Genomic DNA, 114,439 nt, shown 5'->3' on the forward strand with positions numbered 1-114,439 from the left:
TAGGATTGCATACCCTGCCCTACAATAAATGCCACATTCGGATTCGCTTCGAGCCCAACGACTCGACCCGCTTCACCAACTGTATAAGCCGCCAGCATAGCATCTGCAGCAAGTCCCAACGTACAATCAAGCACTGAATCTCCTTTTTCAAGCTGTGCCGCTTCTAAAAACGGCTCCGCTTCCCCACGAGCAACACGCTTTAAGCGAAACGCTGCTGAATTCGGATGGAAGAAAAACGGCTCATTGGCACCAAAAGCATAATACTCAAAACGATTCTTCCCAGCAACGATTACATGTGCATATAATTCCTGTGAAATCTTCCGAACAGAACGCTTTTTTCTTGGTTCAAACGATGCATCTAATTGTTTACACGCAAAAGAAGCGAGCGCCAACGATAAATCGTCTGGTCTGCCCGCTGTCGTAACAATAGTCTTTACTTCTCGCATATTTGCTCTAAAACACCTGTTAAATGTGTAACAATTTGCTCCACAGGGAACCCTTCAATTTGTTCACGTGGAATAAAGTACGCCAATTCTCCATCCTTTAAAATCGCCATCGATGGTGAACTTGGTGGCACATCCTCAAAAAAGCCACGCATTGCAGCAGTCGCTTCAGGATCTTGACCCGCAAAAACAGTCACAAGATTGTCAGGCTTAACTGCCTCCACTGCCTCACGAGCAGCCGGACGCGCCAACCCAGCCGCACAACCACAAACCGAGTTAATCACAACCAAAGAAGTCCCCTTCGCCTCCGCCATAAATTCATTCACCGAATCAGCTGTCGTAAGCTCCGTAAATCCAGCCTCCACTAACTCCTCGCGCATCGGCTTCACTACCTGTTTCATATATTCATCGTAAGCGTTCATGCTTTTACCCTCTTTCATATGTATTCGCAAAGGTTATTATAGCAAGGTTTTATGTCATTGTATAATGATTCGATTTCACCGTTATTCGCTTGCTCTCGGATTTTCGGTTGCTTTTTTGTTGCTTTGGTTGCTTTAGTTGCTTTTTATTTTAGTAAATAACTTTAAAAAATTGACAGTTTCATCAAAGTGTCAGTGCTTGGCCTTAAAATAACACTTTGTTTGGAAGGTTGTGGCTCTTCTAAAAACTAAAATGAAGTGGAACAAAATAAAAAAGATAATACTTCTAATTAAATAGTAGCAAATATAACTTTACTTTCTTCTGTACTTTTTAACACAACTTTAAACAGGTGTTTCCCATTGCAATTGAGTTGGTTACATTCGCAAGAAATAAAGACATTTAATCGCCTGTTATATTTTGTTTAGATTGAAGTTTCCTTTTTGCATCAGCTTTAATTCATCCCGTTTGTTGAAGTTGCATATTTGCATAATAATGTTTATTCGATTTTGGAAGTTTATATCCAACTTTAAATGCAAGTATTTTCACCCCTTGGATAATTGCACTAGCGAACTATCTACTAATTATTATGTAAGGTTTAAATGTCCTATCCCTTTAACCAGTAATAAACCCTTTGTCACTAAATCTAGCAGAGTTTTTTGCACCATTAGACCCCGCATTTATTTCTAACACTATATCCAAAAGCACTTACACTTGTCATATAATTACATATTCTCACAATAGTTTCTATATTCCTATTTCTTAATATTTGTGCTTAATAGAGAATAAATTTGCTTAATATACAAAATTATGCACTCGAAAATAAATTGCTAATCCAACTTTGGTAATATATGCTAAATTTCTGCAAAAAATTAAAAAAAATACATTATAGGTGGTTCTGTATATGGTTCGAAGTATTCCCGGTCCTAGTAAAAATATTAATTTATATCAGATTGACACAAACAAAGTCACAAAAGTTATGAGGGACATTGCCTTAGAAAAAAAATCAAACTCAAACACTAGTGATTCGTCTAAAGGTACTAAACAAATTCCTCAAGAAAATATAACTAAATTAAAATCTAAAGTAGAAAATGATGGAAGATCACAAATTACTAACGGAGAATTTAATTCAAGTTCTAACAATCCAACTAATTTTAGATCAGATACTGGTTATCAAGTTTTTTATGGTGTCGATTCCTCTAGCCTTGGTAGTTCAGTGATTACACTTAACAATCTCAATAGTATGGACGGTGTGAGAATAGCATCGTTAGATTCCGTAGAAATTTCAGGAGAATCAAGAGAATTATTTGCGGCTAAATCTTCAAAAAATAAATATTGGGATATTGCAGAAACTGTTTTTGATATTGTGACTGATTTTATCCCTGGAGTGGGAACTGCAAAGGACATTTATAATCTTTATCAAACAATAGTAGACCCTAAATCAAAGGTTGCAGATATTGCAATAGCTTTAGTTGACTTTGTTCCTGGACCAAGTTTTAAAAAGTTGAGCAAATTTGCTAATGTAATTATAGACAAATTTGGTATAAATGAAAAAACTTCAAAAAAATTAAAAGAAGCTTTAGTGAAAACCTCAGCTGAAAAAATCAAAAAAATGAATGTGGATGATACGAAAAAACTTATTAACGCATCTGAAGGAAAGGATCGTGGTCATACAAAAGAACGTCATCTTAATATGACGGACGAAAAATTACTAGATCGTGCTAAGAACGATACTTTAGAGGGTGCAAGTAGATTTAGAAGTACAAATGTTATGAATGAATTTATTAATTCAGTCTTAGCAAAAGAAGCCGATAATATTGCCATTTGGTTAAAGAACGATAAAAAAACTACCCCTTTTGTATCAGGGAAACACAAGTCTGCTACCACTTTAGGGGATGGATACATATATGATGCAAAAAAGAAAACATATAATCATGTTGATAAGCTTAATACAGGAAAAGTACTGTTAAAAAAAGATCCAAGTAATGACTATGGTTTTTTTGTATTAACCAGTTACCCTATAGTAAAAAAATAATTACAACCGTTGAAGTTTTACGTTTTATTTAATAATATATTCTTTAATCAGTTTTAAAGGGAGAGAAAAAATGATATCAAATAATGAAGTAATGTTTTGTAAATTGACGGATGAAGAAATTGAAAGAAAATTAAGATTTTCATTTACTGATATCACGTGTTTTTATAATCGAGATACAGCAATAAATGCTATAAATGAAACTTTAATGATGCATAGCGAAGAAATCGCAGAATGGATATGGCAAGATTCCAGTGAATCACATAGACGTATGAGATTAGAGACAACTCACCTATCCCCTATAGGCTATGGTATTTCAAAAAAGGGAAAACAAAAATATACTGACTTAACAAAGAGTTATCTTATTTTGGAAAAGTCTGGCTTGCAGGACGAAGGATTTCATATCATTTTTACTGCACCATTAATTGAATACTAGCTAAAAGGAGTCGCTAAATATGATAGTTATAGAAGAAATAAAGTACTTTATAGAAGCATATTTTTACCAGGGTATTGGCTGGGATCTGATAGAAGATGCAGTTATTGATCACCGAAGCATAAGTAAAGAGGAACGAACTAAATTCAAAGAAGAAATTTTATATATAAAAAATTTGTTAGATCAAAATCAATTTGAAATAGTAAATAAAATTATTGTGAGCAATGATTTTGAAGGTACAAAAGTAAGTGCCATCGAGGGTATGCAAAGATTTGTGAATGCAATTTTACCTCTTATCGAAAAATTCGAATTAAAAAAAGAAATTTCTTATATTCCATTAAAAAGTCTAAAATATATGATTGAAACGATAATAATCCCAACAGATACATCATTATCTTATCCATTTTTTTCCTCATATATCCAAAAAGAAGGGGATACATTTATTCAACATTTCAAGCAAGATTTGGAATATGTAGAACAAGCCTTTAAAGAGAATGATAAATCAAAGATTGAAGAGATACTTCAAATTTCTCATGAAAAAGGTGTTTATATTTTTGACTCTGAATATAGAGATTCTTTTATTCAAGAAGTTATGGAGAGTCTGTCATAATTTAATGAGCAGGAGGCACGCCTCCCCCTCTTACTACCATTGAATGTTAACTTCGTTTCTTATGAAGACAAATGCGGAAATGGAACTTATATGATTTGTTACAGAGGATGGAATCTTGATTTTCACTACGATGATAAAGAATTACTATACGCTTCTATACCTGAAGATGGACCCTATTTAATATATTTCAGAAGCTCTCCATTTCCTACTTTCGGTAAAGATATAGAAATAGTAAAAGAATACTTACAGGAAAAACACGGAATAAGAGATTTTCTATATTATGACTCAGACAGTGATGAAGCTAGTTATGTAAATTTTTAATCTTAAATTAGAAAATGACCAAGACGGCATTTAAGCTATCTTGGTCTTTACATTTTAGTTACTTCGTTGTGCAATTATTATTTTCAATCCTTCAAAATCTCCACCAGTCAATGTACCAGCGTCGAATTTATCTAGATGTGACTTATCAATAAGCTTTTTATCTACAGATTGTTTAAGGTAATTGCGAACTGCAGCTTTAGTTGTCTCGTTTGTAAATTTCATTTTATCATCATCCTTTTCAGTTTGTAGTGGTTTATTGTCTTCCACAATTAATTGAACTTTTATTGCGCTACTAGTTGGAACTATTACTTGTCCTTACAGGTGTATACTAAGTTAGAATTATTCAAATATCTTCCACGCTTCAAAAAAGGATATTCTTCCCTATCCCCTTCTACCTATAAGCCTAAACCCATTGGAAAAATAATGTAAATCAACTTTTGTTCCTTTTTGAACATATTTTGATAAAACCTCTTTGGAGAATTAGAGTACTAAGTTGATTTTATTGCGATTAATTTATAAACAGGCAAAAAATAGCGAAAAAAATCAGGTTCAAGTTGAAAATAAAACGTACGGACGCTGTTTTGTCTTAATTTTATCAAGTTTCGTCCAATTAATAACAAAACTTGATTTTTAAACATTTATAGTTAATGGTATGTTATTAATATACTCGGGTATAAGGAGCATGTTATTTAAGTAAAAAAGAAAACCATAAAAAAACATTTAGGTCACTCTGTTACAATGGTGGTGAAATCAAATGACACGATACTACTCCAACAATACTAAAGATGAATTTATTAAGTTAGCACAATCTGAAATATTAACTTCTTCTGAGGTATTGGACGAATTACAAATTTCTCGCCAGGCTTTAAGCTCACTTGTAAAGCGGGAAAAGTTAATTCCAATTAAGGAATTAACTCGGGATCGTTTATTCTTAAAAGAAGATGTTGAAATACGAAAAGAAGCAGCTAAGAAGTTTTATGCAAACTATCAACCCTATGATGAATAATTACAAAAAGCCCAGGCTCAAAATAATTGAGTACCCAGGCTTTGCTTTTAGTTACCAAGTTGTGCAATGATAATTTTTTGTCTCTCGAAATCTCCTTCACATGTTGCCAACAAGACTAAAGGGCTGAAATGTCCCAACAAGCTGCGAACGAATATGCTTTTAAACAACTAGGTTTTTAAAATGTTCGTCTTTGGTTGAATTTGTTTAATCTTACTAAGCGTGACTTCTAACTGCTTCACTTGCTCGTTGGCAAGTTGAAGCAGTTCCTATAATTCATCTGTGTTTTCTAGAGTAATTGTCATCCCTACTTGATATTCAAATTTCTTTCTCAATTCCCTAAATTTTCTATAAAAAAAGCTCTTCTAAAGGAACCCCTAGAATTTCAGCAATTATTTTTGCGTTCTCCAAAGATAATTTAAGTACCGTTGCCCTAGCAGCTAAAGGGGAGGAACTGCTCGATACTCACTTATCAAGGCAAAATAAAAAACACCCCGAAGGATGTTAATTAATTTTATTGCGATTGAGTTGTTTTTCAATACCAGCACGATCAATTTGAATCCAATACTCTACTATTTTTTCTTCTTCAATTCTATATACTGCGCTTGCTATTTCAATAACTGGAAGACTTGTTGGCTGAAATCCATCGACTTCTCCAACATGCGTACCAAGTTGCTTCCAGCGTACATATACCTTATTTACTTGTACCATAAACTCCTGGATTTCTAATGAAAAATCGCCATATGCTTCTACCATTTCTTTTACATGGTCTGCATAATCTGTGGGAGTTCTTAAAACTGTTGATTCCTCTTCAGAAATAACTTGGTGTGCCAATACTCGGTCTGCCATTAGTTCAGTAGCGTAATCTGGATTATTCCCTGAACGTACTTCTTCAAAAAATTTTTTAACAATTTGCTCTGGTGTCATTTGAACCCTCCGCTATATACATTTTGGCAAGGAAAACTATATCTCCTTCGCTTAATAATAATCCTATAGAAAACAAATAGGAACAATTTTCTGCAAATTCCACTTTCAAAACCACACCAAACTCCGCCCTGCTAATAACTAATCCCTTCAAGTTCCATTCAGCATCATGATCTTCCTAACGTTACACCTTAGCCCTTGAACTAGCCTCCAGTTGTTTTATGGCCATTTGATGTAGTTTTCAAAGCAATAGCCTTACCGTGGTAGGGATAAGGCTATTCTACTGCGGAAATATATTTAATTGTAGAGTTAGCTAACTTTTGAAACCATGGTAGAGCTGCACATTACACGTTTTACATCTGTTCCTTTTGTTTCGTTTACAGATTTTAATATTTAATTTATTTTTATAAATTGACTATTAATAAGGTACAGGATAAGTATCTACTAGACAATTTACCTGTGATTTTTCATTTTTGCTTACTATTGTTAACATAACGTTGCAATTAACATTTTTTCTATTCAATGTTCTTTCAAATGATTCATATCCTCCTATTTCTTCTCCATCTATCTCTAGTATAATATCTTCAGGTTTAATTCCAGCAACCTCAGCTACTGAACCTTCATTCACCTGTAAAACTCTTGTTCCGATATCCCCTTCGTTTGTTGTGTGTGCAATACCAATCCATGTTTTCCAAAACGTTGAACGATTATCAGTACCAGTTTCATAAACACTCTTTAGATTTTCTAAGAATTGACTAGTACCAAATAACATATTTTCCTTTGTAGATTGATCCATTTCGCCAATAAAGGAAGCCTGATATTCAATGCTTACTTGAACACCATTTTCAACTTTTTCTAAAGTAGTAATGGTAGTAAAATCCCCGTCAATGCTCTCAAGTACAAAGCGTTTCATTGTATCTATTTCTGTGAAAACACCCTCAGATGTTGCCCCCCATCCATGATTCATATATCCTCTTCCGCCTATACGAAAATCTATCTCAGCATTTTTTGTATACCAAAGGTTTAAATGCTCAGGCTTAGTCAACGCATCCCAAATTTGCTTTAAAGGTGCATTAATAACAATTTCTCTCTTTATAGAATCCTTAATTTTCTTCATCTCGAAACTCTCCTTTTTCCACGTAATTTTTTAGACTTACGAGTTGATCATCAAGTAGTTCTCCGATGTATTGAAGCATTTCATGATAGGCAATTTGGAGTGTGTTGTGATTTATTGAGTAGATACGATATTTCCCATTCAAGTTCTCTGAAATAATTCTTTCCTCCAATAAAATATTCAAATGCTTCTTAATTGCTGGTTGAGAGATATCAAATGCTTCAACAATCTCCTTTTGAGTTTTGCTTCCTTGTTTAAGCATACTTAAAATATGGCGTCTCGTTGAATCACCTAACGCTCGATAAACATTTGGCATTATCATCTCCTCACTTTTCATATAACTGTTCGGTTATATAAAATATAAATATGGGCGAAAACAATGTCAAGATTTTTCAGAAAATAAAAATTATTTTCTTTGTTCAAATAACCTAAACAGTTTGTCGAAGAATCAAATCTCTAGAAACTAAAAAGTAGCCTTTCGATTACTTCATTATCTGATTCAAAACGTAGTTTCTAACTCTGAATATCGTGGTACTGGATAATTTCATGTGATTTCCAATCGCTCGCATATTATTTCCGTAAATCAACCTATGAAGTACCTCAATTTCTCTCTCTCCAAGTACTAATTGGATACGTTTTATGATTTCTCCCTTTGTATTGAACAATTTCTTTCTGACACGATCGTCATTTCCCCTCATTCTTACTCACATCTCATATATGGTATAATCACACAAAAAGGGGTTTTATTAGAATAATGCTTGTAATATTATTTTTTATATTTGTAATTTGGTTTTTGATTAAATTCATTAACTTGCAAGAAGAACAAAACAACTTACGGGAGAAACAAAACAGCTTGCAGGAGGTACAAAACGAAATTCTAAGGAATATATCCAACATGCTAGATAAGTAGTGTACCTAGAAGGGAAATCCCATCTTTTTTTACTGCACATTTTCTTTCAAATCTTCATTTAGCACCTGCTCAAACGACTAATCTGCTATAGCTCTTACCTATGCTCCTTAGTTCCCTGAAACCTTACAATTTGCTTTATTTGCTGCGGCCGATGATTGCATCTTTAACCGGCAATGCTTCAATTAGTTTAATTTTGTCGTTATCGAACATTTCAGTTTTGGGTTTTATCCAAGTTTTTCATCCATTTGCACTCGCCTTACTTAGTGTCGCATCACAGGCTTAATTAAACAAAAACCATATTGTGAAGCATCAAACCTATATTATTTTTTATTAAACTTACCAAAAGCTACTTGGAAAAGTAGTTATTCAGATTAGGAAATAAAAAATAATTTCCCGGGTAAGCGCAAGAAATGACAAGTTTAGTCTTGCATTCTAGCACCAAGCGACTGATTTCATCGTTATTCTTCACTTGCTCAAAAATCCAAGCGGGCAACAAAACTTTAGTAAGTACATCATTCATCCAATCGCATCACCTTATCTAGGAGATACTCAATTTCGAATGTACCTTCTAACTTCTTTGTAGCCCTGCAATATCCGCATTTATCACATATATATGGTTTTTTACGTCCTTATTTCGCTTCTGTGATGCTCAGTAGCATAGTTTGGAAATATTCCTTTTCAAAGCCAAAACGTCCAGAATCGAAGTGTAAAGCTGCTTTATCTGGTGGGATTCTTTTGTAACTGCCACAATGTATGGATCCTAGTAACGCCCTGTATTTTGAAAGATGTTTTCTCTATACACTCACATCTGCAACACATAATCGAAACCTTGTACAAATTTCGATTTCACCAATATTCCCTTACATTTGGAATTTTGTGCCAACCATACTCGCCCCCGCTAATAACTAATCCCTGTAAGTTCTTTGAGTATCGTAATCTTCCTAACTATACATTGTAGCCATTGAACTCCCCCCAATTGTTTAAATAGCTGTTTGATGCAGTTTTCAAAGCAAAAGAAAAAGCCCCCATCCTAAGATGAAAGCTTGGTTAGTAAACAAAATTTGGCATAAATTCATAAAAATCTTCTGTAAGAGAACCCACTACCCATTGATTATTTCTCTTTGTAAGTAAAACATCTTTAAGGGGTACAGGTGGGTCGTCGGTCTGTCTCTCCCTAATAAATAGGTTTGAAATATACCAGAGGGGGAAAACCATACCGCAATGTCTTGCTTCCAAGTTTACATATTTTATTTAATACAAAACAGTTGTCCCGTTGCTAATCAATTAAGAAAACATCATATACGAATTTGGTAAATGGTGTTAAAATATGAATAATAAAACAGCGATGTGGTGTGTTTAATGAAAAAGAAATTATCGAAATTGCTTGTATCATTACTCACTGCTCCTTCATCAGCTAGTAACGTAGTGATAACTCCTATGTGTAGTTTTCTTGGAAACCTTTGTAGTTTAATCAAGTAATTTTCTATCGGGATATGGGTTATACTCCTACCCCTTTTCTTTCCCTTTTTGAATCTTAGTCACTGATAACCATAAAACTAATACTATGCGAATTTAATTAAGGAGGAGACAATTATATGAGGATACCATTTGTACCTAAAAATGTTATGGTTCAAAGAGATAGGTTTGATTTTATACAGCAATATCGTGGTGGTGGGTTTATGCTTATAGCCGGTTCTATATATTGGCTGTTGGCATTTGCATTAACTTATGTTCTTAATGAAACTATATTGATCAAATTTTACATAGGTGGAGGTTTATTAGTTCCCTTTTTAGGAATCCTATTTTATAAATTGATGAAAATGAAAGCAAATCCAAGCCAGTATTCATCATTGGTCGGATTCGCTTCAGCGATAACTGGTTGTTGTTTTCCAGTACTGTTATTAGTTAATGAATTAGATTCGACAAAAATATTGCCAATCATTTGCATTATTAACGCAACACATTTAATAATTCTTTGTTGGATTCATCTAGAGTATCTATATTTCATTATGGTGATGATGGGTGTGTGCCTCGGTATGTCGTTCATTTATTCCATCCCAAGTGAATATGTACACTTTATTTGTTTAATATGGGGTTTGATCTCCCTGATATTTGGAGTAATAATTCATATTAATTCAAAAATACCTCTCAAAGGCTATGATTATCAAATTATAAATGAAAAAGTGAATGGTATATGAAATTATTAGCATTTGATATAACGGGTAGGAAGCAAAGGCTCCCTTATTGCTCGATGATTGCTCAATGTCAAAACCATTAAAAAGTATGATTATTAAATTTAAAAATATTGTGCAAATTATAAAAAGCCCAGGCTCAAAATTAATTGAGTTTCTGGGCTTTCTAGAAGAATATTAATAATTTTTTTTCGTAATTTGATTCTACATAATCGATTCCTTTTCAATATTGGTGAATCCACTTGTAAATGTCAAATTTCAATTACTGATTTTCTATTTGTATGGTTACATACACTCACTGGCTTAGTTGCATGTCCTTGGTCATCTGTACACCAAGACTGCGATTGGAATGCAAGGAATATACCAACCCATCTATTTTCTTTTTCAAAATGAATGAGTACACCACCATCTTGCCATGCCCCGTCGTCTTTCCTAAAATCCCTACTATTTCCTTGATTCATGTGAATATCATGAATACCTCTACCTGGAGAAAAACCGAAATATTTATCAACTTTATCTTCAGTTTTAAATTTTTCTCCGTAAGCATAAACTGTAGCTTTTTTAGCCATAGCCTCTTGCATATATTTATTAACTTTTTCATTTAAGTCGTTGTCTGGTCCATTTTTTGATGCAGGGAGCGGAATCATTTTTTGGGGATCAAATAAGCCACCACGAATATAATCTAGTGCAATTTCACGATTTTCATTAGTAACTTCTGTAAATCCATCCTCGTAATTTGGAATAATTGTTATTTGATTCGAGTTAAAATCCTCACTAACAAAATACAGTACTTCTGAAGGCTTTACCTTTGAGGCAACATTGATTGCAATCCTATAATTCTCCTCACTTTTGTCCTTCTTTGTAGCTCGAATATGCACTTCGTAATGAGGAGTTTTGTCAAATGAATCCACAGGTCTCACGTCAACAACTTTACCTTTTAGCACTCCGTATTTGAATAAGGGCATGTAATTAAAACCTCCAATAAAGTTAATTTTATATACAAAGATTAAATTCATATAGTGGTCTAAATTATCGCTTGAATATTGGAAATATCTTTAGTTAAACACAAGCTCAAACTTTCTATTCGTATAATCAATCACCAAACGCCCATTCTTAGCAATATCACTGCCAAAAACACCATCTAGCTTAAAAAAAGTAGCAAGATCTGTCAACATCTCTCTCACGTTGTGTAAGCTGATCGATTGATTCTCATTTAGATAAACAATTAATCTTTCTATGCTGTCTAATTCTCTTTCTTTTACATCACCGAAGCCTCCAGAAAGTATCATTATTTTCACTATTTTAAGATCATCGATTTTCGAAAGAAGAGGTTGTCCAAAATGGGTCTTATTTGCACCGGTGTCTAAACCGAAATACAAGGGAACTTGATTCTGTCCTTTCACTTTCAAAATAGGATACCCACAGAAGAAAAGGTTGTTTCCCACATTATCTTTTTGTTGCGGTTTCTGAATAATGACCTGTTTTCGTCCATAGTCAATTTCCAAAAAAACATGTTGTATGATGTCCCATCCAATGATACCGTCTACCTTCATTATTTCTTCTGTTTTAGGATTTTGAATCATTAATAAATCATTTGCTAACACTAATGTAGGCTGATTAACAATCGTCAGACCCTGTATGACAATTGAATCGATGATGGCCAAATCGGCACTAAAATTTTGGTTTGTTGAATTTCCAGCCTCAATTTCTTCTTCTTTCGCAATGTTAATATTACAGTCACTTACTAAAGCATTAGAAATGACCGTCATCCCCGCACCAGTATCTAACCAAAAGCTTTTCTTACTACCATTAATCATTACTTCAATCGTTGGAGAGCCAGAGATACTTAGTGTCATTGGAATACATATTTCATCGTTTAAGAAGGAGAATAATGTTTGTTCTGACTTGCTACAAGCTCTCGCAATTAAACGATTGCTTTGATCAATATTTTGATCATCAAGAAGGCCGAGCAACTCTAATTGTTTCCATTCAGATTTAGTAAAAAATAGCTCAAATAAAATCTTGGCACAGCCACTACGTAAAGAATGATCATGAGAGTCACAATACAGATCCTTTAAAATTTCTACAGCCAAACATTCTTCTCCTTCTGTAATTAACTTTAAAGCAGAAACAAAATCTTTTTGTTCATCATTCATTTCTAATGTTGCAAAATCAAACTTCTCCATCTTGTCTACAACATTCAATTTATCCCCTCCAACAAACAATTTACTTTTCTATATTACTTCTTTACACTTCCAACAAATCCCTTCTTATTCAACTAAACTTCATCGTTTGTTAAAGTATCAATTCTTTTGTAAAACAAAAAAGCAGCCTTTCGACTACTTCACCATCTGATCCAAAAAGCTGTTTTTATCCACCTTCGCTACCGGCTTGCCAAACTTCCTCAATAGAATCAGTCATCTAGCTATAATCCTCAAACCATTTAAGTAAACTTTCTTTACCTTCTTTTGTCCTTATTACATAGTTTTACCTCCCTATGTATTATACGAACAAAACTTATAAGAAGGTCTATAACCCATACAGAGCTGGAGCGTGTGACGACGCTACAGCGTTTTAATTTGGTATTTCTTTCTCAGGCAATGAACTATACATACAAAGCTATTACGACATATAAATAGTAGTGTAAAGCTAATTTAGCCTTACACCTCCGAATTTTGTTACAAAGGGTCACCCTATCCCAAGTGACCCTCCCTTCCTCATAATAAATTACTCCCATTACTTACATACAAAAACGTCTAAAAATTTGTTGATTTTTCCCGTTTTTTGTTTTATATTTACAATATCCATGTGCTGTTTAACAGGTAACTGTTAGGCAGCTTTTTAATTACTAGCATACAATAATTACTGATACAACAATGACTATAATGAGTAACTCACATTTTCCACAAAATTCTTTACGGTTTTTACCTCGGCAATCTTCTGGCCTATTAAGAAAATTCACTAACCGTTTTAACATCTGAGCCACCACTTATCCACTAATTCCAAGCGTTCGTGCAACGATAACCTCCAACTGTTGCTGCATTAATGACCTTATCCACTTCCATGTTATCAATTTTCTAACTAACCTGTAGTTCTTCTACACTTCGAATAATGTCGTATGCTCTTTTAATGGCTACAACGTAATTTTCCATAACCACATTAGGTTCCATCGCTCCGATAGCTTCGTAGATTGCCCTATGATGCTTGATTAATCATTAATATACGACCGTTGTCATGGACGAATATTTGTAATTGGTTCATGCTAAAACCTCCTGAATATTAACTAAGGTATTTTATGGAATATCCAGAAATAAAGGAGTTGTTATTAGTGTCTTCAAAAAAAGTATCAATCGGTCTTACACAATTTACAGACTTTACTTTCAAAGGCGTTACTGGGAAAACTTCAATGGTTAGACAAATAAAATATCAAGATGAATACAATCCTGCTTTTGATTACTGGAAACCTTTACGGGATGGTATCCGAAAATTCCATGAGAAAGAATTTAGTAACGATTACCTGCTTTCTCTTGCTAACAAAGCTTCTCAAGCTAAACAAAAGAATTACCTAGAAGCAGTCAAAGCACATTTAAAATTCATTAAAAATAAAGAAATTGAATGGTTTGAACCAGGGAAATCTAATTGGAATAGCGAACATTTAACTGTTCGTTCATCACCAGAACTTGGATTAAAGATTGATGGTGTTCCACACTTAATCAAGTTATATTTCAAAGGCAAGGACGAACGAATTGATAAAAATAAATGCCGCTCATCTTTGACACTTTTAAATCAATCTGACTTCACCATTGAGCATTCTCCTGATATAAAACCGGCAATTTATAACGTCCAAAAAGGCAGATTGATTTCAGATGAACCCTCTACTGAAGATCATCTAATTGCACTTGAATCAGAAGCAGCGCAATTTATGGTCATCTGGAACAAAATTTAATTAGGCTCTGAGTATATCCCGAATTTATAATAAATTATTTAGTAATAATAAAGTTACTAGGGATATCATAAAAGAGGCCACTCTTTAACGAGTGGCCATTTTTTTAATAATATAGAAATAAAAAGCCTCATCCTATTTAATGAAGGCTTTGTTCCCGTACTATATCTATTTTTAGAAAACCTCACTTTTACACACACATTTAGCTAGGCCTGTATAGAAAACCTTGAAATGACACAAATACCGAAAATAAAAATACCCCGATTAGTAGCCAACCATAAAATTTGCTCTCTCTGAAATTCTTTAATTCCTAAAGTTAACATAAATAATCCTAAGAATAATATCGTTAAAAAATTCAACTGGTAATCGCGTGTGATAAGTCCATACGCTGAGAGAGATACTACTATGATTGAAAAAACAATTTGTAAAATTTTCAGCAAAACTTCCACTCCCCTTTTTAATTACAAGCTCTTAGAAAATTTTAAAATATTTTTATTTTTATCATACAATAAAAAAGAGGTTATGGATATCAATGCCAATTCTTAGCCTTTCATGTTATGGATGAAGGTCGGTCGTCTGTCTGTCAGTCCATGGATGAAACTTTACCATACTAAATCCATAAACAAAATTTCGTCAAAGGTGGGATGCAAATGAAAATTCTTGAGGTAATGACCGCCATTATTTTAGGTTTTTTTACGGGGATTTTACTTAGTGATGGTGGAATAAAAATTCATGAAAATGGAATCCATATTTTATTAGGTTGCATTTTTTGGATGTTAACTTTCATTTATTTGCGTATGCCTTCAAAGCTTTCTAGAGAATAAAAAGAAAGATAGTATACTTATTTCATCTTTTTGAAGTAAAAGGCAGAATGATTGAACTAATAATCCATATAGAGTGGTTTGTATTAGGAACTAGTATAAGTAAAGAGTGCATAAAGAAAATCCAAGAGCATCATTCCTAATTACTTTTGTAATAATTTTCTGGTAAAATAAAATTTAATAGAACATTCATATTAGATTTGGTTCTAATCTTCCAATTAGTTGAATATAAATTAATAAGGAGGTGTTTATATTGAAAAAGAAATTAGGAATAATTCTTTTTGCTGTAGCGATTTTTGGCGTAACATCTGTATCAACTGCCTCTACTGCATCTGCTAAATGCGTTCCAGCAGGTACGGCATGGTCATGTGACAAATAAGTTATAAACTGAAATATGTAATATTAAATTGAAATATTTAATTAAAAGCCACTTCATAGTGGTTTTTTATTTGAAATATACTAAATTCCTCGTTTAACTCAACGTTTTAACCTATTTTACCTATAAACTAAAAAGTTTTGACTTCAGATTTTACGCTTCACTGCACCCTACAAGAAACAAAGCAAATCCATAAATATAATCATTTTTTTCACTAAATCCCCCAAATTTGTTTTATAGATTAGACTTGAAATCTAAAGCTTAGTACAAACCGCTGAAATTCGGCTACTTATTATCTTTCTGACACGACCCTCATTTTATCAGTAATTGAATATATACATTAGTTTTAAAATTACCCTAATTATGTTATCTTTTCACTAATCACCAATCCAAATATTAGGAGTTGCGATGCCATGAAAACATATTCTTCAATCGGGAAATTCATTTATTGGATAGGCTTCTTTTTATTTATAAGTGGACTTGCAACATCGCTCGGTCCATTTGATTACAATTCATTAATTCCGAATAAATCTGTTGCATTAATATACATTTCTATAGGAATTGCTTTTATGTTATCTTCAAACTATTTAAAGAACAGAATCGATCAATAAGCAAATAGTTTACCCTTAGTGCACTTAATCTTTCTGACATGATCTATGACAGAAAGAAAAGTAGTAAATTAAAAATGATATATCGGAGGGATTATTGTGTTAATTAGAAGTGCAAAAGCTCAAGATTGTCATTTATTAAGCGATTTAGCCTATAAGTCAAAAGCCTACTGGGGATATACAGAAGATTTTCTGCAACAATGTAAAGAGGATTTAACAGTAACAAAAGGGTACATAGAAGAAAATTCAGTTTTCGTCATGGAGAGTGACAACAAGATCATAGCATTTTATAGCTTCACTATTAATGAACAGAAATTAGATGCCTTATTCATTGACCCTGATTATATCGGTAAAGGATTAGGGAGAATCATATGGGACCATTTATTAAATAAAGCAAAAGAGTTAGGAATAAGCGAGTTTACTCTTGATAGTGAACCTAACGCAGAAGGTTTTTATTTGAAAATGGGAGCGAAGAACATTGGCTCTACACCATCTACTGTGTTTCCTGACCGTCATCTTCCTTTAATGAAAGTTAATGTTTTAAAATTATTAAATGTAAGACAATAATTAAGCTATCTTGATTTTTATGCGTACAATAAAAGAAAGCGTATTCGACCATTCCGAATACGCTTCTCTTTTCTAATAGTGAATAAAAAAAATCGTCTCATTCCTTATTTCACTTTCGCAAAACCTAACTTCCATTTATGTAAATAAGTCGAATAAAATAAAATTATCAATACTAAACCTATGATAAATGAGAAATTTCCTATCTTCAGAAAAACTAACTTTGTATAATTGTCTAGCGGAGTCAATTGGATAATAAAATATAGGGTCAATAGTATTCCGACAAAAGTAACCAATAATATATTTTTATTTTTCCAATAACCAAATAAGGTTTTTATGAAATAAGTGAAAAAAATCCAAAGACTAAAAACTATTAAAGCATGAGATATTCTATCTGCTAATTGTCCTTTCAGTACAGTTAAAAAAAGAATAGAAAACACGACTACTGAAACAAAAGGAGCAAACACAATTAACATTTCCATTCTTTTAATTGGTAATTGTAGCTTTGAATCAGCCACCAATGACAATGATGCTCTTTGTGAATAAAAAAATAAACAAGCAATAATAATCAATCCTAAATATAAAATGATAATACCTTCCTTCATCCCTTTATCCTAATAAAGGAACTTGTTTTTGTTAAAAATATAGAATGTTCTACTATATTTATTGCAACAATATACTATCATTTTTCTTTTTTGATTATTGGGTTTTGTTGCATTTTAAGCAATTTTCCACCAAAATGAGCGAATTCCAATTTCAATAGTATCTAGATCCACGAAATTACCACGCCAATTTTTTAATACACCTGTAACTCTTACTGTTGGCCACTTCGATGCTCGCATGCCGCATATAAAAGCCCCCCGCTAATATGTGAAAGGCTCAATATTTATAGGCCACCCCGCTTCTTCTTAATCAACATAGACTTCTGTGATTATACAAACTTAATAGCGGAAACGAAAATAAAAAGCATGAACACTTACACGCAGTAAGCTTTCATGCTTTTACTCGATTTCATAGGAATACCAAAGCTTATTATTGCAAGGCTTCTTTCGTCTTACATTGTCTAAATCCTGATCTAAAAATGAATATTTGAAAATAAGGATATTCTTTTTCCTTCGTTCACCAACATTCGGTGTTTATTTGTTTTCACTCAATATTTTCTACATTTAAACACTTAGTTTCACAGTAATAGCCTTTGCCGCCAACATAAACTTTTTCTATTTCATTCTTGCTATTGGTTGCTAATTTAACTAATATTTCGGAAGGCGAGTGTAAAGAATAACCTTGTTCAAATACATAGACTTCTTTTTGCAAGTAGTGCTGTTCATAAAGGTAGCAAGCTAATGCACCGTTTGAAGTTCCAGTCGCTGCTTCTTCATTGATGTCGTATAGTGGAGCAAAATTTCTGCATATAATTCGATTGTCATTAAAAGTATATAGATGCATCCCGACAACATTATAATACTTGCTGATTTCTTTAATTTTTTCAAAATTAGGTTGCAGTGCATGTAATCGTGTTTCGTTTTTTATAGGAATTAAAATATCTTTTAAGCCCGTGGAGACAATTTGAATTGGGTATTTATTGTCTATATCTTTAATGTCAAAACAGTCGATGAACTCGTTTGGAGATACAACATCATAGAATATCGGTTTGTTTTGTTCCATGAATATGATGTCATCTTTTAGGGTAATAGTAAGAACACCGCTGTTCGTTTCAATCGTATAGCGATTCCTGAAAAGTTTATTTAAATGCATCAGTATCGCGAAAGAGCCAATTGTGGCATGACCACATAAATCAACTTCTTCTTTTGGTGTAAAATACTCAAATTTATAATCAGCAATTTCAGATTCTGATATAAATGCGGTTTCCGCATAGCCCAGTTGTTTGGCTATTGCCATTTTTTGAGTAGTGGTCAATGTATTCTCAATAAATACCACTCCTGCTTTATTTCCGCCTTTATGATCCTTGCTAAATGCACTTGCAACATAAACGGATATTTTCATAAGACACCTTCCTTCCTCACTAATAGTAAATTCTAGCATAGAAGGCACTACGTATAAATGTTGTTGGATAAATTCGCCATAAAGCAAGAGACAAACTATTTTTTAGCATCTGAACTCTCCAAAAATAGTTTGTCTACAGTCTGAGACCAAGACTGATACCTTTATCTTATTTTACTCTTCTAAATACATTCGGATAGTCTAAAATCAAACCCTGTTCGTCTACACATATAGTTGTTTCATAATCATAACAACGGTATTTATAATATCTCAAATTACCATTGTTATTTATATATTTATAGGATTGGGGAACTTTTTTTACCTCGAGAGATGGAATAGATATGTATACCATTTCGAAATGTTCCTCTTGATTAAGGACCCAATCCATTCTATTGATGGGAAGTGAATTTGAAAATGGTGTTGCAGAGATATCTATATCAATTGCACCTTTTAGCTTATCAATTACCTGTCCATCATTTTCGTACCAGTTACCCTTTCCATCAGACAATAGGTTTAAACTGATGTGTTCATCAACTACTATTGTCAATTTTTTAGTAAACCAATTGGTGTCTAAATCAACTTTGTATTCTACAATATGAGCATTAGATTCATCCCCTTCTACGTATATAATTGTCCCTTTTGCTGAGAAGTTTTTTTCTTCTTTAGTAATGCTGAAATACTCGCAACCAAACTGTTCTTCATTCTTCCATACTACCTTTTGATTCAAAATTTTCTCCCCTTTCTTTAATAAAATATATTTCCTCGTGACCCAAACACCTATTTTTTGTAAATACTATCGTTTAACCTTTAAACCAAGTAATTCAGCAAAACCAATTGCTTGTTCAGTTGAAACCACACAACCACTTAAATTTTTTAAAGTTACATTTAATCGTTCAAAAGTGCATGTACTGATATCCACATTATTTAGAGGCGTTTCGCTAAAATCAACTTCATCAATATTACAGCGTTCAAATTTCACTTTCTTAAATTGGCAGTCATAATAGCTTGTACCACGTAATGAAGACTGATCAAAACAAATTTGTTTTAATCTTGCTACTCCAAAGTTACACAAATTCATCACACAACCTTCAAAAGAAACGTTCCCTAAATGGGCCTCTGAGAAATCAACACCTAACAGCTTACAGTTTCTAAATGTAACCCGATGAATAATTCCTTCGTTAAATTTTGAGTTAGATAAATCGCAGTTTTCAAAGGTAACATCAGTCATATCAATTTTGTTGAAGTTCGAGTTAATCAAAGATACTTTTTGAAACATAACTTTAGAAACAATTAAACGTTCAATACTATCATTCTCTCTACTTATATTCGTAATAAGTTGATTCGATAGATATGGTTCTTCATCGTAAAAAATATCTTCAAAAGTTCCTTGAATTAAATCATTTGGAATAATAGGAAGTTCAATTTTAAATTTTGTAGTCATTCTATTTATCCTTTCTCACTTTAATTTCGCAATTTATTCTACCCATCCTTTTTTATAGTTTTAAATAATAACTACAATTACCTACTCGACGTATCATGTTATGTAGATATCTTCAGCTACTCTCGCTTGAACATACGTTCGTATTATATTATAATAAATTTCATCTTAACTAAAAAGGAGTTTTGCCTTATGAGTCAAAGAGTTGCTTATTACGATGTTGCGCCTGATGGAATGAAAATTATGATGGATATGGAGAAGTATACTAAGACATCGAAAATTCATCGAACGATTAGGGAGCTTATCAAAATTAGAGTTTCTCAAATTAACGGGTGTGCCTTCTGTCTAGATTTGCATACAGCCGATGCTCGAAAGATGGGTGAAACTGAACAACGTATTTATTGTTTAAATGCTTGGAATGAATGCACTTATTATACACCAGAAGAGAGAGCTGCTCTAGAACTATCCGAACATATTACGCTAATTCCTACTAAAAGAGTTCCTGAAAACCTCTATAAAAGAGTACGTGAATACTTTGATGAGAAACAATATGTTGACCTTGTACTAATCATCAATCAAATTAACAGTTGGAATAGGATTTCGATTGCAATGGGAAATACTGCTACTGAAAAGTAATTTTTTATAAACGAACATTTTTGAGTGTTCGTTTTTTCTAATTTATTGCTTTTCCCTCATACAACTGAACAATTAGCTTTTTCAATTCAAATTACCACAACCGAATGATTGTGGTAGGAAATTTTATACGTCTTCTTTTTTATTTATTACGTTTTGAGGAAGTGTTTTCGTTGTATTGTTTTTCATTATTTGCATTGTTCTTTTGCTCTTTAGTTAGATCATTTTCTTCACGCACATCTAAATCGTCAGGGCTCAAATCTGCTCCAAATTCTACTTGTTTTTCTTCACTTTTATTGCGCTTTTCGTTTGTCAAAATTATCACCTCCGATATATAAATTATCCATTTTGGCGTAAATTATACTTATAAATATTACACTATTTCTTCGGTAATAAAGTTTGCTGATATTATCTGCGAATGTACCTTTTCTTATCTTAATCAATTTTGCCTCAGCATAATTGCGTCTGGAATCGGCTTTGTGCTTAGGCCTGCGTGAGAGCCGACACGAAGTCGTTCATTTCGGTAATGCCACAGGACGTGGCGTTTTTACCGATGCAGGTCAGTTGGCCGTTATCGCATGGATGCGATGATTTTAGTCTAACATCTTTTTAGAACTCCTTTCCGATTCCTTACAAAAGTCATTTGCTGAAAGAAGTTAAACCATTTGATAAACATTCAATCATTTTTTTTACAGTCTTCCCGAATGCTTGCTCACCAATTTCTTCTCGATGTAAAGGTAGAAGCATCATTAGTCGAAAAAGGCCGATTAGAACTTCCGGATCCTCTTCAGTAACCCCTTTTACCTGTAAAAATTTCACAAAATCTAACGAACTTTCTAAATCTTCTTTGGCATGGTCATCGATAAGTTTTTTAGGGAGTCTCTTAACTATTTTCTCGTATTCCCCTCTTTGATAAAGATTTTGTAAAAATGCATTTTCTTCTATTGCTTTAAAAGAAATATCAAAAAATCTAATTAAAAGTTCTTTTGGTGGTAAGGATTCACTCATCACCTCAGTAATGATTTTCTTTTTTATTTCTTCTTCTCTTCGCAATACAGCATAAAATAATTCTTCTTTTGAAGGATAGTATGAATAAAAAGAACCCTTTGCAATCCCACATGCATTTACTATGTCATCAATACTTGTTTTAGAAAAACCATACTGAATAAATAACTCTTTACTCTTGTTGAGAAGTGTTTCATGTATTTGTTTCCTCTGTTCAGTTGATATTCTTGCCATCATAATGCCACCTCTTTATTTGACTATTTGTTGATTTTTAGTCATTTATCTGTTAAGTTGATTTTATTAAATTTATTCTTTTTTGTAAAGAGATGGCTTATTCAGAAGGAGAACAGCAATATGAGAATAAAAAATAATATTCCTATCCATGGTTTTGTTGCACCCGGTTTTGAATTAGTGAAGGAAGAATTTATTAAGAATTTTACTAGTAGAGGAGAAGTCGGAGCTGCATTTTCTGTTTATATTAATGACGAACCCGTTGTTGATTTATGGGGCGGATATCGAGATCGAAAAACTCGTGCTGAATGGGAGGAAGACACCTTAGTACAAGTATTTTCTGCTTCAAAAGGGTTTGCTGCATTAGCTTTAAGTCTAGCGCATTCAAGAGGAAATATTGATTATGATGCGACAGTTTGTACATATTGGCCAGAATTCGCTCAAAATGGCAAAGAAAAAATTACAGTTAGACAGCTCCTGGCACATCAAGCTGGTTTGTCTGCTCTCGATAGACTTAATATTGAAAATTTAGAAGACCTAGATACTTCACGCTTATCACAGTCCATTGCTGCAAGTAAACCTGATTGGGAGGTGGGAAAATTTCATGCGTATCATGCATGGACAATTGGGACATTAATTGCAGAGCTCATTAGAAGAACTGATCCGAAACACCGTACCCTAAAAGATTTTTTCAAAGAAGAAATTGCTGAACCGCTAAACGCAGAATTTTATATTGGATTACCTGCAGAAATTTCAGAAGAGAGAATTACAACTATTGAAGGAATAAACCACCCTATCCAGTTACTTAAAGGAATGACTAAATTGCCACCAAAGATGTTACTTAACTTTTTAAATTCTAAGTCACTAGTAGCTCGAAGTTTAGTTGATCCTAAAAAATTTGTGGCAAATAATAATTTTAATCATCGCCCTATTCTATCTATTGAATTTCCATCAGGTAACGGAGTTGGGCAAGTCAGAGGAATGGCAAAAATTTATGGTGCATTTGCAAGCCGTGCAAAAATACTCGGATTAAGCTCTTTAACATTGAATGAATTAAGCATGGGCGCCACACCACCAAAAGAAGGCTTCTACGACCATGTGAATTGTATAGACATAGCATATTCTTTAGGCTTTTGGAAACACTTCTCTAATATGCAATTTGGTCGAAGTGAAAGCTCTTTTGGACATCCTGGAGCTGGAGGTTCGTTCTGCTTTGCTGATCCAGACGAGGGATTAGGATATGCGTACGCTATGAATAAACATGGATTTGGCATGGCTAATGAACCAAGAGAACTTGCCCTACGGCATGCGCTGTATAGTTGTCTTTAAAGATAGTTAGATGTTATATCATATCATTAGTGATGTAATTTACATTAAACTATGAATATAAAGCAAAAGGAGAAATAATTTATGGCTGAAAAATATGTGCATCACATTTGCATACAAACGAATACATATGTTGAATCTTTAAATTTTTACACTGAGGTATTAGGATTTGAACTAGCACAGGAGTCACCAAATTTCCACGATAGACATTTTAATACTTGGTTAAAACTTGGAGCATTTTATATTGAACTCCAAACTGGAAAGTATAATGAAGATCTCGAAACATGCAATTCAAATGCTCAAGGCATTGTACATTTCTGTTTATGGGTTGACAATCTTAGTCAAGAAGTAGAACGATTGAAGGATATGAATGTTCATTTCATTCGTAAAAATGATGAAATTATTTATAAGGTTGAAAATGGCCAGCTTTGTAAGTTAATAGCGCCTGAAGGAACTATTATAGAAATTCGTGATAATAAAGGAATTTAAAATAATCTTCATCCCTTTTCGTTTTATTCAGAAATACAGCCAGGTCTCATTTTATTAAGATGAGTCCTGGTCTTTTGTTTAAATGGCTAAATGTAGCTATCCTAATTTTTTCACTGCTTATAATTCTCTCATTTTTTGTCCAAGCTATATACAAAACCCCTTTAATTACACAGAATTTTTAAAAGTAGGGATCAAAAAAATGAAGAAAACAATTACGTTGATAGTAAGTTTAACAGCTGCACTATTGCTTTCTGGATGTTGGGATGTTACTGAACCACAAAGAATGTACTATATTGACGGAATTGGTGTCGATTATAAAGATGGTCAATATGAAATATATATGCAAATCATTAATTTTGCGAATGTAGCTAAATCTGAAGGGCCTACCCCTCAAGCAGCACCGTCAGAAATTGGATATGCTAAAGGTAAAACGATGGAAGAAGCCTTTTTTAAACTATATCGCTCCATCGACCAAAAAGTATTCTGGGGACATATGACCTTTATTCTTTTCTCTGAGGATGCCTTAAAAAACGGGAATTCCATTCCTGTTGTTGACAGTTTTTTACGTCATCGGGCAACGAGATATCAAATATTGGCTTTTGTAACAAAAGATCCTATTAAAGAGGTTCTTTTAATCACACCGATATTAAATAAATCATTAACAGCTTCAAAGCTAAGCAATCCATTGCATACAAAAGAGCTAAACACATATGTAGAGCCCGTTGATTTAAGAAAACTCATTATCTTTTTAAATGAGCCGAGTCATGAAGTGAATCTTCCGCTTGTAACAATTAACAAAAACTGGGAAACGATGGATAAGCCAACATCAGAAACTGCAATAACAGGTTTCGGGATAGTTTCTAAGAATGGATTTAAAGGCTATTTAAATGATGGGGATGCAAGGGGTATCCAATGGATGTATCATAAAAAAACTCGAGGAGACGTAACCTTTAAATTAGACAATAAAGAAAAAGAATACTTAACAGTTGATTTAGAAAAATTAAGTACAACTATTAAACCAATTATAAAAAACAATGAAGTCACATTTGAAGCGGAAATAAAATTAAATGCCATCATCAATGGTTTCAAAGGAAAAGTAAGCACCGACGAAATAAGAGAAGGTATTATTAAGGAAGTAACAAAAGATATAAAAGCATCCTATGAAGCAGGTATACAATTGGATGTTGATGTTTTCCGCTTATCTGAGCAGCTATATCGAAAAAACATAAAAGTATGGAAAAAAATACAGAAAGATGGCAAAATACCATTGACAGCAGACTCACTTAGTAAAATAAAAGTTACCGTAAATAAAGTTAATCCTGGTCGAAAAACATTTGCTGAAACAATTAAAGAATAGCTATTTTCAACACATTTGTGTCAGCTATCCAACGAATTATTCAATCAAAATCTAATTCGAACTATGATTTTTGGTTCTATGTGTTATAATGCTGTTGATGGCTAAGCCATTATAAGGGCAAGACCAATTCTTAGCTGTAGCGTTGTCACACGCTACAGCATTTTACATTATTTAAAAAATATCTGAGCGCTTATTCAGACGACGAACCACTATCACTACAACTAGATGTATCACTATAACTAGACGCACTGTCCGAACAATTGTGTCTATTTAAATCTTCTACGGATGTATTTGTTGAACTATAATCAATATGAGTATTCGAATGATTGGAATGACTTCTTGTTGAACTATCATAATTATAGAATTCCTTTTTTATTAAGCTAATCATTCCTACTAAAATAATGAATCCCATAATTACAATAAAGAACCCCATTCTTCACTCCCCCTTTCCGATAACAATTCAATTTTATCATCAAAAAACGAGTTGATTAACCATTTTTAACCAATTGCATTAGTGGACGCTACTCGCTTTTCTGATAGCGAACATCCTTAAAATTCGTTCGTTACAACATTGAACCCTAACTTTTCAGCTTCTTGACGGACAAAGTCTTCATCTAAATGCATACACCAAAATTTTGAACGTACATCAGAATTCACTAACTCACTAAGTTTTCGTAATGACAAGTGCACATTGCCCTCATAATCAGCTTTACAAGTATCAACATAAACATAATCGTATGCTATTGGATTTCGTAAAGATTCTTTAAGGTTATTGGTATCTCCTGAATAATAAATAAGTTTGTCATCTATACATAATTCAATTGAATAAGAAGGTATCTCTTTAACATGACTAGATCTTTCGAAAAGTACTTTACTGAAATTAAATGTGTACTGTGTATCCGATTGACATTTTTTTGTTAAGCAATGAACCCCTGGTATAATGCCATTAATTGCCAACAATTCTTCAATTTTCACATCATAAACGGAATAAACAGAAACATTAGGTTTTGCCATTTCGCCATGGCAATAATAGCTATAAAAAATAAAATCAGCAAGGCTTCCTACGTGGTCCGCATGAGTATGAGTTATCAATACATGGATGTGATCGATACCTTCTAGTAAATCATGTTCCTTTATGCGGTGAAAAATGTTGCTACCACAATCAATTAGTAACATCTGATGTCCTACTTTATAATACGCTGAAGTATTACCTAGTTTCGTATTAAACGCACTTCCCGAGCCAATAAATTTCAACATATAGCAGCCTCTCTTCTCCATTTACTTTATTTCATAAACAATATGATTGGTTCTTTAATGCTACCCCCTAATTTCCATCTGTTCAAGAACTATCTATTTAAAGCATTCTGTTTCTATGTTAGTTGAGACCTCTCAACTACAACAGTCATTTTCCACTATTCATTTTCGGCTTCCTCAACACTTCCCTTTCTTTTTCGAATATTTTTGGGAAATTTTATAAATTTAACCCCTTACAAATTCTTTATTTGATAATATTGGAATTAGAATGGAAAAATGAAGGGATGGGTGTTATGAAAGCTATTATTTTTGACTTTGATGGAACTTTAGCAAACACATTACCGATTTGTTATTACGCCTTTCAGAATGTCTTCAAAGAATTTGACAATAAAGACCTTTCTTCAGAAGAAATTAAAGCAATGTTCGGTCCATCAGAAACCGGAATTATTAGAGAAAATCTAATAAATTCAAATACAGAGCAAGCTATTGAAATGTATTATAAAAAGTATTTAGAGAACCATTCAAACTTAGTTAAACATAATGTGGAAATCGATGAAATGATCAAACATTTAAACGACAATGGTATTAAAATAGGAATCGTTACAGGAAAAGCAAGAAGGAGTTTAGATATTTCACTAAAAGCTCTGCAAATGGATCATCTGTTTGATGTCATAATAACAGGCGATGATGTTAGTAACCCAAAACCTCATCCAGAAGGAATAATCAAGGCATTATCATTATTGAGTGTGAGAAATAATGAGGCTATGTATGTTGGAGATAGTGATGCTGATATACAAGCAGGAATTGAAGCAAATATACATACGGTAGGCGTTAGGTGGTTGCAAGATTATCAAGCTTCAGAATTTAATATAAAACCTAATTCTCTCTTTAACAGCGTGAATCATTTTATTAATTTTCTTAATATAGGTAGTCATCATGAGTTATAAATGGTTAGAATGGGCAAAGAAGATCCAATCAATATCCCAGGCAGGATTAACTTTTTCAAAAGACGTTTATGATATTGAACGTTATGAAGAATTAAGAAATTTAAGTGCCCAGATAATGAGAGAATACACTGGATTAGAAATGCAAAAAATCAAGGATTTATTTACGAATGAAACAGGTTATCAAACACCAAAAATAGATGTTCGAGGAGCAGTATTTAATAACAATAAAATCCTATTAGTAAAAGAAAAAATTGATGACAGATGGTCTTTGCCAGGTGGTTTCTGTGAGATAGGTTTGTCGCCAAGTGAAAACATTGTCAAGGAAATTAAAGAAGAAGCAGGATACGATGTAGTCCCTACGAAATTACTTGCTTTATTGGATATGAATAAGCACCCTCATCCACCACAAGCATATCATTATTATAAATTGTTTATTCAATGTGAGATTATTGGTGGGCAAGCAAGAAATGGTTTGGAAACAAAAGGAGTACACTTTTATCATGAAGATAATTTACCAAACCTTTCTTTAGGTAGAAATACAGATACTCAAATAAAATTGCTTTTTGAATTCTTAAGAGATCCTCATAAAGATACGATATTTGATTAAAAGTTTTGAAGTTAATGGAATCATTAGCTAAGAAAGATTGGATTTAACAATCGAGCGCAATTCCTGAGAAAAGTCCAATTTCTTAATTTTAATATTAAGAAATTGGGCTTTATATTTATTTAAAATGACTTCTTGAATCTAGCTTTGAATAAATGTCCCCTTAATATTTTCTGGTAAGTCATCCATATTAATTTCTTTTGGATCACCAGTATATCCTTCTAAGCTTCTAGGGATACAGACGATTGTTCCTTCTTTAAAAGGTTTATCTGCAAAAAAACTTACAACCTTTTCATTTCCATCTTTATCATAGCCTACTTGTGCATATACGTAATGACCATTACTATTCGGAGTTTGTAATTCCTCGTTAATTTGAACATAGTAGTCTTTTTCTATCAAAGCACCCTTGTCACCACAACCAACTAAGAAAGTAGTGAGTAAAAAAGTAATTGCTAAGAATTTCATAATCTTCATTTCTAATGCCTCCTCTTTTATAACGAAATAGTCTCGTTACATAAGAGTATAGATAGACTCTTCACTACTTTAAATTTCGAAACATGACAGTTAGCTGACAAAATTGTCATCTTATTAACATGAACTTGATTATATTATTCACCTTGCACTCTCAGCTACTCCCCTTAATGTTTCCAATATTTTTTGACGTTCAGCTTCAAAGTCAATTGCTTGTTCAACATTTTCATGGCGTTGATGGAACCATTCAGGGACAACCTCTTTACGCACTTGTAAATTGGATCGATGAGTACGATGTTGTCGTTGTTGTTTTTTAGCTTCAAATCGAAGTTTATCCGCTTCTACTTCTTCAATTGTTTTCAACTTCTTATTAGTCCAATCACGAAGAATCTTTTCAACGTAATTCCAACGAAGCACATTGTTTTCTACCGCTCGCTTCATCGCATGGATAACGAGGTCTTCTGACAGATCATCAATCCAATGACCGATTTTGAACGTGACATGAGCAGCTAGAGAACCAAAACCATTATCCTCGTAAAATCGGAATGCAGTTTGTGGTTTTGGAAGGTTCTCTCCTAAGGGATAGCTCCTATAATTATTATTATTATTATTATTATTTAGTGATTTATTATTAATTAGTAGTGACGGTTTTTCCGTTTGCGGGTTTACCGTCAATGGATTTTCCATCAACGGTTTATCCGATATCGGATTATCACTATACGGTTCAGCTTGTGGTGTTTCGAACACAAAAAGCTCCACTTTTCTAAATTTCCCATTGTTTGTTCTTCCCTGCATTTTATGAATATAACCAGCTTTTGTTAGCTCCTTCACGGTGTTAGCAGTAGATTCTCGGCTGCATTTGCTATGAGTGGCTAAATCGGAAATACAAAACGACCAATCATCTGGCAATGACAACATGTAAGCAAGCAAACCTTTTGCTTTCCAACTTAAATGAGTGTCATTTAAAAATCCTTTGTCTAAGACAACATAATTCTCCTTTTTATGAACCCTAAATATTGCCATGATGCCCCTCCTATTGTTTTGTAAGTTTTTTGAGTCATTCCCTTTCATTAACTTATATACAGATTTCGCAAAAGATAAGGGACAATATTTTGAGGAAAATAGGGATTTCCTCGCTTTAGCAGGCAAAAAAATAGGACATGCTACAATTGCATGTCCCGCTTTTTCCTTTTTATGGTCCGTAAACGTTTTATTTATATAACTCTTTATAAACGATTACTTTTAGTGCCGTCATTTCTTCGTCTGTTAATTTACCTTCCATTTCTTGAATGACCTGCTCTTTCGTCATTGAACCATTTTGTACTTTTACTCTTATATTATTAAGCTCCGAGATACCAACTTTTTGAATTAATACTTTTGTAGCCTCTTCTTTTGTTGTAAACGGTAACTTGCTGCTGTCTGCAGTTTTAGCTTCTTCCATAAATGATTTTAATTGAGGGTCACTTTCAATCGTATTTTTAATTTCATCCATTTGACCGCTTTCCTCTAATTCTGTTGAAATATTCTCAACAACTTTATCGGATGCAAATTTAATACCATAATGATAAACCCCATAACCAATAACACCGAGTAAAATGACAATGATCAGAAGAAATTTAATAAATCTCATACTCTCACACTCCTTAATTCTAAACATAATAATACTATATAGTGTAGAAAGATGAGAAATGATAACCTTGCGTACAAGGCTTTTTCAATATCGTTCCTCTTTAGACAAATTCGAGTAACAAATGAAGGGAAAAATAAAAGGATTAAGTTCGGCACGGTATAGAACTCAACCCTTAGAAGTATTTTAACTCTTATTGGCTCATAAGATTTTTCGGTTATAATTTAATCCGCTAATATTTCTTTAAATTCTTTTCCCTTTTGGACGTATGTGTCGATTGATAACTGGATTAACTCGATGTCTTTGTCTTGCAGCTGGCGAACGACTTTCCCAGGTGAGCCAACGACCAATGAACGTGGAGGGATTTTCGAGCCTTGTGTAATAAGTGTGTTTGCACCGATAATGCATTCTTCCCCAATTTCAGCATGATCTAAAATGACAGAACCCATCCCAACAATTGAGCGACAACCTATTTTGCAACCATGTAAGACTACTTGATGACCTACTGTTACTTCATCTTCTACAACAACTGGCGCCCCTTCATATAAATGGATGGTTGTATTATCTTGGATACTACACCGTTTTCCGATAGTAATGCTGTCTTCGTCCCCACGTAATACGGCGTTAAACCAAACAGACGATTGTTCACCAACTGTAACATCTCCAATAATATACGTGCCTGGCGCCTGAAATACTGATTCATGAACATTTGGCTTTTTTAAAGCGTATGTAATCTCCATAAAAATCATCCTTTCATTCATCTGAATATTTTGCTAGAATTTAGTATAACATATTTTAAACGGGGGTGCTATTTTTGAATCAATTATGTTCTGTATTAGCAATAAAATATCCTATTATCCAAGGGGGAATGGGTAATATCAGTAGTCCTAAACTCGTGGCAGCTGTATCGAATGCAGGTGGCTTAGGGACAATCGGCTGTGGGACAATGACACCAGTAGAAGTTGAGAAACGAATTGTAGCTACGAAGCAATTAACGCAAAAACCATTTGCCCTCAATGTGCCAATCAATGTCAGTCCTTACACAAAGGAATTATTGCAATTAGCTATTACACATAAAGTACCGGTCGTTTCATTATCAGCAGGTAATCCAACATTATATATAGAGAAATTGCATGCTCACCATATTCGAGTAATTGCTGTTGTTGCCTCTGTTAAACATGCAATTAAAGCAGAGCAAGGCGGAGCAGATGTGATTGTCGCGGAAGGTTTTGAGGCTGCAGGAATTAACTCAAATTTAGAATTGACAACCTTTACATTAATTCCTCAAGTAGTCGATGCGGTTTCAGTACCTGTTGTAGTAGCAGGTGGTGTTGGTGATGGACGCGGATTAGCAGCTTCGTTCATGCTTGGAGCAGCCGGTGTACAGATGGGAACTCGTTTTATTGCTACACAGGAAATGCCAGTCCATCCGGCCTATAAACAAAGACTACTCGATGCAACCGATGTGGAAACGGTCATTCTAGGACGTTCGATTGGACAGGTTCGCCGTGTGTTATGTTCACCTTACGCCTCTTCCCTTCTTGCAGATGAAGCAAATGGTATTAAACTCGCTGACTACCAAGAACGTACATCCGAAACTTATCATATAAAAGGGGCCATTGAAGGTAATGAACAAGGCGGTTTTATGAATAGCGGCCAAATCGCAGGGATTATTCAAGAATTACCGACTGTTGCGACACTTATCGAGACAATGATGGATGATGCTCAGCAATGTCTAAATCGGACATTATTGAATCATTTCACAGATTCAGTTTGGGGTGTTCAATCATGACGACTATGATCGATTTAAAGCGAGTGATTGATGGAGAAATTGAACCACCAGCATGTGATAAAACATTAGGTATCCAAGTAACATCAGCTGTTGCCGGTAGAGCAGTTTGCTCTTGGAACGTCGATGAACGCTTTTTAAATGGTCATCAAGTCGTCATGGGAGGATTCATCACTTCTGCAGCAGATATTACTATGGCCTATTCGATGGCTACTATATTAGAAAGAAATCGAGGATTCGCGTCAATCAATTTGCAAACAACATTTTTACGACCACTTCTCATCGGAACGGCCATTATTGAATCAATAATTGTCAAACAAGGTAAAAAAACATGCTATGTAGAGGCGTCAGTTTCTCAAAACGGAAAGTATGTCGCCAAAATAACATCTTCTATCATGATTCTATAAACGAAAAAAGCTTATCCATTATAATTATGGACAAGCTCTTTTTTCATTTTTTAATTATCTGCATGGAATATTTCCTCAAAGAAACGGCATGAAGGGCCTTCCAATAAATTATAATATTCTTGGAATAATAGCGCAGCATGATTTCCACTCCACATAGGCGGTAATAATTCTTGTGGCAGTCCTGGATCGATAAATAAAAATTTACGATATTCATGAACAAGATTTGTACGCTCTACAAAACACTCGGCATCCGACATTTCTTTTCTTGAGATTGCACTTTGATGGATAATAAATTGCTTACTATATTGATCCATAAACTTCTCATAACGTGCTTCAATCTCAGCCAACGACCAGCTTTTTTCAATCAGTGCTTCATGATCATGAGGGCCGATATATTCAGCAGTAAAAAAATCTACATGATTAGCAATATCATATTTTTGAATGAGGAGTTTAACCTCTTCTTCTAAATTATTTGGGGATATCCAACAACCATTCGAAAAGGAACCAAATCCACTCCATAAGAGCTCTTTACGTAATTCATCTCGAATTTGACGCTTATCTTCTGGAATTGAGTACATTAAAAGTCTCCATTTTCCATCCCACTGAGTCGGTTTTAATTTAAAAATACGATTTGCCGCTTCTTGCATCCGTATTTCACCGCGTTTTGTTAAAAAATAATAACTACGATTTCCTCGTTTTTCTGATTGCAGCCATCCTTGTTTGACCATTCTAGATACAGAAACACGTACATTTTGTTCTGTGTGACCGAATTCTTTTAATAAACGAATCAAACTACCAATCCAAATTTTTGAACCGTAACGCATAATATAATCGCCATAGAGCGTAAAAATCATAGACTGTGTATTTGTGCCCATTCTCTCCCTCTACTTTCTAACTCATTTTCCCTGAAACGCAGGTTGCCGTCTCTCACTGAATGCCTGTAAAGCTTCAAGACGATCTTCTGTCGGAATGACTAGTTCATATGCCTTCGATTCTATCGCAAGACCTGTTTGTAGATCGGTATTCATTCCTTGTGTAATGGCATATTTTGCTTGACGAACAGCGACAGGGCCATTTTGCATAATACGTATTGCAAGTGATTCACATTCGTCCAACAACGCCTCCCTTGGCACAGCTTTTAAAATGATGCCTAGAGTTGCTGCCGCTGTTGCTGTAATTTTCGCTGCTGTTAAAATCATTTCTTTCGCTTTCATTTCACCGATTAATCGTGGTAATCGCTGCGTACCACCTGCACCAGGAATTATTGCCCAACTTGTTTCAGTTAGACCGAGTAGTGCCTCGTTAACTGCAATTGCAAAATCACATGCTAATAACCATTCAAATCCCCCACCTAGCGCATGCCCATTAACTGCTGCAATAGTTGGTTGAGGTAAATTTGCGATACTATTAAACACGTCTCGAATTGCTCGTACGTTCCGACGTACTTCTTGCGTTGTTAATGTTTTTCGTTCTTTTAAATCTGCACCAGCACTAAATGCCTTTTCGCCCGCACCTGTAAAAATTACAGCGCGGACATTTTCAGCTGTATGTAATTCGTCTACTACTTGTTGTAGCTGAGATAAAGTATCATAATTGAAACAGTTTAACACCTCTGGACGATTTATTGTTACATAAGCAATATAATTTTCTATTCTAAATGAAATACTTTTCATTTGCAAACTCTCCTTTTCTATTCAATTATTTCCGAAAAAAACGGCACATTAATTGTGCCGTTTTTATTTATCCTTCGATATTTTCAATAATCGTTGCAATCCCTTGCCCGACACCGATACACATTGAAGCAAGGCCATATTGTACGTTTTGTTTTTTCATCTCATAAAGTAATGTGGTCACTATCCGGGCACCGCTTGCACCTAGTGGATGACCGAAAGCAATAGCGCCTCCGTTGACATTGACTTGTGCTGGATTTAATTCAAGCTGCTTAATGGATTCTATTGCTTGGGAAGCAAATGCTTCGTTTATTTCATACAAACCAATATCATTTGTTGTAAGGCCAGCGCGTTGTAATGCTTTTCTTGAAGAATAGATAGGGCCTAAGCCCATAACAGCAGGCTCTAATCCTGTAACAGCACCTGTTATATATCGTGCTAATGGTGTTATACCTAACTCTTTTGCTTTTTCTGCACTCATTAATATTAAAGCCGATGCACCATCGTTTACACCAGAGGCATTACCTGCTGTGACTGTACCATTTTCAAAAATAGGTCGTAATTTGGCAAGTGCCTCTTTTGTTGTTTCAGGGCGTGGATGTTCATCTGTATCCACGATGATTTCATTGCCTTTTTTATCTTTCACGTATACAGGTACAATTTCATCTGCGAAACGGTTTGTGGCAAGCGCTTTTTTTGCACGTTGCTGACTTTCATATGCAAATGCATCTTGTTCTTCACGACTAATATTAAAACGTTTGGCTACGTTTTCAGCAGTTTGGGGCATTGTATCCGCTCCATACATGCTTTGCAATTTTGGGTTCGTAAATCGCCAGCCGATTGTTGTATCAAACATCTTTTGATCGCCTCTCGGATAATCTACTTCCGGTTTGCCCATGACAAACGGTGCACGCGTCATACTTTCCGTACCACCTGCAATAAAAATATCACCTTCACCACTCTTAATAGCACGAGCTGCAAAATGTATAGCATCCATGCCTGAGCCACAAAGCCGATTTATGGTAGTTCCTCCGACTTCAATTGGTAGCTCAGCAAGCAACGCAGCCATACGGGCGACGTTTCTATTATCTTCTCCCGCTTGGTTGGCATTTCCGAAAATAATATCTTCAATTTGTTCGACTGGCACTTTTGGATTACGTTCTATAAGCGCCTTTATGACAGTTGCAGCTAAGTCATCCGGTCGAACTGTTTTTAATGCACCTTTATAACGTCCAATTGGTGTACGAACAGCATCTATGATAACTACTTCAGTCATTTTTTTACCACCTCTTTTTTCTCACTATAATCATATACACCTTTCCCACTCTTGCGGCCAAGACGTCCAGCTTGTACATATTGTTCAAGCAGTGGTGCAGGGCGGTATTTCTCACCGAGCTTTTCATGTAAATATCGCAAATTATTCAGACGTGCATCTAGACCGACTAAATCGACCAATTCGAACGGTCCCATTGGATAATTTAAACCCAGTTTAATGGCTTTATCGATGTCTTCAGGACTACCTAAGCCTTCCTGTAACATATAAAATGCTTCATTCCCAACGAGTGCACTAATACGACTTGTAACAAAACCTGGAAATTCATTGATAACGACAGTTTGTTTACCCATTTGTTTAGCAATCTCGCAAATGGTTTGGACTGTCTCATCACTAGTTTCCAAACCTCTAATAATTTCAACGAGCTCCATTTTCTGCACAGGATTAAAAAAGTGCATCGCAATGGTTTGTTCAGGTCTTTTCGCGTAGGAAGCAATTTCTGTTGGACTCATTGTTGAAGTATTTGTGGCAAATAAACAGTGGGGTGAAGCAAACTGTTCCATCTGTTCAAAGACAGCACGTTTTATGTCCCTTTTTTCAGGTACGGCTTCAATGATTAAATCCGCTTTCTTTGCAATAGTTGCTAAGTCTGTCTCATAAGTTAAACGTAACATCGCTTCTTGTACTTGTTGCGCTGTTAATTTTCCGCGTACTACAGATTTTTCGAAAATAGACGTTATTTCTTTTTGCGCATTTTGTAACGCCTGTTCGTTAATGTCTATAATAGCTGTTTCAAAACCACTGATTGCGCATACATAAGCAATTCCACGTCCCATAACCCCTGATCCGATGACAATAACTTTTTTCATGAAAGTAACCTCCTTAAAGTGAAAACCACATACGAAGAGTGAAGATATCTCATCGCATATGGTTTTTGTGGTGGTTAGACGCCTAGTGGATTTAGTGAGCGGCTACCATAATATGAAATGATACTTTTCGTCTCTGTATATAAATCTAATGTTTCGATACATAGTTCACGTCCGAAACCAGATTGCTTATATCCGCCAAATGGAGTACCTGGCATTGCGGAGAATGGACAATTGACCATTACGATACCTGCTTGGATTTGATTGGCAACACGAGTAGCACGTGCCCCATCTTTAGACCAAACCGCTGAGCCTAAACCAAACTCTGAATCATTCGCTAGTCGAATAGCTTCTTTTTCATCGCTAAACGGCATCACAACAACCACTGGACCAAATATTTCTTCACGAACAACTTTCATGGATTGAGTTACGTCTGTAATAACAGTTGGCTCATACCAGAAACCATTTTCAAAGCCCTCTACAGCCGCCACTTTGCCACCTGTTAAAATTGTTGCGCCCTCTTCAATAGCAGATTTCACATAGCCGTCAATCGTATTTAACTGGTCTTGGTCAATAATTGCCCCCATGTGAGTACCTTTATCAAATGGATCGCCTAGTTTAATCGCTTTTGTTTTGGCAACAAATTTGTCTAAAAACTCATTATAAATGTCCTTGTGCACGTATAAGCGTGAACGCGCCTCGCAAGATTGCCCTGAGTTATAGAAAATGCCGTACAGTGAACCATCTACCGCCGCATCAATATCTGCATCCTCGAATACTAGACTCGGTGATTTACCACCTAGCTCTAATGTAACGCGTTTTAATGTTTGTGAAGCTTTTTCCATAATGCCTTTGCCGACTGGTGTTGAACCTGTAAAGGCTACTTTATCGACTTGCTGATGTTCTACTAAGTAATTCCCTACATCTTTCCCTGAACCAGGAACGATGTTGACAACCCCTGCTGGTACACCTGCTTCGAAGCAAATTTCACCTAACACGATTGCTGTCAAAGGCGTTAAAGAAGCTGGTTTCACAATAACGGAGCAACCAACGGCAATGGCTGGAGCAATCTTCCAAGCAGCCATCATAAGTGGGTAATTCCAAGGAACAATTTGTGCACATACGCCAACAGGCTCTTTTTCCGTGTAGTTATGGAATTGACCCGGCATATTATTTACTGCTCCGCGATGACCAACAATCGCGCCTGCATAAAATTCGAAATCTTCTATTGCTTGGTTTACTTGACCCTGCGCTGTGCCAAGTGATTTTCCTGTATCAAGCATTTCTAGCTCTACGATTTCATTAAAACGAGAACGCATGATAGCAGCAATTTTATGAAGCACTTGTGCACGACGATTCACAGGATATTGTTTCCATTTTCCGCGATCAAATGCTTCGCGAGCTGCTTGTACTGCACGTTCCGCATCTTCCTGCGAGGCTTTTGCGACAGTCGCTACGACTTCACCCGTCGCAGGATTAATCGTTTGGAATGTCTCACCTTTACTGCTCTCCACTTTTTCACCATTAATAATTAAATGATAAAAATCACGTTTCACTGAAACTTGCTCTTGTACTTGTTGTGCCATTGTCATTCACTCCTTTTTTATTGTCCGCTAAATTGAGGCTGTCTTTTTTCTGCAAATGCTTTCATACCTTCTTGGTGATCGTCTGTCGCTCCAGCAATACTTTGACTTTGTGCTTCGTAAGTAAGGAAGTCTTCGAACTTTAAATGTTCTGCCGCCTTGATATTACGTTTAATAAGACCTATTGCTTTTGTCGGTAACTGGACAATCTGTTGAGCGAATGTATGCACATCCTCTTCAAATGTTTCATTGCTATAAACAGCTGTTGTTAAGCCTAATTGTTTGGCTTCATCTGGTTTAATGCGTTGACCGAGTACAGAAATTTCAAGGGCTTTCGCGTCGCCAACTAATCGTTTTAAATAGTATAAATTCCCTGAATCAGGAATTAGCCCTACATGGATGAAGGCATTCATAAAGAAGGACTTTTCTGCCATCACGCGAAAGTCGGCAGCAAGGGCTAAACTAAAACCAGCCCCCGCCGCTGCACCATTCACAGCTGCGATTATCGGTTTTTCACAGCTATGTAGTTGTTGTACCATTGGACCATAGTAATCTGTTAAAATATCACCAAGTTTAGTATCTTCATCAATAACTGATAGGTCCTGACCCGAACAAAATGCACGTCCTTCACCGCGTAGTACAATACAACGTACCGAATCATCTGTAGATGCTTGTTTGACGGCCGTACGAATTTCGTGATTCATCTGTGCCGTGAAAGCATTTAATGTATCAGGACGATTTAATGAAATATAAGCTACGGATTCTTTTAGTTCGTATTGAATCGTTTCAAACATAATTATCTCCCCTTAAAGTTCGCTTGACGTTTTTCAACGAATGCTTGCATGCCTTCTTTTTGATCTTCTGAAGAGAATAATACATAGAAATTTTTACGTTCAAACTGCATACCTTCATAGAGCGAGTAGTCTACAGCTTTGTTGACTGCTTCCTTTATGAGTCGTAAAGCAAGGGCAGGTTTTTGTGCGAGCATCATCGCTGTTTTATGTGTTTCTTCTATTAATATTTCGGGCTGTACAACTTTGTTGATGACGCCATATGCGAGCGCTTCATCGGCAGTAATCCGCGCCGCACTCCAAATCCACTCTAACGCTTTTGTTCGCCCTACTAATTTTGTTAAGCGCTGCGTACCACCCGCGCCAGGCATTACACCAAGGTTTATTTCAGGGAAACTAAATTCTGTACCCTCTGCGGCAATTAATACATCGCAGCACAAGGCTAATTCAAAGCCACCTCCGAAAACAAACCCTTTAACACTACCGATAATAGGCTTTTTAATTTGCCCAATACGATCCCAATCGGCGAATTGATTTAATAGCTCTAAACGAATCGTATTATCTACCGCCATCTCATCAATATCTGCACCGGATGAGAATGCTTTTCCATTTCCAGCTAAAACGATGACCTGTACGTGCTCGTCACGATCAAACATTTCCATTGCCTGCACAATTTCACGTACCATTGCACGATTTAATGAATTGTATTGGCGAGGGCGGTTTAAGTAGATATACCCGATCCCACTGTCCATCGTTATTTCAATAAATGTGAATGCTGGCATTAGGCATCTTCACCGATTATTAATGTGACAATATCGCTCGCAAAGCTCATTAAATCTTTACCAGATGCTTTCCCTTCTGGTGAGCGTAGCCCAAGCTTTAAATCTTCTGCGCTATCATAGGTCATTTCACACATTAAGTAGTATGGCGTCTCTGTGCCCATCGGAGTTGAATTAAATTTTGTCACTTTCATTTCACGTAAGCCTGGGATTTTCGCAGTAATCGGAGTATGAACTTTTTCGTAATGCTCATCAAATGCTACCTTATCAACTGGGTGTTTATATAACGCGATTAATTTTGCCATCGTAAAATACGCTCCTTTGTCTACATCGAAGTAGAAATTAATTTCATTGCCTCAAATGGATTTTTACAGCTTTTGCAATATAAAATACTGCGGCACGCTGTTGGACCAAAAATATTTTCAAGTGTTACATACGTAGAGCCACAGTACGGGCAATCTACATGCCAAGAGCCATCTTCTTTTAAGAAACGAGGTGGCGGTGCAATACCGAATTGCTTTAGTCCTTCTCGTCCCCTCTCTGTTACACGATCCGAAGTCCAGGTAGGATTATTTATAAACACGACACTTACTTCACGAACGTCTTCTAGTTGTTCGACTGCTTTTTTTATATTTTGTTGAATGATTGTCAGTGCAGGACATCCTGAAAATGTTGGTAGCACTTCAATACGGATATGTCCATCATTCACTTGCACACGTTCAACCATGCCTAGGTCAATAATACTCACCGTATCAATTTCTGGATCCTTCACTGTATCGAGCACCTCATAGATGTGAGCTTCGTGCAGATCAGTAGTTGTCATCGTTACCCTCCTTACCAGCTTGCCGCCAAATCAGAACGATACACCTCTGACATCGTTTCGATTGCCGATGTTAAATCGTCTGTATGTTGCCTGTTGCGACCATTGATCATCGGTGCAGGTAGTTCAGGTATTGTGATTTCTACCGCTTCAAAAGTTGGTGTTACAATAGCCAACCAACGTTCTTTTATGGCCGCTTCTGATTCAATCAATTCACACGCTGTTATGTGCGTAGCTGTTTTGCCAAATGACAATAAATCACCGGCATCCTTTATCACTTCTTGTAATGCTGCCACCATACGTGAACGTGATTCTTCTGTTGCTGAACATAATTGCGTAAACCACGTTGTCCAGTGCATTTTATGATAATAAAGTTCCGTACTAATTTTCACAGCAACTTCTCTGATCGGTGCATAGCTGCTCGCTTTGAGTGCATCAATCTTCGCTTTTTTCGCCGTTGTATAGATAAAATTACGTGCTACTGCGTATCCCCAATCATAATTCGGTGCTTCTTTGTAGTAACCTTCTCCATTCGGGCGTTCTACAAGTAGGCTGTTACAACGTTCCTCTTTTGGTCGAAGCTGCGCTAACGAATCTGCAATGCCTTCGCCAAGCTCTTCTAAAAGTGTGTAGTATAATTTTGCGTGCCCCATTGTATCTTGTGTAATGGATGAGAATGCTACATCTTCCTCAATATGCGGTGCCAGCCCAAGCCACTCAGAGCCACGATAAGAAAATAAGTAATCATCATCCGCTAATTGATAAAGTAATGTAATGACTGCCTTTTTATATTCAGGCGTTACTTCGTTATTCATCTTTCTTCCCTCCCCCACTCCAGGATAGAATCTCTTTTTCATCTAGCATGACTTGTTCATAGTGACGCCATTTTTTCTTTAAATAGCCGTATCCTTTTGTTGTACGGTAATCTTTATTGTCTAGTCGTTGTAACGCTTGTTTATTGTCTTGGGTTAGGCCGTGTAAATGTTTGCGATTGACTACCCAAATGTCTACCACAGGCTCACGACGCATAAAGTTTTCCTGCGCCATAACTAGCGCCATTTCTCCATTCGGTGCTAAAAGACTAAATTGATGCTGAAAATGTGATGTTGATGTTCGTTTACTAAATATTTCGAATTCTTGATAGAAAGATTGTTTTTCCACGATGATACCCCCTCTCTAAGCGTTAATTTACTAGAGCCGTTAATGCTTCCCTTACCCAAGCGTTATTTTCGTATGATGAACGACGAAGTGCTAAGCGTTCTTGAGAACACGGACCTTCATTGCGTTGGATTTTTTTGAAATATTCCCAGTTTGGTTCTTGGTAAATCCATTTATTTTGCGCTTCATCAAAGTGCAAAGTTGGATCTGGCACAGTTAAGCCTATCGATTGTATACGAGGAACGTATTTTGTTAAGAAGCTTTGACGTAATTCTTCATTCGTCAAAACACGAATTTTATATTTAATCGTTAAATCTTGTTTGCTAGAACCCGTTGTAGCTTTTGATGCTGGGCCAAAGAAAAATAATAGTGATTCCCACCAGCGATTTAACGCATCTTGTACAAGTGCACGCTGTTCCGGTGTACCTTCTGCCATTGCCATAATAATGGCTTCACCGTGTTGTGCATGGAATACTTCTTCTGCACAAATACGTTGTAAAGCACGTGCATAAGGACCATACGAAGAACCTAACATGTTTGTTTGTGAGATAATGGCAGAACCATCTACAAGCCAGCCGATTAAACCTGCATCCCCCCATGATTTTGTCTCCATATGGAATACATTATGAAACTTAAGACGCCCTTCGAATAAATCAATCATAATATCGCCGCGATTTTTACCGTATGGTTTTAGTAAATCTTCTGCTACGCGTAATAATAATTGACCATGCCCCATCTCATCTTGAACCTTCGCCATAATCCCAAGCTTCCGATATAATGTCGGTGCTTTCGGAACCCATTCTTTCTCAGGAAGAGCTCCCATAATTTCACTAATCCCATGCATCGAAATTAATTTGATTAGTGCCAAGCGATATTCCTCAGGCATCCAATCATCTACTTCAATCTTTTCACCTGCAGCAATCCGCGCCTCAAATTGCTCTTGTAATTCTTGTTCCGATACTTGTGTAACGACACTCATTGTAATAGCCTCCTTATATAACTTTTTTTCGATAATCGTTACTATTATGTTATGTTGGAGGGCAAAAAAAATCACACTTCCAACAAGACCTTATTGTCGTTTGCTATTTTAATTGATTCTGTTGGACAACCTTCCATCGCATCCTCTAAATCATCATATAAATCTATCGGTACTTCTTTGCAACCTTGGTTATTGTCTAAAATAACAAACGCTAATCCTTCGTCATTATAATCAAAAATATCCGGAGCCGATGCGCCACATGCGCCACAAGCAATACATGTATCTTGATCTACTCTAGTGAATTTCGCCATACTCTCATTCCTTTCACAACCTACACCATTAAGTAAGTTGTTTCTTTTTTTCTTCCATTAGACTCGTACTATGCAACGGCTGCACTTTAGATGTCGGATCAATATATACTTTTGCGTTACTAATTGCAGTAGGTGCCTCTCCAAACCCACTAACAATTAACTTTACTTTCCCATCATATGTGCAAATATCACCTGCCGCATAAATACCAGGAATGTTAGTTTCCATACGCGAATTAACGACGATGGCATTTTTATTAATTTCCAAGCCCCAGTCTTTAATTGCCCCTAGCGATGAAACAAAACCAAAATTCACGATAATATCATCTACACCATTGATTGGTTGAATCGTTTCGTCTTTTGCATGCTTTAATTTGACATGTGTAATGCGCTCTTCCCCTATGAGTTCTTCGGGTACATAAGGTGTAATAATCTCAACAGTTGATCGCATTAAATTTTCTACACTATGTTCATGTGCACGAAACTTATCACGTCTATGGACAATAGAAACTTTTTTAGCAATTGGTTCAAGCATCATCGCCCAATCGACTGCCGAATCGCCACCACCAAACACCATCACGTTTCGATCTTTAAACGCATTGAGATCATTAATGAAGTAATGTAAATTACGCTGTGCATACTTTTCTTCCCCATTTAATTCAAGCGTACGGACTTTAAAGGCACCGTTTCCAGCAGTGATAAGTATTGTGCGGGAATAATGAGTACTCTTCGTGCTAACAATTTTGAAAATACCGTTTTCATCTTTTTCGATTGTTTGTACAGATTCATTCGTACAGACATCCACCGGGAATGTATTCATTTGTTCTTTTAAATTAAAGATAAGCTCTTGTGCGCGGATTTTAGGAAACCCCGCAATATCATAAATATATTTTTCCGGATAAAGAGCTGCTAACTGGCCGCCCAATTGAGGAAGGCTTTCGAGAATTTTAACGCTCATGCCTCGCAGACCACCATAGAAGGCGGCAAACATACCAACTGGCCCTCCACCTATAATGGTTACATCTTTTATTTGTTCAGTATTAATCATTGAAGAACCTCCTTCTGTTCCATTCTTCTATCAATGACACGAATTGCTTTTCCTTCAGAGCGTGGAATAGAACCAATATTTTCAATGACTAGGCTAACGGAAACTAAGCAGGCATTTTTTAAATCGTGCTTGATTTCCTTTGTTAATAATTGTATAAGCGGATGACTTAGGTCACCTCCTACTTTTTCATATAATTGTGCCGTTAACTCAACATGTAGTTCGATCGCATCCATATTTCCTTTTTTCAATAAATGAATCTGATAGTGCGGTGCCAAACCTTCTATTTGCAATAGCTCACGCTCGATTTCAGATGGAAAAACATTGACTCCACGAATAATTAACATATCATCTGTACGTCCCTTAACGCGTGCCATCCGCATTGTTGTACGTCCACATTTACATTTTTCACGTGTAATCGAAGTAATATCACCAGTACGATAACGAATAATTGGTAGCGCTTCCTTCGTTAAACTAGTAATAACCAATTCTCCATCTTCTCCATCAGCTACAGGCTCTAATGTATCTGGATCGATCACTTCTACTAAGAAATGATCTTCAGCTATATGTAAACCATCTTGTGCCTCATAGCATTCGATCGATACACCAGGACCCAGCACTTCACTTAACCCATAAATATCCATCGCACGAATTTTTAATTTATCCTCTATAGCACGGCGCATTTCCTCTGACCAAGGCTCTGCACCAAAAATTCCATATTCAATCCCGTTCGTAGCTGGATCAATTCCCATTTCCTCCATCTTTTCAGCGATGGTTAGAATATATGAAGGTGTACCTGCGATGCCTCGTGGTTTAAAATCTTCAATTAATGTAATTTGACGCTCTGTATTTCCACCTGAGACCGGTACAACTGCCGCGCCTAAAGTTTCTGCTCCGTAGTGTAAACCCATTCCACCAGTAAAAAGACCATAGCCGTAAGCATTATGAAAGATATCTGATTTGCGTCCCCCTGCGGTAACAATAGCGCGAGCTAAAAGTCCCGACCACATCTCGATATCATTTTTTGTATAACCAACAATCGTTGGTTTTCCACTAGTACCCGAAGAACCATGAATGCGGACTACATCATCCATCGGTACTGCAAAAAGTTTAAATGGATATTGCTCACGTAAATTCACTTTTTTAGTAAATGGCAATTTACATATATCTTCTAAGCTTTGAACATCAGCTGGTTTAACTCCAAGCTGATCAAACAGTTCCTTATAGAAAGGTGTATTGTTATAAACTTTTTCTACTGTTGCTTTTAATCGCTCCAGCTGAATCATTGCCATTTCTCCCCTTGAAGCTGTTTCTATTTCTAGATGATACATTTCCTAGCCCCCTTTATGCTATTACAACCTCTCCAATGTAACAATTAAATTACGAGAGTTATAGTTTCGTAATTAAGATTAAGATAAACTTATTTGTCCGAATTGTCAATATATTTTATTTTTTCTGATTAAAGTTGGTTATTTTGTCTTCTTTGAATGTTTTATCTTAAATACTTTATATTCACAAACACAAATAGCAATTTGTTTATCCCCCTTCAAATCCGCTATTAATAAGCAATAATTAAAAAATATACAAAAACAAATCGTAAATGCAATATAACTCCCTAAAACTACGCTAATACATTTACTTTACCAATAATAGGTGTTAAATTGTTTTTATATTTCACTTTAATTTCATTCGTTATTAATTTGTATGAATGATTTTTGTGTATTTTACATATACACAAAAGGTAGAAATATTTTTTAATTAACAAAGGGGGACTCACTTTGACATTAACTGAGGCACAACAACACGAGAAATATTATGATGATATTTTTAAAACTTTATCAAAGGAACCATACGCAAATTATTTAGGCATGGAATTAGTAGAACTAAAAGCAGGGTTCGCAAAAGTGACACTTTCTCCAACACCTCATATGCTCAATACACATGGGACTGTACACGGAGGTATTATTTTTTCTTTAGCCGACTACGCCTTTGCGGCCGCTAGTAATTCTTACGGCAAAACAGCTGTCGGTGTAACGAACACAATACATTACATGAACGCAGGTTTGGCAGATCACCAACTAACAGCTATCGCAGAAGAAGTAAAAAAAACACGCCGTTTAGCTTGGTATCGGATTCATGTTTGGAGCAACGATGAATTATGCGCTACGATGGAAGCTATGGTTTATCGGAAAAATGAAAATTTCATCGAATAAGAGAATGATGTGAGTAGCCTGCGTTAAATAGGTTACTCACATCTTTTTTGACATCGTAAAATCCCTCACTTGTTACAACAAGGAGGAATTTCGATGAAACTATTTTATACCTGCATAATATCTTTCGACGTCGTTTGTGTTTTACCGAAGTATGCTTCTTGGATTTTCGGGTCATTCAACAGTTCTTGTGCAGTACCTGTAATGGCCATTTTCCCATGAGCTAAAACACAGGCACGATCAGCCACCTTCAATGCAGCTTTCACATTCTGCTCTACTAAAATGATTGTGACACCACGCTCATCACATAATCTACGTAAAATAATCATAATGTCTTTGACGATTAAAGGAGCGAGTCCTAATGACGGCTCATCAAGCATCAAAACTTTTGGGTTGGCCATTAAACCTCGTCCAATCGCTACCATTTGCTGTTCCCCACCTGACAGTAATCCACCCGGGCGATTAAGCATTTGCTTTAAACGAGGAAATAATTCCACAATTTCCTCGTAGTCTCGATGCACAGTTTTTTTATCTCGACCATAGCGGTGATAAGAACCGAGCATCAGATTATCCTTGACAGATAATGAAGAAAAAATCTGTCTTCGTTCTGGCACTAAACATATCCCATTAGCAACTGTCTTTTGCACACCATCTTTCGTAATATCTAACCCTTTGTATTCAATTGTTCCTTCGCTCGGTGAATACACACCTGCTAATGTACCAAGGAGCGTACTTTTCCCTGCACCATTTGATCCTACAATCGATAATAACTCCCCTTCTACTAGTTCGAATTCAATACCTTCAAGAACATGTAAATGCCCGTGATAAGTATGTAAATTTTCGACTTTAAGCATAGACCACACCTTCTTCCGCTTCATCATCGCCCAAGTATGCTGCCACAACCTTTGGATTTTTGTAAATCTCTTCTGGTGTACCTTCTCCAATTTTAACCCCATTATCTACAACAACTAAACGATCTGAAATAGACATAACGGTTTCCATATCATGCTCGACGAATAAAAAAGTCATTCCCTTTGCGCGCATTTTTAAAATGACCTCGACTAATTGCCTTGATTCCTCAGCGTTTAGGCCCGCCATTGGTTCATCTAATAAAATGAGTTGAGGATTTGAAATCGCTGCACGTGCAATTTCAAGCAGTCGTTGGCTGCCATAAGGTAATTTATCCGCCATTTCATAAGCAAACTCAGCAATACCTACATCTTTTAAACATTGCAATGCTTTCTCCATCGTATAGACTTCTTCTTTCACGACAGTTGGTAAGCGTAATCCAGCCGTTAAAATATTTGTTTTCATCGTAATATGCGCACCAGTCATTACATTCTCGATAACGGTCATATTATCAAAAACTTCTAAGTTCTGAAATGTTCTTGTTACACCCGCTTGTGCAATTTGATAAGGCTTTTTTCTTGTTAACCGCTTACCTTGGAAATAGACATTCCCCGAAGAACTTGGCAATACTCCTGTTATCATATTGAAAAGTGTTGTTTTCCCCGCACCGTTAGGACCTATAACTGCGAATATTTCACCTTTATTAATAGTGAAGGACACATTGTCTACAGCAATGACTCCTCCGAATACTTTCGTTAAGTTTTCTACACTTAAGATTAGCTCTTTGTTAGTCATTTACTTCACCCCCTGTAGCTTGTGTATCGATTGTGAACGCTATCGGTGCAGGACGTTCTTTTTTCTGAAACTTTCCAGCAATCTTCATAAATTGAGGAACTAAGCCATTAGGCATATAAATCAACGTTAAAACTAGCAATAAACCGAAGAAAACGATTTCGAATTCCCCTCCAATATTAGGGAAGAATACTGGTACAAAATGTTTTAACAACTCACCAAGTAGAACGTAAGTAGCTGAGCCGACAATGGCACCCCAAATATTATTTACCCCCCCGATAATCACCATTATTAATAAATAAATAGAGGTATTGGCTGTAAATAAAGTTGGATTAATAAATGATACATAGTGTGCTAATAGTGAACCAGAAATAGATGTGAAAATAGCACTTATCACAAATATTTGTAATTTATATTTCATTAAATTTACACCAACTGCATCTGCCGCAATCTCACTCCCCTCAATCGAACGTAAGCCACGTCCAATTCTTGAGTGAATAATATTCCTTGAGAAAATGAGTGCTATAAAAACAAATAGCCAAATAAGATAAAAGAAACTTTGATCTGTCACGAACTCAAAGCCAAATAACTGAATCGCCGGTATACCGAAGAAGCCATTCGAGCCACCAGTAATTGATGTTAATTCTTTAAATGCTGTATACACAATAATTCCAAATCCTAGTGTTGCTAACGCCAAATAATAGCCTTTTAACTTAAATGTGGGTATGCCGATTAATAATGCAACAAGCGCAGAAATGAATGCACCAACCAATATCGCTAACCAGGGAGACAACCCTAATGTAGCAGTCATATAAGCAGACGTGTAGGCACCAATTCCATAAAAAGCCGCATGTCCTAGTGAAATTTGTCCAGCATAGCCTGTTAGCATTGTTAAACCTATACATACTAATGCATAAAACCCAATCATCGTTAAAATAGCAAGTGTATAATTCGATCCAACTAACGGGATACAAAATAGTAGAGCGAAAAAAATACTTGGCCCAACTAAGCTGTTATTATAGATTAGCTTCAAGCTTTTTTTATTCATCGTTGCAACCTCCCTATACACGTTTACCAGAAGCTTTTGCAAAAAGACCTTCTGGTTTTACAAATAAAATTAATAGTAATAAAGAGAAACTCACTACATCTTTTAAACCAGATGACCATAGACCCTCTGTAAATGCTTCAATAATTCCAATAAGAAAGGCACCAGCAATGGCAGCTGGGGCGTTTGTTAAACCTCCAACAACTGCTGCTACAAACGCTTTTATACCAAGCATCATCCCCATATCATAGGATGCACCAGAAATTGGCGCGATAACTGTACCCGCTAAAGCCCCCACACCAGCACTTACAACAACAGCAAGTAATGACATTTTATTTGGATTGATTCCCATTAAACGTGCAGCAAATGGATTTACAACACAAGCTGTTAAGGATTTCCCTGTAAATGTATAATTAAAGAAGTACATCATGGCGATTAATATAACGATCGCAAGGCCGATCGCCCACAAATTTTGTGGAAGTAACACAGCTTCTAAAAATTTAATAGGTGTATTATCCGTAAACGGCGGTAATGATTGGGCTTGTGTTCCCCAAATTAAAATCGCAATACCCCGAAATGCAATCGATACACCAATTGTAATGATTATGAGTGTTGTCATGGATGATTTACGGGCTGTATGGATTGCTGTTCGTTCAAAGACAGCACCAATTACCGCCACTATTACGATACTTAAAATAATGGCTAACCATAATGGTAGATTAGCTTTCACCAATGAAATACTAATTAAAGCACCAAACATAGCAAATTCGCCTTGCGCAAAATTAAGGATGCCTGTCACGTTATAGATTATGACAAATCCAACTGCAATCAATGCATAAATAGCTCCTATTGTTAAACCAGAAAATAACAATTGCAACATTTGAGAAAATGTTTCCATAATGTCTTTCACTCCATTCATTTCGGGGTTACTAAGCTCATAAATGAATGAACAGTGATAGAGAGACACCACTGTTCATTGAATGTGTATTATTTTGCAGGTATGTAGAATAACCATTTTTATCTCTTAGGTTCATCACCATACCGTGATGTTGATTTCCGTTCCGGCTGGGCGCTTTGCCGCTGACGCGCAGATAAAAAATTTGTTGCTGACGCTTCGCTTTCGCGCAGAGCAGAGCTTCCTGGGGCGTCCGATGAGCCGCTAATCCCCAAGGAGTCGCCCTTCCTCCACTCCAATCAACTACATGCAACTTGGTTCCTAAGGCAAACGTCGAGCTGTTTCTTCCACTTCAATCAAATAAAAAGTGCAAACCATACATAAGCAAAATATCAACAAAAGAATTCTTTTTATCGATTAATATTAATGCTATATTTCTCCAATAAACAAACCCGTTATTTTTATTTGCCTTCTAAAGTCCACTTACCGTCAGCAATACGTACCATAGCAAAACTATCCGGCTTCAACCCCATATGATTATCCGCAGTAATGTTAAATGTCCCTGTCAAGCCTACATATTCACCAAGTTCTTGCTCAATGTAATCTCGAAGTGCAGCGCTATCATTACCTTTTGCTTCAATTGCTTTCGTAGCAATCGAGAAAGCATCTGCTGCATAGGCACCGAATGTACTAGCTGGTTTATTGTATTTCGCTGTGAAAGCTTCGTTATACGCTATTAATAATTCTTTTTGTGAATTTGAAGCTTCTAATTTGTCCGCAATTAATAATTTACCCGTTGGTAATATCACATCGTTTGCTGCATCACCTGCTACTTCGATAAATTGGTTCGTGGCAACACCATGACTTGCAAGAACTGGTATATCTAGCGCTAATTCACGAATATTTTTAATGACAACCGCTGACTCTTGAACAGTTCCCCATACAATTATTGCATCTGGATTCGCTTTTTTTACACGAGTTAACAGCGGCTTCGCATCTGTGACTGTCGCTTCAAATTCATCTTCAATGACTGATTCCACACCGTAATTTTCCATGTGTTTAACAAACTCTTCATGACCACCCGTCCCAAATGAATTCGCAACATTTAACCAGGCAACTTTCGTTAAGTTATTATCTTTTAAATATTGTAAAATCCTTTCCACAGCTTGTTGATCATCTTGCGGCATTTTGAATACCCATTTGCGTGCTTGTCCATTTTCATTCATGTAAATTTGTTTACTAGCAGCAACAGAAATGTAAGGCACTTGATTTTGCTCTGCCAAAGGTAACATCGCTAATGAGTTTCCACTTGTTGTCCCTCCGATAACGATTGATACCTTGTCTTGTGTTAATGCTTTTTTCATTGAAAGAATGGCTTCATTTTGGTCAGATTTATCATCGTATGTTACTAAATCAATTTTTCGACCGTTAATGCCTCCACCCGCATTTTTTTGATCAACTAACATTTTCAGCGTTTGCATTTCTGGTTCCCCTAGAGCTGCTGCCCCACCAGATGCAGAGAAGATTCCAGCTATTTTGATTGAATCTCCTGATGATTCAGTACCAGATGCATCACCTTCCCCCGAATCCGATGATGAACTACAAGCCACCAACAATAGTGCTCCCATCAATAGGAAAAGAGACAATAAAGTCTTTTTCATAAACACTACACCCCTTAATAATTTTTATATCTATAAAACCGCATCCCCTTTTAAAATGACGGTATGTATAGCCCCTCCAAAATTACCTTTAATGTAATATTTTTCGAAAATAATAAACAAATAAGATAATAATAGATTTTTAGAGATCAAAAACTACATTAAGCAGAATTTTCTGATTTTTATTAATCAAAAGAATAACATGTATTTTAATAAATGATAAATACTAAAAATATATATTAAAAATCCATATATATACGTTTTAGATATACTCGTACATTATTTGTTATATAAAATCCATAAAAAACATGTAGTATAGCAATCCACGAAAACACTTATAATTCAAGTATTTAACTAATTATTTATCTTAATCAGTCAGAAGTATCTAACAAAAATAATGAAAAAACAAGGAAAAATGTTACAATACAGAATAAGTATACAAATTGCATAAAATAATTAATTTTAAGTATAGGGGTGAGAGTAATGGATTTAAGACAATTAAATTATTTCATTACGATTGTTGAAGAAAAACAAATTACGAAAGCTGCCAAAAGGCTTCATATGGCACAACCTCCACTCAGCAATCAATTAAAAGTAATGGAGACGGAATTAAATTGTAAACTATTAGATCGAAATGGCCGAGCATTAGAGCTAACTGAACCAGGAAAGATTTTATATGAAAAAGGCAAAGCATTATTAGCTAATTTTGAAGATACGATTTCGGAAATAAAAGAAATTGGTGAAGGCCTAAAGGGGGTATTATCAATCGGTGCAGATCAAACTTGTTTATCCTACCTACCTGAAAAAATAAAGTTGATGCATGAAAGATACCCTAATTTATGCTTTAAAATTATTGAAGGAGATTCATTTTTCTTAAAGAAAAGTCTTATAAATAAAGAAATCGATTTAGCTATACTGCAACAACCAATCGAAAATGATAATTTCTTTTCAATTGGGTTAGATTTAGAGGAGTTTGTACTTGCCACACCTGTACAATGGAAGTTACCGAATCCAATTCAAATAGAGGACTTAAAGGATTTACCGTTTCTTTCTTTCTATCGTCATCGTAGTTGTAGTACGTTTCGCATTATTATTGATGAATTTAAACGTCACGGTTTTGAGCCTAATATTATTTGTGAATGTATTGATATTGCAATGGTTATCTCCTTAATTAATGAAGGTTTAGGGGTAACAATTTTACCGAAAACGAGTCTCGATAAATGTTCAAATCAGGGTATTCAAATCATTAGTTTTAAGAATTGCAATATCCAATCAAATGCGACTATTGTTTGGTCAAAAGATCGATATTTAGCAAAGCACGCAATGAATTTCTTAGAACTTTTTACAGAAGAAACTCACTTACTAACTATGGGAACAATATGCCAGAGTCAATAAACTACATGAAGAATTTTAATCTGGCGCTTAGGTGATGAACTGACGGTTTACGAAAAATAACAATCTCCCGGTTGAAGTTTTTGACCGGGAGAATTACATTTATTTAACATACTTCAAATACTTTTTCACAAAATCTACAATGTAAAGCACTTCTTCTTCTGAAATATTGAATAGACTGCTAACTTTTCGTAGTTTGGCTGGTGATTTTAATTGTTCACGCACTTGATCTATTCTCATGTATTTACATTTTCGAGGATTTACACAATCTCTAATCTGCTTGTAACGAAGGTAAGCATACCGAGCAAAAGCATTTAACATCTCCCTCTCCTGCTCATCTCGTTGTAATTTTTTTGCCGCTTCATCGATCGTTTCCGAATCAAATGTCCATGTACCATCTGTTATTTGCATAGTACCACCTCTTTCATTGCGTAAAGTTGATGACAAATATGGCTACACCTTAATTAGATGGCATTAAGATTGCACCCATCTCTTCTATTCATAGCTAGTAAATGCATAAGAAAAAGCCACACCTAGTTAAATGTGACTCTTTATGTATTTTTGTTTAGTTTTACAAGCTAAATTCATTAACTCTTAGATTCCGCTTCAATAATTGTTTTTTCTACCCTTTTCTTATCTTTACTATAAATGAATTATGCCACTGTATAATTGCGTCCTGAGACTAAAAACAGAGTTAAAAATTAATATACATAAATCTTCCAATTAACTAAACTGGGAATATAATGACTTTATTAATTAGTAATAAGGGAGGTACCATATGAACAACCAAACTTATGTGAACTGGAGCGGACATCATCTTAAACTGACATGGTTACAAAATCATAGAATTGACGATTTCAGCAAAGTAACAAGTGTTCATGGAGTTTGTTTCTATCAAGGGAATGTTTTGTTAGTTCATGTAGACGGGAGAGGATTAAACTTTCCTGGAGGTCATATAGAAAAGGAGAAACACCTGAAGAAGCATTTCATAGAGAGGCATTGGAAGAAGGTTATGTAATGGGGAATATCAACTACATTGGAGCAATTGAAGTCAGTCACGAAGTAAACCCTTTATTCAATTCTGATAGTAAGTACCCTTTAATCGGATATCAAATGTTTTATAGCATGGAAATTCAAGAGTGTCTCCCATTTCTTCGAGAGCATGAAACAATTTCGCGCATTTGGGTTGAGCCGCAAGAAGTACCTTATGTAATTAATGACCATGAGTTTGCACACATAGTATTACAAGCAGCTTTAAGTAACAAGCCTTCTAATAAAATATATAAGGAAAGCATGTAGAAAAAGTGATTGATACAAAATTTTGAAACCTTACCTATAGATTTATTTTTTTAATCTAATTCACAGGCATTTCACTATATAAATATAGCTACCAAATCATATTAATAGTAGTGTAAAGCTAACCTAGCTTTGCACCTCCTAGTTTGTGGTTTAGGGTCACTTTGGTTCGAGTGACCCTTATTTATTTGTCTTTCATTGTTATCCGAATTTCCTTAATTTTTTTCATACCTATACTGATAAAGATATAAGCATTATCCGATGAGTTATCTCAGATTTTGTATGATTACTTCCAGGCTTTTATATCCATACCTTCCCTCTAAACTCTTTTTTAGATTAATGTCACTCTTATATTATTTTAGTAGTTCTATCATTTATTTTTGATTGTAGCTTCTACTATTGCGAAATAAATTAACTGCAGGAATAATTTGGGAAACCTTTTTCTTGTTATATTCGTATATTTAATTATAACTAACATATGTGAGGAGACTTAAAATGATTGGTGGATATATTATTTGTATTGTTCTTGCTTTTATTTTTATTTTCATGGGTTATCTAGTCCATATAAAAAAGAAACTTTGGCTTATTGCGGGTTACCAAGAAGAAAATTTTATTGGCGATAAAGATAAACTAGCTAAGCTATTTGGTGTTTTCTCTTACATAGTAGGTATCGCTACTTTTCTATTACCTTTTGGACTAGAATATTGGGGTAACATTTGCGGTATTATATATGCTGTTTGTATATGTCTAGGTACAGTAGTAACTTTGGTCTGGAAACAAATAATTAATAAACCACTTTAATAGTAAAATACCCCTTGAAATTAAACGGTACATTGTCTACTTCAAGGGGATTATTTATTGTGTCACTATTGAAACGTTTTTGTTAGTCATTCCACCACTAAACGATACTTTTTCTCTTATCTTTCTGAACAACGAAAAACATGTATAGGCTAATTAATAAAATGATGATTATTGTTACTACTAAAGAATATGTATCCTGAAACTTAAATAAGAATAAGTTCAAAGAATTTATTAATCCAACTGACACCAATAATAACCAAAAGTTATTTTTTCTTTTTGATTGATCACCGTTATTAAGATAACTAGCCGAAAGCCAGATGAAGAACGGTACGTAACATACGATTGAAAAAGTTAAAATAGCCACCCCAATAAATGGCATAGCACAAACACCTCCTAAAAACCTTCCTTATTTTATACGATTGAAATTTGGATTAGTTTCAATTTTATTATTCTATAAAAATGTTGCTTTCACATTTTATTTCCTAAGAAGCCCAGTGGGAGACTTCTGTGCCTGTCGCTTCGCTTTCGTTACAAAAAAACACTTGTAGCTGACGCTTCGCTTTCGCTACCAAAACATTGCTAGAAGAAGTTAAATTTAGTAACTCTTTTATCATTAATTTTTGGGATTTTTATTTCAAACTGAGTAAAACCAAGATGAATAACCTCCCTTCCTTTGAACACCTGTGCATATTATAGATTGTAGAAGGGAGGGATATTTTATGGGATATTACGGTGGAAATTATGGTAACTGTTGTTACGGAGGCTATGGCGGTGGCCACATGGGTGGCTATGGCGGCGGTGGCTACATGAGTGGCTGCGGTGGCGGTTACTACGGTGGTGGCCATGGCGGAGGCCATGGTTCAGCATTCGCATTAATTGTAGTTCTATTCATTCTTTTAATTATTGTTGGCGCAACATTCATGGTTTAAATTTTCCAATAATTTAGTTTCCATTCAGTTCTATAACGAAAAAAGTTAATGCTATTTATCATTGTCACAATTAATCATTTCCATAACCTCTGTTGCTGAAAATCAGTAATAGTGGGATAACTAACCAGCCTAACATACTACAGTTTAAAACTAGAAAGGTCACTTCTGTCCAAGTGGCCTTTTATTTTTAATTGTTCAACTTTTCATTTTCTTAAATAATAAAATAAAACCGCAACAATAATATTTGGTAAAGCAATGTATAAGGAATTTAAAGTAATTTTATTGCGTTCGTCCCGATGTTCTGTTGTTTCGGTAGCAAAATTTGCCCTCATCCTATCCCCACTAACCATGGACCCTGAAAAAATCATTGAAATTACAATGAAGATACAGCCAACCGTGCCTGAAACTAAATAAATCTTTTCCATTCCCCACATAATCATCGATATCAAAACACCGCAAAGTGATAAGAGAACACCAATTAATAAATACCTCATTTCCATCGCCCCCTTTTTTTATTTTACGTTTAATTACATATTTTGTTTCAACTATAAGGTAAATTTTCCACTTGGACTTTGATGTAATTATGTATAATATTGTTTCCACTCTTATTGAGGTGATAAGCCTACGAATAGCCAAATTTATGTTAGTTGGAATTGTTGTTACACTGGCCTGGCTACCCCTGAAAATGATTAGCCATTTAAAAAGGATGATTATTGTTTCGATAGAAGAAATATGTGTTAGTTAAGGTGAAAATAGATTGTCTCTCTTTTCTTCGTGAACATAAAATGACTTCGCGATTTTGGGTAGAGCTTGAATCTTCAATGTGGTCGCTGTCGAAACTTGCGCAAATGAAAAACGCCATACAATCATCATCGATGAAAGTATAGCGCTTATTGATTCAGGTTATTGTTATTTAGTAAAGATTTCTTCAATTTGGTCAAGCATAATTTCGGCTGCTAGGATTCCACCTGCTGTGTTCCAAATTACATCGTCAACTTTATGGACATTCCCTTTTTGTACTGCACTTAGGTTTTTCCATAGTGGATCTTCTGTCCATTCTTTTTCAGTAGCTAATGCTGAATCATCACCTGTTGGCATGTAAGTAAAGTAGAAAAGTACATCTCCGTCCATTTTAGGAATTACTTCTTTTCCTACCTCAACAGCTAATTTTCCTAATTTCGCATTATCTTTAAATAGTTCTGCTTGCTCTGGTACACGTTTGAATCCTAATGAATCAAAAATAACGCCAGAGAATGAATCTGTATAGTAGATTCGAGATTTATCGGCCATAAAGCGTACGAATGAAACCTCTTGGTTTGTTTTATCGCCAAGCTTTTCTTTAACAGCTTGAACTTTGTCATTGTATGCTTTTAAAACTTCTTTTCCTTTAGCTTCTTGATTTACTGCCTTTGAATAAAGTTTAAAGTTATCTTGCCAATCACCGCGTAATGTCTCTGCGAAAACTGTCGGAGCAATCTTGCTTAATTTTGCATAGTCTTTCTCTTGTCTTATTTTATTTCCAATGATTAAATCTGGTTTTAAAGAAGCAATTTTTTCAATGTTAATTTCACTCTCAACCCCAACAACTTCTACGCCTTCCATCTTATCCTTTAAATGGTCATACCAAGGATCACCTGAAAATGCTTTTACTGCCCCTACCGGCTTAATACCTAAAGCTAGAAGTGCTTCTGTTCCTTCGTTTGTTAAAACGACAACACGTTTTGGCGTGTCTTTAATTTCAGTTGTTCCCATTGCATGTTCGACACTGTAAGCATTACCCTCAGCTGAACTTTCTTCTTTTGTGTTTTCCTTGTTATTGCCACATGCAGCTAAAACAAATACAGCGACAACAGCAAGCAAAACTAGTAGTTTTTGAAATGCCTTTTGCATCTTTTCTTCCCCCAACGTATATGATAGAATGTTTAAGTGATTTTGATGATAATGAGAATCACTTTCATCTACTTGATAACGAAATTAATAATATTGTAAGAATCTATCATTGTCAATAATTTATTTAACAAATATCAAGCACATTCTATTGAAAGAAGAGTACAAGTTTATATGATTTTAAAAAATAATTTTTCAAAAACAATTGCATTAATAGTAGGAACACTACTCCTACTCCTTTGTATGGGGATAAGTATTGTATACGGCTATGCAAATACGTCCATTCAAACGACTATTGAATCTTTTACACAGTTTAATCATTCTAACGAACATATTATTATTCAAAATGTTCGTATTCCAAGAGCTCTAATCGCTACTTGTGTGGGTGCTTCCTTAGCTATTACAGGCGTGCTCATGCAGACATTAACGAAAAATCCTTTAGCATCTCCAGGAATTTTAGGAATTAATGCTGGAGCTGGGTTTGCCGTCGTATTTGCTATGATTTTCTTTCATGTATCAAGTTTGCAATCTTTTGCATGGATTGCATTTTTAGGTGCTACTATAGCCGCTCTGTCTGTTTATGCTATTAGTTCGGCTGGACGAGACGCGGTAACGCCAGTCAAAATAACTTTAGCAGGTGCCGCTATCAGTGCATTATTTGCTTCTTTTACTCAAGGATTACTAGCAACAAACGAAGCAGCACTCGAGCAAGTATTGTTTTGGTTAGCTGGTTCCGTACAAGGGAGAAAGCTTGAAATCCTTTTATCTGTACTTCCTTATCTAGTTATTGGATGGATTGCTGCTCTGTTCATTTCTTCCAAAATGAATGTTCTTGCTCTTGGAGACGATGTAGCGAGAGGTCTAGGATTACGACTAGGATTCATGAAGTTGATGGTAGGTCTTATTGTTATTTTATTAGCAGGTGGTTCGGTTGCAATAGCTGGTCCTATAGGGTTTGTAGGAATTGTGGTACCCCATTTTGCGCGAAAGTTTGTTGGAACAGATCATCGTTGGCTTATTCCAATGGCTGCACTATTAGGTGGCATTCTATTATTGTTAGCCGACGTCGCAGCACGCTATATCATTATGCCTCAAGAAGTACCAGTAGGAGTAATGACAGCCATGATCGGTACACCATTCTTTATTTACCTTGCGCGAAAAGGTGGAAAAAAATAATGAAACATTTAAAAACAATACGTTTACTACAAAATAAAGTATCCTTTTTACTTGATATAAAAGCTTCCAAAAAACTTACCTTAATTAGCATTATTGCTTTGGCTGTTTTTTTCTTTAGTGCCTCATTTGGTGATTCATTTATAAATCCAATAAAGGTTTTACAAGTCCTCATTGGCAAGGGATCTGACTTTGATCAATTAATTATTGTTGATTTCCGAATGCCTAGAATTTTTCTTGCTGCTTTTGCTGGAATGGCATTAGCAGTAGCAGGTGCAATATTACAAGGAATTATCAAAAACCCATTAGCCTCCCCCGATATTATCGGTATTTCTGCTGGTGGCGGAGCTGCAGTTGTTGGTTTTTTAGCAATGTTTAGTGATTCCAATCATTCCTTAACAGTTAGTATTGAATGGTTACCCCTCGCAGGTTTTATCGGAGCAACCATTGTTGGACTTATTGTTTATGTATTTGCTTGGAAAGATGGTGTGACACCTACCCGTCTTGTATTAATCGGTATCGGAGTCTCTGCATTTATGCAAGCCATTACGACGATGTTGATGATTATCGGACCCATCTATCAAGCCAGTGAAGCCAATAAGTGGATTACAGGGAGCGTCAAAAGTGCAGATTGGAATCAAGTTCAAATTGTAGTCCCATTGATATTAATCCTTCTACTAATAACATTTTTTATTACTCGACAATTAAATGTTCAAGAATTGGGTGATGATACAGCTGCTAGTTTAGGACAATCTGTACAAAAAACTCGTTTATTCTTATTACTATTGAGTTCAAGTCTCGTTGCTAGTGCTATTTCTTTTGCAGGAGCTATCGGTTTTGTCGGCTTAATGGCACCTCATATTGCGAGACGCATTGTAGGGCCTTCATTCGGTGTTCTAATACCGACATCTGCTGCAATTGGCGCTTTACTAGTAATGGTAGCAGATATTATCGGACGAACTGCATTTAATCCTTTAGAAGTGCCAGCTGGTGTGTTTACAGCTGCCATTGGTGCTCCTTATTTCATCTATTTATTATTTAGAAACCCTAGAAAATAAAGGAGTCAAATTTCATGACTGAAACTTTAGAAACTAAATCACTTACCTTAAATTATGGTGATTCAAATATCATTGAAAATCTAGATTTATCTATTCCGATGAATGAAATTACTGTGCTGATTGGCGCCAATGGTTGTGGAAAATCTACACTTTTACGCTCCATTGCTCGATTATTAAAGCCAAAGCATGGATCGGTATTATTGGATGGACAAGATATTTTTAAATTATCTACTAAACAAGTAGCAAAAAAACTTTCTATTCTTCCTCAGTCACCAGTAGCACCCGAGGGATTAACAGTATTACAACTTGTTAAACAAGGCCGTTACCCACATCAAAATTGGCGCAAACAATGGACAGAAAAAGATGAAGAAATAGTGTTAAACTCCTTAAAAGCAACAGGTGTTGATCATTTACAGGATAAACTAGTGGATGAGCTTTCAGGCGGTCAACGTCAACGTGCCTGGATTGCCATGACACTTGCACAGGATACAGATATTATCTTATTAGATGAACCAACTACTTACTTAGATCTAACACATCAAATAGAAATTTTAGATTTGTTATTTGAATTAAATCAACAGCAAAAACGGACAATAATTATGGTTTTACACGATATTAACTTAGCATGTCGATATGCTGACCACATCATAACTGTTCGAGACCGAGGTGTCTTTCAACAAGGAAGACCTGAAGAAATCATGACGAAGACATTGGTAAAGCATGTCTTTGATCTAGATTGTAAAATGACGAATGATCCTATTTTTGGCACACCATTATGTATTCCTTTTGGTAAAGGACGTAAAATCTCTTAATCTTAATATTATAATGTAAAACACGTAACTCCCTTCTTTTGTAACATAAGTACAAAATGTTGAGGGATTACGTGTATTTTTATGAATGGAGATGAAAGCCTCCGCTCCTGCTGACAAAGGCTAGCCAAGATCCTGTAGTGTTTATGTCAACATACAGTTCAGTGGCTGGAAGTTGTAGAAGTTTCAATTTGTCCCCCCAACATTCGATGTTAAATAACTTTAGTTATCCCTAATGGAACTAACTTGCCATCTATGTTATTTATTAGTATTCTATAACTTTAATATTCCATTGAAAATGAAAGGATGTAATTATGAATCTACAAATAACCCAATATTTTAGAGATAGTGTAGCGGCGAAGTTATCAATAGATTTTAAAAAAAGTACATATAACACTGTTTCATTTCAAAATTTTAAACAAGGTGAGATTCCGGAAATAACGTTTCAAAATTTATTTAGTAAAGATAAGAAACATTCGGAGGATTTTAAAGAAGTAATAATAGTTGCAAAGACAATTAAAACAACCTATAAAAGTCAGGAAAAAATTCAAAAAAACACTGAGGAATTAGCTGGAATTTTTTTCATTCCCGCTTTAATAAACACACACGGAAAGCTATTACCCCCAGAAATCAAGACACCATGGATACCAAGGGAATATTTATTTCCTTTAATAGATGAAACTGTAGCAGTTGGTCATTTAGAAACTTTCGACAATTATATGAGTAATTATTCGCATGAATTTAAAAAATGTACCGATTGGGAAACCTATTTTAATTTGTGTAAATGTATGTATGAACAAATCACTGGTCATACTCTATTGGATTTAGTTGTAAATGATATTGAATTGGAAGAAACCATTTACATATTCAAAGACGAAACTATTATTGCCACTCGAAATATTTTAGCGCTTTATGATGATTTGATAAAAGGTAATTATAAACACTCCAAGTTATATTTAAACTTTATCAAGAAAGAGTTTAGCCATTTAAAACCTTTAATCAAAAATTCTGTTTATGAATCACGAAAACATATTGGTCAGATGGGAGGAGAGTACGGACTTTCCCCTTCTCAAAGAGAATGCCTTATTCATTTCAATAATATGGAGGAAGGTGAAATCTTAGCAGTGAATGGTCCACCTGGTACCGGTAAGACAACACTCTTACAAACACTTGTGGCAAATTTATATGTAGAAAAGGCTTTAAAAAAAGAAAAAGCCCCATTCATTGTAGCTTCTTCGACAAATAATCAAGCTGTTACGAATATTATTGAGTCCTTTGGGAAAATAGAAAAAAAATGGTCCCATACTAATTTAGAAAATAGATGGGTAGATAGTGTTAATAGTTTAGCTGTTTATTTTCCTTCGTCTAGTAAGGTGACCGAAGCAACAACAAAAGGATTTCACCATACAAATCCTTTAGGAGATCATTTTTTTGAAACTGTAGAAAGCGCTGAAAATGTTCAGAAGTCTAAAGAAAAATTTATGCAAGAATCTGCTACATATTTTAACACAGCCATTCATTCTTTAAATGAGTGTGAAAAACAAATTTCAAACAGACTACAACAAATTAATAATGCTAATAGTATTCTTTTGAATTTATTTAATGAATATTTTGACATTTGTCAAATTGAAAAAAATATCAATACGTTTATTTCAGATATTGATAATGAAATTGAAGTAGGCAAAGTTCAATTAGAAAATTTGAAATTAAGAGTAAATGAATGGCAAGAGGAATGTAAGAAAATTCCATTCTATTATCATTGGTTAAAATTTTTGCCGAGGTTTAAACAAAAGATTCAGGATAGAATAAATACCTTCATAAACATTGAAGAAGATTTTCTAAACGATCAAATGGATTTAGAGAATATTATTTCAATCTATAGTTCGATTATTAAAGATGTAAGGAAAAGCATTCAAGATAAAGAACAAGTAAGTAAAAAAGTGAAAGAAATAAAGTTACATATACAGGAAGTTATTGATAATTTAATCTGTTTAAATGTTATTGAAAGTAAGGACATTGATATTTCATGTGTCACAAATATTAATCAATTAAATAGTCTTTTGGATACTTCTTTAAGATATTTATCATTTTGGCTAGCAGTACATTATTATGAATGCAGATGGTTAAAAGCAAGTAGACTTAGCCCCAAACAAAAAGGTAAGACTTTCGAAAATGTACTGAATTTAGTTTATGAAAACTTAAGTATGCTCACACCTTGTTTTGTTATGACTTTTTATCAATTACCAAAGCTACTTCGTGCTTATGAGGAGAAACAACATAAATATCTCTATAATAAAATAGATTTATTAATTGTTGATGAAGCTGGACAAGTCACTCCTGAGATTGCTGCATGTTCATTTTCATTAGCGAAACAAGCTGTTGTAGTAGGTGATATATATCAAATTGAACCTGTATGGAATATTCATAGATACCTCGATTTATCTTTAGCAAAAGCTGCTGGTGTTATTAGACAAAAAAATGAATTTGAAATTTTAACAACAAGCGGAATAAATACATCAGATTCTAGTGTGATGAAGGTTGCTTGCAAAAGTTGTAACTATGAGAAATTTGGAGAACGAGGATTGTTTTTAAGCGAGCATAGACGCTGTTATGATGAAATTATTGATTATTGCAACAAGCTAGTTTATAAGGGCCATTTAGAGCCAAAAAGAGGATTAGGAATACAGGATAAAGACTGTAAATTAAATGAACTGTCTATCCCTCATTTTGGACATTACCAAATCAATAGTATTCAATCCAATAAACGTGCAGGCAGTAGATTTAATGAAATAGAAGCAAAAGAAATAGCGAATTGGGTAGTTGACAATTTTGAACAATTAAAAGCGGTGTATTCAAAAACAGATCCTAAAAATATTTTAGGCATAATAACACCTTTTAAAATGCAAGTTTCAGCAATTAAAAAGGAATTACCTAACGAATTAAAATCACTAGTATCTGTAGGTACTGTTCATACATTCCAGGGTGGAGAAAGAAACATAATTATTATGTCCACTGTGTATGGGAAGAGTGATGGATGTTATTTTATTGATGCTAGTAAAAGTTTATTGAATGTAGCAGTTTCAAGGGCGAAAGATAGTTTTTTAGTCTTTGGAGAAATAGGTTGTCTCTCAAATAGTGAAACCGTCCCCAGCGGAATGTTGAAAAAAATAGTGACAAAATTTAAATAGTTAAATTTGTATTAACCACCTATTAGACTTATCATTAATTTTTTGATCGGAGTAAAGTAAAATAAATCCACCCTTACTTACAATAGCTACAGTGAACTGTATCATAAGGGTGGTTTTCCTTTTAATTCGTAATTATTATATATGTCCTAAATACTCTGCAGATAATTCTTGCTCATTGATCCCCTCATCAAAAGAGACCTTATATGCTTTACCATTAGGTTTTGAACTAACGATTTTATGAATTTCTTGATCGATAAAATGGACAGCTACTCCATCATCAGCAGCTATTCCAGATGAGAGTTTATTAGTTTTAACCAAATTATGATAAGCTGGTCTTCTATTGATTTCCCCATCATAATGAGGGCAATTACTTCCTGGAAGAAACCCTAAACATGCTATCGGCTCTAAATCTCCTCCAAATGAATCTGTTATTCCTTCCTCAAACCAACAAATTGAGCCAGCACTAATGCCTGTTAAAAGGATTCCCTCATGCCAAGCTGTCTTAAAAATGGTATCTAACGACCATTCTTTCCATAATGCTAAAAGGTTTTTAGTATTTCCTCCCCCAACATAAATAATATCCTTTTCCATAATAAAACTTTCTAAATCTCGAGTTGGAGGTGAAAATAGTGATAAGTGAGACGGAATGCATTGTTGTGAGTTAAAGAAAGAATAAAATCCTGCAATATAATTTTCTGAGTCTCCACTTGCAGTAGGAACAAAGCAAATCTTAGGATTAACTTTGTTAGACTGCAGTAAAATATATATATCTAATAATGGATTATGAGGCTCCATAGAAAAGCCCCCTCCTCCTAATGTAATAATTTGTTTCATTTTCCCCACTTCCATTCTACTGTTTTGTGAATATACTGAATTTAATTATATACAAACCTAGATATTTATTCCATTTTTATAACGAGATATGAATTATGCCTCGGCATAATCTTTCGCTACATAAGAAAATTACTGAAAGATTAAAAAGTAAAGCCCAGTTCATAATGGGAACTGAGCTCTACTGTTCATTTTCCATCCTTCTTATTTAATTTTTGAATCTCCAATAGCTCAGAAATCGTTACAAATCGATATCCCTGGTCTTCAAGCTCTGGTAAGACTTTTTTCAATGCCCTTACCGTTTGCTCACGATTTCCACCGCCGTCATGAAATAACACGACACTTCCAGGCTTAGCACCCTTTAAAACCGTATTGATAATTTTCTTTTCTCCTGGACTTTTCCAATCAAATGTATCTAAATGCCATGACCACATGACAACCTTATACCCTTCTTTTGCTATTGCATCAATCATGGAATCCGTGTATTGGCCTTCAACTGGTCTAAATAACACAGGGGCATATCCAGTAATACCAAAAATTGTTGCATGTGTTTGTTTTATTTCTTTCACTAAATTGGAAACATTAGTTCTAAAAGGATGCGTATATGTGTGAATGGCTAGTTCGTGCCCTTCTTCATGTATACGTAAAGCAAGCTCGGGGTATTTTTCTGCATTTTCACCCACAATAAAGAACGTGGCCTTTGCATTATACTTGTCTAATATATCTAAAATGTCAGGAGTGTACTTTTTATGAGGACCATCATCAAAGGTTAAGGCGATAACTTTTTCATCCGTATTAATATCCCACAAAATTTGCCCTGCTTCTTCGTAATACTTCCTTCCCTTGTCTGCAAAGGATTTTTCATTTACAAAAAATAAAAATAGCCCGAAAATACATAAAGAGATCAGCAGATAATATTTCCTCAAGTTTTCACCTCCTGCAATAATTATTTCTAATCATTATTATTTGAGGTTTAAACTAAAAAATGCTTATTTTTTTGTTCTTTTAATTGTATATAAAACCAATAACAATCCAAAATGAATGATAAAAACACTGCACATCCCAATTCCAAAAATGTTATATTATTGGGAAGGAGTGTGATTATTTTGATAATAAAGGTAAAAGAAGAGGATTTTGTTTCTAATTGCGCCAACCTAAGTCAAAGATGTTTTGAACCACTCATTAATATCTATAAGAGAAGAATGTCCGAAGAAACTAATATCGATGTGAAAGAACGTTTTTATGAGGAACTTACGGAAGGTCAAAGAGCATTATTTATGTTTTATGTTTATTATAGTCACATTAGTGAATCTCTTATCGAATTTTATTGGTGGAGTGCTTATTTCATGGCACAGCCTAAAAAATGGGCAGCTCTCAAAACATGTTTTAAGTATTTTCATGATGAACCTTTTCTTTTACTCCTTGAGAAAATTGAACAAGAATTAAAACATTATAATCACCCTACAACATTAGAAAATTTTTCAATCACTCGAGATGAATTAATTCAAAACAAAGAGCTCCATGCATCATTTGAATCGTTATATGTAATATTCGAAAACATTTATCCAGCTACTATGGAAAAAATTAATAATTTTATCGAAAAGAACTTACAAGAATTTATTCTAATTGAAAATTAATGAAGGAGTATTTTATATGGCAACTATAGAAGAATTTATAAACCTTGATATTAGAATTGGCACTGTTATCCAAGCTGAGGAACTTCCGAAAGCCAGAGTTCCGGCTATTAAAATGAAAATTGATTTTGGAGAAGAAATTGGAATCAAGCAATCCTCTGCTCAAATCACTAAACGCTATACAACAGAAGAAATTATTAATAAGCAAGTAGTAGCGATCGTTAATTTCCCTCCCCGTCGTGTAGCAGGCTTTAAATCTGAAGTTTTAGTGATTGGCGGAGTTCCGGTAGAAGGAGATGTGATTTTATTATCACCTGATCAGCCTGTACCAAACGGAACTAAAATTAGTTAAGTCTAGGATTTTGTGATAGCGATATTAAAAAGAAGAAATCTATTTTGCAGGCACAAAACTAACTTAGATTTCTTCTACATCATATAAATAGTAGTGTAAAGCTAATTAAGCCGCTAATTTAGCCTTACACCTCCTAACTTGATACTAAGGGTCACGAATGTGGCCCTTTTATTTTTTCGTTTCATTTACTACATATGTTACAATTTTTGTTACTTAATAAGTATAAAAAGAACAAATCCCCTAAATCGAGAGGATCAATGAAAATGAAATTTTATTTAGACTGGTGCTACATCGTTAAAATCTTCAAATAAAAAATAGAAAGGAGCGTGAAAACGAAGAGAAAAAGGAGAGAACATTATGAAAAACAGACAAGCAACAACTAATAATTATGAAACTATTATCAATCTTTGGGATAGATCCGTTACCAAAACACATGATTTTTTATGTTCAAAAGATAAGGAAGACATTAAACAGGAAATACCTATGTATTTTCCACATCTTGATGTGAGGCTTTGGTTTGTGGAAAATGAGTTGATAGGTTTTTCAGGTATTAATAATCAGCACTTAGAAATGCTTTTTTTAGAACCCACAGAAATAGGAAGAGGTTTTGGAAAACAAATAATACAACAACTCATTAGAGATTTTAATATAAGGTCTGTTGATGTAAACAAAGACAATGAAAACGCAAAGATGTTTTATTTGAAAAATGGTTTTACGATTGTCAGTGAAGAACCAACAGATAGTTCAGGTCGCCCATATCCAATATTACATCTAGAATTGAAGTAAATAACAAAGAAAAAGCTATAACCTCTGTTAAGTTAGAAAGGATTCGTTTTTTGGGGAAGGGAAAATTACACAAGCTAGATTTGCAAGTACATTAACAAGTCTTGGCACTACTGTAGTTGAAACAATTATTAACAAATCTGCTAGGTTGATAAGATTCTCTTTTTCACCTTTATATACATTGTTCATACCGCATGAAATTAGACTGAAATCAAGCTTATGTCAACAGGTTTGACTTCAGTCTTTTTTGTAATTTGCATGTAACTTATCTTGGCTCCCCCTATTTTATACTACTGAAATTATCCAAATTATATTATGTACTCTAATCCCATTTTCCAATAAAATGGTATATACGTAACATGAAAAGAGGAATGTATATGGAAAATAAAAAAAGCTGTAAATCCTTACTCATTACGATTGGTTGGATAAATGCTTTGTTTGCATTTGTCTTTTTCCAATTGTTTTGTGGTATTATTGCCGTTTGTATGGGCATCGTTTTAAGAAGTGATTATCCTGCGAAAAAGCATGGACTTGCCTTAATTATTGTAGGAATCATAACTGGGATTACTGGGTGGATCCTCAATTATTTATACTTGTAGGCTAAGAATTATAAAGTGTAAAAAAAGCACTAACATGTAGTCCGTCAGTGCCTTCTCATATCGAGATAGTGCTTATTTCTTCACTTTTGAAAGTGTCATACCATCACCAATTGGAATAATAATTGACTCTAATTGAGGATGGTTTGCTACTGCTACATTGAATTTCTTCATTAATTCCGTATACCGTTTTGATTTGGCATTTGGATCTGCCACACTCCCTGCTGCAAGGACATTGTCAGTAACTATGATAGCATCGGGATTTGCTAACTTCACACAATAATTTAAATAATTTTCATAATTATCCTTATCAGCATCGATAAAGAAAAAATCGAATCGTTCATTACTTTGTACCAGTTTTTCAAGGCTTTGCAATGCAGGTCCTGTTATATATGTCACTTGTTCACCAAAACCCGCTTTCGCTAAATTACTGTATGCTAACTGCGCGTATTTCTCCTCTAATTCTAGAGAAGTTAATTTTCCGTCACTGCCGAACCCTCTAGCTAGACAAATTCCACTATATCCCCCGAGAGCCCCTACTTCAAGAATGTTTTTAGCCCCTGTCATCGAGACAAGCATAGATAAAAGTTTTCCAGAGGAAGCAGAAACAGAAATGGCGGGCATTCCGTTTTCTTCAATAGATGTAATGACCTCCTCTAAAATAGCGTCTTGCTTATAAAACACGGAATCAATGTAATTATTAATTATTTGCATTCAGATTATTCCCTTCCTCATCATGATTTAAAGATTTTTCATCATCTTCTTGACTGTCGGATGAAGCCATCATTTCACTTTCATGTATTTCAAATAATTGTATGAATTCATTGATGACCATATCAATAGCTTTTAATTCACCCACTAATATTGGCTGAATAGATTGAAACTCTGGTTGCTCTAGTTGTTGCTTAATCGTTGCACGCTTTAAATTCATCATCTCTAAAAAAGCAATGGCTCTTCCACGTCGGAAGGTTTTAGCTCCACGTTGATGAGAGCCGTCTCTTCCTCTGTGACGTCCCCCACGATGATGTCCATGTCCCTCTTCTCTAAACTCCTTAAATTTTTCACTTCTCATTTTTTAAACCCCTCCCAATGGTATACATTTGTATACACTTCATTTCAATTTGATTGTATACAAGTGTATACGTTTTGTCAATCTTGCTGTTAAGCATTCAAGAAATTAGCAATATTTACCACCACTAATATTTCCGTTAAACTATAAATAACAGCTTGATTAATTTTGCGAGTGAAACCGTTTAGAAGCAGTCTTATGTGAGGGGTGGAATATTGAAGAAAAAATCCTGTTTATTATTTGTGGTATTAATTAGTTTATTTTTAGTTGGTTGTGAAACAGTCACAGTAGATACTATTGAATCTAAAAAACCTAATGCAGCAGAAGCTTTAAGATTGGACAAACAAGCAGATATTTTTCAATGGGAAGGTAACATTTTAGAGACCAATATAGAATGGATCGATGAACTTGAACTCAATGAAAATAAATATATTGGTGAGATAAAATTTAATTCTAGTAAAGCTAAGGATTTTAAAAATGGTACAGCTAACCTTCTACCAATTGGTACAAAGATTTATTCTGTAAAAGAACGTGATGACATTTTCATCGTGAAATATGACAATGTGGTTAAACGATATTTAATTCTATCTGAAGGCTGATTTTCAAGAAAGGAGACGAAAAAAGCGTTAACCTTTTTAGATTAACGCCCTCTTTTTTGATGAACAAAGCTTCCCAACCTTAAAACATTGGTTTTTCAGTCTCTTTTTGTCCTCTTCTTATACTTATTTACGCTTTTGTTTAAAAATCTAATACGCAATACTTACACGAGATTTCACAAATTCTTTGTTTTGAATTTGTTGGTAGACAAACTCTGCTGTATCGGCTACAGATATTTCTACCCCACCCTCCGGTAAAAAGTCTCGTTCGATACGATAAATGCCCGTATATTCACCATCAGGTAAGTATGTTGGACAGACGATTGTCCAATCAGTGTCAGATTTCTTCAAGAAATTATAGACTTTATGATGTTCCTCTGCCGCAAAGGTTGTTTTTCTTTTTGATTCGCTCGATTGATAACGTAAAATGCTTGGTGTCAGTCTACTTTGTAAAATACCAGCCGTTCCGACAGTTATAATTCTTTTCACATGCTCTTTGTCCATTGCGTCAAGAATTAGCGGCATACTTTCAGTTAAAGTATTTGCGCCATCTGTGTTTAATGCACTAATCACAATATCTACATTCGCCATGACATTTTCGATATCTTGTTTTTCTAAGACATTTCCTTGTACGATATGTAAATTTTTATCAGTTATTTGTAGCTTGTTTGAGTTACGGACTAAAGCTGTAACGCTATGTTCATCTTTTAACGCTAGGGACACAATGTGGCTACCAACGCGCCCAGTGGCACCTAAAACTAATACTCTCAGAATGATCACCCCTTTTCTTGATTATAGCATATTAATTTTCAGTAACTATTTAGAGGCTCATACCATCCTTAATGAATATCAGTAAGTCTGACATAAACGATAAACAACTGAAGATCATTAGTTTCCGCAATACTGTTGACGATACTTTGGATTTCGCTTTCTGTACTCTTCTCAAGTTTATCTAAATTATGTAATTGTATCGTTATTAGTTGATTGCTTGGAGATTCAATTAAGTAACCTATTGTACTATCTGGAAAATAGCCTGCTGCTCGTAACGCTACTATAATTTTTTTTGTAAAATTCGTGTTTTGTAATTTTCCACCAATTTCTTCACTATAATTTGTATCGGGATGTTTTTGAATGGGTTTTTCTATAATTGAAGGTTGATTATATTTAATCAAGGCTGCAGTTATTACTATGAAGGAAAATAACATAAAAAGGCCTTTTATTAACCCTCTCATACATTCTCTCCATTCCATCTTTTTAATAGAATACGTTTTTCTTATTAAATAATGAATCCCACTTTCCCGGTATGAAACTTATATTTTATAACATAGCTTACCAGGCTAACCTTTAAATAGCCTGGCAAATTTGTGTTAGGTAAGGACAACATTCACCCTAATCGTTTATTCGTTTACGATGACTTTCACAACAGGTTCTAATTTTCCTACATATGCATCCCCAACATAATCAACATCTATTACTATAGCTCGTGGCACGAAACGTTGAAGGCTTTCCAAAAGACGTGCGGTATTACGTCTTTTGACAAGCTGGAAAGGTGGAAGAGTATCAAGTCTTAAACCTAAATCTCTGTAAAAAGGGCAAGATATTACGAAAGTAGATAAAATAAAAGCAACATTTTGTAATATTTCATCAACGCCTGTAGCATTAAAATCAATATTGCTTGTGGCGGTCACTTGATGTGTCATCCTATCAACCTTTCTTCTACGATACATGGAAAGATGTCAGCAATCTTTCTTAATATGAGCTTTTCATCGAAAAAAGAGCACTTTGTTATTTATGCTAAATGCTCAAAAGTTATGTCCGAAGCACACATTCACTATTGTATGTATACGATGCAATTTCCCTCTAAACAATTGCACAGCTTTTAGGTTCCACATTCATCCCGCTTCTTTAATTGGATTTCACATGCTAATCACTTTTTATCTTATTAGTGCGTAATAAATTACATACAACCAACTTAAACAACCATGTATGATCGCCCATATTATTGAATGATTTACACTCCAAGAAATAGTAATGGCCAATACAGAGCCAAAACTAATACCGCTCTTAATAACTGTTTTATTTTCCATTTTCTTCACCTTCTTTACTTTTCTAAATTCAGAAGTTTGCCTCCTCATCATTATTCCTCCTAATCATGTCATTAAAGTACGTATGACTGTAACATCTATCTTAGGTATGCAGTATTTGCTTCTTTTATTCCTTATAGATATTTCACTGCTAATAAAAATCGCAATGCACACGCCACTCATGTAGCTCTGGATTAAAAAAGAAATAGAAATTTCCATTATCAACGATATTGAAATACGCCTTCTCGTCTGAGGCAATTTGTAGTACAAATGGAAAATCCTCACCATAATCATGACCACTTTGGCAAAAAGCGGGATAGCCACCTATTTTATGAATTGCGTAAATTTCCTCTACGATATCATCGAAGTATTCAAAATCCTCCTCGTGCTCTATCCTCAAAATTTCATCCTCAACATCAGATGGAATCCCTCCTCCATCCCATGTCGGATAATCATTATCAATAAGTTTTGGAATAAGCGGGAAAGCACGAATACGATCATGCTGCCAATTTTGCTGGATTAATCCTTCTATAGATGTATATGCTCTTATTTCAAAAAAACGGCTAAGATCATCTTCTATAAGGTGATCAAATATTTCTTCATTGATAAATAACGTTAGCAGCTCAATATGCTTTAGTGATGCGGGTAGAAAAGGAAGGTCCCTTAAAAATAATGTAGCTAGTGGCTGGAACCCTTGTGGCCACTGTTCTGCCGGTAAGGACCAGCCTACATAGCCAATCCAACTTTCATGCATATCATGTGTAGGTCTAACTCCACCTGTTTTAAAGATGGTTGCCTGTCTCACTAGCTGTGCCTTAATTTCATTAATTTTCATTAACTAACCCTCACTGCGACAAATACATTCTACGATATGATCATTAACCATCCCTGTTGCCTGCATAAATGAATAGCAAATCGTACTACCGACAAATTTAAAACCGTCTTTTTTTAATTGCTTGCTCATTCGATCACTAATTTCTGTTGTAGCAGGTACATCTGCTATGGACGACCACTCATTGATGATTGGCTGATGATCTACAAAGCCCCAAATATATTCAGAGAAGGAGCCATGTTTCTCCTGTATACGAAGAAAGGCTTGAGCATTCGTCACCACACTAGCAATTTTAAGCTTATTACGTACGATGCGAGAATCCTGACGAAGCTCCTGAAGCTTGTCTTCCGTATAGAGAATGATTTTCGAAGCATCGAATTGGTCGAAAGCTACCCGGTAGCCCTCTCTTTTTTGTAAAATTGTCCACCAGCTAAGTCCAGCTTGTGCTCCTTCCAGACAGATCATCTCAAATAAATGCTGATCATCATAGACAGGAATACCCCATTCCTTATCATGATACTCAACATATAAAGGTTCATCTAATTTGACCCAGTCACATCTTTTCATTTATATATCCTCCATTTTTATGTATCATTTAATCCCTGTTATACAAAGCCATCCTTTTTGTGTGTTTTCCTGTATAGTAACGGTTTGAAACCCAACACTTTCAAACAACTGCTTGATTTCAGGTTTTGTATTATAGGCTTTCATATGATAATTAATTTTATAAAGCTCCGAAATTATAATAAATTTCCCATCGTCCTTCAACACTCTATATACTTCCTTCACATCATTTGCTAAGTCTGGCCAAAAATAATGTGTTTGGAACGCTGTAATCGTATCGAAAAACTTATCTGAATACGGAATGCTCGAAACACTTGCTTGCGTCACGATCACTTTTCCATTTGCTACATCCATTTGATTTGTTTTTATGGAGTCTTTGATAGCTTGCTCAGAAAAGTCTATACCATAGATTTTACCACTTCGATTAATTTTCGATAAGGATTGAAGTGTTTTTCCACCCCCACATCCAATATCTAACACAATATCTCCATCATTTATTACTTCTTGTCTAATTAGCCAAGTATTCATACCACTATGTGCTTTATTCATAATTCGTAACATCAATGAACCTACGAATCCTCTTGGTTTCTTCGCTTGCTCAATTAATCGTTGTAAAAGCGTCATTTCAAATTTCCCCCTTGTCATTATCACTTTCAAAAATTTGCTCCGAACTAAGGATTAAGATGTCTGTTGTGGCTAACTTTGTTAAGGCTGCTTCCTTACTTAGATCAGTAGCGCCTGCGACTGCATCTTCTACAACAGTTACAGCAAAATCTCTAGCTAGAGCCCCTTCCACTGTTGCAGTGACACAGCCTTCTATAAAAATACCTGTTACTATTAAATCGTTGATGCCATTATTATTTAAACACGTTATTAAACTGGGATTACTAAATGCATCCGCTTCATTTTTTGAAAAACACAGACCCTTAACTCTTAAAAGTCGTTCATCCAACTCAGAACCTTTACTGCCTTTTAACGCAGTGAATTTTCGTAAAAGGTTGGAAAATAATTGCATTCGCTCAAATTCATTCTTAATATAGAGGATAGGGACATTCGACTTTTCAGGTCATTAATACAATTTAAAGTTGACTCAATTTGATGCTTTGCCACAGGCATTCGGGCTTGAGTACTAAGGTAATCATTTTGAATATCAAGTATCAGTAACGCTTGCTTCAAAATATTAACCTCCCTATATTTTTATATCTCATATTTTTACGTTCTAAAAAACAAAAAGTTTCAATTTTTACCATTTTAATCAATTATACCTCGGCATAATTGCGTCCGGAATCGGCTTTGGGCTGGCACAAAGCACTCCTTTCCGATTCCGTGACATCCGCCGGAGGCTTTGGGCCAACAGATGTTTTTTGCGCGAAAGCGAAGCGTCAGCGGCATGATGTTTTTTGCGCGAAAGCGAAGCGTCAGCGGCATGATGTTGGTCACTCAGTCATCGCCACAGGACGTGGCGTTCTTAGACTGAGTTCCTCTATTTCAGTGGATGTGTTTGGACACCCGCTGAAAAATGACTTTAAACCGCATTCATCTCATCACCTATAGAGGTGGCTGACTTCTGTAACTGACATTTGTAGTTGACCCTTTACTTTCGCTATAAAAGACATTTGCTGAAGCTGAAAAAAGTTAAAAAGGAGAATCGATATGATTAAACAAGCCGTCATGGAAGATGCCCAAACAGCAGCATTATTAGCACTACAACTTTGGCCAAATCATACGTTTGAAGAATTTAGCGAGGAGATGGCCCAACTAATTAATGCTGAAAACGCTACGATTTTCCTTGCCTATGAGGATGAGGAAGCAGTCGGTTTTGCTCAATGTCAACTTCGAACAGATTATGTTGAAGGTACCCACTCAAGCCCAGTCGGTTATTTAGAAGGACTCTTCGTAAAAGAACAATATCGACAGAAAGGCTTTGCAAAGCTTCTTATCGAGAGGTGTGAGCATTGGGCTAAACATAAGGGTTGTTTAGAATTCGCTAGTGATTGTGAACTGCAAAACCTCGAAAGTTTAGCAGTCCATCTTAAATTAGGTTTCGTAGAGGCTAACCGTATTATTTGTTTTACGAAGGAATTATAAAAATGAGGTTAGCCCCCTACGGAATAACCTTATTCGCTATAACTCCTATAGCTGTGAGTAGTTAATTGCAAAAAGGAAAAAATCACAAGTGCTTTTTATACACTTGTGATTTTTATTTTTTCGATATATAAAGGATCTATTATAGGAACACAAACCTTAAAAGTCCTTTTATTTTGGATACTAAAAATTATGTAATATTTATTAATTTAAATATGTATTGTTTGAAATACTTCTTTCGCGCTCATCAATTACTAGATGGATAATAAATGCAAGTTGTTGCTCAATTCGTACGTTGTTAAGATGCAAGATGTCCGCAATTGCATTTTTTTGTTTCTCTTCTATTCCCACCTTCTCAAGCATTAACATAATTTCTTCCTTCGAAAGCCCAAACATACTTCTTTTCACCTCCAATTAAACCATTTATTATTTCATAATTATTATTCATTTTTCTCATACAACGAATAATACAACCAGTCCATTTCCTATTTTGACTAATTATAGGATATCACAAAGGACTTAATTAATCCAAAATCTACTTTAATTTAATAAAATTATATCCCCTATAAAAAATCAATATTATTATTTAATAATAATTTTTTATAAAAAACCTGGTATAATTTTTGTCATTTATTAATTCTATTATAAAAATAACAAGTCCATTTGTCGAATTTTAGCACAACTTAAAAGTCAAAAGACGAAAGCGCTTGCATTTATATTTGCTTAAGCAATTGAATGGATAAGAACAACAAACAAAATACACATTTTTTTAATATATATTAATCTTAATTATTTATTCCTCACCGTTATTTCAGTGCTTTTAGCTCACAAAAAAAGTAATTTCAAAATAAATAATTGAAACTACTTATCCTAATGCTTTATTCGGTTCCTACACTGTTTTGTTGATATTATTCTTCGGGGGATTTATGTTAAATTTTTGTAAATTTTCAACTGGTATTTGTAATTTTTCATCTAATTTCTCGATATTAGTTACTTGATTTAATATAACGTTCTTTGTCTTGTCACTAGTATTGACTGGCAAATTAACTATTCTTGACGTTGCATCAGTTTTCCATATTGTCTTGTTAGTATAGCCTTCGATGAATAATTGACTCTTCCCCTGTACAATAGCCGGTATTTTTACAGCAGTTAAATCTGTGTACACCATCTCAAGTAAAGATTGATTGGACATCGCTAAAAATGGACGATCTGCTTTATCAATTGTACAATGCTCAATACGCCCCATTGATTTATCAGACCAAACTATTGCATATGGGCCTTCATAACAGCAGTTAAATTCACTATTCGCAACTTCAAAAATTGCATCGATACAAGTAATCGCATTCCCGCTAATATGTTCAAAAGTACAATTATCAGTAAATAGTCGAGCATTATTTATATAAATGTGATGACTTTTGAGCTCTCGAATTGTTGTGTTCTGAAGCGTAATCTTGGCGTGATCATTGCCATAAATACCACCTGCCCGCCCAAATTGAATCATGCACTGGTTGAGTTTTAGCGCGCTTGAGTCGATAATAAAGTGAAATTGCGGGTGTTCCTGGAGATCGCACTCTGTCATTGAAACATCGGCTTCGTTGACAATCGTAATTCCTGTTGCTTCCCCTTTATTTATCCTACATGTACGAAACTCCGCTTTACTATTTTCAATTAACAACTGTGATTTCCCATGTCGATGTATCTTACAATCATACAATACCGCCTGAGATTTCTCACCAAGATAAAGCCCATTTCCTACTCCATCAGAAAAGATGGAATCTGTCACCAACAATTCACTTTGATGAACAACCAAGTGAGTATCTTGATGCTGCTTAATTTCACAGCCATCCATTGTTAGTTTCGAGCTATCGAAAACTTGCATCCCTACATCTTGCCCTTGGTGAATAAGTGTATTGGTCATTGAAATTGAGCTGGAGCCTGCTACAATTTGTGCCTTTTTATGTCCATGAATTTCACAATCTACAAGCTCCATTTTTACATTACGTATTGCAAAAATACCATTTTTACACCCTTCCAACAGCATGCAATTCGTCAATGCGATTTCACTATTTTGCACATTAATTTGAGCTTTAACATGATGCTGGATCGTTGTATCCACTAGAATAACGCTTGAGCCATTATCAATATTTAAGCCAAAATGATTGATTGGGCTCGCTAAAATATCAACGTTTTTCATCATTAAACTACCGAAGCTTACGGTCACTTGTGCCTGCACCATTTGCTGCTCAATGATACAGTTTTCTAACTGTAAATCTCCCTTTACATAAATGCCTTGCCCTTGAGTAAAACGGAGATTTCGCATATTTACAAGTGTCCGATAACGTATAAAAACGCCACCTTTTACGATCACATTCCCCACTCCATAAAGTGTCAGCCTTTTGGAAATTTCGAAGCTTTCTTCATATATCCCATCCTGGATTTCAATAAAATCCCCTGGCTCTGCCTCTTGAATCGCCTGCCCAATGCTTTGGTATCGGTGCATAATACTTCTCTTTACAACAAGTGTCGCCATCTCTACACTCCTATTGTCGGTTTTATTTTATTTATATCCCCATTGAACTTCCTATTATTCAATTTTGTACAAATAATTTACAACTGTTTTTTATTTAGAGTTACGACAATACGATTTATGTATCCCTACGAATTCACCTTTCCTTCTAAATCACATAATAAAAATAAAACCAGCAACTAGGCGATTTTCTCGTCAATTGCTGGTTTAACTGATTATTAATTTTCAGTGTAGCATTTACTGTTGATATGATTCCGAATTAAATGCAATTTCAGAATTCCAATAAACTTAATTACAATTTAAATTTCCTAACGAGGTCGTTCAAATTATCTGCCATATCCGCTAAATTGGCTGAACTGTTTTTGATTTCATCCATCGAGCTGGCTGCTTGTTCGATTGTTGCTGAAGTTTGTTGTATGCCTGCAGCAGATTGCTCTGATACAGCGGCAATTTCGTCCACTGATTTATTAATATTTACAGTGTCATGTACTACGTCTTCTAGCTTTGTCGTCATGCTGTCAATGTTTGTTGACATCGAGTAAACAGCCTCTGCAATCAGGCTGAATGTGTCATTTGTAGAAGCAATTTGAGTTGTACCTTTTTCAACCTCTTCATAGCCATTTTCTAGTGAGGATGTCACCATGTTAGAATCTTGTTGAATTTTTTGTACAATGCCTGTGATATCGTCCACTGAAACGGCTACTTGTTCAGCGAGTTTACGAACCTCATCTGCAACAACAGCAAATCCTTTACCATGCTCCCCAGCTCTAGCCGCTTCAATCGCTGCATTTAGTGCCAGTAAATTCGTTTGTGCAGCAATATCCTGAATCACTGCCACGATTTTTGAAATTTCCTGTGTTTGTTTACTTAATTCATCCACCTTATAAACTGCATCCTTCACAATATGATTGATGGATGTCATTTGCTCAGTTGAAGCGGCCATTAAACCTTGGCCTTCTTTCGTTAAAGCCATGACATTTTGGGAATATTGTTGAACATCCGTACTACTTTTACTGACATCTGTCATTTTAAATGTGAATTCTGTCATTGTTGTTGCTACATCTGATGCATTACTTGCCTGCACTTCTGTGCCACTCGCGATTTCAGTGACTGTGTCGACAATTTGTTCCGTACCCGTTTTAACCTCAGTCGCTGATTGCATAAGCTCTTCACTATGCGCAGCTACGTCATTAGAAACTGATTGAATTTGCTTTAATAGACGGTTCAAAATATCGGACATCGTATTTGTCGCCGCTGTAAGCTGGCCTACTTCATCTTTTGATTTCACAACAAGTTCGGGGTCACTTAAATCACCTTCAGTAATTCGTTGCATACGATTTGTCACAGCGATGATTGGTCTTGAAATGATTCGAGCAGTTAACAACGCAATCATGATGGAAACAATCACAATCACAACACCGACGACTATACCTGTAAGCTGCTTAGTCTCTCCTGCGCTGACAATGTCTGCACCAGTCGCATTAATCAATTGCTTACGATGCTCTGCTAAGTCCTCAAAGCCTTCACGTATTTCCGTAGCCTCATCACTCATTGCTGCTAAATTTTTTATTGCTTGTTCAGTTTGGCCTTGATCGTAAACAGTAAATACTTCTTTTTCAACATAACTGCTCCATTCTTTAGCCATTTCCGCAAATTTATTGAAATCACCTGTTTCTGATACAGCTAAACGTAATTTTTCATTCTCATCAGCACGCTTGACATTATCTTCAAAAATTTTCTTATACTTTTCATCACCAGAAAGTACATATCCTCTAGCTGCCGCAATTCTTAGCCCAATCGTTTGAGCTTCTTCATAATCTGTTATCAGTAATTGCAAATCTTCATCTATAATTTGTTCAGTTGCGCTGTTGCTTTGGTTGACTGCATAAAAATTGTAACCAATGTATAAAACCACTACTGCTACTACAATGCTGAAGGAAAAAACGATTCTTTTACTAATTGACTTAAAATTCATTTCAAATTCTCCTTACTTTCCAATGCAATAATGTGCATTGTCATAAATTTGCATACCATTAATAATCTAACACTCCAAAGCTAAGTTTGGATTGATTTGGTATTTTTCCTGAATTAAACGAAATAACTAGTTAATTTTTATGTAATTTTTAGCTGATTATACAATCTATAATTTCCAGACAGACGGACTACCCCTAAAAATAAAAGTAGGTCTTTTGATACAAAAAAGAACAGCCTTAAAAGCAAGCTGTTCCTTCTATTTAAATATTAATCCCAATAATTAAAGATAACATCTCCTAATGTTTTACTGTCAAAGTGTGAAATGTATTTCCATTCCACCTCAGATAAGCTATGCAACTCTTTATCTCGAGTCAACAATGTATTTAATGTATCGGCAGTAAGACATTTACGCATCGGAAAATATTTGTGTAAGTGATCCTTTGTTAAAAAACGGGAGCGATCTTCATCGAACTTAGCAAACGCAATATAAGGCATCAACCTGTGATGAAGAATCGTCAAACGTTCATCTTCCAGCTGAATCACCGCTTGCATATAAACAAAATGAGGTTGATTAATAAATTGTAAAGCTTTTGCTCGTTGTTCACTTGTCACTAAATGATAAACCATCGACTGGAAAGAACGCATATCCTGTTCGATCAAATGATCTGAATCAAAACCTGAAATCCCTTTAGTTAATCGCAACGAATCACCCCTTTATTATTGTGTCTATATGACCTTCTATTAAAGATGGGTAGATTCCTTCAAAAATGATTTATTTTCTTGTTATTTGATAATCAATTTCTAAAAAAGTCAGACAAAAAAAGGATTACTTAAAAGCATGTAAATGATTGATATTTAAATGAAGGCTGTTTTCGAAAAGATGCAGTTTAGTTCAATAAGAAATTTGATAAATTCAATTGTTTTTATATCGCATTAGTGAAAAGTTGGAGAATACCGAAATAGTGATTATTTAGCTACAGACTAAGATGCAATACAATCTAAGTGATAAGTCAATTTCTATCTAGAGAATTACTTCGATTTCACAAAAAAGCAGTATTTGTATATGTATAAATGCAGGTATAAGTATGACGAATGGAATAAAACTGTTCAACACTTGGAATTAGAAAAAATTGAAATTGAAGGATAATAGACAATTCGAACATACGGCGTAATACAGATGGCAAAAAAACTTAGGAGAATAATTAATGAATTTCAAATTAAATGAGCCAATATCTAAGCACATCTCTTAGATATTGGCTCTGTAGAAGTGAACTTGCTATGGTCGATTCCAAATAAATGTTGTAACAATATACGGCAAAAGTATGGCAATGACAAAAACGAACAAATTTCCTGATAATCCTATTACTTTCAATTTTCCTTTAGAATACAACAAAGCTAAGATAATCCCTATTATAGGTCCTGTAATTAATACACTTCGCCATACTATACCTGGAACAAGATCAATATTAAACAAGGTTAGTGCATAAAAAAGTAAGTTAAAGATAAAAACATAAATTGATAAATGTTTCATAGCTAGGCTCCTTTTTGATTTCAGACTATTTATAATATACGTACAATAATGTAGTTAAGTTTCGCTCTTGAACTTTTTATTTATAATGAAAAAGCTTATTGTTAATACGAACTGTTAGGAATTTGAAACGTATTCCGAAAAAATGTGCATTAGAAAATAGTCAAACCAGAAGCAACAATCTTTGAGAAAACAGCCTAAATGAAAAACAGACCCTCTTATGTAGCAGAGGGTCTGCTTTTCATTTTTCGCTCAAATTTTTCAGTTTATCGCCTAACTTTTTCTTTTTATCGGACACTTTTTGAGATTTATCGAATTCTTACGCCCCTACAAACAGCACTGCCTGTCCAATTGCAATATAAAAGGCTTCATGCTGTATCGGGCTGTTGTCTTCTATTTGCAAGGTGATCTCGAAATGAGTCTCTTGAAAAATAGCCTGCCAGCGTGCAATCGGTTGATCATCTAGAGAAAATACTGACCAGTCTTCCATTTCCTTATTCAGTGTTATTTTTTGGACGCCATCTGTGATAATTAAATCAGGGATCATAATTTGCCAGCCATCATAAGCAATCATATACTCTTTGCCTGAAACAAAATCCTTCCCTTTAAAGTGTACTCGACCACGACGCGACATCTTCTTACAGGTGAAAAGAGGCTGACCATTGACATCGCTGACATCGAAACGTACAAAATAGCGATAGTCCATTGTGCGGTCAAACACCTTTTTCAATCCATTCGAATAAACGCGTTGAACAGTAGACGATATTTCCCCCGCATCATTTTTAATTGCTACTGTCTCTGTTGACTCAATCGCCGCTGGTTGTTTATATGTATAACTCTTCAATCCGTTCGCTCCTTCATTCTGTTGCTTCCTATAAACTAACATAAAATAAGCGCCAAATACAAAGGTTGTATTTGGCGCTTGATATTTTATTTATTTTGCTTTGGAACTTCTACTGTGAATGACTGGAACTTCACTTCTTTTAGTGACGACTTATCGAATGGTATTTTTGTTTCTGTGCCATCCTTATTAATTTGTACACCGCCTCCGCCTGAAGGAAGCATTAAATATGGAGTAATCGTTAATTTTTGAACATCGACTGAAATTGGGTCAAAGGATTTAGTGCTACTAAAGTTCCAAACACCCTTATCGAAATGACCTTCTCCGCCACCAGAATGCGAAGTAATCTCCTTGCCATTTTGATCGGTAATACGGAATTCTATAAACGATGCACCTACTTGTGAATTATCAATTGTCCCCTTTTCAGTAGCTTTATAGTCAAGTGCTATACCTGATGGGCTAAATGAAATTTTGGACACATCTAGTTGAATGCCCTCTGCTTTTTGCTGATGGTTGACTGGAACATAAACAATATCCGTAATTTTTTTAACTGGCGCTTTGAATTCCCATTTTTCCCCTCCTTTGCCTTCCAGCACTAAGCCCATTTCAAAGGAATCTGGCATGTTATCCTTCACATCAAATGTCGCGATACCAGTACGAACTGTAGGACTTAAAACTTTTTCACCATAGGAACCAGAACTCGCCTCAGGATTTTTACCACTTATTGTGAAATCTAGCCCTGCACCAAAGTATTCATTACTTAATTCCTTTTCAGAATTAATTGTAAATCCTACCGTAATATTAGATTCGTCATAAAGGATTTCATCTAACGTCACAGAAATACCGTTAATTGTATGCTTTTCTCCAATAGTACTTGTTAACCCTTGTTCACTAGCTTGTTTTAACCCGGGTAAGCCTGAATTACTAAATACCGACCCGACAATTGGTAGCTGTGATAATGTGCTTGCGAAAGTTGGTGATACATATGCTGCGGAACCTACCATAATACTAAATGCAGCTGCTGCACTTGCTACATACAATAATGGTTTACGTTTGCTTTTTCTTTTAATTTGCACAGGTGTTTGAGTCATATTTGTTTGCTCCTCTGCTTGTTTAATTCCATTTGCAATCGCTGCTCGTACCTCATCTCTTGGGAATTCTGGAAGGGTACTGTTTTCATTAAATGGCTTTTTCATTGAACGTTGCACTCCTTTCTAATTCTCGTTTTAATTGCTTTTTCCCACGATGCAAATACGTTTTAATAGTGCTAACTGGCTTTTCCATTACTCCTGAAATTTCTTTAATCGATAAATCGTGATAATAAAATAAAATAATGGCCATTTGCTGAGAATGATTCAAATTCTGAATAGCTTCCGATAAATCGATTGGATTTGCTATAACATTTTCTTGCTCCTGTAAACGATTTAATAATTCACTTTCTTCATAAGGAATGATTTTCTGCCCTTTTTTTAGCACCCTATAGCATTCATTTATTAAAATGCGAAACAGCCATGTGGAGAAAAATTCCGGATGCTTTAGCTGATGAACGGTTAGATAAGCTTTACATGCCGCTTCTTGAATCGCATCTAGTGCATCCTCTTTTTGGCCAACATAAGAAAGCGCAGTATAGAATAATTTTTCTTCCTCTAGAATGAGTAGTTGCTCAAATGCATCCTTATTCCCTGTAATAGCTTGTTTGACGATTGATAAGTCATGTTCCATGCTGTTGCCTCCTTTCAATACTTAGAGTCAATATCTCTATCAAAAGGTTTCACTTTGACTAAATTCTTTTTCATTAATATAACGTGAGTTTGATTTCGAATTATTACATCAGAGGCGGTTCAATTCCTATGTAAAAAAACTACACCTCCAATTGTTAGATGCTGTGTCTAACAATTGGGGTGCAGTTCATTATTGGGTGCTTTTTTTTACTATTTCAAGGAATTTTTCGAATGCCTGTTTATTTTGTATTTCATAAGTTTTGTTATTAAATTTTACTAGTCCGTCTTCATTGATATCAATATTATGCAAAGCGTTGTTGTGATAAATAACCAAAGAGTATCCGATCCCATAAGTAAAATTAGAGTTGCTATTTCGTTTTATTTCTAGTTTTTCTAGTGAATTTATGAAAGTTGGAAATAAAGTACTATCTTTTTTGATAGATGTAGTGTTTATCTCTGCATCTCTATTTATGACAGTAATATTATGGGTTTCCTCTGCTAAAGAATCTGTATCGAAAAAATCTTGTACAAGATTTTTTGTTTTGTATTCATTAAAAAAATATAGTGAGACCATTGCTATTAAAAAGAAAGCTATAATAAAACTTATTTTTTCCTTCATTTTAAGCAACCCCTGATTAAAATTTTAACCTTTTTAGGGTTTTTAGTCAAAATCAGGTTGTTAAAAGGCTACTTTTTTTCCCTTTATATAGTAAAAGAGAGAAAGGAGAGTGGAACCATATAAGAAGCTGGGACAAAGCTGGTCAAAACCATAAAAATATACATATTTCCAGCCTCTACTTCACTATTATACAAAAAGATAATACTTCTTACCTAATCGTTTTTTACTCTTTGTCGAAATATAAAAATACTGCTTATTATTCCAAGTCCACCAAATAACAAAATCCATTTTTTATTAAAAAAAAGTCCATACACCAGGATTGCACTACTAATAATTCCACTTGAAAAAGTGCTAAATACTATGGACTTTTTTTGGGGTTTAGGGAATTGAATTGAAGTCTCCAGATTTTTATTTCCCCAGTTACAAGCCACATCCATGATACTAAGTAATTTGTCTAACATCTGTTTATCCCTCTTTCCCCTAATTTTTAAATACGATGTAAGAAAATAAAGCATTGGATAGAGCACCCAAAAAAGCTAACATTGAAATTGATAAACAAACCATTCCAATAACCTTTTTCGTCTTGGATAATAAAATAAACCCTAAGATTAGCAGGACGATTGCTACAATGATATTAAACACGATAAAGAAAGGTGTTGTTCCTTTAAGAAAGTCTATAATACCCCAAAATAAACTCATTGCTCTCCCCCTATTGTATATTTGACATTGAGCGCCTACTCAAAGATACTTGCTACCAACTGCTTAGTCATAAATTGAAATGCGGCAAAATGATCACAGTCCATTGATACTCCATCTTTACTGGCAATACTAGAAAGTAGTACGCTGAAAGTCGAAAATGCTAGCTTTTCAGAAACCTTTAATTTTAGATTTCCTCGTTTGATAGCAGTTCGAAAAAGATTACTACTATCAAATGTTAGTTTTTCTTTCATTTCCTCCGATAGTTTACTAAAAAATGATGTGAAATCGGTCGTTTTTACGTCATAAAGAAATGGTTTGCTTTCGTATTCATAGTAAAGTTGGATTATTGCTGTTTCAAAGCCGGACTTTTCAGGGCATTGTTCAATTCGCTTAATAAAATCCCCATAAATAGTTTCTTGAATGTCATACAAAACTTCAAAAAAAAGTTCTTCCTTACTTGAATATAAATTATAAAAAGTCCCCGTTGATATTTCTGCTTTTTTACAAAATGCACCAATACTCGTTTCTTTATAACCCTGAGAAATCCAAAATGCCATACACTCATCTTTCAATTTACTTTTAATCAGAAATTTATCTTCTTCTGAAAAAACTTTTTTTCCTCTCGCCATAGGTCAATATCTCCTTTATGAATATTTTACACGAATATTCACATGATATATTCACATGTTACCATCAATACCATTTCTTGACAAGGTATTTAAAAATAAGGTCTCCTTCATATGTTGGGAGGACGTTCAATCCGTCACTTAGGCTCTGCTATCTTGCATTTTGTTCGTTCTATCCACGACTTTGTTTGTTCTATCCACGATTTTAATTGTTCTTTCCACGACTCTGGCTCTTCTATCCACGATTTTAATTGCTCTATCCACTTCTTTGGCTCTTCTTTCCACGATTTCGATTGTTCTTTCCACGACTTTGGCTCTTCTATCCACGATTCCGATTGTTCTTTCCACGGCTTTGGCTCTTCTATCCACGATTCCGATTGTTCTTTCCACGGCTTTGGCTCTTCTATCCACGATTTCGATTGTTCTTTCCACGGCTTTGGCTCTTCTATCCACGATTCCGATTGTTCTTTCCACGACTTTGGCTCTTCTATCCACGATTCCGATTGTTCTTTCCACGTCTTTGCCTCTTCTATCCACGATTCCGATTGTTCTTTCCACGACTCTGGCTCTTCTATTCACGATTCCGATTGTTCTTTCCACGTCTTTGCCTCTTCTATCCACGATTTCGATTGCTCTATCCACGTCTTTGCCTCTTCTATCCACGATCCCGATTGTTCTTTCCACGATTTTGCCTCTTCTATCCACGATTCCGATTGTTCTTTCCACGACTCTGGCTCTTCTATCCACGATTCCGATTGTTCTTTCCACGACTCTGGCTCTTCTATCCACGATTCCGATTGTTCTTTCCACGACTCTGGCTCTTCTATCCACGATTCCGATTGTTCTTTCCACGACTCTGGCTCTTCTATCCACGATTCCGATTGTTCTTTCCACGACTCTGGCTCTTCTATCCACGATTCCGATTGTTCTTTCCACGACTCTGGCTCTTCTATCCACGATTCCGATTGTTCTTTCCACGACTCTGGCTCTTCTATCCACGATTCCGATTGTTCTTTCCACGACTCTGGCTCTTCTATCCACGATTCCGATTGTTCTTTCCACGACTCTGGCTCTTCTATCCACGATTCCGATTGTTCTTTCCACGACTTTGGCTCTTCTATCCACGTTTCCGATTGTTCTATCCACGTCTTTGCCTCTTCTATCCACGATTCCGATTGTTCTTTCCACGGCTTTGATTGTTCTACCCACCTCTTTTGCCAATCTATCCGTCACCTATGTTTCTACAAAAAAAGTAGGCTACTTCATTTAAAGTAGCCTACTAAACTCTTCTTTATTTATCCAATTTAAAAGTAATGTCGCCAACTCCGATTTCTGAGTTGATCTCTATTTTCACATCTGCTTTGTCATACGCTTCGTTTACATAAACCCCTTTGCCTTTAGAAATTAAGCCCTCTATACTTGAAGTGCCGATGCCTTCTTCCGTCGTAAGCTTTACCCCAACTTTTGATGGTAAAATGACAGTAGTTTGACCAACACCTGTTTCAATATTCGTTTCGAAGCTTTTTTTCCAATCACCACCTAAATTCACATTAAGATCGCCAACACCCGTGTCAATATTTAATTTTTCTAGCTGCAGCCCTCGTAAGTCTAATTCTGCATCTGACGCGCCTGTTTCAATTGATAGATCCATTGGAATATCTTCATTCAATTCGATATCCCATATATTTTTTATTTTCCCAAAACGCACGCTAGTTGAACCTTTATGGTCAATCGATACTTTTCCAGTCTTGCCGCGTAAGTCATATTTTACTTTTGGAGCCAGTTTATCAATATTGTATTGAGCACTACCTTCAACCCAATCCTTGGCACCATTTTTAACCGTGATCTCTCCAACACCAAGCTGTAATTCAACATCTAACCTCTCTGCTTTATCCTTTTCTACAAGAATCGTTTCTTCTTTGGTTTTACCTGGTATGACTGAATTGCACCCCGATAACGCAATTAATGATGCGCCTATAACCAAACCAAATCCCATAATTTTTTTCAATGTAATTTCCTCCCGCTATATAATATTCCAATAAATTCATTATATAGGAATTTTCATAAACAAAAACGACCCTCCGCTTTAAAATCTTCTAAGACCTAAGACGTAGTGAGCACTCATTCCATGGATATGTCAAAAATGAACCCCGTATGAAAACATCATATTCATACGGGGTAGCAATTAATAGGTGAAAATACGTGAATCATTATAGAGAATAGATGTATTCCCTTCATGATCCAATGCATGTATTAGCAATTGAGAAGTAGCTATTTCTGATTTTAGAGGCACTGATATTAATTGCGCATTATTCGAATCAACTGTTTTCTCAATACGCTCTGCCCCAGTGTCTATTATTAATTTTTCAATGTTATGATTGTTAAGTAATGGAATAACAATATAGTGAATGTCTTTCAAATAAATAGCAACCATTGTATCTAATTCACTCTGGATATATTGATCCAGTGCATAGCCTTTTCCATCATGCTTGAATATTGCAATACCTTGAAAGCCATTCTCCGAAAAATAGCCAATTCTATACTGTTGTATCGTTATTGTACCATTCATTTTAACAGTATCTGGATGAAACGGGCCCAGTTCTACAGTATTTCGAATTTCTGCTTCATTCTGTACGTAAACACGATAGCCAATTCGTTCAGACATATTCCCTAAAATGGCGATAATAATGACGATACATAGTAATACTCGCCAAAACCATTTTTTCATGAATGCTAATATCGCAAAAATAAATAAGAACGCAGAACTCACTAATCCTACTCCCATCCATGGTCGTGTTAATACGCTATAGTCTTTAACCTTTCCAGTCTTTTCTGGATAGAGATTTGAATCTACAAGTGTCGACGTCGTTGAATGAATATCATTTTGGAGAAGCATCATATATAAGCCAATTAACAGACAACCCGATACGACTACAGTTAGGATAATAGGCGTTAATGGTTTTCGTCTCTTCGTTGACTGATTGATTTTTCGGAAAGTTTTCATATGACTTTTATGAGAGAATTTACTTTCCTTATAAATTTGATTGATGGCATTACGAATCTGATCCATATTCGAATCCCTCCTCCAATAGCGTGATGCCAACCATTTGACGCGCTCGCCTTAAGCGAGTTTTCACCGTATTTTCTGGTAGCTTTAACAGTACTGCAATGTCCTTTAAGGAAAACTCTGCAAAGTGAAATAGTAGTAGTACATCTTTGTATTTCGTTGGAAGTTTTTCAATCGATGCCACGAGCAATGCATCCGTCTCTCCCAACACTACTTCCCTCTCAGGATTATTGGAATGGCTCTTTAATTTGTTCCAATAATCAATGACTTGTATTTTTTTATAGCGCCAGCTTGAGAGATAACTATGGCAATTGTTAATCGCAATTCGATATAAGTAGGTTTTGACTGAAGACTCTTCTCGAAATTGCTCCATCTTTTCATAGTATTTAACAAATGTGTCTTGTACCAAATCCTCTGCCACTGTCCAATCTTGTACATATGTAAAGCATACGCGTAATAAATAATCCCCGAACATTGCCATGGCTCTAGTTAAGTGAGCGTCTTTCTGTTCTTTTAACATTTTGCTCGCCCCCACAAAAGCATTTACAGTTAGACTGTTGAACAATAAAAAAGTTTCATGAAAAAAATTTTCCATGAAACTTACATGTTAAGGGGTATCTTCTCCCTCCACTAAAGCTTTTAAGTTAGCTAGAGAAGCCTCGTAGCCACTCGTATTAAAAGTGACCTTGGTGCCATTTTTTTCTTCCTCTAATACTATAGCTATCAGTGATTCTTCTATACCTAAGTAAAACGAAAACTCTCGATTTGGCGTTACATTTTTTATCGTTAACACCATCGGTAATTTTTCGGAAAGCTGATTATGTTCATTCGGCATTATCGAGAAAATTATCTCTTCTCCAGCCTCTAATTTAGGAATTTCCCAGATTGAATCTGGGGCGTACCATTGCGTCAGCTGCTGCTCCTCTGTGACAGCTCGCCAAACTGTAGCAATACTTGCATCAATCCAAATCGAACTTTTTTCTTGGTCCATCTTCGCATTCCTCCGTTTGTTAAATTCACTCCTTTTTCTGTAATTTTATCCTATTATATACTTCAATAACAATTACGACTTTAATTTTTTGTTTTTAGGTTTTGCTATCCTATTAAGAAAAAATCCAAATAAAAAGCGTGTTTTGATAATTACTTGATCAAAACACGCGTATAGACTATTTTTATGTTCTACGCATATAAGCACGAACTGTTAGTGGCGCAAAAATCATTACAACTATCGCAGCTCCAATAAGTGAAGCTGACAAATCCCAACCTATAGCTCCGGTATTTGTAAGTTCTCTGACGGCTGTGACAAGATGTGAAATTGGATTAATTTTCACAAACCACTGTAGGAAATTTGGCAAGGTTTCGGCTGGAACAAAAGCGTTAGAAAGAAATGTAAGTGGAAACAGTACTAGCATGGAAATTCCTTGTACACTCGAAGCTGTTCGTGCAATGACACCAAAGAAGGCAAAGATCCAGCTAATAGCCCAAGCACAGACAATAACTAAAAGCCCTGCAAGTACAACGTAACCTAATCCCCCTTCTGGTCGATACCCCATGATATAGCCCATGGTAAAAGTAAGTACAGTAGCAATAGTGTAACGAATCGTATCCGCCAAGAGAGCTCCGGCCAGTGGTGCAATACGTGCGATAGGCAGTGATTTAAATCGATCAAACACCCCTTTATCCATATCTTCACGTAATTGGACTCCCGTAACGATTGAGGTAGTGATGACAGTCTGCACGAGAATTCCTGGAATGATGACTGGTAAATAGTTTTGGACATTACCCGAAATGGCTCCCCCAAAAATGTAGGTGAACATGAGGGTGAAAATTATCGGCTGAAGTGTTACATCAAACAATTGCTCAGGTGTACGTCGAATTTTTAATACACCTCGATAGGCCATCGTTAACGAATTTCTTAAAGATTGATTGAAGCTTGGCTTGTTTAGTAATTGACTTTTCATACTCTTTCCCCCTCTACTTGCACAGAGCCTTTGAGTTCTTGAGGAACATTCTCACCGGTAATGGTTAAGAACACTTCATCTAAGGTCGGTTTTTGTACGCTAAACTCGTCAAGTTGTATTCCTTTTTGACGAAGTGCGATAAGTAAATCAGTAACCGTGTCAACATTTGACATCGGGGCCGTAATCTTTCCGATGCCCTGTGTTACTGTTGTTTTTACTTTAAGTATTTGTTCTACGATTTCACGAGCAACTATGATCTCCTGGGGATTTTGAATGTTCAAATGTAAAGATGATGTACCTACAGATGCCTTTAGTTCATCGACTGTCCCCTCTGCAACAACTCGACCATGGTCAATAACGGCAAGTCGATCTGCCAGCTCATCAACCTCTTGAAGATACTGTGTCGTTAACAGAACTGTTGATCCTGTATCTACTAATCGACGAATTGTGTCCCACATTTGATTTCGTGTTCGTGGGTCTAACCCTGTAGTCGGTTCATCTAAGAAAATCAATGGTGGCTGTGCGATAAGACTGGCAGCCAAGTCCAAACGACGGCGCATACCGCCAGAGAAATTTTTCAAGGGACGTTTGGCGGCTTCTGATAAACCGAACTCTTCCAGTAATTCAGCTGCTTTATTTCGGGCCTCAGTACGTCCCAATCCTAGCAAACGAGAGAAAATTATCAAATTTTCCGTTGCACTAAGCGACTCGTCGACCGAAGCATACTGACCAGTGACTCCGATTAATTGACGTACAATGTGCGGGTCTTTCACTATGTCATAACCGAATATTCGTGCCGACCCAGCATCTGCACGTAGTAGGGTTGCTAGCATTCTGATAGTAGTAGTCTTGCCTGCACCGTTGGGACCAAGTACGCCATAGATAGTACCAGCGCGTACGTTTAGATCGACACCATCTACTGCACGATTATCTCCAAAATGTTTGATAAGACCCCGTGCTTCAATGGCCCACTCACTATTTGCTAACGAGCTTTTCATTCTATTCACATTACCCATTGTAATTCCTCCTCGCTAATTACCATCGTTTCATATTTCATGAAACGGATGAAAATCACTTTTATAGATGTTATTTAATTATCTATAAACGGATGATACAACAAGTTTATGAACTGAATGTGAAACGAATAATCTAAGACATTCATTGAATTTGATCAGCCGTATGTTTACCAAGCAATACTACAGCGTTTTTGAACTAATCCTCGTATTTTGCGTCACCCTATATAAATTCATTGCACCGAGAGCGACAGCTATTGCAACAATGTCCAGCGCTACTTGATAGCTTGAAAATACCGTTACCATATAGCCATATAACGAAGGAGCGATTACAATAAAAAACTGATTCAACGTCAAGGCTGCACTCACAGTTAGACCAACATAATGTGGATGCGATTGCTCTGTGACACAAGCAATAAACAACGAATACCAGCCAAGTGCTACGAAGCCTAATAAGAAACAACAGAATAGCATCAGCACTTGCGCTTGTAGCATAAGTGGCAATATGACAGTAAGAATAACTGCACTAACCATTACTATCATTAATAAATATTCCCGCTTCTGTGCAAAGAATTGATCACTAATCCACGCTATGGCTACCCTTCCAATCATTCCGCCGATTAATAAAAGGCTTAAATACTGCCCCGCCTCTGTTAAGGAATAACCTCCTTCTTGATGTAAATAACTCATGAAATGAGCAACGAGTATCATTTGTAAGGTCATCATGACAATTCCAACAATATAGATTGGATATAAGTCTTTATTATTTTTAATAGCTTCTAGCTTCTCTTTAATAGTGACAGAGGTTGCAGCTACTGCTACGCGATTTTTAGGCTCCTGATAAATTAGTAAAAAGAGCAGTCCTCCTCCAATAGCCACGAAGCCTTGTACAAGATGCACCGATGTTAGGCTATGATGATAATACATATATGTGAGAATGGCTGACGCTAAGGCACCGCCAATTGGGATGCCTGTTTGTCGAATGCCAATCGCCAGCCCGCGATGTTTATCTGGAAACCATTTCACAATTGCTGTGCTGCCCCCCGTTTGTGCACTTCCGTACCATACGCCCACGATTAATAATAAAAGTATCAACACTGCGTAATTATTTACTAACATGAGAAGTAGCGCTGAGAATCCTAGTAAAATGGATCCCCATCCGATAATTTGTTTTTCTCCTTTTTTATCCATTAAATAGCCGAACAGCATCATCGAAAAGATTGGTCCAATATTAACGGCAGAAACGATAAACCCTGTTTGAAACGATGATAAATTCCATTCGATTTGATAAAATGTGGCAATTGGCCCCATGCCGTACGTCACAAAAGTTGCCGCAGTTTGGGACAGTGTAGCTACTAATACAATGATCCATTTATAATATGTATTCATAAAAATTCCTCCAATGCTGTTACACTAATTCATTAACTTTACGTATTTGAGTTTACGCTTGTCCTATGAATGCGTAAAATGGAGGAAAGTGATAGTTGCTATCAAAAAATTTTATAGGTGTGTGACATACAACATGAACATAGAAGAAATAGCATTAAAAATCGAAATTTTGGAGAGGCAAAATCTTAGTAAATCTGCTGAAATAACGAATTATACTCAATCTGCCTTAACTTCTAAAGTTAAGAAAATGGAGGGAGAAATTGGTCAGGAGGTGTTTAAACGTACACCGCAGGGCTTGAAGATTACGAATGTAGGAACACAATATTTAAAATTTTTAAAACTAATTACAGAAGAGTACGATGAATTTTTACAAGGAATTGGTTCAGCTCAAACGAATACGAAAATTAGCCTCGGCACTTCCCATACAACGATTAAAATTTATGGCGCATCCATTATGAATGCCTTGCAAACAAACAATATACGTTTAGATGTCGATTTCATTGTTGAATCTAGCACTTCCTTAAATCAAAAAATACATAATGCCGAAATGGATTGTGCTCTGACGAGTAATCCTATTAAACACTACCCTGATTTAAATTATGACTTGATTGCAACCGAAACATTTGAAGTCATTTCGAACGATTCTTATATTCTTGATTTTGAGAAACGTTCACCTGTTACACTACTTGTGTTAAGTAGAGGCTGTATGTATTCACGGGCGATGGCAGAGTGGTTAAAAAAGAATCATGTTCCGTTTACGATGAAGGAGATAAAATCGGTAAGTAGTATCCTTGATTTCCTACAAATAGATAATACGATTGCAGTGTTAAATACAAAACTAATTGATCTTTATAACTATTCCAACATTCACTATTACGATTTGCAGCAGCTAAACAAAGTAATAGAAACTGTCTTTATTTATAAGAAGAGCGAAAGTCAACAACCTTCTATTTTTCAACTAAAACATATTATTGAATCGTTGTTGCTGGAAGACCCTATCGAACAAAGCTAGTTCGATAGGGTTTGGAGATTTATCGCCCTAATTTTCAGGTTTATACCCGACTTTTTAAGTTTATCGCCTAACTTTTTTAATTTATCAGCCAACTTTCTTAATTTATCACCTAACTTTTTTAATTTATCAACCAACTTTCTTAATTTATCGCCTAACTTTAATTTATCACCCGACTTTCTTAATTTATCGCCCACCTCACAAAAAAATCAAAGAACAGCTAATCCTTGCGAGCCAAAATAAGGAAGCTGTGTCCAAGCGGCTACCTGCAATCTAACTAAACTTCCATCCCCTTGAATAGCAAATACAGAAACTGTCCCCTGATTTCCGTTCAGAGTGTAAAAATGCCGCCCATCTCTACTCACTCCAACATCCATCGGCAGTCCAGGTGCTGTACCGATTGGTGTACTAGTAATATGTCCTGCCACTGACAATACACCATTAGGATCGATTCGATAGGTGGAAATAGTGCCGCTTAAAGTATTAGTAATGAATGCAAAACGTTCGTCTCTAGTTGTGATTACCCAGCATGCGGTTTTATATCCATTTGGTATTGAGCCACTGATCACACGAAGAATCCCGTCGTTGCTCAATGAATAGGATGACAGGGCATTTGAACTTGCTTCAGTAACTAAAAGGATTCCAGATGATAGAAAATATGCACCCAATGGGCCATCACCATTAGAATCGTTTACGATTGGTTCTGAAACCGTACCATTTTGATTTACATTGAAAACACTAAGACGGTTTGAAGTGTACTCGGTTACAAGAAGTTTACTACCATCACGTGTGAATAGAACCTGAGCGGGCTCGGCATCGAAAGTGCTCAGAGAACGTGAAGAACCAGCAATAGGACTAAGGCGCCCTTGTTCATCTATGTGAAAACCCATGATGTTAGATGCATAATTGTTTGCGGGATTCCCAACGTTAGCAACATAGACAAGATTACCAAACACATCTACACTATTAGGCTGTGCTCCTCCCGATGGCTTCACATCCACGAGAACGGGCACACCGCTGTCACTAATGATAAAACTGCTAATAGTATGGCTGCCTGCGTTCACAGCAAGAAGGAAACGACCATCACGGGACAAAGTTAAAGCTCCTTGTGACGTAAGAGGGTCAACACCATTGTTTGGCGTTGCAGTAGAGACTTTCCTTGTACCAGTACCTCTACCATTAGTTGGATAGACACCCACAAATGCGAGCATTCCATTTGTGTCCCTGTAAAAAGCAATGACTTGATTCATCACTTGATTATTCGTCATCATGTAAACCATACTCACATTTGCAGGGAAATTTTTATTCATAAAATCCTTCCTCCTTTATAGTTTTATATGGTTCTTTTACGGTTTCGATTCCCTGGTTTTTATTTTAAGCTGTTTTCGAAAAGATTGAAATTATTCAACTAACGGGGCAGAATAGTTGAAGAAAAACGACTTTTTGTTATTGATATATAGTTAAGTATCTAGGTAGCAGCAGTAAATGTTGCTACCTTTTTTATTTTTTGGAGATTCATAAATAATAATCTGTAACGTAGTAAAAGAAGAATAATTGAATGGTTATATTTTAATTTGTGGTAGAAAAACTTTTTAAGTTAGCTGTACGTCAAAATTAATAGAGTGCGCTTATAATGAATTTTTCACCTTAAGGAGAGGTTGTAAAAGATGAATAAAACAGATTTAGGAACAAACATCGCAGATTTTGTGATGCAGAATAAAGAGAAGTACTACAGACTGGCTTACCAGTATGTGCAAAATCGGGACGATGCACTTGATGTGGTGCATGATGCCATTAATAAAGCGTTCTCTAATATGAATTCTTTAAAAAATCCTGAGTATATAAGAACATGGTTCTATAGAATTGTCGTGAATACGGCCCTTGACCTGCTTCGGAAACGGAAAAAACTTATTGTTATAGATGACGAGATACTATCTAACTTAGATACAGGAATGGTAGATAAATATGAAAATGTTGATTTAAATACAGCAATCAATGCACTACCAGAGCAGTACCGTAGCGTGCTTATACTTCGATACTTTGAAGACTTAAAACTAGATGATATTGCTGAGATCTTAAACGAAAAAGTCAGTACAGTTAAAACAAGGTTGTACAAAGCGTTACAAATATTGCGCATCGATATGATTGAGGAGGTAAATAAATAATGGATGATAAATTAATGGAAATGAAAAAAGAATATGACAATATTCCTATTCCAGAAGAATTAGATTTTGTTGTTAGGCAAGCAATAAAACAAGGAATGAATCAGCAAATGAAGAACAAGAAAAATCATAAAAAATTGCCTAAAAAACTTACTGCAGGAGTAGCGGCAGCAGCACTATTTTTTGTAGTAGGTGTGAACACGAGTGAACCTTTTGCGGCTTCCGTAAAAGACGTGCCTGTCATTGGCAGTCTAGCAAAAGTTGTTTCCTTCCGCGAATTTAAAGAAGAAGATAAAACATATAAAGCAGATATCAAAGTACCGGCTTTACAAGGATTGGAGAACACTGAATTTGAAGCAAGCTTGAATAAAAAATATATGGTTGAAGCCCAAGCACAATTTGAAGCCTTCAAGGAAGATATGAAATATGTTGAGAGCGTGGGCGGAGGGCATATTGGAGTCGAAGGAGGTTATGAAGTGAAAACCGACAACGATCAAATCCTTGCTATCGAGCGTTATGAAATCAGCACATCAAATGGTTATTCCGCAAGACAATTCGATACGATAGATAAAAAGAACGAACTATTAATTTCATTACCAAGTCTTTTCAAAGATGAAAACTACATTTATAACATCAGCAACAATATCATTGATCAAATGATCGCAAATTATAAGAAAGATAGCAGTAATTACTACTGGGTAGCGGGGATTGTTGAAAAGCCTGAAGAGGTATCATTTGTAAAAATTGATAGAAATCAAAGTTTCTACATCAATAACGAGGGCAAGTTGGTCATTTGCTTTGACAAATATGAAGTAGCACCAGGGGCAATGGGCGCTTTGGAGTTCATAATTCCTACTGAGGTCATTAAAGATGATCTTGAAAGTAATACGTATTTCAAATAGCCCTTGAACAGAAAATGTATCAAGGATATACACGATGTCATTAAAATTATTTCTTTGCTGAGGTTATCTTTATAAGGAAAAAAGAAATTACAAAAGAAAAAAATCCCGAAATGAAGTCTTTTATCCAAAATATTTCTATAATAAAAGCCTTATTCAACTCCCATGAAAGAACTTAATCATCTTTCATTTTCTGTGGTGTGGCGCTGGTTTTTGCGCTACATGGATGGCTAACGGGGGCTTTTCTTGAAACAATCTTGGGGAAAACAGCTTTTTTTAAAACAACAAATGGACAGCCAAAACAGCTGTCCATTTGTTGACGTGGAGCAACACCTAGCTTTTTTCGATGTAATAAAAAAAACAACGGCAAAGTGAAAAAGCCGTTGTTTTTAAGTTGAAATAGAAAAACAAAATGATGTCCCATCTTCGTTTGTATGGAGTTCATAAGTTACTTGAAGAATTCTAGCGATGTCATCGATGATCTTTAAACCTAGTCCCCCTCTTTCACGATTTTGTTCAAAGCCAGTACCGTTATCCGTCATGAAAACCTTACTATCTTTTATTGTTATCTCGAGCTTTGTTGCTTTTGAATGTTTCAATGTGTTTTGGAACACATTATCGAACATGCGTTGGAGCCATAGTGCATTACTCGTCCATGTTAAATGGGCATCCTCTGAATGGAAAATTAATTCAATGTTTTCCATTCTATATAAATAACTCCATTTTTTTATCATCGTTTCTAACAATGTCGTGAGTTGCACTTCCTCCGTAACGATATAAGAATTCTCCATTGTGTCTAAGGACTGCAAATTAAATTCATTCGTTAAGCTAGCGATATAATGTATTTGCTCATTCAAGGATTCCACCAATTTAGGTTGCTCCTTATAGTAATCTTCTAGATAAAATAGTTGTAAACGGATCGCTGTTAACGGTGTATTTATGTCGTGTCTTAGCTTTTGTAGAAGCTCTTTTTGTTGCTCCTGCTGTTGTTTAAGTTCTAATTCCCGATAAGTAGTTCGCTCAATTAATATATTTACTGACTGAATTAACTGTCCAATTTCATCCTCACTACCAACCTCTAATGTACTCGGTGTACTTTCATTACTCGCTAAATCACGAATAGTTTTATTTAGCATATTAATTTTCGTTAATAATGAATTGATCGATTTCGAAAATAAAAATGCTAGCAAACATAATGATAGGAAGAACACAATCAGCATCGTTGGATAGGCGAAAGATTCATGGAATGGCGTGCCTTTATTTCTAGTTTTAAAAGCGAATTCATAAATAATAGACATCGACACACTAATCCCTAACAATACGATTGGAACACTGACTATAGCAGTAAATAATAATAATCGATATTTTGTCTTTAGTGTCATTTCTTTATGTAGGTATTTAACCGATACCCTTCTCCGTAAATATTTTGTAGGATGGTACCTGATGAATCATGAATTTTCGATCTGATCTTTTTTATGTGGACATTGATGATATTTTGATTTCGATCTTCAAGCGGCCATAAGTAGTCAAAAAAATGATCCTTCGTTAACACCCTATCCTTGTTGTCAAATAAATAAAAGAAGATTTTACGTTCGATTGCTGTTAATGAAATTTCATCATGTATATTATTTTTAAATAACTTACGATGCTCTATATCAATCAATAGATGCTGGATTTGCGTAAATGTCCCATATTGCTGCTCTAGCATTTTCTGCATTCTTAAAAGGAGCTCTCTCGGATCAAATGGTTTAGTCATATAGTCTTCACCAACAGTTAACCCTTGAAGCTTGCTCTCTATATCATTACGAGCTGAAAGAAAAATAATGGGGATATTTAAGCCTAAGCTTTTAATATTTTTTGTCAGCTGATAGCCATCTTCCCCTGGGAGCATAATGTCCATTATGACTAAATCGATTTGATGGATCAAGTTCATAATTTCTCGTCCATCAGTTTTCCATACAACGTCGTAACCTTCACGTTGTAGTATTTTTCGCATCAAATCGCCAATCATTTGGTCGTCTTCTACTATTAAAATTGTAAATCCTTTCATTATCTCGGCCTTTCTTTGTTGCCAACTTTTGTCTTCATAAACTCTATGGCAAGATTATAAATCTCATCAGGCTTATATAAATAGATACTATGAGTACCACTTAATTCTTTCACTTCCGCTATGTTAATTTGCTCAGCAAATTCGGCATATTTCTGGCTATGGTACTTCGTAAACTTCGAATCTTTATTTTGTTCAGCGATAGCATCTATTAATAATATCGGTGTGTCTTTTGGTTTTGGAAGCTCTTCTGATTTTAAACTATTTTCATACACATGTAGTAACTCATTTTTCATATCATCATTAAAAACTTGTTTATAAGATAGTGCTTTATAAATTTCTTTTTCTTCCGCAGTTAAAAACGATTGCTTCATTACTTCTGGATTATACACTTGCGAAGGGGCTAAACGTTGTAAGCCTATTTTCGTTAGCAAATTCATTCCCCTAACAGTCCATAAATCGACTACTCCCATTTTTTGCTCCACATATTGACTTGGCAAACCAATATCTAGCGCAATAATCCCCTCAATTTCTTCAGGATATTTTTGTGCCCAATAAATCGCTTCAACCCCTGAGATGGAATGTGGCACTAATATATAAGGAGGCTTGTTTCCACTTTTCAGGAGAGCTTCTCTCGTTTGTGCTAACATTGTATCAATATCCCGTTCGTCCTTCGAGACATCGCTAAACCCGTATCCTGCCCTTTCAATAACAGCAATCTTATGTTCTTTTGAAAATTTACTGTATAGCCCTTTCATTTCATATATCGGTGCCGCAACCCCTGAGCCTGCCATAAACACATAAGTGTCCTGACCATCACCCTCAGTGTAAACATTGATTTTTCGATGATCGACCTCAACAAGTGTTCCTTTAGTATTTAAAAGTTCGGATTCCTTACTAAGCTGATATCGATGATAGCTAAATATCACCACTAGTCCGATAAGTATAACCGTAATAAAGTAGATAACTATTTTCTTAAAAAGTTTTTTCATAAAATTCCCCTTTCAGTTGATAATGAAAGGATAAACAATAAAAATAAATTTCTAATTAATTTTTTGCAGAAAATAAAAAAGCTGTCTAAAAGTGTTTTACTCCACTTAGACAGCCCTTGACCTAGAAAATTATTAATCGGGATACGTCTCTTGTAAAAAAGATACAGATCGTTGGATGAGTGACTTTAATATTTCCACATCAATATCCGCTAGTTTATTGATATAAACACAAGCTTTTCCCGTTGTATGTTTGCCAAAATCCTTTAATAAGTTGTCTCGCTCGCTGTCACCTGGGGCAAAATATAAACTGATTTTAGCTTTTCGAGGAGAATATCCAACTAAAGGTGCGTCGCCTTCATGTCCGGTCTTATATTTGTAATGATATGTGCCAAATCCTATAATACTAGGCCCCCACATTTTTGCTTCATATCCTGTTACTTCAGCAAAAATGTCCAATAGTCGGTAAGCATCTTCTCGCTTTTTTGGATTATCCACATTTTCAATAAATTCAATGACACTCTCGTCAGTTTCTTTTGTTTTTAATTCGTACATTTTTTTACCTCACTTTCTAAAGTTGAATTTTGATGCATCATAACATTTCCAAAGGGCTTCCACAATAGAAAAACAAAAGCTGTCTATTAAGTTTTTACTTTAATAGACAGCCTGATTTATGTTATTCCACTTGCTCAAGTAAAAGTTTTTGCTGGAGATTACTATAAATACCTTGTTTTTGCATGAGCTGCTGGTGATTGCCCTGCTCAACAATTTCGCCTTGTTGAATAACAAGAATTTGGTCAGCATTTTCGATTGTTTTTAAGCGATGTGCAATGACAAAGCTTGTGCGTCCCTGCATTAAATGCTGTAGACCTTTTTGAATATCAACCTCTGTTTGCGTATCCACACTAGATGTAGCTTCATCTAAAATTAAAATATCTGGATTTTCTAAAATTTCGCGAGCAATAGCTAATAATTGACGTTGACCTTGACTTAAGTTTGCCCCACCTGGCTGTACAGGCGTATCATATTGTGCTGGTAAATATTTAATAAAGTTATGGGCATTCGCGATTTTTGCCGCTTCTTCTACCTCTTCATCAGTTGCATCAAGTTTACCAAAACGAATATTTTCACGAATCGTTCCGGAAAATAAATACGTATCCTGTAGTACGACACCTACTCTTTGACGGATCGTTGCCATTTTGTAATCCTCGATATTATGACCATCAATTATAATTTTACCCGAATCAACATCATAAAAACGAGTTAACAAATTGATAATCGTTGTTTTCCCTGATCCAGTTGGACCGACAAGTGCAATGGTTTCTCCCGCTTTAGCATGGAAGCTAATATTTTTCAGTACTGGCTTCTCTGGCAAATAGCTGAAGGATACATGTTGAAATGCTACGTCCCCTTTTAAACTTTGACAATCAATGGCTTGCTTTTTATCAGCTACTTCAGAAGATTCATCTAAAATTTCGAAAACTCGTTCAGCCCCAGCAATCGCTGACTGGAATGTATTCAAAAGGTTAGATAGCTGATTCAGCGGACGGAAAAATTGACGTGTATACGTGACAAATGCGGCGATAACCCCAACTGAAACGATGCCTTTGACTGATAAAAATGCGCCTGTGCCAATAACAACAGCTAAACCTAAGTTATTCATAAAGTTATTAATTGGACCAAGTAGACCTGAAGTAATTTCTGCTCGCTGTGCCGAGTTACGGAGATTTTCGTTCTGTTTATGGAACGTTTCAATCGTTTGTTGTTCTGTCCCAAAAAGAGTCACGACCTCTGCCCCCGTAATCATCTCTTCAATATAACCGTTAAGCTTCCCTAAATCACGTTGCCGTGCCGCATAGTTTTTACTACTTCGTTTGACAATTTGCTTCGTCGTATAAACAATTAAAGGAATTATGATTAGCGTAACGATAGCTAACTGCCAGCTAAGTGAGAACATAGCAATACTAACACCAATTACAGTTAAAACTGACGAAACGATTTGTGTCACACTTTGTGCCAGTGCGGTATTTAAATTATCAATATCATTCGTTACACGGCTCATTAAATCACCGAGTGCTCGCTGATCGAAAAATCTCAGTGTTAACGTTTGTAGCTTTTTAAACAGTTCCAGTCGTAATGTTCGAATTGTTTTCATCGCTACATGAATCATGACATATGTTTGTAGCCACGTAAAAACAGACGCAACTGTATAGATAACTGCTAGAACAATACCTAGACGAACAGTACCTGCAATGTCCTTTTTCATAATGTATTCATCAACGATATGTCCGATTAAATACGGTCCTGCTAAACTTAAAAATGTAGAAGCTACTACGAAAAAGATAGAGCAATAAAGTCCTATTTTTTGCTGCTTCACATATTGCCACACACGAGACACCGTTGCTTTTTGATTTTTAGCCTTTTCAGCTGGTCCAGCCATACGTGGTCCGCGTCCAAAATTCATTTGCTTTGGTTGACTTTGACTCATTATTGTTCACCAGCCTTTTGCTGGGAAGCGTAAATTGCTTGGTAAGGCTTATTATTATGCAATAACTGTTGATGTGTACCTTGACCTACAATTTCGCCGTCCTCTAATACTAGAATCAGGTCCGCCTGTTGAATTGAAGCAATTTTAGACGCTACGATAAACGTCGTTGTATCATTATATTGATTGCTAATAGCTTCCTGGACATGTTTTTCAGAGGCGCTATCAAGAGCAGATGTTGTATCATCTAACACTAAAATGGCAGGCCGTCTTACGAGAGCACGCGTTAACGCTAATCGCTGCTTTTGGCCACCAGAGAGATTGGTTGCCCCCTGTGAAAGTTCATGCGTTAAGCCTTTATCCAGTCGGTCCACAAATTCAGTTGCACATGCTGCATCTAGAGCTTGCTCTAATTCCTCGGATGTAGCATCCTCCTTGCCTAAGCGGATATTATTGTCAATCGCACCTGAGAACAGTAATGCTTTTTGAGAGGTAAAGCCGATATGTTTACGTAAAGTTGAGAATGCATAATCCTTTAGAGGCTTTCCATCCAAGTGGATTTCTCCACTCGTTGGGTCAAATAAACGTGGTAATAGCTTCACTAACGTTGATTTTCCACTGCCCGTCTTACCGATTAGACCTACCGTTTGTCCCGGCTTTACGGAAAATGTAATATTTTTCAGAACATCCTCAGCCGATTCATAATAACGATAGCTCACATTTTGGAAGTCAATTGCCCCTTGAATTGGCGATGTAAGTGGATTTTCTGCTTCCTTGACCGCTACGTCTTTATTTAAGACGTCTACGATACGCTCCCCTGAAGGTATAGCACGTGCAATTTGCATTAGCACCATGCTAGAACTCATCAATCCATTTAATATAATCGTTAAATAGTTAATAAACGCGAGGATTACACCAACCTGTAATGTGCCGGCTTCTACTTTAATAGCGCCAAGCCAAAGTGCTGCTACAATTCCTAGATTGACAACGAACATCGTAAACGGCACGAGCACGCCAACGATTTGCTCGGCTGTAATAAAGCGCTTCGTCAGCGTCTCATTAAGCCCACTAAATTGTTCAATCTGTTGCGTTTCACGACGGAACGCCTTAACGACACGAATACCCGCTAAATTCTCCTGAAGCTTCGTATTAACACCATCAATTGCCTCCTGCACTCTACGGTATAACGTACCTGAGTACTTTGTGAAAAAGTACATCGCAATAATCAATATCGGTACAATAATAAGAAGTATGGAAAATAGCTCACGTGCTGTCACAAAAACAATAATGACCGCTCCAATAAATAATAGTGGACCACGCACAAAAATACGCAATGTCATCATAAACGCACGCTGAACACTTTCCACATCACTCGTTAAAATCGTAATAAGCTTCCCTGTAGTAAAAGCGTCACGTTCCTTTGCCGAATACGTCATCATTTTTTCATAAAGTGACTGACGAACATCCGATGCAAAATGGATGGCTGCCTTTGAACTATAATAGGAGCAACCTATCCCACCAACAAGTCCGAATACCGCACTTATCAGCATCCAGATGAACATTTTCAGCACATATGGATTGTCACCATTGGCAATACCTGTATCGATCATATGCTGCATAATAGTCGGCTGCAGTAAATCCATCGTTACCTCTAGTACCATTAATAATGGCGCTATCAAGGTAAAAAATTTATAGGGCCCTAAATACCCTCCTAACTGTTTAATTGCTTGCATTCTTTCGTCTCCGTTCCATTTAATCGTTCTTTATTATAACTGAAAATCATTCCCAATTGCGACGAAGTTTTTCGAGACACGTAATATCTTGATATAGTTATAGCATGATTTACGCCTACTACAACCATCCTGCTCTTTCATCCAGCGTACAGCATATCGAAAACTTCTTTCTTGTTTTGTAGTACACCCTCATCGCATACAAGTGTATACAAAAGTATACACTTCGTCAATGCTAACTTTTTTTCATTAACCAAAAAACCACGCAGGCTTTTCGCTCGCGTGGTTCCATCTTACAAATCATCAAATCCGTTATCTTCTACATTAACCTTCACATACTGGCGAGAACGTTGCTCAAAGAAATCTGTTTTTCCTAAGTCAACATCTTCGTATGCTTTAATCCATTTCAATGGATTTTTGCGATAGCCTTCAAATGGACGCTCTACACCCAGCTGATTACAGCGAACATTGGCATAGAAATGAACATAATCATGCACATCTTCCACATCGAGGCCAGCAACTTTATTGCCAATCACTTCATTGGCCCAATCGATTTCTAGCTGAACGGCTTCACGGAAGATCTCTTGGACACGTGCTGCTCGCTCTGGTGTATCATATTCAGGATATTCCTCTAATAGCTCCTGATAAATCTTAATAAATAAATCGACATGTAGCTGCTCATCGCGATTAATATAATTTATCATCGTTGACGTTGCGACCATTTTTTGATTGCGTGCTAAATGATAGAAGAACGCGAAGCCAGAATAGAAGAATAATCCTTCTAAAATCACATCATAGACAATAGCTTCTAGCATATTTTCAACAGTTGACTCCTCGGAAAATGCTTGGTAGCCCTTAATAACGAAATCATTACGGCGCTCTAGTACCGGCTCTGTACGCCAAAAGTCAAATGTTCGATCCTGCTCGTCTTTGTTGACAATACTTGATAGCACATAAGAATAAGAGTGATTATGGATTACCTCTTGTTGCGCTAAAATAATCATTAATGCATTTAAGCTTGAGTCCGTTAAATAATCCGCTACTTTCCCCGCAAAATCTGTTTGCACACTGTCTAATAGCGCCAGCAAGCCAATGATTTTTAAAAAGGATTCTTGTTCATCCGCTGATAGCCCTGGAAACTGCTTAACATCATTGCTCATATTAATTTCAAATGGTGTCCAGAAGTTACCTAGCATTTTTTTATACTTAGGATATGCCCAGCTAAAACGCACATCATCCCAGTTTAAAATGTTAGAAGAGCGTCCGTTGACAATTCCTGTTGAACGGTTCGGTGCTTCCTTATCCATAATTTGTCGTTTTGTAATAGTTGTCATTGATACTTCCTCCTAGCTCGCGCAAGACTCACATTCTAGCAATTCTACAGACGTTGAGCGCACATAATATGTTGTTTTCACACCACTCGCCCAAGCATTCATATGCAATGCTAGTAAATCTTTTGCCTTAATCGTATTTTGAACGTATAAATTAAGTGAAATGCCTTGGTCGATATGACGTGCTCGTGCAGCATTTTGCTTGATTGTCCAATTTTGATCGATGAAATAAGCAGATTTATAATACCAAGTCGTCACAGGTGATAAATCTGGTACTGTTACTGGAATTTTGTAATCCTTCTTCTCTTCTGAATAACTCTTCTGGAAGATTGGATCAATCGTAGCCGTACTGCCCGCTAAAATGGATGTTGATGAGTTCGGTGCAACCGCCATAACATAGCCGTTACGCATACCTTTTTCAGCAACCGCGGCGCGTAATGCATTCCATTTATTGCTGTCGTAGCCACGTTTGTCAAAATACGCACCCGTATGCCAATCTGAGCCTTCAAATAATGGGTAGGCTCCTTTTTCACTTGCCAATTCGTTAGAAGCGCGAATCGTTAAATACGCAATTTCCTCGTATAGCTTGTCCGCAAATTCTACAGCTTCCTCAGACTCCCATTGAATCTCTTTCAAAGCTAATAAGTGGTGCCAGCCAAATGTTCCAAGCCCAATACCACGGTAGCGTAAGTTCGTACGCTCTGCTTGTTTTACTGGGATTGTATTTAGAGCAATAACGTTATCTAGCATACGTACTTGAACTGGGATCAATCGTTCTAGAACACCAGCCGGTACAGCTCTACCTAAATTAATAGATGATAAGTTACATACAACGAAATCTCCAGGTTTGCGACGTGTTACGATAACATCATCTTCAAGGGTAATAGATTCGAATTCAGTTGCTGACATATTTTGAAAAATTTCTGTACACAGGTTCGAGCTGTAAACCATTCCTTCATGTTTATTCGGATTCATACGATTTACTTCATCTCGATAGAACATAAACGGTACGCCTGTTTCAAGCTGTGAGCGCATAATACGCTTCATAATATCAATGGCTGGTACGACTTCACGACTTAATAATGGATTCGCGATACATTCCGCATATTTTGTACGGAAAGAACCGTCACCCTTTTTCTCATCGTAGAAATCCTCTAGTGAGTAGCCCATGACCTCTCGCACTTCATGCGGGTCAAATAAATGCCACTCCCCACGTGCCTCAACAGTTTCCATAAATAAATCAGGTAAGCACAGCCCTGTGAAAATATCATGGGCACGCAGACGCTCATCCCCATTGTTTAAGCGTAAATCTAAAAACGTAAAGACGTCTTTATGCCAAACATCAAGATAGACAGCAATTGCTCCTTGTCGTTGCCCAAGCTGATCGACTGAAACCGCCGTATTATTAAGCTGTTTAATCCATGGTAAAACGCCACTTGATGCACCTTTAAATCCTTTAATAGATGAGCCTCGGCTACGAATTTTGCCCATATAAACACCAATACCGCCGCCATACTTAGATAATGTTGCGACATCTGTATTCGTGTCATAAATACTTTGTAAACTATCATCTACTGTATCGATAAAGCAACTAGATAGCTGTCCATGTGTTTTACCTGCATTTGATAATGTTGGTGTGGCAACAGTCATATATAAATTACTCATTGCCCAGTAAGATTCACGTACTTTTTCTAAACGATTTTCTGTTTCATCTTGCATCAGAGTCATTGCAATGACCATCCATCGTTCCTGGGGTAGTTCCACTGGTATTTTCGTGTAATCACGGACTACATAGCGGTCCATTAATGTTTTTAAGCCAATATACGTAAACAACTCATCTCGACTTGGATCTAAATAAGAAGCAAGTTCCTTAAGCTCCTGCTCACTATATTTTGTTGTTAAACTTTCATGATACAATCCAGCTTCTGTATAGTGTGCTAAATGTTCTGGGAAAACCTTATAAACATCCTTCACTGAAACTTCACGACGCATTGCAAATTGGTCATATAGTTTTTCTAAATAAATTTGAGCTGCGACAAATGTCCAGTATGGCTCCTCCTCATCAATTAAGCTAAGCGTTTGTAAAATCATCGCATCTGCCCATGCTTCAAATGTGGCATTGTCGTTTTTTCGTAGCCATCGATCCGATAACCTTACAAAACTTTCGAGTTCATCCTCCGTGTAACTTTTTTTGAGCTTAGCAATTTGCTGTTCGATTTGAATTGTCATGTACCATTCTCTCCCTTTCCTTCTCCAGCAACACAAAAAGCGATCACGCAACATCTATCGGTTACGTGATCGCTGTAAAATCGGAAATGGAAATGAAGGACATGCACACAAAGAAGTGACAAATCTTTCGCCTCCACTTCTCAATCCCCGAAGAATGTGTTGCTGTCTTGAACAACTCGGCAGGTCTCCTGGCTCATGCTTCCTCCAAATGATAGCCTTCCCGTTCTTCACAGTGGTCTATTAATCATTTGTCAGCATTTACAGTTGCGGGGACAGCTTCGGCTTAAGATGACTCTTTCTCCGAATTCCCTTTTAAACCATATTGGTACCGCTTGTCCAAAATACTATATATTGTGTTTTGATTCCTAAACAAATCTAACATATTGTGTTTATTGTTGCAATAGGCGTTTTGCCCCTTGCAAGTTGTAAAGTGCTACTTTTTCTCGAAGCAAGCCCAATTACAATGCAGTTTTACGTAGTTTTTCAAAATTTCTCGGAAAATTTTTTTGTGCTATCTGCTCTTTTTCTGGCTGAATTCCTAGTAAAACTACTGCACATGGACCAGCCGTCTTTTCCACATCTAATGTACTTTTGACCTGTTGTTCGCCAAAAAGCCGAGTAAATTCGGCTTGTAGACCTTTCGATCCAACTGGCCATACTTGCTGCACTATTCCTGCTTTCCACGCCTCAAAAATAGGCTGGAGCTTTGCAACATCTTCAGGCTGTGCAAGGACTTCATTGCCTACAAGCGGTAGTCCATAGGTGTACCAACTAAGCTGTTCATGCTCAGTTACTGTGCGTTTTTGCTGCTCACCAAGCATCGTTATAGACAACCCTGATTGTAAAGTCTGCATATTGGACTCTGTGCTACCGTCTATTGGAGGACAACTTAGTCCAGCTTCATTAAAAATCTGCTGAACACCAGCAACATAACTAGACCATGCAGCATCCCCTGAAAAATTAGCTAGTAAAATATGGCTTGGTAAAGCATTTGCAGCAAGCTGCTCTAAAAAAGTAACACGTGCAGTGAAATATGCTGTAAGTTTGTCTGAAGCAGACACAACATCTTGTGGCTTTTCGCCAATTGCCGCGGCATTATCTGTCGTAGCAATGAGCTCACCTACTTTTATTGCATTTCTCAATGTACTCGACCTTCCTTACGCACAAACACCTTAGAGAGAATCGGCATCACAACCGCAACAATCACTAGATTTATGAGTGTTGCCAATGGAAGACTAGTCAATGACGTCCAGTAAAATGCCGGACTAATGATAAAGTAAAATGGTAAAGGTGCCACAACGCCATTTAAAATAAGGGCTACAGGCCATTTCCAAAAATGCATTCCTTTTTTATGCATAACCCCAAAGATCCATACAACGATAAACATTTCCACTGCGATAATTATATGTAGTGGTCCAAAAGGAAAGCCAGTAGTTAAGGCTGAGATAAAATGCCCAATGACTCCCGCAACACCAGCTAATACTGGTGATAAAAAGACAACGCTCAAAAATGCTGGTGCAGAGTCAAGCGCAGCAGTTGTAATAAATGGTGTTGGAATTTTAATGACTGCACCAACAGCACAAATTGCTGCTACCATGGCAGTGAGCGTCAACTTCATCAATCTTTGTCGATCCATTCCATTTCCTCTTTTCTTTAATATTTGGCTATTCATTATAACGTGTTTTTGATTTCCGTTCCGGCTGGGTGCTTTGTAACTGTCGCTTTGCTTTCGCTACAGAAAACATTTGTTGCTGACGCTTCGCTTTCGCACAGATAAAACATTTGTTGCTGTCGCTTCGCTTTCGCACAGATAAATCATTTGCCGCTGACGCTTCGCTTTCGCGCAGAGCAGAGCTTCCTGTGGGCGTCCGATGAGCCGCTTAGGCCAACAGGTATTTTTTGCGCGAAAGCGAAGTGCTAACGTAGCGGTAGCAAAAGGGGTTCATTCTGTGCGAAAGCGTAGTGCAACGAAGCGACAGCAACAGCACGATGCTGGTCACGAAGGCGTTATCACAGGACGTGATGGTTTTAGCCTTCGTTCCTCTATCGCTGATCCCCAAGGAGTCACCCAGCCTCCACTACAATCAACTAATATACATAGCATAGATTTTAACAATCATCAGCCCCTACATTATGAATGAAAAGCCTTCTAAATTTTTCAAATCTATATCATTTGATTTGTTCCCCGATACCGTACCAAATGCGTACGACTTGTTCGGCTTCAGCAAACAATGCCTGGTACAAACGCCCACATGTATCACGCAATAATCGTGCCTGCTTTTCCATCGGCACAACTCCACGTCCCATATCGGTCACTATTATATACAGGGCACAATTTTCTTCAAGAGTCTTTAGTCTTGTCAAAATGGTTCTAACAAGAGGTTCATCATCCTCAAGATCTTGTGTCACGAGCCACTTCTCTATGTTTTTAATAACTAGTACATCACAGGTAGGAGTGCCATCAGGTAGTTCGCCATCTACTAGCTCAACTTTTTGTCCTGCAAGCAATTTCATGACATAGTCGGTTTTTCCACTATAGGCTCCTCCGATAAAGACATGCATCTCGCTCCCTCCTCCCAAGCCTTTCTTGTAAACATTAAAGAAAACATTTTATCATGCGGTGTTTGATACGACCAAAAATTTTGCTCAGTTGGTGCAAATTTTACAAGAAGTGCTCGAATCACTCCAGCATGGACAACGAGATGATAAACATCTTCGTCTTTCGGTAATGCCGTGAACCCTTCAATGACACGCGCACAAAAGATATCAAAGCTTTCTCCCTTTGGAGGTGGTGACTGTATTGGATCATCTAACCATGCACAATAACGACTATCTGATTTTAAACCCTCATATGTGTGCCCTTCAAATTCTCCGAAGTTCGACTCTCGAAATCTCCAATCAGACACGTATGTTGCATTCGGAAAATAACGGTCAGCTGTTTCCCTACAGCGCAGCAAATCGCTACCATACACTTTCGTGGCATTTTTATCTACAATAGTCAGCAAAGATGCATCGGCTAATGAAGAATCTGTCCAGCCGATATAACGCTTCTCCAAATTTTCCTTTGTTGGTGCATGTCTCATTAAGCGCACAATAACAACGTCACCCACAGTACAACCTCCATTCCTTCAATTGAAGCCCCAAGTAAATCTCCAGAAACGCCACCAAAGTTGCGCACTGTAAATTGCCGAAAGACTAAAAAGGCAATCGCTAATACCGCTATCAATACTAATGGAACAATTGAGAAGCCTATGACAAACAACAAGCTGCTATATGCAATAACTAGTGTTAACAGCATAAAGCAGATAAGTAATCCCGGCTTAATATGTGTTTTAAAAAAGTAGGCTAGCCCCTTTTCCTTTGAGCACTTGAGCGACATAAAATAAAAGCTCATGCCAACTCGTGTTAATAACGGAATAAACACAGGCATCCATAGTGCAAACTTATGCTGTACGAATAGCTCATGCAGTATCACAAATTTGCCAAGCACTAAAAATAACACTGAGAGCACTCCAAATGCGCCAACACGTGGATCATCTAAAATTTCAAGCCGCTTCTCTCGATCTCGATACGAAAAATAAGCATCCCCCATATCAATAAAACCGTCTAAATGTAAACCACCAGTAAATAAAGCAAACAATCCGATAATCACAAAGGAAAGCAAGACCTCACTGCTAGCAGTCCATTCAGTTAAACTATAGATCACCGCTGCCACTACGGTACCCATGAGCGCCCCTACCCATGGCAAAAAGGCGAACATCCCTGTAATAGTTGCTTTCGACAAAGGAATTTCTTTATGTACCGGCAAAACTGTAAAAAATTGAAACGCAAGTTGTATGCTATGCCAGAAATTTTTCATCGTCTTGCCACCTTCTTTTAATTTTTAATATGTCATTTATTATTTCCATTTCTTTACAACACCATAATTTATTTCATACGCCTCATCCGCTATAGATACGAACCATTGATGTAATTCCCCAAGCATTTGTCGGTATAATTCAACTTCCTCGCTAGAATATGGAGGCTCATCGAATAATTCGTTTGAGACGATAAAAAACGTCACCCTTTTCTCAAGTAACGTCTCTACCACCTTTTTTAAACTATCTATCTTCTCCTCTAAACAACCGGGTTGTTCCACACAAGGAGTTCCCATATCAAAACCCTCGTAAAAAGCATTTGTCAGCCATGTCGTAACACAGTCCCATAGCACAACATCTCCATCGGTCAATTGATGTAATGTATCAGCGATGTCATAAGGTGCTTCTATAGTCAGCCATTCAATATCTTGTGCCTGTCTATCTGCCTGATGGCGCAGTATTCGTTTCTCCATTTCACGGTCCAACGCTACTCCAGAAGCAATATAAATAAGTCGTTGTGCTTGCGTAAACTCTGTTTGATAGTGAGTAACAGCCGCTTTTTCAGCAAAGTGGGATTTACCACTGCGTACTCCCCCTGTAATGAAAATCAGTGGCATGCTTACGCCTCCTATTGTAAATGTTGAATGTTCCCGATATCTTTAACGAGCCATTGCTGCCCGACATGTTCAATAATCGTGACACTTGTACCATTAATAAATGGTTCTGCCCACAGCTGATTGATGCTACGCCCTAAAATAGCATTAATGACGCATTTAATCGCTACAGCATGGGATACAATTAAAACATTGCCCTCGGGATATTTTTCTGCAATTTTTTTTAACGTAAACATTGCTCGTTCTGTTACCATACCAAAGCTTTCTGTATGGCTTGCGACAAATTGTCCAGGATAGTCAGTATATAATTCATAGTCAAGGCGATGCGTAGTCATAATGTCCTCGACTGTTTTCCCTTGCCATTCCCCTAAAAAAATCTCTCGTAAATTATCCTCATAAAATATTGGAAGCTGACGATCACCTAAAAGAATATGCAACGTTTCCTTTGCACGGCCACTAGAACTGCTATATGCCGCTGTAAAAGAGAAATTTTGCAAATGATCACGAAGTTTTTCTGCATGTAAAATACCATTCTCGGATAATGATGAATCTAACCATCCCTGTAGCCGATGCTCTTTATTCCACATCGTTTCACCATGCCTTACTAAATAAAAAGTTGTCAACTTTCTCACCCCTAATTTGCGTTAAACCACTCTTGCAAACAATTCTGTAAGTATGTCATGGCTACAATATCTTTAATTCCAATACGGAACCATTCACCATTTAAGCCCATAAAGTTTTTTGTATGGCGCAGCACGACGCCTTTTGATAAACAAAATGTAAAAAATGCATCTGCTTGCTGATTTTTCGGTAATGCAAAACATACATAATTCGTTACACTATTTGTCACCTGACAACCATTTTCTTGTAAATAGCTCTGCAGCGCTTCCCTTTGATTTTTAGCATAGGCAATAGCTTGTTTACAATATACATGTTCATCTAAACAACCTGTACCTATAACAAGGGCAAATGCATTCAAGTTCCAATGTGGCAAGATATTTTTTAGCTCAGTAACAACTACTGGGCTTGCTACTAAATAGCCAAGGCGTAATCCTGGGATCGCATACATTTTTGTCATCGAACGAACGACGATCATATGAGGATTTTCTGCTACATGTTGGATCAATGAATAGTCTTCATCTACCCAGTCAATAAATGCCTCATCAATAACAAGCTCACAATCGACGTTTGCACCGTGAGAGATTAATTCGAGAAGCTCCTCTTTCTTTGGTAGCACCCCTGTCGGATTGTTCGGCGTACAAATATATAATGCATCTGCGTTCGTCATTTCACGCTTCAGATGCTCCATCGGTAATGTGTAGTGAACAATATCCTCTACAATAACTGGTACAATTTCAGCGCCTGCTGCTGTTAATGTTCGTTCATATTCTGAAAAAGTTGGATGTACGATAATAACACGCTTATTGGCGTAGCGTCTAACTAGAACACTAAAAAGCTCGGATGCACCGTTCCCTAGTAATATAGAATCTTTCTGAACATCATGAAAAGCTGCCACCTTTGATAAAAACGGCTCACCGTCCGGATCTGGATAACGTTGAATGAGCGGATAAAATGTCCGCCAACGTGCCTCAACAAACGGGGGTGGCCCTGCCGAATTAACATTTTCGCTAAAATCATACACCTCTTCGGGCATATTAAGTCCTAGCTGATGATAAACATTTTGCGGATTTGCTCCGTGATTAGGTAATTGCAAAAATTAACACCTCCACTGCTAACATTACAAGAGTAAAGAGCAAGGTTGCAATGCGCATATGAATTACAGACGCTGCAATATGCTCTTTTGTTAATGGAACTAATTTCTCGCCCATTGTTGCTCGATAAGATACGACACCCTGATATGTATTTTTTCCACCAAGCTGTACCCCTAGTTGAACGGCTGTTGCCGCTTCTAAATAACCACTATTAGGACTTGGATGCTTTTTCGCATCCTGTGCCCAACGTTTTAAGCGCTTACCTAGAGATACATTCGTTTCATTTTTCGTTCCTAGCACCATCAGTAGACCAGTTAATCGACTTGGAATAAAATTTAGTACATCGTCTAGCTTTGCAGCAAACATACCAAAATCTTTATATTTGTCGTTTTTATAGCCAATCATAGAGTCTAACGTATTGACGGCCTTATAGCCCCATA

The 114,439-nt window shown here is 35.9% G+C and carries 133 protein-coding genes, 1 pseudogene and 1 riboswitch (2 of these 135 only partly in view); of the genes and pseudogenes, 38 read left to right on the top strand and 96 right to left on the bottom strand.

All coding sequences use genetic code 11. The annotated features are described in order from the left end of the window. Together ACZ11_RS09755 and ACZ11_RS09760 are read right to left on the bottom strand one after the other, a co-directional pair. Positions 1-446 carry the 5' portion of a class I SAM-dependent methyltransferase gene (locus ACZ11_RS09755; protein WP_049665640.1) on the bottom strand. 346 nt of this gene lie to the left of the window's left edge, so 446 of the gene's 792 nt are visible here — the first part of the coding sequence; its start codon is at positions 444-446; the stop codon falls past the left edge of the window. Continuing rightward, positions 434-865, bottom strand: a complete 432-nt coding sequence (locus tag ACZ11_RS09760) for a BrxA/BrxB family bacilliredoxin (protein ID WP_049665642.1) — start codon at positions 863-865, stop codon at positions 434-436. Before ACZ11_RS09760 ends, ACZ11_RS09755 begins: the two co-directional genes overlap by 13 nt. An 899-nt stretch (positions 866-1,764) precedes the next feature. On the opposite strand from ACZ11_RS09760, the gene ACZ11_RS09765 reads away from it, so the two are divergent. The 3 genes from ACZ11_RS09765 to ACZ11_RS09775 all read left to right on the top strand — a co-directional run bounded on the left by ACZ11_RS09765 (position 1,765) and on the right by ACZ11_RS09775 (position 3,935). Further along, complete coding sequence (locus ACZ11_RS09765; RefSeq protein WP_049665645.1) at positions 1,765-2,895, top strand: RNase A-like domain-containing protein; 1,131 nt, start codon at positions 1,765-1,767, stop codon at positions 2,893-2,895. A gap of 70 nt (positions 2,896-2,965) precedes the next feature. Further along, the gene (locus ACZ11_RS09770) at positions 2,966-3,328 is read left to right on the top strand and encodes an RNase A-like domain-containing protein (protein ID WP_049665646.1); all 363 of its coding nucleotides are present in this window, start codon (positions 2,966-2,968) and stop codon (positions 3,326-3,328) included. 19 nt (positions 3,329-3,347) lie between these two features. Next, complete coding sequence (locus tag ACZ11_RS09775; protein ID WP_049665648.1) at positions 3,348-3,935, top strand: hypothetical protein; 588 nt, start codon at positions 3,348-3,350, stop codon at positions 3,933-3,935. A 375-nt stretch (positions 3,936-4,310) separates the two neighbouring features. On the opposite strand, the gene ACZ11_RS26570 is transcribed toward ACZ11_RS09775, so the two are convergent. Then, complete coding sequence (locus ACZ11_RS26570; protein WP_169776073.1) at positions 4,311-4,478, bottom strand: hypothetical protein; 168 nt, start codon at positions 4,476-4,478, stop codon at positions 4,311-4,313. A gap of 532 nt (positions 4,479-5,010) precedes the next feature. Between ACZ11_RS26570 and ACZ11_RS09790 the strand changes: the two genes are divergently transcribed. Then, positions 5,011-5,262 (top strand): MarR family transcriptional regulator, encoded by a 252-nt coding sequence (locus ACZ11_RS09790; protein ID WP_049665653.1) that lies wholly within the window; start codon positions 5,011-5,013, stop codon positions 5,260-5,262. Between the two features lie 501 nt (positions 5,263-5,763). Here ACZ11_RS09790 and ACZ11_RS09795 read toward each other — a convergent pair. The 4 genes from ACZ11_RS09795 to ACZ11_RS27525 form a co-directional block, all read right to left on the bottom strand. After that, positions 5,764-6,186 carry an ester cyclase gene (locus ACZ11_RS09795; protein WP_049665654.1) on the bottom strand — a complete coding sequence of 141 codons (423 nt, stop codon included), beginning with the start codon at positions 6,184-6,186 and terminating at the stop codon, positions 5,764-5,766. Between the two features lie 415 nt (positions 6,187-6,601). Continuing rightward, on the bottom strand, positions 6,602-7,300 hold the full coding sequence (locus ACZ11_RS26805) for an SRPBCC domain-containing protein (protein WP_049665656.1): 699 nt from the start codon (positions 7,298-7,300) through the stop codon (positions 6,602-6,604). Beyond that, entirely contained in the window at positions 7,287-7,613 is a 327-nt protein-coding gene (locus tag ACZ11_RS09805) for a metalloregulator ArsR/SmtB family transcription factor (RefSeq protein ID WP_049665658.1), read from the bottom strand. Before ACZ11_RS09805 ends, ACZ11_RS26805 begins: the two co-directional genes overlap by 14 nt. A gap of 729 nt (positions 7,614-8,342) precedes the next feature. Beyond that, complete coding sequence (locus tag ACZ11_RS27525) at positions 8,343-8,435, bottom strand: hypothetical protein (RefSeq protein ID WP_403089301.1); 93 nt, start codon at positions 8,433-8,435, stop codon at positions 8,343-8,345. A 1,367-nt stretch (positions 8,436-9,802) separates the two neighbouring features. Between ACZ11_RS27525 and ACZ11_RS09815 the strand changes: the two genes are divergently transcribed. Next, on the top strand, positions 9,803-10,405 hold the full coding sequence (locus tag ACZ11_RS09815) for a DUF7010 family protein (protein WP_049665661.1): 603 nt from the start codon (positions 9,803-9,805) through the stop codon (positions 10,403-10,405). Positions 10,406-10,650: 245 nt separating this feature from the next. Here the strand turns inward: ACZ11_RS09815 and ACZ11_RS09820 are convergent, their stop codons facing one another. Then, on the bottom strand, positions 10,651-11,364 hold the full coding sequence (locus ACZ11_RS09820) for a YukJ family protein (protein ID WP_049665662.1): 714 nt from the start codon (positions 11,362-11,364) through the stop codon (positions 10,651-10,653). Positions 11,365-11,454: 90 nt separating this feature from the next. After that, positions 11,455-12,603 (bottom strand): retropepsin-like aspartic protease, encoded by a 1,149-nt coding sequence (locus ACZ11_RS09825; protein WP_049665664.1) that lies wholly within the window; start codon positions 12,601-12,603, stop codon positions 11,455-11,457. A gap of 1,124 nt (positions 12,604-13,727) precedes the next feature. Between ACZ11_RS09825 and ACZ11_RS09830 the strand changes: the two genes are divergently transcribed. After that, complete coding sequence (locus ACZ11_RS09830; RefSeq protein ID WP_403089110.1) at positions 13,728-14,345, top strand: hypothetical protein; 618 nt, start codon at positions 13,728-13,730, stop codon at positions 14,343-14,345. Positions 14,346-14,548: 203 nt separating this feature from the next. Here the strand turns inward: ACZ11_RS09830 and ACZ11_RS09835 are convergent, their stop codons facing one another. Further along, positions 14,549-14,782 (bottom strand): hypothetical protein, encoded by a 234-nt coding sequence (locus tag ACZ11_RS09835; RefSeq protein ID WP_338048292.1) that lies wholly within the window; start codon positions 14,780-14,782, stop codon positions 14,549-14,551. Positions 14,783-14,992: 210 nt separating this feature from the next. On the opposite strand from ACZ11_RS09835, the gene ACZ11_RS26575 reads away from it, so the two are divergent. From ACZ11_RS26575 to ACZ11_RS09845, 4 genes are all read left to right on the top strand, one after another. After that, positions 14,993-15,166: a hypothetical protein gene (locus ACZ11_RS26575; RefSeq protein ID WP_169776074.1), complete on the top strand. Its 174-nt coding sequence runs from the start codon at positions 14,993-14,995 to the stop codon at positions 15,164-15,166. Positions 15,167-15,416: 250 nt separating this feature from the next. Beyond that, complete coding sequence (locus tag ACZ11_RS27250; RefSeq protein ID WP_269079318.1) at positions 15,417-15,542, top strand: hypothetical protein; 126 nt, start codon at positions 15,417-15,419, stop codon at positions 15,540-15,542. A gap of 410 nt (positions 15,543-15,952) precedes the next feature. Next, complete coding sequence (locus tag ACZ11_RS09840; RefSeq protein ID WP_049665668.1) at positions 15,953-16,150, top strand: hypothetical protein; 198 nt, start codon at positions 15,953-15,955, stop codon at positions 16,148-16,150. A 96-nt stretch (positions 16,151-16,246) separates the two neighbouring features. Continuing rightward, on the top strand, positions 16,247-16,714 hold the full coding sequence (locus tag ACZ11_RS09845; RefSeq protein ID WP_049665669.1) for a GNAT family N-acetyltransferase: 468 nt from the start codon (positions 16,247-16,249) through the stop codon (positions 16,712-16,714). Between the two features lie 104 nt (positions 16,715-16,818). On the opposite strand, the gene ACZ11_RS09850 is transcribed toward ACZ11_RS09845, so the two are convergent. The 5 genes from ACZ11_RS09850 to ACZ11_RS09865 form a co-directional block, all read right to left on the bottom strand. Beyond that, positions 16,819-17,316, bottom strand: a complete 498-nt coding sequence (locus ACZ11_RS09850) for a hypothetical protein (RefSeq protein WP_049665671.1) — start codon at positions 17,314-17,316, stop codon at positions 16,819-16,821. 114 nt (positions 17,317-17,430) lie between these two features. After that, positions 17,431-17,553 (bottom strand): hypothetical protein, encoded by a 123-nt coding sequence (locus tag ACZ11_RS27255; RefSeq protein WP_269079319.1) that lies wholly within the window; start codon positions 17,551-17,553, stop codon positions 17,431-17,433. Positions 17,554-17,857: 304 nt separating this feature from the next. Further along, the gene (locus ACZ11_RS09855) at positions 17,858-18,715 is read right to left on the bottom strand and encodes a PhzF family phenazine biosynthesis protein (RefSeq protein WP_049665673.1); all 858 of its coding nucleotides are present in this window, start codon (positions 18,713-18,715) and stop codon (positions 17,858-17,860) included. 166 nt (positions 18,716-18,881) lie between these two features. Continuing rightward, positions 18,882-19,439 carry a putative glycolipid-binding domain-containing protein gene (locus tag ACZ11_RS09860; RefSeq protein WP_049665674.1) on the bottom strand — a complete coding sequence of 186 codons (558 nt, stop codon included), beginning with the start codon at positions 19,437-19,439 and terminating at the stop codon, positions 18,882-18,884. 66 nt (positions 19,440-19,505) lie between these two features. Beyond that, positions 19,506-20,153: a pentapeptide repeat-containing protein gene (locus ACZ11_RS09865; RefSeq protein ID WP_049665676.1), complete on the bottom strand. Its 648-nt coding sequence runs from the start codon at positions 20,151-20,153 to the stop codon at positions 19,506-19,508. 189 nt (positions 20,154-20,342) lie between these two features. On the opposite strand from ACZ11_RS09865, the gene ACZ11_RS09870 reads away from it, so the two are divergent. Continuing rightward, the gene (locus ACZ11_RS09870; RefSeq protein WP_049665678.1) at positions 20,343-20,786 is read left to right on the top strand and encodes a carboxymuconolactone decarboxylase family protein; all 444 of its coding nucleotides are present in this window, start codon (positions 20,343-20,345) and stop codon (positions 20,784-20,786) included. A gap of 139 nt (positions 20,787-20,925) precedes the next feature. Here the strand turns inward: ACZ11_RS09870 and ACZ11_RS26580 are convergent, their stop codons facing one another. Next, on the bottom strand, positions 20,926-21,108 hold the full coding sequence (locus tag ACZ11_RS26580; protein ID WP_049665680.1) for a hypothetical protein: 183 nt from the start codon (positions 21,106-21,108) through the stop codon (positions 20,926-20,928). A gap of 314 nt (positions 21,109-21,422) precedes the next feature. Then, the gene (locus ACZ11_RS09880; protein ID WP_236690829.1) at positions 21,423-22,025 is read right to left on the bottom strand and encodes a TetR/AcrR family transcriptional regulator; all 603 of its coding nucleotides are present in this window, start codon (positions 22,023-22,025) and stop codon (positions 21,423-21,425) included. Positions 22,026-22,142: 117 nt separating this feature from the next. Between ACZ11_RS09880 and ACZ11_RS09885 the strand changes: the two genes are divergently transcribed. From ACZ11_RS09885 to ACZ11_RS09895, 3 genes are all read left to right on the top strand, one after another. Then, complete coding sequence (locus ACZ11_RS09885; protein ID WP_049665683.1) at positions 22,143-23,348, top strand: serine hydrolase domain-containing protein; 1,206 nt, start codon at positions 22,143-22,145, stop codon at positions 23,346-23,348. An 81-nt stretch (positions 23,349-23,429) separates the two neighbouring features. Beyond that, positions 23,430-23,834: a VOC family protein gene (locus ACZ11_RS09890; protein ID WP_049665685.1), complete on the top strand. Its 405-nt coding sequence runs from the start codon at positions 23,430-23,432 to the stop codon at positions 23,832-23,834. A 199-nt stretch (positions 23,835-24,033) separates the two neighbouring features. After that, positions 24,034-25,191: a Ger(x)C family spore germination protein gene (locus ACZ11_RS09895; RefSeq protein ID WP_049665687.1), complete on the top strand. Its 1,158-nt coding sequence runs from the start codon at positions 24,034-24,036 to the stop codon at positions 25,189-25,191. A 190-nt stretch (positions 25,192-25,381) separates the two neighbouring features. Here ACZ11_RS09895 and ACZ11_RS09900 read toward each other — a convergent pair whose 3' ends face one another. Together ACZ11_RS09900 and ACZ11_RS09905 are read right to left on the bottom strand one after the other, a co-directional pair. Next, positions 25,382-25,624, bottom strand: coding sequence for a hypothetical protein (locus ACZ11_RS09900; protein WP_049665688.1), 243 nt, complete (start codon positions 25,622-25,624; stop codon positions 25,382-25,384). A 116-nt stretch (positions 25,625-25,740) separates the two neighbouring features. Continuing rightward, entirely contained in the window at positions 25,741-26,448 is a 708-nt protein-coding gene (locus tag ACZ11_RS09905; RefSeq protein ID WP_049665690.1) for an MBL fold metallo-hydrolase, read from the bottom strand. 290 nt (positions 26,449-26,738) lie between these two features. Here ACZ11_RS09905 and ACZ11_RS09910 point away from each other — a divergent pair, with 290 nt between their 5' ends. Then, on the top strand, positions 26,739-27,392 hold the full coding sequence (locus ACZ11_RS09910) for an HAD family hydrolase (protein WP_049665691.1): 654 nt from the start codon (positions 26,739-26,741) through the stop codon (positions 27,390-27,392). After that, positions 27,382-27,999: an NUDIX hydrolase gene (locus tag ACZ11_RS09915; protein ID WP_049665693.1), complete on the top strand. Its 618-nt coding sequence runs from the start codon at positions 27,382-27,384 to the stop codon at positions 27,997-27,999. The genes ACZ11_RS09910 and ACZ11_RS09915 overlap by 11 nt, the downstream gene beginning before the upstream one ends. A gap of 138 nt (positions 28,000-28,137) precedes the next feature. Here ACZ11_RS09915 and ACZ11_RS09920 read toward each other — a convergent pair whose 3' ends face one another. The 4 genes from ACZ11_RS09920 to ACZ11_RS09940 form a co-directional block, all read right to left on the bottom strand. Continuing rightward, positions 28,138-28,470 (bottom strand): DUF1093 domain-containing protein, encoded by a 333-nt coding sequence (locus ACZ11_RS09920; protein WP_049665695.1) that lies wholly within the window; start codon positions 28,468-28,470, stop codon positions 28,138-28,140. Between the two features lie 138 nt (positions 28,471-28,608). Further along, complete coding sequence (locus tag ACZ11_RS09925) at positions 28,609-29,490, bottom strand: DnaD domain protein (protein ID WP_049665696.1); 882 nt, start codon at positions 29,488-29,490, stop codon at positions 28,609-28,611. A 187-nt stretch (positions 29,491-29,677) separates the two neighbouring features. Further along, positions 29,678-30,097, bottom strand: a complete 420-nt coding sequence (locus ACZ11_RS09935; RefSeq protein WP_049665699.1) for a hypothetical protein — start codon at positions 30,095-30,097, stop codon at positions 29,678-29,680. 221 nt (positions 30,098-30,318) lie between these two features. Continuing rightward, positions 30,319-30,834 carry a gamma carbonic anhydrase family protein gene (locus ACZ11_RS09940; protein ID WP_049665700.1) on the bottom strand — a complete coding sequence of 172 codons (516 nt, stop codon included), beginning with the start codon at positions 30,832-30,834 and terminating at the stop codon, positions 30,319-30,321. 74 nt (positions 30,835-30,908) lie between these two features. On the opposite strand from ACZ11_RS09940, the gene ACZ11_RS09945 reads away from it, so the two are divergent. Next, positions 30,909-31,886, top strand: coding sequence for an NAD(P)H-dependent flavin oxidoreductase (locus ACZ11_RS09945; protein WP_049665701.1), 978 nt, complete (start codon positions 30,909-30,911; stop codon positions 31,884-31,886). Next, entirely contained in the window at positions 31,883-32,290 is a 408-nt protein-coding gene (locus ACZ11_RS09950) for a PaaI family thioesterase (RefSeq protein ID WP_049665703.1), read from the top strand. The genes ACZ11_RS09945 and ACZ11_RS09950 overlap by 4 nt, the downstream gene beginning before the upstream one ends. A 50-nt stretch (positions 32,291-32,340) precedes the next feature. On the opposite strand, the gene paaX is transcribed toward ACZ11_RS09950, so the two are convergent. The 15 genes from paaX to ACZ11_RS10025 all read right to left on the bottom strand — a co-directional run bounded on the left by paaX (position 32,341) and on the right by ACZ11_RS10025 (position 44,893). Continuing rightward, the gene (gene paaX, locus ACZ11_RS09955; protein ID WP_049665705.1) at positions 32,341-33,165 is read right to left on the bottom strand and encodes a phenylacetic acid degradation operon negative regulatory protein PaaX; all 825 of its coding nucleotides are present in this window, start codon (positions 33,163-33,165) and stop codon (positions 32,341-32,343) included. Positions 33,166-33,186: 21 nt separating this feature from the next. After that, complete coding sequence (locus tag ACZ11_RS09960; RefSeq protein WP_049665707.1) at positions 33,187-33,963, bottom strand: enoyl-CoA hydratase-related protein; 777 nt, start codon at positions 33,961-33,963, stop codon at positions 33,187-33,189. A 67-nt stretch (positions 33,964-34,030) separates the two neighbouring features. Next, the gene (locus ACZ11_RS09965) at positions 34,031-35,236 is read right to left on the bottom strand and encodes an acetyl-CoA C-acyltransferase (protein ID WP_049665711.1); all 1,206 of its coding nucleotides are present in this window, start codon (positions 35,234-35,236) and stop codon (positions 34,031-34,033) included. Further along, positions 35,233-36,102, bottom strand: a complete 870-nt coding sequence (locus ACZ11_RS09970; protein ID WP_049665712.1) for a 3-hydroxyacyl-CoA dehydrogenase — start codon at positions 36,100-36,102, stop codon at positions 35,233-35,235. Before ACZ11_RS09970 ends, ACZ11_RS09965 begins: the two co-directional genes overlap by 4 nt. 74 nt (positions 36,103-36,176) lie before the next feature. Next, the gene (locus ACZ11_RS09975; RefSeq protein ID WP_049665713.1) at positions 36,177-37,685 is read right to left on the bottom strand and encodes an aldehyde dehydrogenase family protein; all 1,509 of its coding nucleotides are present in this window, start codon (positions 37,683-37,685) and stop codon (positions 36,177-36,179) included. A gap of 17 nt (positions 37,686-37,702) precedes the next feature. Then, positions 37,703-38,476 carry an enoyl-CoA hydratase-related protein gene (locus ACZ11_RS09980; protein ID WP_049665715.1) on the bottom strand — a complete coding sequence of 258 codons (774 nt, stop codon included), beginning with the start codon at positions 38,474-38,476 and terminating at the stop codon, positions 37,703-37,705. A gap of 2 nt (positions 38,477-38,478) precedes the next feature. Further along, positions 38,479-39,255, bottom strand: a complete 777-nt coding sequence (locus tag ACZ11_RS09985; protein WP_049665717.1) for an enoyl-CoA hydratase/isomerase family protein — start codon at positions 39,253-39,255, stop codon at positions 38,479-38,481. Beyond that, positions 39,255-39,557 (bottom strand): EthD family reductase, encoded by a 303-nt coding sequence (locus tag ACZ11_RS09990; protein WP_049665718.1) that lies wholly within the window; start codon positions 39,555-39,557, stop codon positions 39,255-39,257. The genes ACZ11_RS09985 and ACZ11_RS09990 overlap by 1 nt, the downstream gene beginning before the upstream one ends. 20 nt (positions 39,558-39,577) lie before the next feature. Next, on the bottom strand, positions 39,578-40,075 hold the full coding sequence (gene paaD / locus ACZ11_RS09995; protein WP_049665719.1) for a 1,2-phenylacetyl-CoA epoxidase subunit PaaD: 498 nt from the start codon (positions 40,073-40,075) through the stop codon (positions 39,578-39,580). Positions 40,076-40,086: 11 nt separating this feature from the next. Further along, on the bottom strand, positions 40,087-40,887 hold the full coding sequence (paaC, locus tag ACZ11_RS10000) for a 1,2-phenylacetyl-CoA epoxidase subunit PaaC (RefSeq protein WP_049665721.1): 801 nt from the start codon (positions 40,885-40,887) through the stop codon (positions 40,087-40,089). Next, the gene (gene paaB / locus ACZ11_RS10005) at positions 40,880-41,233 is read right to left on the bottom strand and encodes a 1,2-phenylacetyl-CoA epoxidase subunit PaaB (RefSeq protein ID WP_049665722.1); all 354 of its coding nucleotides are present in this window, start codon (positions 41,231-41,233) and stop codon (positions 40,880-40,882) included. Before paaB ends, paaC begins: the two co-directional genes overlap by 8 nt. Positions 41,234-41,255: 22 nt before the next feature. Continuing rightward, positions 41,256-42,209 (bottom strand): 1,2-phenylacetyl-CoA epoxidase subunit PaaA, encoded by a 954-nt coding sequence (paaA, locus tag ACZ11_RS10010; protein WP_049665724.1) that lies wholly within the window; start codon positions 42,207-42,209, stop codon positions 41,256-41,258. Between the two features lie 71 nt (positions 42,210-42,280). Further along, positions 42,281-42,520: a ferredoxin gene (locus tag ACZ11_RS10015; protein WP_049665726.1), complete on the bottom strand. Its 240-nt coding sequence runs from the start codon at positions 42,518-42,520 to the stop codon at positions 42,281-42,283. Between the two features lie 28 nt (positions 42,521-42,548). Then, complete coding sequence (locus ACZ11_RS10020; protein WP_049665727.1) at positions 42,549-43,565, bottom strand: NAD(P)/FAD-dependent oxidoreductase; 1,017 nt, start codon at positions 43,563-43,565, stop codon at positions 42,549-42,551. Further along, the gene (locus ACZ11_RS10025; protein ID WP_049665729.1) at positions 43,562-44,893 is read right to left on the bottom strand and encodes a phenylacetate--CoA ligase family protein; all 1,332 of its coding nucleotides are present in this window, start codon (positions 44,891-44,893) and stop codon (positions 43,562-43,564) included. The genes ACZ11_RS10020 and ACZ11_RS10025 overlap by 4 nt, the downstream gene beginning before the upstream one ends. A gap of 447 nt (positions 44,894-45,340) precedes the next feature. Here ACZ11_RS10025 and ACZ11_RS10030 point away from each other — a divergent pair, with 447 nt between their 5' ends. Beyond that, positions 45,341-45,775 carry a PaaI family thioesterase gene (locus ACZ11_RS10030; RefSeq protein ID WP_049665730.1) on the top strand — a complete coding sequence of 145 codons (435 nt, stop codon included), beginning with the start codon at positions 45,341-45,343 and terminating at the stop codon, positions 45,773-45,775. A gap of 104 nt (positions 45,776-45,879) precedes the next feature. On the opposite strand, the gene ACZ11_RS10035 is transcribed toward ACZ11_RS10030, so the two are convergent. The 5 genes from ACZ11_RS10035 to ACZ11_RS10060 form a co-directional block, all read right to left on the bottom strand. Beyond that, positions 45,880-46,626: an ABC transporter ATP-binding protein gene (locus ACZ11_RS10035; RefSeq protein WP_049665731.1), complete on the bottom strand. Its 747-nt coding sequence runs from the start codon at positions 46,624-46,626 to the stop codon at positions 45,880-45,882. Further along, complete coding sequence (locus ACZ11_RS10040) at positions 46,619-47,416, bottom strand: ABC transporter ATP-binding protein (protein WP_049665733.1); 798 nt, start codon at positions 47,414-47,416, stop codon at positions 46,619-46,621. Before ACZ11_RS10040 ends, ACZ11_RS10035 begins: the two co-directional genes overlap by 8 nt. Beyond that, a complete protein-coding gene (locus tag ACZ11_RS10045; protein WP_049665734.1) occupies positions 47,409-48,461 on the bottom strand; it encodes a branched-chain amino acid ABC transporter permease in 1,053 nt (350 codons plus the stop codon). Before ACZ11_RS10045 ends, ACZ11_RS10040 begins: the two co-directional genes overlap by 8 nt. Positions 48,462-48,474: 13 nt before the next feature. Beyond that, positions 48,475-49,356, bottom strand: a complete 882-nt coding sequence (locus tag ACZ11_RS10050) for a branched-chain amino acid ABC transporter permease (protein WP_049665735.1) — start codon at positions 49,354-49,356, stop codon at positions 48,475-48,477. A gap of 458 nt (positions 49,357-49,814) precedes the next feature. Next, the gene (locus ACZ11_RS10060) at positions 49,815-51,014 is read right to left on the bottom strand and encodes an ABC transporter substrate-binding protein (protein WP_049665738.1); all 1,200 of its coding nucleotides are present in this window, start codon (positions 51,012-51,014) and stop codon (positions 49,815-49,817) included. 480 nt (positions 51,015-51,494) lie between these two features. Between ACZ11_RS10060 and ACZ11_RS10065 the strand changes: the two genes are divergently transcribed. Further along, on the top strand, positions 51,495-52,406 hold the full coding sequence (locus ACZ11_RS10065) for a LysR family transcriptional regulator (RefSeq protein WP_049665740.1): 912 nt from the start codon (positions 51,495-51,497) through the stop codon (positions 52,404-52,406). Positions 52,407-52,505: 99 nt separating this feature from the next. On the opposite strand, the gene ACZ11_RS10070 is transcribed toward ACZ11_RS10065, so the two are convergent. Continuing rightward, positions 52,506-52,850, bottom strand: coding sequence for a hypothetical protein (locus ACZ11_RS10070; RefSeq protein WP_236690830.1), 345 nt, complete (start codon positions 52,848-52,850; stop codon positions 52,506-52,508). A gap of 331 nt (positions 52,851-53,181) precedes the next feature. Here ACZ11_RS10070 and ACZ11_RS26980 point away from each other — a divergent pair, with 331 nt between their 5' ends. From ACZ11_RS26980 to ACZ11_RS10090, 4 genes are all read left to right on the top strand, one after another. Beyond that, positions 53,182-53,421 (top strand): NUDIX hydrolase, encoded by a 240-nt coding sequence (locus ACZ11_RS26980; protein WP_236690831.1) that lies wholly within the window; start codon positions 53,182-53,184, stop codon positions 53,419-53,421. Beyond that, the gene (locus ACZ11_RS26985) at positions 53,421-53,702 is read left to right on the top strand and encodes a hypothetical protein (protein ID WP_236690832.1); all 282 of its coding nucleotides are present in this window, start codon (positions 53,421-53,423) and stop codon (positions 53,700-53,702) included. The genes ACZ11_RS26980 and ACZ11_RS26985 overlap by 1 nt, the downstream gene beginning before the upstream one ends. A gap of 492 nt (positions 53,703-54,194) precedes the next feature. Continuing rightward, positions 54,195-54,500 carry a DUF3784 domain-containing protein gene (locus ACZ11_RS10080; protein WP_049665743.1) on the top strand — a complete coding sequence of 102 codons (306 nt, stop codon included), beginning with the start codon at positions 54,195-54,197 and terminating at the stop codon, positions 54,498-54,500. A 719-nt stretch (positions 54,501-55,219) separates the two neighbouring features. Further along, on the top strand, positions 55,220-55,429 hold the full coding sequence (locus ACZ11_RS10090) for a YjcZ family sporulation protein (RefSeq protein WP_049665746.1): 210 nt from the start codon (positions 55,220-55,222) through the stop codon (positions 55,427-55,429). 203 nt (positions 55,430-55,632) lie between these two features. Here the strand turns inward: ACZ11_RS10090 and ACZ11_RS10095 are convergent, their stop codons facing one another. Together ACZ11_RS10095 and ACZ11_RS10100 are read right to left on the bottom strand one after the other, a co-directional pair. Continuing rightward, on the bottom strand, positions 55,633-55,923 hold the full coding sequence (locus ACZ11_RS10095) for a DUF5316 domain-containing protein (RefSeq protein WP_049665747.1): 291 nt from the start codon (positions 55,921-55,923) through the stop codon (positions 55,633-55,635). Between the two features lie 415 nt (positions 55,924-56,338). After that, on the bottom strand, positions 56,339-57,319 hold the full coding sequence (locus tag ACZ11_RS10100; protein ID WP_049665749.1) for an ABC transporter substrate-binding protein: 981 nt from the start codon (positions 57,317-57,319) through the stop codon (positions 56,339-56,341). A 171-nt stretch (positions 57,320-57,490) separates the two neighbouring features. Between ACZ11_RS10100 and ACZ11_RS10105 the strand changes: the two genes are divergently transcribed. From ACZ11_RS10105 to ACZ11_RS10120, 4 genes are all read left to right on the top strand, one after another. Beyond that, complete coding sequence (locus ACZ11_RS10105; protein WP_049665751.1) at positions 57,491-58,492, top strand: FecCD family ABC transporter permease; 1,002 nt, start codon at positions 57,491-57,493, stop codon at positions 58,490-58,492. After that, positions 58,492-59,547, top strand: a complete 1,056-nt coding sequence (locus ACZ11_RS10110) for a FecCD family ABC transporter permease (RefSeq protein ID WP_049665752.1) — start codon at positions 58,492-58,494, stop codon at positions 59,545-59,547. The genes ACZ11_RS10105 and ACZ11_RS10110 overlap by 1 nt, the downstream gene beginning before the upstream one ends. Before the next feature lie 14 nt (positions 59,548-59,561). After that, positions 59,562-60,359, top strand: a complete 798-nt coding sequence (locus ACZ11_RS10115; RefSeq protein WP_049665754.1) for an ABC transporter ATP-binding protein — start codon at positions 59,562-59,564, stop codon at positions 60,357-60,359. A gap of 311 nt (positions 60,360-60,670) precedes the next feature. Further along, complete coding sequence (locus ACZ11_RS10120; protein ID WP_049665756.1) at positions 60,671-63,544, top strand: DEAD/DEAH box helicase; 2,874 nt, start codon at positions 60,671-60,673, stop codon at positions 63,542-63,544. Between the two features lie 135 nt (positions 63,545-63,679). Here ACZ11_RS10120 and ACZ11_RS10125 read toward each other — a convergent pair whose 3' ends face one another. After that, positions 63,680-64,378 carry a Type 1 glutamine amidotransferase-like domain-containing protein gene (locus ACZ11_RS10125; RefSeq protein WP_049665757.1) on the bottom strand — a complete coding sequence of 233 codons (699 nt, stop codon included), beginning with the start codon at positions 64,376-64,378 and terminating at the stop codon, positions 63,680-63,682. Positions 64,379-64,563: 185 nt separating this feature from the next. Beyond that, the gene (locus ACZ11_RS10130; protein ID WP_053093221.1) at positions 64,564-65,301 is read right to left on the bottom strand and encodes a polysaccharide deacetylase family protein; all 738 of its coding nucleotides are present in this window, start codon (positions 65,299-65,301) and stop codon (positions 64,564-64,566) included. A 180-nt stretch (positions 65,302-65,481) separates the two neighbouring features. On the opposite strand from ACZ11_RS10130, the gene ACZ11_RS10135 reads away from it, so the two are divergent. The 4 genes from ACZ11_RS10135 (at position 65,482) to ACZ11_RS10150 (ending at position 67,743) form a co-directional block, all read left to right on the top strand. Then, positions 65,482-66,012: a hypothetical protein gene (locus ACZ11_RS10135; protein ID WP_049665759.1), complete on the top strand. Its 531-nt coding sequence runs from the start codon at positions 65,482-65,484 to the stop codon at positions 66,010-66,012. Between the two features lie 16 nt (positions 66,013-66,028). Beyond that, positions 66,029-66,361, top strand: coding sequence for a chaperone CsaA (gene csaA, locus ACZ11_RS10140; RefSeq protein WP_049665761.1), 333 nt, complete (start codon positions 66,029-66,031; stop codon positions 66,359-66,361). A gap of 357 nt (positions 66,362-66,718) precedes the next feature. Beyond that, on the top strand, positions 66,719-67,147 hold the full coding sequence (locus ACZ11_RS10145; RefSeq protein ID WP_049665764.1) for a GNAT family N-acetyltransferase: 429 nt from the start codon (positions 66,719-66,721) through the stop codon (positions 67,145-67,147). Positions 67,148-67,521: 374 nt separating this feature from the next. After that, positions 67,522-67,743 (top strand): hypothetical protein, encoded by a 222-nt coding sequence (locus ACZ11_RS10150; RefSeq protein ID WP_049665765.1) that lies wholly within the window; start codon positions 67,522-67,524, stop codon positions 67,741-67,743. 72 nt (positions 67,744-67,815) lie between these two features. On the opposite strand, the gene ACZ11_RS10155 is transcribed toward ACZ11_RS10150, so the two are convergent. Together ACZ11_RS10155 and ACZ11_RS10160 are read right to left on the bottom strand one after the other, a co-directional pair. Further along, positions 67,816-68,454 (bottom strand): O-methyltransferase, encoded by a 639-nt coding sequence (locus tag ACZ11_RS10155; RefSeq protein WP_049665767.1) that lies wholly within the window; start codon positions 68,452-68,454, stop codon positions 67,816-67,818. Beyond that, positions 68,441-68,812 (bottom strand): hypothetical protein, encoded by a 372-nt coding sequence (locus ACZ11_RS10160; RefSeq protein WP_049665768.1) that lies wholly within the window; start codon positions 68,810-68,812, stop codon positions 68,441-68,443. Before ACZ11_RS10160 ends, ACZ11_RS10155 begins: the two co-directional genes overlap by 14 nt. A 212-nt stretch (positions 68,813-69,024) precedes the next feature. Here ACZ11_RS10160 and ACZ11_RS10165 point away from each other — a divergent pair, with 212 nt between their 5' ends. After that, entirely contained in the window at positions 69,025-69,408 is a 384-nt protein-coding gene (locus ACZ11_RS10165) for a hypothetical protein (protein ID WP_049665769.1), read from the top strand. Positions 69,409-69,555: 147 nt separating this feature from the next. Here ACZ11_RS10165 and ACZ11_RS10170 read toward each other — a convergent pair whose 3' ends face one another. From ACZ11_RS10170 to ACZ11_RS10205, 8 genes and pseudogenes are all read right to left on the bottom strand, one after another. Next, positions 69,556-70,176 (bottom strand): NAD(P)-dependent oxidoreductase, encoded by a 621-nt coding sequence (locus ACZ11_RS10170; protein WP_049667144.1) that lies wholly within the window; start codon positions 70,174-70,176, stop codon positions 69,556-69,558. Between the two features lie 68 nt (positions 70,177-70,244). Further along, positions 70,245-70,637, bottom strand: a complete 393-nt coding sequence (locus ACZ11_RS10175) for a hypothetical protein (protein WP_134008611.1) — start codon at positions 70,635-70,637, stop codon at positions 70,245-70,247. A gap of 165 nt (positions 70,638-70,802) precedes the next feature. Further along, positions 70,803-71,105 (bottom strand): hypothetical protein, encoded by a 303-nt coding sequence (locus tag ACZ11_RS10180; RefSeq protein ID WP_049665772.1) that lies wholly within the window; start codon positions 71,103-71,105, stop codon positions 70,803-70,805. Between the two features lie 234 nt (positions 71,106-71,339). Then, positions 71,340-71,540: a hypothetical protein gene (locus ACZ11_RS10185; RefSeq protein WP_049665774.1), complete on the bottom strand. Its 201-nt coding sequence runs from the start codon at positions 71,538-71,540 to the stop codon at positions 71,340-71,342. Between the two features lie 100 nt (positions 71,541-71,640). Further along, complete coding sequence (locus tag ACZ11_RS10190) at positions 71,641-72,324, bottom strand: DUF1963 domain-containing protein (RefSeq protein WP_049665777.1); 684 nt, start codon at positions 72,322-72,324, stop codon at positions 71,641-71,643. Between the two features lie 3 nt (positions 72,325-72,327). Then, entirely contained in the window at positions 72,328-72,888 is a 561-nt protein-coding gene (locus ACZ11_RS10195) for a DNA-3-methyladenine glycosylase I (RefSeq protein WP_049665780.1), read from the bottom strand. A 24-nt stretch (positions 72,889-72,912) separates the two neighbouring features. Further along, complete coding sequence (locus ACZ11_RS10200) at positions 72,913-73,509, bottom strand: class I SAM-dependent methyltransferase (protein ID WP_049665782.1); 597 nt, start codon at positions 73,507-73,509, stop codon at positions 72,913-72,915. Position 73,510: 1 nt separating this feature from the next. Then, a pseudogene (locus tag ACZ11_RS10205) lies at positions 73,511-73,933 on the bottom strand (cysteine hydrolase family protein); the annotation flags it as partial. A gap of 605 nt (positions 73,934-74,538) precedes the next feature. Between ACZ11_RS10205 and aac(6') the strand changes: the two are divergent. Next, a complete protein-coding gene (gene aac(6'), locus ACZ11_RS10210) occupies positions 74,539-74,973 on the top strand; it encodes an aminoglycoside 6'-N-acetyltransferase (protein WP_049665786.1) in 435 nt (144 codons plus the stop codon). Positions 74,974-75,174: 201 nt separating this feature from the next. Here aac(6') and ACZ11_RS10215 read toward each other — a convergent pair whose 3' ends face one another. The 20 genes from ACZ11_RS10215 to ACZ11_RS10310 form a co-directional block, all read right to left on the bottom strand. Continuing rightward, a complete protein-coding gene (locus ACZ11_RS10215; protein ID WP_049665787.1) occupies positions 75,175-75,366 on the bottom strand; it encodes a hypothetical protein in 192 nt (63 codons plus the stop codon). Between the two features lie 493 nt (positions 75,367-75,859). Next, positions 75,860-77,500, bottom strand: coding sequence for a right-handed parallel beta-helix repeat-containing protein (locus ACZ11_RS10220; RefSeq protein WP_082172741.1), 1,641 nt, complete (start codon positions 77,498-77,500; stop codon positions 75,860-75,862). 289 nt (positions 77,501-77,789) lie between these two features. Continuing rightward, positions 77,790-79,472 (bottom strand): methyl-accepting chemotaxis protein, encoded by a 1,683-nt coding sequence (locus ACZ11_RS10225; protein ID WP_049665790.1) that lies wholly within the window; start codon positions 79,470-79,472, stop codon positions 77,790-77,792. Between the two features lie 266 nt (positions 79,473-79,738). Beyond that, complete coding sequence (locus ACZ11_RS10230) at positions 79,739-80,173, bottom strand: hypothetical protein (protein WP_049665793.1); 435 nt, start codon at positions 80,171-80,173, stop codon at positions 79,739-79,741. 574 nt (positions 80,174-80,747) lie between these two features. Further along, entirely contained in the window at positions 80,748-81,002 is a 255-nt protein-coding gene (locus ACZ11_RS10235; RefSeq protein ID WP_049665795.1) for a hypothetical protein, read from the bottom strand. Positions 81,003-81,318: 316 nt separating this feature from the next. After that, positions 81,319-81,843 (bottom strand): tubby C-terminal domain-like protein, encoded by a 525-nt coding sequence (locus ACZ11_RS10240; RefSeq protein ID WP_049665796.1) that lies wholly within the window; start codon positions 81,841-81,843, stop codon positions 81,319-81,321. 86 nt (positions 81,844-81,929) lie between these two features. Then, on the bottom strand, positions 81,930-83,036 hold the full coding sequence (locus tag ACZ11_RS10245) for a DUF4179 domain-containing protein (RefSeq protein ID WP_049665797.1): 1,107 nt from the start codon (positions 83,034-83,036) through the stop codon (positions 81,930-81,932). Continuing rightward, on the bottom strand, positions 83,020-83,562 hold the full coding sequence (locus ACZ11_RS10250) for a sigma-70 family RNA polymerase sigma factor (RefSeq protein ID WP_049665801.1): 543 nt from the start codon (positions 83,560-83,562) through the stop codon (positions 83,020-83,022). The genes ACZ11_RS10245 and ACZ11_RS10250 overlap by 17 nt, the downstream gene beginning before the upstream one ends. A gap of 189 nt (positions 83,563-83,751) precedes the next feature. Beyond that, the gene (locus tag ACZ11_RS10255; protein ID WP_049665803.1) at positions 83,752-84,180 is read right to left on the bottom strand and encodes a hypothetical protein; all 429 of its coding nucleotides are present in this window, start codon (positions 84,178-84,180) and stop codon (positions 83,752-83,754) included. A gap of 212 nt (positions 84,181-84,392) precedes the next feature. Next, entirely contained in the window at positions 84,393-84,641 is a 249-nt protein-coding gene (locus tag ACZ11_RS10260; protein WP_049665804.1) for a hypothetical protein, read from the bottom strand. Positions 84,642-84,660: 19 nt separating this feature from the next. Then, positions 84,661-84,879 carry a hypothetical protein gene (locus ACZ11_RS10265; protein ID WP_049665806.1) on the bottom strand — a complete coding sequence of 73 codons (219 nt, stop codon included), beginning with the start codon at positions 84,877-84,879 and terminating at the stop codon, positions 84,661-84,663. 35 nt (positions 84,880-84,914) lie between these two features. Continuing rightward, entirely contained in the window at positions 84,915-85,508 is a 594-nt protein-coding gene (locus ACZ11_RS10270) for a TetR/AcrR family transcriptional regulator (RefSeq protein WP_049665808.1), read from the bottom strand. 138 nt (positions 85,509-85,646) lie between these two features. Next, positions 85,647-86,726 (bottom strand): hypothetical protein, encoded by a 1,080-nt coding sequence (locus tag ACZ11_RS26585; RefSeq protein WP_049665811.1) that lies wholly within the window; start codon positions 86,724-86,726, stop codon positions 85,647-85,649. Between the two features lie 70 nt (positions 86,727-86,796). Continuing rightward, the gene (locus ACZ11_RS10280; RefSeq protein WP_049665813.1) at positions 86,797-87,513 is read right to left on the bottom strand and encodes a toast rack family protein; all 717 of its coding nucleotides are present in this window, start codon (positions 87,511-87,513) and stop codon (positions 86,797-86,799) included. A 177-nt stretch (positions 87,514-87,690) separates the two neighbouring features. Next, complete coding sequence (locus ACZ11_RS10285) at positions 87,691-88,575, bottom strand: hypothetical protein (protein WP_049665814.1); 885 nt, start codon at positions 88,573-88,575, stop codon at positions 87,691-87,693. Continuing rightward, positions 88,559-89,092, bottom strand: a complete 534-nt coding sequence (locus ACZ11_RS10290; RefSeq protein ID WP_161804456.1) for a sigma-70 family RNA polymerase sigma factor — start codon at positions 89,090-89,092, stop codon at positions 88,559-88,561. Before ACZ11_RS10290 ends, ACZ11_RS10285 begins: the two co-directional genes overlap by 17 nt. A gap of 87 nt (positions 89,093-89,179) precedes the next feature. Beyond that, on the bottom strand, positions 89,180-89,563 hold the full coding sequence (locus ACZ11_RS10295; protein ID WP_049665817.1) for an SRPBCC family protein: 384 nt from the start codon (positions 89,561-89,563) through the stop codon (positions 89,180-89,182). 181 nt (positions 89,564-89,744) lie between these two features. Next, positions 89,745-90,533 (bottom strand): ABC transporter permease, encoded by a 789-nt coding sequence (locus tag ACZ11_RS10300; RefSeq protein ID WP_049665818.1) that lies wholly within the window; start codon positions 90,531-90,533, stop codon positions 89,745-89,747. Continuing rightward, a complete protein-coding gene (locus tag ACZ11_RS10305; protein WP_049665820.1) occupies positions 90,530-91,549 on the bottom strand; it encodes an ATP-binding cassette domain-containing protein in 1,020 nt (339 codons plus the stop codon). The genes ACZ11_RS10300 and ACZ11_RS10305 overlap by 4 nt, the downstream gene beginning before the upstream one ends. A 180-nt stretch (positions 91,550-91,729) precedes the next feature. Next, complete coding sequence (locus ACZ11_RS10310; protein WP_049665821.1) at positions 91,730-92,935, bottom strand: MFS transporter; 1,206 nt, start codon at positions 92,933-92,935, stop codon at positions 91,730-91,732. A gap of 133 nt (positions 92,936-93,068) precedes the next feature. Here ACZ11_RS10310 and ACZ11_RS10315 point away from each other — a divergent pair, with 133 nt between their 5' ends. Then, the gene (locus tag ACZ11_RS10315) at positions 93,069-93,947 is read left to right on the top strand and encodes a LysR family transcriptional regulator (RefSeq protein WP_049665822.1); all 879 of its coding nucleotides are present in this window, start codon (positions 93,069-93,071) and stop codon (positions 93,945-93,947) included. Positions 93,948-94,153: 206 nt separating this feature from the next. Here the strand turns inward: ACZ11_RS10315 and ACZ11_RS10325 are convergent, their stop codons facing one another. Beyond that, positions 94,154-95,254: a lactonase family protein gene (locus tag ACZ11_RS10325; protein ID WP_049665826.1), complete on the bottom strand. Its 1,101-nt coding sequence runs from the start codon at positions 95,252-95,254 to the stop codon at positions 94,154-94,156. Positions 95,255-95,611: 357 nt separating this feature from the next. Here ACZ11_RS10325 and ACZ11_RS10330 point away from each other — a divergent pair, with 357 nt between their 5' ends. Both ACZ11_RS10330 and ACZ11_RS10335 read left to right on the top strand, forming a co-directional pair. Beyond that, entirely contained in the window at positions 95,612-96,109 is a 498-nt protein-coding gene (locus ACZ11_RS10330) for a sigma-70 family RNA polymerase sigma factor (RefSeq protein WP_049665827.1), read from the top strand. Continuing rightward, positions 96,109-97,008: a DUF3298 and DUF4163 domain-containing protein gene (locus tag ACZ11_RS10335; protein WP_049665828.1), complete on the top strand. Its 900-nt coding sequence runs from the start codon at positions 96,109-96,111 to the stop codon at positions 97,006-97,008. The genes ACZ11_RS10330 and ACZ11_RS10335 overlap by 1 nt, the downstream gene beginning before the upstream one ends. Before the next feature lie 386 nt (positions 97,009-97,394). Here ACZ11_RS10335 and ACZ11_RS10340 read toward each other — a convergent pair whose 3' ends face one another. The 10 genes from ACZ11_RS10340 to ACZ11_RS10385 all read right to left on the bottom strand — a co-directional run bounded on the left by ACZ11_RS10340 (position 97,395) and on the right by ACZ11_RS10385 (position 109,452). Further along, on the bottom strand, positions 97,395-98,387 hold the full coding sequence (locus tag ACZ11_RS10340) for a sensor histidine kinase (protein WP_049665830.1): 993 nt from the start codon (positions 98,385-98,387) through the stop codon (positions 97,395-97,397). After that, entirely contained in the window at positions 98,384-99,055 is a 672-nt protein-coding gene (locus tag ACZ11_RS10345) for a response regulator transcription factor (protein ID WP_049665832.1), read from the bottom strand. The genes ACZ11_RS10340 and ACZ11_RS10345 overlap by 4 nt, the downstream gene beginning before the upstream one ends. Further along, the gene (locus tag ACZ11_RS10350; protein ID WP_049665834.1) at positions 99,055-100,044 is read right to left on the bottom strand and encodes an alpha/beta hydrolase; all 990 of its coding nucleotides are present in this window, start codon (positions 100,042-100,044) and stop codon (positions 99,055-99,057) included. Before ACZ11_RS10350 ends, ACZ11_RS10345 begins: the two co-directional genes overlap by 1 nt. A gap of 132 nt (positions 100,045-100,176) precedes the next feature. After that, positions 100,177-100,596, bottom strand: coding sequence for a DUF1801 domain-containing protein (locus ACZ11_RS10355; RefSeq protein ID WP_049665835.1), 420 nt, complete (start codon positions 100,594-100,596; stop codon positions 100,177-100,179). Positions 100,597-100,717: 121 nt separating this feature from the next. Next, positions 100,718-102,529, bottom strand: coding sequence for an ABC transporter ATP-binding protein (locus tag ACZ11_RS10360; protein ID WP_049665837.1), 1,812 nt, complete (start codon positions 102,527-102,529; stop codon positions 100,718-100,720). Further along, on the bottom strand, positions 102,529-104,259 hold the full coding sequence (locus ACZ11_RS10365) for an ABC transporter ATP-binding protein (RefSeq protein WP_049665838.1): 1,731 nt from the start codon (positions 104,257-104,259) through the stop codon (positions 102,529-102,531). The genes ACZ11_RS10360 and ACZ11_RS10365 overlap by 1 nt, the downstream gene beginning before the upstream one ends. 290 nt (positions 104,260-104,549) lie before the next feature. Further along, a complete protein-coding gene (locus tag ACZ11_RS10370; protein WP_049665839.1) occupies positions 104,550-105,590 on the bottom strand; it encodes a ribonucleotide-diphosphate reductase subunit beta in 1,041 nt (346 codons plus the stop codon). 12 nt (positions 105,591-105,602) lie between these two features. Continuing rightward, positions 105,603-107,816, bottom strand: coding sequence for a ribonucleoside-diphosphate reductase subunit alpha (locus ACZ11_RS10375; protein WP_049665842.1), 2,214 nt, complete (start codon positions 107,814-107,816; stop codon positions 105,603-105,605). 160 nt (positions 107,817-107,976) lie between these two features. Further along, positions 107,977-108,164: riboswitch (cobalamin riboswitch) on the bottom strand. 110 nt (positions 108,165-108,274) lie between these two features. Then, on the bottom strand, positions 108,275-108,958 hold the full coding sequence (locus ACZ11_RS10380) for a hypothetical protein (RefSeq protein WP_236690833.1): 684 nt from the start codon (positions 108,956-108,958) through the stop codon (positions 108,275-108,277). Then, complete coding sequence (locus tag ACZ11_RS10385; RefSeq protein WP_049665844.1) at positions 108,955-109,452, bottom strand: ECF transporter S component; 498 nt, start codon at positions 109,450-109,452, stop codon at positions 108,955-108,957. The genes ACZ11_RS10380 and ACZ11_RS10385 overlap by 4 nt, the downstream gene beginning before the upstream one ends. Positions 109,453-109,687: 235 nt before the next feature. Here ACZ11_RS10385 and ACZ11_RS10390 point away from each other — a divergent pair, with 235 nt between their 5' ends. Further along, a complete protein-coding gene (locus ACZ11_RS10390) occupies positions 109,688-109,957 on the top strand; it encodes a hypothetical protein (protein ID WP_134008605.1) in 270 nt (89 codons plus the stop codon). Positions 109,958-109,985: 28 nt separating this feature from the next. On the opposite strand, the gene ACZ11_RS10395 is transcribed toward ACZ11_RS10390, so the two are convergent. The 7 genes in view from ACZ11_RS10395 to cbiB are tightly spaced (at most 39 nt apart) and all read right to left on the bottom strand, a layout consistent with a single transcriptional unit that may run on beyond the window. Next, on the bottom strand, positions 109,986-110,378 hold the full coding sequence (locus ACZ11_RS10395; protein WP_049665848.1) for a bifunctional adenosylcobinamide kinase/adenosylcobinamide-phosphate guanylyltransferase: 393 nt from the start codon (positions 110,376-110,378) through the stop codon (positions 109,986-109,988). Then, positions 110,327-110,926 carry a histidine phosphatase family protein gene (locus ACZ11_RS10400; protein WP_049665850.1) on the bottom strand — a complete coding sequence of 200 codons (600 nt, stop codon included), beginning with the start codon at positions 110,924-110,926 and terminating at the stop codon, positions 110,327-110,329. Before ACZ11_RS10400 ends, ACZ11_RS10395 begins: the two co-directional genes overlap by 52 nt. After that, on the bottom strand, positions 110,899-111,675 hold the full coding sequence (gene cobS, locus ACZ11_RS10405) for an adenosylcobinamide-GDP ribazoletransferase (RefSeq protein ID WP_049665851.1): 777 nt from the start codon (positions 111,673-111,675) through the stop codon (positions 110,899-110,901). The genes ACZ11_RS10400 and cobS overlap by 28 nt, the downstream gene beginning before the upstream one ends. A 39-nt stretch (positions 111,676-111,714) precedes the next feature. Then, entirely contained in the window at positions 111,715-112,290 is a 576-nt protein-coding gene (locus ACZ11_RS10410; protein ID WP_049665854.1) for a bifunctional adenosylcobinamide kinase/adenosylcobinamide-phosphate guanylyltransferase, read from the bottom strand. 11 nt (positions 112,291-112,301) lie between these two features. Next, positions 112,302-112,910 (bottom strand): histidine phosphatase family protein, encoded by a 609-nt coding sequence (locus ACZ11_RS10415; RefSeq protein ID WP_049665855.1) that lies wholly within the window; start codon positions 112,908-112,910, stop codon positions 112,302-112,304. Positions 112,911-112,921: 11 nt separating this feature from the next. After that, positions 112,922-114,001 carry a pyridoxal phosphate-dependent aminotransferase gene (locus ACZ11_RS10420; protein ID WP_049665856.1) on the bottom strand — a complete coding sequence of 360 codons (1,080 nt, stop codon included), beginning with the start codon at positions 113,999-114,001 and terminating at the stop codon, positions 112,922-112,924. After that, on the bottom strand, positions 113,988-114,439 hold the final stretch of the coding sequence (cbiB, locus tag ACZ11_RS10425; RefSeq protein ID WP_049665857.1) for an adenosylcobinamide-phosphate synthase CbiB. Its footprint extends 505 nt past the window's final position; the window shows 452 of its 957 coding nt (coding positions 506-957); the start codon falls outside the window, past its right edge; its stop codon occupies positions 113,988-113,990. Before cbiB ends, ACZ11_RS10420 begins: the two co-directional genes overlap by 14 nt.

Source organism: Lysinibacillus xylanilyticus (assembly GCF_001183605.1).
Taxonomy (GTDB): Bacteria; Bacillota; Bacilli; order Bacillales_A; family Planococcaceae; genus Lysinibacillus; species Lysinibacillus xylanilyticus.

Bases quoted from the DNA above. Each gene is read 5' to 3' on its own strand.
- ACZ11_RS10325 (WP_049665826.1), bottom strand. From the start codon at position 95,254: ATGAATAAAAATTTCCCTGCAAATGTGAGTATGGTTTACATGATGACG.
- ACZ11_RS09895 (WP_049665687.1), top strand. From the start codon at position 24,034: ATGAAGAAAACAATTACGTTGATAGTAAGTTTAACAGCTGCACTATTG.
- ACZ11_RS10350 (WP_049665834.1), bottom strand. From the start codon at position 100,044: ATGAAAAAACTTTTTAAGAAAATAGTTATCTACTTTATTACGGTTATA.
- ACZ11_RS09925 (WP_049665696.1), bottom strand. From the start codon at position 29,490: ATGGCAATATTTAGGGTTCATAAAAAGGAGAATTATGTTGTCTTAGAC.
- ACZ11_RS09855 (WP_049665673.1), bottom strand. From the start codon at position 18,715: ATGAAAATATCCGTTTATGTTGCAAGTGCATTTAGCAAGGATCATAAA.
- ACZ11_RS10290 (WP_161804456.1), bottom strand. From the start codon at position 89,092: ATGTTAAAAGAACAGAAAGACGCTCACTTAACTAGAGCCATGGCAATG.
- ACZ11_RS10255 (WP_049665803.1), bottom strand. From the start codon at position 84,180: ATGAAGGAAAAAATAAGTTTTATTATAGCTTTCTTTTTAATAGCAATG.
- ACZ11_RS09880 (WP_236690829.1), bottom strand. From the start codon at position 22,025: ATGATGGCAAGAATATCAACTGAACAGAGGAAACAAATACATGAAACA.
- ACZ11_RS10345 (WP_049665832.1), bottom strand. From the start codon at position 99,055: ATGAAAGGATTTACAATTTTAATAGTAGAAGACGACCAAATGATTGGC.
- ACZ11_RS10225 (WP_049665790.1), bottom strand. From the start codon at position 79,472: ATGAATTTTAAGTCAATTAGTAAAAGAATCGTTTTTTCCTTCAGCATT.
- ACZ11_RS10360 (WP_049665837.1), bottom strand. From the start codon at position 102,529: ATGAGTCAAAGTCAACCAAAGCAAATGAATTTTGGACGCGGACCACGT.
- paaA (WP_049665724.1), bottom strand. From the start codon at position 42,209: ATGAGTGTCGTTACACAAGTATCGGAACAAGAATTACAAGAGCAATTT.
- ACZ11_RS10260 (WP_049665804.1), bottom strand. From the start codon at position 84,641: ATGTTAGACAAATTACTTAGTATCATGGATGTGGCTTGTAACTGGGGA.
- ACZ11_RS09990 (WP_049665718.1), bottom strand. From the start codon at position 39,557: ATGGCAAAATTAATCGCGTTATATAAACACCCAGTTGATAAGGTAGCA.
- ACZ11_RS10180 (WP_049665772.1), bottom strand. From the start codon at position 71,105: ATGACACATCAAGTGACCGCCACAAGCAATATTGATTTTAATGCTACA.
- ACZ11_RS09985 (WP_049665717.1), bottom strand. From the start codon at position 39,255: ATGCCAGCATTCACATTTATTGAAATAACGATGGACAGTGGGATCGGG.
- ACZ11_RS09980 (WP_049665715.1), bottom strand. From the start codon at position 38,476: ATGTTTGAAACGATTCAATACGAACTAAAAGAATCCGTAGCTTATATT.
- ACZ11_RS10175 (WP_134008611.1), bottom strand. From the start codon at position 70,637: ATGAGAGGGTTAATAAAAGGCCTTTTTATGTTATTTTCCTTCATAGTA.
- ACZ11_RS10265 (WP_049665806.1), bottom strand. From the start codon at position 84,879: ATGAGTTTATTTTGGGGTATTATAGACTTTCTTAAAGGAACAACACCT.
- ACZ11_RS10040 (WP_049665733.1), bottom strand. From the start codon at position 47,416: ATGACTAACAAAGAGCTAATCTTAAGTGTAGAAAACTTAACGAAAGTA.
- ACZ11_RS09935 (WP_049665699.1), bottom strand. From the start codon at position 30,097: ATGAGATTTATTAAATTTCTTCTGATCATTGTCATTTTACTCGGTGTT.
- ACZ11_RS09850 (WP_049665671.1), bottom strand. From the start codon at position 17,316: ATGAAGGAAGGTATTATCATTTTATATTTAGGATTGATTATTATTGCT.
- ACZ11_RS09815 (WP_049665661.1), top strand. From the start codon at position 9,803: ATGAGGATACCATTTGTACCTAAAAATGTTATGGTTCAAAGAGATAGG.
- ACZ11_RS10160 (WP_049665768.1), bottom strand. From the start codon at position 68,812: ATGAGAAGTGAAAAATTTAAGGAGTTTAGAGAAGAGGGACATGGACAT.
- ACZ11_RS10045 (WP_049665734.1), bottom strand. From the start codon at position 48,461: ATGAATAAAAAAAGCTTGAAGCTAATCTATAATAACAGCTTAGTTGGG.
- ACZ11_RS10065 (WP_049665740.1), top strand. From the start codon at position 51,495: ATGGATTTAAGACAATTAAATTATTTCATTACGATTGTTGAAGAAAAA.
- ACZ11_RS10020 (WP_049665727.1), bottom strand. From the start codon at position 43,565: ATGATTAATACTGAACAAATAAAAGATGTAACCATTATAGGTGGAGGG.
- ACZ11_RS10050 (WP_049665735.1), bottom strand. From the start codon at position 49,356: ATGGAAACATTTTCTCAAATGTTGCAATTGTTATTTTCTGGTTTAACA.
- ACZ11_RS09890 (WP_049665685.1), top strand. From the start codon at position 23,430: ATGGCTGAAAAATATGTGCATCACATTTGCATACAAACGAATACATAT.
- ACZ11_RS09910 (WP_049665691.1), top strand. From the start codon at position 26,739: ATGAAAGCTATTATTTTTGACTTTGATGGAACTTTAGCAAACACATTA.
- ACZ11_RS09770 (WP_049665646.1), top strand. From the start codon at position 2,966: ATGATATCAAATAATGAAGTAATGTTTTGTAAATTGACGGATGAAGAA.
- ACZ11_RS26575 (WP_169776074.1), top strand. From the start codon at position 14,993: ATGAAAATTCTTGAGGTAATGACCGCCATTATTTTAGGTTTTTTTACG.
- ACZ11_RS10315 (WP_049665822.1), top strand. From the start codon at position 93,069: ATGAACATAGAAGAAATAGCATTAAAAATCGAAATTTTGGAGAGGCAA.
- ACZ11_RS09840 (WP_049665668.1), top strand. From the start codon at position 15,953: ATGAAAACATATTCTTCAATCGGGAAATTCATTTATTGGATAGGCTTC.
- ACZ11_RS10150 (WP_049665765.1), top strand. From the start codon at position 67,522: ATGGAAAATAAAAAAAGCTGTAAATCCTTACTCATTACGATTGGTTGG.
- ACZ11_RS09950 (WP_049665703.1), top strand. From the start codon at position 31,883: ATGACGACTATGATCGATTTAAAGCGAGTGATTGATGGAGAAATTGAA.
- ACZ11_RS10410 (WP_049665854.1), bottom strand. From the start codon at position 112,290: ATGCCACTGATTTTCATTACAGGGGGAGTACGCAGTGGTAAATCCCAC.
- ACZ11_RS10095 (WP_049665747.1), bottom strand. From the start codon at position 55,923: ATGAGGTATTTATTAATTGGTGTTCTCTTATCACTTTGCGGTGTTTTG.
- ACZ11_RS10015 (WP_049665726.1), bottom strand. From the start codon at position 42,520: ATGGCGAAATTCACTAGAGTAGATCAAGATACATGTATTGCTTGTGGC.
- cobS (WP_049665851.1), bottom strand. From the start codon at position 111,675: ATGAAAAATTTCTGGCATAGCATACAACTTGCGTTTCAATTTTTTACA.
- ACZ11_RS10200 (WP_049665782.1), bottom strand. From the start codon at position 73,509: ATGACGCTTTTACAACGATTAATTGAGCAAGCGAAGAAACCAAGAGGA.
- ACZ11_RS27255 (WP_269079319.1), bottom strand. From the start codon at position 17,553: ATGCGAGCATCGAAGTGGCCAACAGTAAGAGTTACAGGTGTATTAAAA.
- paaD (WP_049665719.1), bottom strand. From the start codon at position 40,075: ATGACAACTACTGATCTGCACGAAGCTCACATCTATGAGGTGCTCGAT.
- ACZ11_RS10105 (WP_049665751.1), top strand. From the start codon at position 57,491: ATGATTTTAAAAAATAATTTTTCAAAAACAATTGCATTAATAGTAGGA.
- ACZ11_RS10340 (WP_049665830.1), bottom strand. From the start codon at position 98,387: ATGACACTAAAGACAAAATATCGATTATTATTATTTACTGCTATAGTC.
- ACZ11_RS09790 (WP_049665653.1), top strand. From the start codon at position 5,011: ATGACACGATACTACTCCAACAATACTAAAGATGAATTTATTAAGTTA.
- paaX (WP_049665705.1), bottom strand. From the start codon at position 33,165: ATGGGCACAAATACACAGTCTATGATTTTTACGCTCTATGGCGATTAT.
- ACZ11_RS09820 (WP_049665662.1), bottom strand. From the start codon at position 11,364: ATGCCCTTATTCAAATACGGAGTGCTAAAAGGTAAAGTTGTTGACGTG.
- ACZ11_RS10305 (WP_049665820.1), bottom strand. From the start codon at position 91,549: ATGGGTAATGTGAATAGAATGAAAAGCTCGTTAGCAAATAGTGAGTGG.
- ACZ11_RS10295 (WP_049665817.1), bottom strand. From the start codon at position 89,563: ATGGACCAAGAAAAAAGTTCGATTTGGATTGATGCAAGTATTGCTACA.
- ACZ11_RS09940 (WP_049665700.1), bottom strand. From the start codon at position 30,834: ATGGAGATTACATACGCTTTAAAAAAGCCAAATGTTCATGAATCAGTA.
- ACZ11_RS10080 (WP_049665743.1), top strand. From the start codon at position 54,195: ATGATTGGTGGATATATTATTTGTATTGTTCTTGCTTTTATTTTTATT.
- ACZ11_RS10145 (WP_049665764.1), top strand. From the start codon at position 66,719: ATGAAAAACAGACAAGCAACAACTAATAATTATGAAACTATTATCAAT.
- ACZ11_RS10375 (WP_049665842.1), bottom strand. From the start codon at position 107,816: ATGACAATTCAAATCGAACAGCAAATTGCTAAGCTCAAAAAAAGTTAC.
- ACZ11_RS10285 (WP_049665814.1), bottom strand. From the start codon at position 88,575: ATGGATCAGATTCGTAATGCCATCAATCAAATTTATAAGGAAAGTAAA.
- ACZ11_RS10115 (WP_049665754.1), top strand. From the start codon at position 59,562: ATGACTGAAACTTTAGAAACTAAATCACTTACCTTAAATTATGGTGAT.
- ACZ11_RS09870 (WP_049665678.1), top strand. From the start codon at position 20,343: ATGAGTCAAAGAGTTGCTTATTACGATGTTGCGCCTGATGGAATGAAA.
- ACZ11_RS10310 (WP_049665821.1), bottom strand. From the start codon at position 92,935: ATGAATACATATTATAAATGGATCATTGTATTAGTAGCTACACTGTCC.
- ACZ11_RS10390 (WP_134008605.1), top strand. From the start codon at position 109,688: ATGAGCCGCTTAGGCCAACAGGTATTTTTTGCGCGAAAGCGAAGTGCT.
- ACZ11_RS10370 (WP_049665839.1), bottom strand. From the start codon at position 105,590: ATGACAACTATTACAAAACGACAAATTATGGATAAGGAAGCACCGAAC.
- ACZ11_RS10195 (WP_049665780.1), bottom strand. From the start codon at position 72,888: ATGAAAAGATGTGACTGGGTCAAATTAGATGAACCTTTATATGTTGAG.
- ACZ11_RS10090 (WP_049665746.1), top strand. From the start codon at position 55,220: ATGGGATATTACGGTGGAAATTATGGTAACTGTTGTTACGGAGGCTAT.
- ACZ11_RS26570 (WP_169776073.1), bottom strand. From the start codon at position 4,478: ATGAAATTTACAAACGAGACAACTAAAGCTGCAGTTCGCAATTACCTT.
- ACZ11_RS09900 (WP_049665688.1), bottom strand. From the start codon at position 25,624: ATGGGGTTCTTTATTGTAATTATGGGATTCATTATTTTAGTAGGAATG.
- ACZ11_RS09775 (WP_049665648.1), top strand. From the start codon at position 3,348: ATGATAGTTATAGAAGAAATAAAGTACTTTATAGAAGCATATTTTTAC.
- ACZ11_RS26980 (WP_236690831.1), top strand. From the start codon at position 53,182: ATGAACAACCAAACTTATGTGAACTGGAGCGGACATCATCTTAAACTG.
- ACZ11_RS10365 (WP_049665838.1), bottom strand. From the start codon at position 104,259: ATGCAAGCAATTAAACAGTTAGGAGGGTATTTAGGGCCCTATAAATTT.
- ACZ11_RS09975 (WP_049665713.1), bottom strand. From the start codon at position 37,685: ATGGCACAACAAGTACAAGAGCAAGTTTCAGTGAAACGTGATTTTTAT.
- ACZ11_RS10110 (WP_049665752.1), top strand. From the start codon at position 58,492: ATGAAACATTTAAAAACAATACGTTTACTACAAAATAAAGTATCCTTT.
- ACZ11_RS09905 (WP_049665690.1), bottom strand. From the start codon at position 26,448: ATGTTGAAATTTATTGGCTCGGGAAGTGCGTTTAATACGAAACTAGGT.
- ACZ11_RS09795 (WP_049665654.1), bottom strand. From the start codon at position 6,186: ATGACACCAGAGCAAATTGTTAAAAAATTTTTTGAAGAAGTACGTTCA.
- paaC (WP_049665721.1), bottom strand. From the start codon at position 40,887: ATGAATAACGAAGTAACGCCTGAATATAAAAAGGCAGTCATTACATTA.
- ACZ11_RS09865 (WP_049665676.1), bottom strand. From the start codon at position 20,153: ATGACTACAAAATTTAAAATTGAACTTCCTATTATTCCAAATGATTTA.
- ACZ11_RS09760 (WP_049665642.1), bottom strand. From the start codon at position 865: ATGAACGCTTACGATGAATATATGAAACAGGTAGTGAAGCCGATGCGC.
- ACZ11_RS10300 (WP_049665818.1), bottom strand. From the start codon at position 90,533: ATGAAAAGTCAATTACTAAACAAGCCAAGCTTCAATCAATCTTTAAGA.
- ACZ11_RS10100 (WP_049665749.1), bottom strand. From the start codon at position 57,319: ATGCAAAAGGCATTTCAAAAACTACTAGTTTTGCTTGCTGTTGTCGCT.
- ACZ11_RS10355 (WP_049665835.1), bottom strand. From the start codon at position 100,596: ATGTACGAATTAAAAACAAAAGAAACTGACGAGAGTGTCATTGAATTT.
- ACZ11_RS10155 (WP_049665767.1), bottom strand. From the start codon at position 68,454: ATGCAAATAATTAATAATTACATTGATTCCGTGTTTTATAAGCAAGAC.
- ACZ11_RS10235 (WP_049665795.1), bottom strand. From the start codon at position 81,002: ATGAAACATTTATCAATTTATGTTTTTATCTTTAACTTACTTTTTTAT.
- ACZ11_RS10245 (WP_049665797.1), bottom strand. From the start codon at position 83,036: ATGAAAAAGCCATTTAATGAAAACAGTACCCTTCCAGAATTCCCAAGA.
- ACZ11_RS10335 (WP_049665828.1), top strand. From the start codon at position 96,109: ATGGATGATAAATTAATGGAAATGAAAAAAGAATATGACAATATTCCT.
- ACZ11_RS10220 (WP_082172741.1), bottom strand. From the start codon at position 77,500: ATGGCGACACTTGTTGTAAAGAGAAGTATTATGCACCGATACCAAAGC.
- ACZ11_RS09885 (WP_049665683.1), top strand. From the start codon at position 22,143: ATGAGAATAAAAAATAATATTCCTATCCATGGTTTTGTTGCACCCGGT.
- ACZ11_RS10215 (WP_049665787.1), bottom strand. From the start codon at position 75,366: ATGTTTGGGCTTTCGAAGGAAGAAATTATGTTAATGCTTGAGAAGGTG.
- ACZ11_RS10120 (WP_049665756.1), top strand. From the start codon at position 60,671: ATGAATCTACAAATAACCCAATATTTTAGAGATAGTGTAGCGGCGAAG.
- ACZ11_RS09965 (WP_049665711.1), bottom strand. From the start codon at position 35,236: ATGACTGAAGTAGTTATCATAGATGCTGTTCGTACACCAATTGGACGT.
- ACZ11_RS10185 (WP_049665774.1), bottom strand. From the start codon at position 71,540: ATGAGGAGGCAAACTTCTGAATTTAGAAAAGTAAAGAAGGTGAAGAAA.
- ACZ11_RS09765 (WP_049665645.1), top strand. From the start codon at position 1,765: ATGGTTCGAAGTATTCCCGGTCCTAGTAAAAATATTAATTTATATCAG.
- ACZ11_RS09915 (WP_049665693.1), top strand. From the start codon at position 27,382: ATGAGTTATAAATGGTTAGAATGGGCAAAGAAGATCCAATCAATATCC.
- ACZ11_RS09920 (WP_049665695.1), bottom strand. From the start codon at position 28,470: ATGAAGATTATGAAATTCTTAGCAATTACTTTTTTACTCACTACTTTC.
- ACZ11_RS10190 (WP_049665777.1), bottom strand. From the start codon at position 72,324: ATGAAAATTAATGAAATTAAGGCACAGCTAGTGAGACAGGCAACCATC.
- ACZ11_RS26985 (WP_236690832.1), top strand. From the start codon at position 53,421: ATGGGGAATATCAACTACATTGGAGCAATTGAAGTCAGTCACGAAGTA.
- ACZ11_RS10330 (WP_049665827.1), top strand. From the start codon at position 95,612: ATGAATAAAACAGATTTAGGAACAAACATCGCAGATTTTGTGATGCAG.
- ACZ11_RS10395 (WP_049665848.1), bottom strand. From the start codon at position 110,378: ATGCATGTCTTTATCGGAGGAGCCTATAGTGGAAAAACCGACTATGTC.
- ACZ11_RS10035 (WP_049665731.1), bottom strand. From the start codon at position 46,626: ATGCTTAAAGTCGAAAATTTACATACTTATCACGGGCATTTACATGTT.
- ACZ11_RS10025 (WP_049665729.1), bottom strand. From the start codon at position 44,893: ATGTATCATCTAGAAATAGAAACAGCTTCAAGGGGAGAAATGGCAATG.
- csaA (WP_049665761.1), top strand. From the start codon at position 66,029: ATGGCAACTATAGAAGAATTTATAAACCTTGATATTAGAATTGGCACT.
- ACZ11_RS09960 (WP_049665707.1), bottom strand. From the start codon at position 33,963: ATGAAAAGTATTTCATTTAGAATAGAAAATTATATTGCTTATGTAACA.
- ACZ11_RS09805 (WP_049665658.1), bottom strand. From the start codon at position 7,613: ATGCCAAATGTTTATCGAGCGTTAGGTGATTCAACGAGACGCCATATT.
- ACZ11_RS09970 (WP_049665712.1), bottom strand. From the start codon at position 36,102: ATGAAAAAAGTTATTGTCATCGGATCAGGGGTTATGGGACGTGGAATT.
- ACZ11_RS10270 (WP_049665808.1), bottom strand. From the start codon at position 85,508: ATGGCGAGAGGAAAAAAAGTTTTTTCAGAAGAAGATAAATTTCTGATT.
- ACZ11_RS26805 (WP_049665656.1), bottom strand. From the start codon at position 7,300: ATGAAGAAAATTAAGGATTCTATAAAGAGAGAAATTGTTATTAATGCA.
- ACZ11_RS10125 (WP_049665757.1), bottom strand. From the start codon at position 64,378: ATGAAACAAATTATTACATTAGGAGGAGGGGGCTTTTCTATGGAGCCT.
- ACZ11_RS10385 (WP_049665844.1), bottom strand. From the start codon at position 109,452: ATGGATCGACAAAGATTGATGAAGTTGACGCTCACTGCCATGGTAGCA.
- ACZ11_RS10250 (WP_049665801.1), bottom strand. From the start codon at position 83,562: ATGGAACATGACTTATCAATCGTCAAACAAGCTATTACAGGGAATAAG.
- ACZ11_RS10060 (WP_049665738.1), bottom strand. From the start codon at position 51,014: ATGAAAAAGACTTTATTGTCTCTTTTCCTATTGATGGGAGCACTATTG.